Below are 115343 nucleotides of genomic sequence, written 5' to 3'. Positions count from 1 at the left end.
GGAAATTACCCCTACTGGATATATCGATGATCTCCGTTTATATCCGTTGGGGTCTCTTATGGAAAGTTATACCTATAATCAATTGGGTTCGCTGACAGCTTCCACGGACAGCCGTGGTGCCACCACATATTATGATTATGACGAGTTCAATCGGCTTCGGTTTGCAAAAGACTATGTTGGCAATGTGATACAGGCATTCGGCTACAATTATAGGAGTGGCGGAGTGGATTGTGGCGGTACCATTTTCATAAATGCTGAGCGGACCCAGGCTTTTGCTAAAAATGATTGCGTAACAGGGTACCAAGGCAGCCAGGTTGCCTATACGGTGCATGCCGGCAAATATTCGTCGACCATATCGCAAGCTGCTGCCAATCAACTGGCCCAGGACGAGATCAATTCAGCCGGACAGGCTTTTGCCAATCAGAACGGAACTTGTGTAAGCACTTCTCCACGTAGCATTTACAATTCTGAACGTCGAACTGTTGAGCCATGCGGCAGCTTTCCTGGGATATCGCTGTTGGTTTGGATTGCTGACGATAAAGTGCCGCTCTTGGCCATGAGCGGCAATCAAGGCGTCATATTATATGCGGACGTAACAGGAGATCAGCGGGTACTTCCCGGATGGTATAGTAATTTATACAGCAGTTTACAGGACGGGGGCATGCAGCGCATGTATGAAGTCGGCGCGGGAGGGGAGGTCCTTGGCTATGTGCTTTGCGCTTCGGGGTCTGGGCCATTGAGTGTACCCGATCCCGTGGAGGAAGAAATTCTAGTATTGGAAGATGATCCAAGTGGACATTTGATGGTTGCTTCATGGAAAAGCAGTCATTTCGAATACGACGGTTTCGGACGATTCAAGACTGCCAAGAACCTGAACGGCCATATAGTGGAAGAATATAAGTACAATTACCGTCCATAGAAACCGACAGCCATGAATATTCAAGATATGAAAACTATGAGATACCCGATAATCGCACTGCTTTTTGTATGCCTTTCAATAACGGCCAGCGGGCAGCTGGTGCTGAATAAACCCGGCGCCACGGGTCAGTACTCGGCGCCTACGACGGTGACACTCAGTCCGGGCTTTACGAGCACGGGCAATTTCCACGCCTTTATCGCCCCGGCAGCTACGGGACTGGGCAATGCGGCCAGCAACAACCAGAACTACATCCAGAAGACGGTCTATCTGCGCGGCTTCGGGGATACGCCGCCGTCCACGCTCACGGTGGCCGATGCGATGCGTGACATCACGTACTACGATGGCCTCGGCCGGGAGATGCAGGAAGTAGGGGTGAAGGCGTCCGGCGGCACGGGCTACCGCGATGTGGTCGCCCCGATAGCCTATGACGCCTTCGGCCGCCGGGACAAGGACTACCTCCCCTATGGCACGGGCACGGGTGCGGGAGGTGCATTCAAGGCCGGGGCTGTGACGCAGCAGGCCACCTACTACAATGGTCCACCTACGGGGGTGGTTAAAATCGACCCGATATCAGGGACAACCCTCACCCCCTCGTTTGCCCCGCGCAAATACGAACCGTCCCCACTGGACCGCGTGCAGGAGCAGGGTTTCCCGGGCGATGCCTGGCAACTGGGTGCCCGTACATCCACGGGTGGCCGCACAGTGATGGTGGAATACGGCACCAATGACGCGGGCAGCTTCGGCATTTCCGGCAGGCGCGTGGCACTTTACGGGGTCAGCCTCAGCGCACAGGGCACGCCCACGCTGGCACTCGCGTCCAATGCCATCTACAGCGCCGGGGAACTCTACGTGACCATCACCAGGGATGAGAATTGGCTGATCGGTGACGGCCGTAACGGCACGGTGGAGGAGTACATCGATAAGCAGGGAAGGGTGGTATTGAAACGGACCTATGATGCAGGCGCCGTACTGAGCACCTACTATGTCTACGACGACTTCGGCCGCCTGGCGTTCGTGCTCACGCCCGGTGCGGCACCCGACCGGGGTACCCTGCCCGCTGTAGGAACAACCCGCAATACGTGGCTGGCCAACCATGTATACCACTACAGGTACGACGGGCGCGGCCGTCCGGTGGAGAAGCGGGTTCCCGGCAAGGGCAGGGAGTTTTTTGTTTACAACAAGCTGGACCAAATAGTTGCCACGCAGGATAGCGCGCAGCGGATGAAATCACCCCAGCAGTGGGTGGTGACCAAGTATGACGCCCATGGACGGGTGGTACGTACTGGATTTTGGAACCACGGCGCCACTGCGGGCCAGGATTACCGAGGTACGGTACAGACCCAGGTGGATGCGCAGACGGGTAGCAATGCGTGGGAGGAGCGGCCAGGAAATACCTACACGGATCGGTCGTGGCCCACCGGTGGAGTCACGGTACTGACCGAACAGTTCTTCGATGATTATGACGTGGCAGGGCTGCCCGGGAGCTACGATAAGTCCGGGGAATACAGCAAACTGACAAAAGGCCTTCCCACGGTCTCCCGGGTGAACGTGTTGGGCACCGGCCAATACCTTTGGACCGCGGTGTACTACGATGATCGCGGAAACATGGTACGGGAGATCGGCCAGCACTACAAAGGCGGGAGCTCCGGTTACACTGCCAATAACTATGATGACCTTGCCACGGAGTACAGCTTCACAGGGCAGGTATTGACCAGTACGCGGCGGCACTACGCTTCCGGCAGCCTATCGGCTACGGTAAGAACGGAACACACCCATGACCACCGGGGCCGTCCGCTGGATACATGGAAGACTCTGAACACGGGTACGCGCACGCTCATCGCCCGCAACGGTTACAATGACATCGGGCAGCTGCGCACGAAAAGCCTGCACAGTACGGACGGGACATCGTTCGGCGAAACGGTGACCTATGCCTACAATCCCCGGGGTTGGCTCAGCGAAAGTGTTTCCACGAAGTTCAGGCAATACCTGAAGTACAATGAAAGCATCACCGGCGTGGTGCGGCAGTTCAACGGCAACATCAGCCGGCAGGAGTGGCAGCATCTCGGACAGGGTACACAGTACTATAACTACACCTATGATAAGCTGAACCGCCTGGCGACAGGTTCCGGCAGCGGCAGCCGGAGTGAAAATCCGGAATACGATCCAATGGGTAACATCCAGCGGCTCACCCGGGATGGCTCGGCCATGGATTACGAGTACCTTCCGTTGGGCAGCAGCCGCCTGAACCGGATCACAGGAGTGGGTACGGCGTACACGTATGACGGCAACGGCAACATGACACGGGATGGACGGTTGAACCGCACGATTGCCTACAATGAGCTGAACCTGCCGAAAACGGTCAGCGGTACGAATCCTGCCACCTATACGTACGATGCCACGGGCAGGAAACTGCGTTCGGTGACCGGGAGCATCACCACGGACTATATCAATGGGGTCGAGTGGGAGGGCACCACGCTGAGCCTTATCCACACGGAGGAAGGACGGATCCTCCCGACCGGTAAATACGATTACGTGCTGAAGGACCATCTTGGCAACGCGCGGAGCGGTTTTGCTTCCGATGCGCTTACCACGGTCAACCTGCGTACGGACTATTACCCGTTCGGCTTGCAGCATCCCACGGGCAATGTTGTCCCCGCGACAAAAAACCGTTACCTTTACAATGGCAAGGAACAGCAGGACGTAACGGGTTATTACGACTACGGCGCGAGGCTGTATGACCCGGTGATCGGACGGTGGGGAGTGGTGGATCCGCTGGCGGAGGACTTCGACGATGTGTCTCCTTACAATTATGCACTGAATAATCCATTACGGTATATAGACCCGGATGGAATGTCGGCAAGTGACACGACTTTTCACTTGCCCCCGGGTGACGAAATACCGGCTGGTGCAAAACCGGGCGATATTATCGTAATGGAAGGAGAGGGCGGCACCAATACTTCTACTTCGTTATTGCCAACGGCATCTGTGACGGGAAGACAAACCGTTTCCATGAGTTTGGCGGGATCAAACATTTCGCCATATTCGGGACCCTTGGGTTTGGTAAGATATATTCTGACTGGGGGTGAGGAAGGTGGTTACCGATATGATATCAATGGAAGGAACCTTGGCCCGCTTCCTACGATGGGATATCCCATGGATATTGGCAGGGGAAATCCTGCGTCAATTGGTAAGGTTATCAAAGCCGCTAAGGGGAGTAAGTGGACATATGGTAGCTTTAAATCATCTACGAAATGGGCTAATCAACTTACTAAAAGAGGATGGACAGAAAAACAAATAGGTGAGGCGATTTCTAAAGGAAAACAGTTCAAAGCAATGAATAATGTAAATAAAGCAAATGGGGCAACTCGTTATGTTCATCCTAAAACAGGTCAATCAGTAGTAACGGATAATGTTACGAATGAACTTCTACACGTAGGAGGTCCGGGGTTCAAGTATTAAATAATGAAAAAAACAATATACATACAGCTTTTAGGAGAAGGAACGATTGTTTATCGACCTGTTCCAGCTATCGAAATAGGTGAAAATATCTTTCAACTTAAGGGAGAAGAAATTTATGATCCTGATGATGAAGAATGGGAGTTTCTTCCAGGTACTAAAGTCAGAGTAGAGCAGAAAGAACTGGAAGGAGAAAATGTTTTAGTAGCTATTGGCAAAAAAGATAATGAGTGAAGTTCTAAAATATAGGATGCCTTGGTTGATAAAAATACTTCTCAGCCTAATCTCCATTTTCATTTTCCAATTTACTATCGTAGTTGCTTTTGCAAACTTTACAAATTCAGGGCTTGATCCTCATAGTCCTACTTCTTATTCTTATACCTATGATGAAATCGAAAGTTCGGTTTGGGCAGAAGCTGGTTTTACTGGTGGGTTAGGTCGAATACTTTCAAAAGACAAGACCGGGTCAGAGTGTGAAGTTTTAGCAGATGTTGTAAGTGTTGCCGCTAAGGGGGCAGGTCAGTTATCAACACGCTTTGTTTCAACCTCTAAAGGGTTAACAGATTTACAACCAACATTAAATAGAATTGCATCAGGAGGCAAGTTCCCGCACCGCAATGATGGCTCCATTTTCAAAAATTTAGAAGGACTACTACCGAAACAGAACTCAGGATTTTATCGAGAATTTGTTCACCCTACTCCTGGAGTTACGGGACCGGGACCAATGAGAATTGTAACAGGTCAAAATGGGCAGATGTGGTTTACTCCAGACCATTACAAAACATTTATTCCAATCAGATAAAATCATTTCAATTATGGTACACTTCAAATTCATAGAAGATATAAATTCTTATCAGCCAATCCAATCATTCATAGCGGAGGTAGATTCCAATGTAAGGACTAAGGGGGAGTTGTTAAATGAACTATATAATAAACTGCAACTACCAGATTACTTTAGCTTTAATTGGGATGCTTTATCTGACTGTTTAAGGGATTTTCATTGGATGCAGAACAAGGGAATTGTTTTGATACATACTGTAATACCTCATATTGAAGAAAATGACTTGAAAATTTATTTGGAAATACTAAATGATGCTGTCCAAGATTGGCAAACAGATGAGAACCATTATTTAGAAGTCATATTTCCAAAATCTTCAGAGGATGCTTTAAAAGCATTAGTAAGTATATGAAAGAATTATTTAATATAGAAAAGTTGATAGCGAGAATACTGTGTATTCTTATTACCTTATTGCTTTCTGTATTATTTGTAACTCCTATTTCAGCAAATCCAATCGACTGCGAACAGACGTGTCGTAGCTATTCTTTCATTAACACGAAAACTGCAAAGAAAACAAGCTTTGAGGTTACTGAAAATGGTCTAGCAAATTGTTGTCAAAATAAGCAGGATTTAGTAGATTATAGAAACTGGGGTGTAGGTATTGAAGCGGGTGCCGCTAAGGCGGGTAAAAAGTTTAGATGCTACAAGAAAAGTCCATGGTACATTACCTAAAATAAAAGATTTAGGTAGGTATTCTAAAGAGGAATTGCAAATTCTCCATCAGGAACTTAAACAAAGTGTTCAACAAAGGATAAAGGTTACTTCTCGAATGGGACGAGATAGAGCTCATGGGCAAAGACAAGGGGCAGAACAAGATTTGATAAAGGCAATCGAAAAACACCTTCAAAACAGATAAATGAAATCGGTAGAGGAAATACAGATAATGTTAGTTAACGAGCTTTGGAGTTGCTTGGATAAGATTAAATCCATGAAATCGGGAGTAGACCATTATAATGAGATACTTGGTGACACATCATTTCTCTTGGCAGGTTTATTAGGTGCTCTTCTGAAGTTAAGAGATGATTGGGACTCAAAGAAATGGCTTGATGATAGTTTATTAACAGTTGTTGAGTTGGATAAAAATAAGTTGTCAATATGGGGTGTAATAATTTGGGGAATAGAGAATACCACGGAACAATGGACTGACCCGTTTTATTTTGTAATTGAGTTGGGTAATAGCGAATCAGACTTCAATGAATATACCTTTTTATTGGGTGATTTAAACAAAACCGAAATATCATATGAGGAATTTAGAATGAATCGCAATTATTGGAAACAAACTGAAAGAGATTGGAAATATATTATTAATCAGAAAAGTCAAATGATGTAAGAAAAGCCGCTAGGGGGGTAGCGAAGTTTTTAAAAGCACCTCCGGGAAACTTAACGAAGTTAAAAGGTGGGCAAGGTTGGAGAGATAAACAAGGAAATATTTGGAAGAAGGATATGAAACACAAAGATCATTGGGATGTTACTGACCCGAAAACAGGGAAAAAAGTTAAAGAAGTAGATTTCGACGGCAATCAAATTTGGCCAGATGGGCCCAAAAATAAAAACAAGTGATGAAAAAAATAGAACATCCATACAAAGAATATGAACAAACCCAACTTTGGGAGTTAATTGATAAGGCTATAGATGATTTGATACAAAACCAAGATATAGAATTAACTACCAGAAAAGAATATGTAGTTGGGTATTTATGTAAAAACATTAAAATTGGAGTCGAAAGAGGGGGAAAGCCGCTGAGAGGGTAAGTCAACGGAAAACATGCAGAAGTTAGGTTTGCCTTTCAGAATGGTTCAAGTGTTCTTTACAATCCATCAGATGCAGGACAATATGTATGGGGCGCTTGGATGAGAGCAAATGGTTTTACGTTGCCCCAAGTAATAATAGGGTCTAATTTAAATGAATGGAAAACAGGAGGTGATTCTAAGGGGGATCAGAAAGCCATTAAAGCTGGTTATCGAAATATGGATAAATGGATGAGGTTCTAATGTTATGAAAAAAATAGCTCCACCAACAATTGGAAGCGTTTTGATATTGGTAATGTATGTATTGCATCAAAGATTCTATTTTGACGCCCATTCGTTATCTGTAGAATGTTTTAGAAAAGCAAACGGGATGTATAACAACGGATTAGGTATGCCAGTTTTCGTTGTTCTCGTATTTGCGGCCATTTTTACCGCCTATACTTACCGTAAAGAAATAAGGAGGAGAATTATTGACTATCTTTTGATCGCCCCCATCACTTTCCATTTTTTATATTTTATTTTCGGTTTGATAAGAAATATTTTGATATAATCATATAGTTACGACTACGGGGCGAGGTTCTATGATCCGGTTATTGGACGTTTCGGTAGTGTGGATCCGCTGGCGAATACCTATTATTCTTATTCTCCATATAATTATGCAGCGAATAACCCTATTCGTTTTATCGATCCTGATGGGAGGTATTTCAAAGAGTATGATGATGATGAAGCTTATTATGCGGAAAATCCAAATGGAAAGCTGGATGGTAGCGACGGACATTGGCTGACATCAGATAGGGAGAATAATACATCGGTTTGGGGTAAGGCTGATGAAACCAATATTCAAAGGGGTGACGGTTTTAAGGAGTACGAGAATCTAGATCAAAGAGCAGATTTCTACAGATGATTTCAGGATGGAACTTCTAGTAGAGGATTTGAAACTCAATGGTCAGGTGCAGCGGCCGCTACTGTTGATAAGCTAGAGATGTTATTGTGGGGAGTTACTGGGTTTTTTGATTATTCAAATTCTGAAATAAGGGGCTTCGTGAATTCAGGAAACAAATTGATCATGGATGATGTTTGGAGTGGCCTGCAGTCATTGTATAATGGGCCTGCTTTAAAAGGGAATGCTGCAAAGTCTTGGGATAGTAATCAGCTTTATAATGAACAGATTGTAATAAATGATCTTTATTAGGGGTTGAGTAATAAATCTCTTAGTATACTCGAAGACTCAATAAAGAAGAAATGGAATGCACCAGCCTCTAAAATAAGCACTGATCCTACGTTTAAGGGATCACTTCTTAATACTAATGACCGATATAAATATGGGATGAAACTAATGGGCTACTAATATGGTGTTATATAAGGTGAATTTTGTCTTTGCTATCGTTTTATTCATATTGACCGTGACATATAGGAATGAAGCAGTTTATGCCATTGTAAGCAATATCCAACATGCGAAATTGTTCCTGACTATTTGGAACTGGATAATGTTGGTCAGTTTGCTTTTTTCTTCGATTCAAAGCTTGTTTTTTGTATCGAGATATGGAGGGGTATACTATCTTTTAAGTGTGTTGGCAATAGTTCTTTTGTTGTTTACCGCCTTTGGAATGTTTATAATGCCAAGAGGAACTATATAGGGTTAAAATTATAAAGAGATAGAGGTTGATCCCGTTAATGAGTTCAAATTATGGGAGGAATATCTAATGGAATTGCCACTGGGGGCTTCTTTAAAGAATGGCACTTTAGAGTTTGAAATAATAAAGGTGGTGGGTGACTCTTTATTAACGGCAGATAATGAATGGCTTAGATGGAGAGATGACGAGCAATTATTGATAGATTTTTATTTTATCATGTAGGAATCAAAAGAAAGCTCTACGACTATAACGGGAAGTCTGGAGCCTGTCCAGAGCGCAGTCTCTAGAACCCAGTGATTGGAGATGGGGCCCATTGGCGGAGAAATATTCATTGTTGTACGCGGATTCCTATAAAGAATGAAGGAGAATTCCTAAGCATAGCGTGTTGTTAGAATAATTAATTGAGGTCAAGAGGAAACTGAACTTATAACTGATGGCCCAGCAGACAATCTGCAATTCACTTGTAAAAATAGTTTTTTCCCCATAACTTTACGCTATCATTTATTATACATGAACTTAAACACGATGAAAGGACCGCTTACCAAAAGCCTGCAACGTAAACTCAAAGCATTTTCCCTGACTGAAGTACTTGTCGTGCTGGTGATTATCGGCATTATCATCCTGCTGGCGTTGCCCAACTTGATGCCATTGATCACCAAAGCCAAGAGCACAGAAGCCAAAGGCCAGTTGCAACATGTGTACACCCTGCAGAAAAACCAGTTTTATGAACGTTCCACCTATAGCACTGACTTGGCTGATATCGGTTTTGAACAGGAAAAACTGGTGAGCGATGGTGGACAGGCTAATTACCGCATCGAAATGGTGCATGCTGGTACCAACGATTTTGTTGCGCGTGCTACGGCAGTAGTGGATTTCAACGGAAACGGAGCTTACAACGTGTGGGAAATCGACCAGGATAAAAACCTCCGAGAGGTGACCAAAGACTGACAATCATGCTGCTGTGGGTGATGGTTTTGGGTGTACTCGCCGTAGTGGTATGGCAGGATTTCCGGCAACGGACGGTATATGCGTTGGCTTTTCCGCTGTTGGCTGTGTTGGTGATCATTCACGCCATGTGGCTCGGTGTATTTTCGTTTACCACAGTCGCCATTAACTTGGCGATTATTGCCCTGCAACTGGGTCTGCTTAACCTGATCATGTATTGGCGTAGGAAAAAGTGGCTGATGCAGGGGGAACAATTGATGGGCTGGGGTGATATCGCCTTTTTTATCGTGCTGGCCTTATGTTTTTCGACAGTGAATTTTATACTGTTTTATGTAATCAGCCTGCTTATCGTATTGTTGGGTGCGCTATTCGCCAAGGCGATAGGGCACCAAGTGAAATATATTCCCTTGGCAGGGGGGCAAGCAGCCTTGTTGGCCATGGTGCTACTGGCTGACTACACGCAATGGGGTAGGCAATTATTTGTGGATATGGAAATCATGTGGTTAATTTACGGATAGTCAAAAATGGTCTTATAGATGGAAGAGCTACAATTAGACCTCGCTGATTTGAAGCTGGTGAACGCCCAGCAGGCTTGGCATTACCGCATCATACCTCAACGCTTGAATGGTCATGTGCTGTGCTATACCGACCGTGAGACTGGTCAGCAGCAGGTAGTAGAGGAATTGGAAATGCTCATCGGGACGGAAGTAGCCATGGAAACGCTCCCCCAGGCCATCATTACCAAATACCTAAACAAGCACTACCTGCGGGAAGATGTGGACCGGCCAACGACAGCCGGACAATATTTGGGTGGATCAGCCGATTTCTTGTCGGATCTCATCGGCGAGGCAAGACGGCTCAAGAGCAGTGATATCCACCTCGAAGTGTATGAAGATCGCTGCCGCGTGCGTATCCGTATAGATGGCCAGATGATTGAGCGGTATAAGCTGGAAAAAATGGAATATCCGGCGGTCATCAATAAGATCAAGATCTTGTCGGGCTTAGACATTGCCGAGAAGCGGCTGCCTCAGGATGGGCGCATCAATTTTGAAAGCGATCAGCACAAGTTTGATATCCGGGTATCCATCCTCCCCACATTACATGGTGAAAAGGTGGTGCTCCGCCTGCTGAATAACGATGCCACCAATATCTCGTTGGATACGCTTGGTTTCTCGCCATCCGACCTGCAGCATTACCTCGACGGGGTGAAGCGCCCTAACGGCATCGTGCTGATCAGCGGTCCTACGGGATCGGGCAAAACGACCACGCTTTATGCCACGCTAAAGCTGCTGAACAAGGAGACGCGCAATATCCTAACCATCGAAGACCCTATTGAATACACCTTGGAGGGCATCAACCAGGTACAGCTCAAGGAAAGCATTGGCCTCACATTTGCCTCGGCGCTACGTACATTCCTGCGCCAGGATCCGGACATCATTATGGTGGGTGAAATACGGGATGTGGATACGGCGGCCATGGCCATCCGGGCGGCTCTTACCGGTCACCTGGTACTTTCTACCATCCACACCAACTCGGCCTGGGGTACGGTATCGCGGCTCATCGATATGGGCATCCCCCCATTCCTGCTGGCCAATACGCTCAATACCACCATCGCGCAACGGTTGGTGAGGCTACTTTGCCCGGAATGCAAAGAGGAAGCCACCTTCAGCAGTACGCTGTATCCCCGTAATTTTGTGCCTTATAGGCCTATTGATAGCCATTACGTGGCAAAGGGATGCGACAAATGCCACCATACGGGATATCGTGGTCGGGCGGCGGTATATGAAATCATCTCCATAGACCAATTCCTGGCGGATAAAATTAAGCAGAACGAACATGATGTGCAGTTGTATCTACGGGAGCAGGGCATCAAAAGTCTAGCGGAAAATGCGTTTTCGTTATTTGCTGATGGGCGGACCTCCATCGAGGAAATTTATCCGCTGCTGTTTAGTTTTTGATGCACCCCCCTTAATCCCCCCTCGCTAGCCCACAGGCCTATGCACAGGGGGATAGTGTTCGCGGATACAATGTGGAATACGGAACTTCCCCCTTAATCCCCACTCACCAACTCACTGCCCGATGCGCAGGGGGGACAGTGAAAAAAGTCTTTGAAAATCCAAAAGGTATTCCTATAATTACAGTGGATTAAGATATCAGCCTAAACTGTGTGTAAGATTCCTAAAGTAAGGTTTATTCATGGCTGGTTTATTATCCAAGGCCTTATGAGCGCTCCGCCAGTTGTGTCGGATCGATTCATTGGCTGCGTGTGTTGGGAGAAAGTATGGATGTCCATATCAAGTGGGATTTCTGTATCCGTTCCTATGGGATGAAACAATAGTAAGTTAACAAAAAACCAAAATTATATGAACAGCATGATGACCAAAACAAGGGCAGCAGCCATAACGCTGCTCTCCCTGACCCTTACCACGATATGTGTGGCACAAGGTAACTTATTTCCAACTACGGGTAATGCAGGGGTGGGCACCACAAGTCCCGAAACAAAATTGGATGTGCGGGGTGGGCTTTCGGTAGCGGGAGCGAATCCGATCAATGGGCTTAATAATTTTCGCAATTCCATACAGATAAAGTCCCCCAGCCACGGTGCAATTGTTTATAACCCCAACGAAGAAACAGAGTTGATGTTTGGCTTCCATTCCAATGGTAATTTTTATTGGGCCACAGGCAGTGCATACGTGATGCAATTAAGCAAAACGGGCGATGCCAAGATAACTAATTCCCTTGCTGTGGGTGGGACATTGAAACCGGGTGCTATGTTATCCGTCAAAGGAAAGATTGCTGCTCAGGAAGTGGAGGTCACGACAAGTAACTGGCCGGATTATGTATTCGATGAAAACTACGTAGTGCAACCGCTCTCGGAAATTGAAGCGTTCATTCAAAAAAACAAACACTTACCAGGGATTCCAAGTAAGCAAGAAGTAGAAGAAAATGGACTGAATTTGGGTGAAATGAACAGGCTGCTACTGGAAAAGGTGGAGATACTGACCTTGCATTTGATAAAACATGGAAAGGAAAAGGCAGACCTCCAACAGCAATTGGATGCATTGAAAACCGAAATTTCAGACCTGAAACTTTTAATTAATAAATAGTATAAACATGAAACCTACTATCCTTTTATTGGCATTCGTTGCCATTATGACTGCAACCCAAGCACAAACTACCATCCATGGGGCTTATAAAGCGGTGACCATTACCATCGACCAGAATGTACCTTATTCCAAAACCTTGATTTTGCTCCATGAGATATACAACGGGACCAATCTTCTGGCAAACAACTATGCCGTGGGCACCATCATGGCCCAGCGGGGTGCTAGCGGCGCCTACCTGAGGTTAAACGTGGCTCAGATCCATTCTGGGTCGGCCTATAATGCGTTTCGGGCTTCGTTAAGTTCCCACAACACGGACCCCATGACCGCCGCTTGGAAGCTGAAGACCTGTCTATACAATGGAAAGAAGTACATGGCCGTAGATATACCGTATTTAGCCGGACAACATGCCCAAGGTTACCATTTCGTGGGGTGGACGAGCTCCAGCGGGGAGAACCTAAAAACAGTGACCTATGAAGTGAATGGGGTGCCACAGAATCAAGCCCTGCTGAGTGATGTACAGGATTACAATTCCTCCATGATAGCCCAGTATGAGGTAGACCGATTTATCGTGAATGGAAACGTAGGCATCGGTACCAACAATCCCCAAGCCAAGCTGGCTGTCAATGGCAACATCCTGGCCACGGAGGTGAAGGTGAAGACAGATATCTCGGTGCCGGACTATGTGTTCGAACCGGACTACGAGCTAACCCCGCTGTCCGAAGTAGAGGCCTACGTGAAGGAACATAAGCACCTACCGGAAATCCCTTCCGCAGCAGATATCCAACGAGATGGTCTCGATCTCGCAGAGATGAACCTGCTGCTCTTGAAAAAAGTGGAAGAACTAACATTGATTGTGATCGAACAAAATAAAAGATTGAAGGTATTGGAGGGTAATAGGGATGGAAGTATGATTCCTGAACGAAATTAATGGCCAATGACGAAATTCATATCCCCCCTGAGCGGTGACCTGTGTGTCGGCGAGGGGGGTAGGTTCATTGACCAATAATTTTTTTTCGACCTGAATTTCTAAAAAAATGTTTATGTTAGCTACATAATCTCCATAAACAAATTATTGACCATAAACGTAACACCATAGACATTGAGAAAATATTTACTCGTATCGCTAATTTTCATTTCGATAACCTGTATGCTAGCGATATGCCCCGGACGGGGAATCGCCCAGCAGATCGACCGCATTGCCCAGCTTGAACAGCGCCTGAAGGATCTTTCCGTGCAATTGCCCGGCATCAACCAGCAGGTCACATTGTCGGTTTCGGGGGCCTCTGCACAGGAATTTCTAAGGGCACTCGCGGAGGCGGCAGACCTCAACATCAATGTGGATCCCGCCATCGAAACCCGTATCTACAACAATTTTCAGGGGGAGACGGCATTGAATATCTTGTTATTCGTTGCCCAGGAATATGGCCTTGACTTGAGTTTCGTGGGAACCATCATATCCGTTCGCCAACTCAATCCGAATGCATACCGTGTGCCCAAGATCATATCAGCCGATTACGACGCAAACCTCCAACAGCTTACACTGGGCTTGGAAAACGACAGCCTTATAAATGTGGCGCGCGTCATCACGCAGAAAAGTGGCGTCAATGTTATCGTGACCAATGAACTGGCCACCAAGACGGTGACCTTGTATGTGCAAAACATGGAGCTTCCGGCGGCCCTTCGGCAACTAGCCTTCAACAACCAGCTGAAGCTGGCGGAAACGGCGGACGGGGCGTTTGTATTCATGCCCTTGGGTCAGCGGGAGGAAAATTTCATCAACAACGATGCCCAATTGGCCACCCGCAGGGTGCCCATTACCGCATCGATGGATGACGGCATGGGAGGAGGACAAGCTGGAAGCCTGTACATCGATGCCCAACGCACGGAAGAACAGGACATCATGCCGCTGCTCCAAGTGGAGGCTAACAATACCCCCATTGAAGAAGTGATTAAATATGCGGCCGATCAGGTAAACGCCAATTATTTTCTCTTCAGCAGCATACAGGGCGTGGCCACCGCACGCTTGAAGCAAGTGAGTTTCGATGACCTGCTAACGGCTTTATTACGGGGCACAACTTATTCGCATAAAAAGGAAAATGGCATCTACCTGATCGGTGAACGCCGTCTGGAAGGGCTGAGGGAAGTGCGGGTGGTACAGTTGCAGAATAGAGCCATCGATACCATACAGGCCATGATCCCAGCAGAATGGCGTCAAGGTGTGGAAATAAAGGAATTCCGCGAACAGAATACGCTGCTTATTGCTGGCCCATCACCTCAAGTAAATGACATCGCATCCATCATACGCCAATTGGATGTCCGAGTACCGATGGTGCTCATTGAAGTGACCATGCTTGATATCCGTAAAGGCTATAACGTCAAAACGGGTATTTCGGCAGGGGTGTCTGATAGCATACGGACAGGGGGGACGATTTTGCCCGGGATCGACTATACTTTTGGCGCGGCGTCTATCAATGATTTCCTTTCCCGCATCGGTTCGGGATCTTTCAACCTAGGACGGGTAACACCCAATTTCTATGTATCATTGAGCGCACTGGAAGATAATAACAATGTAGAGCTGCGCTCCGTACCCAAATTGGCTACACTCAATGGGCATACCGCCTCCATGAGCATTGGTAGCAAGCGATACTACCGCCTCTCTACGCAGAACGTGATGGGATCGCTTAGCCCACAGACGGTAGTAACCGAACAATATAACGACGTGACTGCCGACATGACCATCGATATCCGACCCGTGGTATCAGGCGATGAGCAAGTGACGCTCAACATCAAGATCGATATTTCCGACTTTACACAGGATACTCCTATTGACGAGCCTCCGCCCACTACCACCAGTAAATTTGAATCCATCATTCGCGTGGGCAATGAAGAAACCGTGGTGCTCGGAGGTATCGAGCGGTTTGAAACGGTCAACAACTCCTCCGGGGTACCAGTACTATCACGCATACCGGGGTTGAAATGGCTATTCAGTAGCCGCAATAAGGGACGGAGCAAAGTGGTGTCCGTGGTATTCATCAAACCGACCATCATTTATCAGTGACCCGATATGTTTGCAGCGATGGCATCATACCTTAAGCATATCCCGCAAGTAGCGGGTGTGGAGCTGTCGCTTGCCGGCGAGCATACGCTGACGGCCAACCTGGTCGTGGTGAAGCGGGTGCGTGCAAAAGTGCATTTCGTAAATGGGGAATATGGACTGACGGATTTCAACGCGATAAAGGGCCATGTGCCTAATGGGGTGCCTGTAGCATTGACCATCAGCGGCAAGGGCATCATTCACCGGACTACGACTAATGGACCATCATCGGATAACGATGCGGACCTCCTGCGGCACGTATTGCCCAATGCCAAGCCCGATGATTTTTACCTCCAGCAAACACCGTTGGAAGGGGGAAAGATGCTATCGGTGGCGCGAAGGAAATTGGTGGATGACATCCTTGCTCAAATCGATACCCAAGGCCTTGTGCTGCTCAGTGTTGGTCTAGGTCCATTTGCCGTGGATTTATTCAAGGATTACCTCTGTAACGCGGATATGGAGTCGCTCACCTTGGGGCGTCACCGGTTTGCCCTTCAGCAAGGGGTCTTCACTGGATATGATTTCCTTCCCCAAGAAGCTACGCCTTGGGCCAAAAGGGTGGATATCGCCAATGAACAGCTGAATGAGCGGCTTGTACCCGCATTTGCGACGGCTTTCCAAACAATAAGCGACCTCTCTTTTGCGCAACTGCCCATTGCCCGTACACTTGCCAAATCTGTGGATTACCGGCAACAGCTGGCGTTCAAGCGTTCGGGCATCGCATTGATGGCGCTGTTTCTCCTGCTTTTGCTGGGCAATGCGCTAAGCTTTATGCATTACACGGAAAAAGTGGCGGACTTTGCGGGAAGTGATGCCTTGACCATCCAACGGGAAATCGATGCTTTGCGGCAGCAAACGGCAGCCCGCGAAGAACTGCTGGGCGGGCTATGGCATGCCGAAACCCCTCGATGGGGCATGGCGTATATGGCCGACCGTATCGCAGATAGCTTGCCCGAGGGCATTATGCTGGATGAACTGGCTGTATATCCGAGGGATGAGGCCATGAGCCGAAGGCAAAGGCGACCGGTACATACACCTTCGGCGATGCGCATCAAAGGCACATGCAAGGATATGCCGCTGTTGAACGGCTGGATCAAGCAGGTGCGGATGCTGGCTTTTTGCCAAGCGGTGGAAATCGAAGAATATGGGTTTGATGGTCGGGGCGGAGTAGGAGCATTTACGTTATATTTGACATTGGAACCATGATGCAACGTTTTGACCGATACGATTGGCGTACCAAAAACCGACTGCTCTGGGGGGTTGCCTTGCTGTTTCTATTGGCTTGCTATCAACTGGCTATCAAGCCAACCCTGCGCTTGCGGGAGGAATACAAAGCGCTAGAAGCCGGTGAGGCCGCGCGGCAAGCCAATTTGCAGGTGTTGGAACAATTGCGGACAAAGGCCAGGCAGGTGGGTGATCGGTTGGTAATAGATGCAACGGATGCCGGTAGGGATACCACCACCTCCGAGCCAGAGCGGATAGCCCTAATGGCACAGTACCATGGAGTGAATGTTCGAAACTTGCCTTCACCCGAAAGGCTAGGAGCGGAGACCCTCCGTATACATTATACGGAATACCAGCTGGAAGGTGCATTCACGGGCTTACTGCAAGTATTGCACGATGTAGAACGGCAACAAAACATCAACTTGTTGAGCGCTTCTTTTGTTAAACAGCCAAACCCGACAAGCCGTGCGCCTGAACTGCTGTTGCAGTTGCGTACAGTGAGGTTGGATAAAAATTGACGAATATGAACACAATACCCGAAAACTACCACATAAACACCAAAGGAATGAGACACGCGATGTTAGTCGCCGGGCTATGTGCTATGTTTTGCCTGGCTGCCTGTTCGGATTTTTTTGAGGAGTCCATTACGGACAGTACACCGGTGCTGCTATCGCCCGGCGAAAATGCGCAAACCAATGTTTACCTGATTCATTTCATGTGGGAACCTTTGGACCATGCTTTGCGATATCGGCTGCAACTGGCTTCGCCTTCGTTTGATTCGGTTAAACTTTTCCATGCGGATAGCACCATGGAAAAGACGGTATTTAGTATCAGTTTGCAACCCGGCGAATACCAGTGGCGGGTGAAGGCCCTTAATGGGAGTAGCGAGACCTCTTATACCACGAGGTCTTTTACCATACACGAAGCCTCATTAAGCACGCAAATGGTATTGCAGACGGCACCAGCCGACAATTTTATCACGAATCAAAACAGCGTGGATATCGGCTGGCAGGGCATCTTCAGTGCGACCAGCTACCGCTTGCAGATCGATACCAACAGCTTTGTAAACGAAGAGGAGTTGGTACTGGAACGGGTGTTGGATGGCGAAACATTTGCCTTTGGCTTGGCGGATGAGGCCCGCTATCAATGGCGGGTACGGGCCGAGAATGACACGGCCCAATCGAGGTGGTCTACCGTGCGGAATTTCACATACGACCGCACACCTCCTCCGGCACCCACATTGAGTGCTCCCGGCAATGACACCCAGGTAAATCGTCCGGTGACCCTGCAATGGGGAAGTAGTGGGGATGCCGTTTCCTATCGGCTTTATGTGTATAAAACTGATTCTACGCTGTACAATGCGCAGTTCCCGCTACGGCTGGAAGCCACATCGCATGTTTTTGATGCCGGAGCAAGGAACGAGCGCATCCTATGGCGAGTGCGGGCATCGGACCGGGCCGGAAATGAAAGTGGCTTTAGCGCATGGCGAAGCTTCATCATCAGGAACTGATAGGGGGTAATGAAGAAAAAATTGACATATCCCTTGCTTGCCGTGGTGCTGGTGCTATGGGGTCTGATTTTTTACCGAATCTTTTCGGGATTATCGGGTAGCGAACCCGTTGATCCGGTGAGCAAGGTGGCGCCCCCAACTGAACCGCAGCGGGAAAAGGTAGAGGACGATAGCTTGCTGCTGAACTATCGCGATCCTTTTTTGGGCAATATGATGGAGGATGCGATTGACTCAGCCGATGAAGAGCTGTATGCCGATGAGTATGTGGAACCTGAACCCTATATCGATTGGTCGATGGTGCAATATTACGGTTCGGTAAACAATACCAAAGATGGAAAGACCGTCGCGCTGGTCAGCATCAATGGGCGTGAGTACATGCTCAAACCGGGGGAAACCGTCGATGGGTATACCCTGTTGAGCAAGACTGGTAATTCCATCATGGTGAGCCACCAAGGACAGGTGGGCACCATCGCGATGCAAGGCCAATAATTAGTGTCTGTCTATAATGTCCGTCAACTGCGTTACGCTTGCTCGAAAAATGCTCATTTACCATTAGTAAACTGCGCTTTTTCTCACTACACAGGCCTTGTTGACGAACATACTAGCCTAGACACTGACTTTGTGGACAGAATCTAATTATACAACGAAGATGAGATGAAAAGACGATATACATTATCATTATTCCAGCATGTTGGACTATTTATATTGCTGATAGCCTGTTCTTCTGCCTGTCAGCAGGCCTATGGACAACGGTACCTGGAAGAAGCGATTCCCTTCCGAAATGAGGCGTTGCTGCAAACCGCCGATGGTTTCATTGACGTTACGTTTACCCATAAGGAATATAGGGGTACGGCAGACCCACAGACGACCTACCATTCTTATTACCGCGATAGCATCTACCATACGCAGGGCGGATATCATGGGCATCCATTGCATGGCGCCTATGTGGAGCGGTACCCCGATAAAAGCCTCAAGGTGCTAGGTGCTTATGCCTATGGCCTCAGGACGGGGAAATGGCAATATTGGGATAATAACGGTGTGCTCCGCAAGGTATCGCGATGGCGGGATGGAAAGGAGAGCGGAAAATTTGCGCTATACAATGAGGCTGGGCAATTGCAGCAGCGTGGGCGCTTGCGTGACGGGAATTTTGACGGGATTATAAAGACGGTGTACCAAGGGGATAGCAGTAAGGTTCAAAGCGACAAACGGCGCTTCCATAAGGGTAAGGAAATGGCTATGGATGAAGGGGGGTGGCTTGGCCGAATGTATGACCGGGTGAGGGCGTTGTTTTAGTGAATAGCCCGCTGTTTCCGTTCGGCGAAATAACTTGCTATTTCCGCAGCGGAACGCGTATTCAGGCAGTCTTTGGCTGTTATACCACCTTTGCGGGCCACATATATGCCATATTGCATATCGTGAAAGCCGCTATTGCGATGCGCATCGGGATTGATGGATAGCAGCGCTCCCTTTTCTATCGCATACTGGTGCCACCGCCAATCCATGTCGAGCCGTAGCGGGTTGGCGTTTATTTCGATGACCACACCATGTACGGCACAGGCATCGATAATACGCTGGTGGTCGATGGGGTAGCCCGCCCGACTAAGCAACAAGCGACCCGTGGCGTGACCCAGGATAGTTGTATATGGATTTTCAATGGCCTTAAGGAGTCTGTTGGTGGCTTTTTCGACGTCCATCTTTAGGTTGGAATGCACCGATGCCACCACGAAATCAAAACCCGCAAGCACTTCATCCGGGTAATCCAATGACCCGTCGCTTAAGATATCGGATTCAATACCCTTGAATATGCGGAATGGTGTGAGTATTGCATTCAATGCATCGATTTCGGCCCACTGCGCCTGCACACGTTCGATGGTCAGCCCATTGGCATAAACCGCTGTTTTGGAGTGGTCGCATATCCCGAGGTATTCCAATCGCAAGTCGTCACGGCAATACCTTGCCATCTCTTCGAGTGTATTCACCCCGTCACTATATGTGCTGTGGTTGTGTAATGTGCCTTTCAGGTCGTTATACGTAATTAGAGTGGGTAAAGCATTGGTCTTGGCAAGGGCGATTTCATTGCCTCCTTCGCGCAGCTCGGGTTCGATAAATGTCATCCCTAAGGATCGGTATATTGCTTCTTCTGAATCGAGGCTTGGAAGCCCCTCATTGGCCAGGGCTTCCAATCGATCGACATGTTGCTTAGCGCCAGTGGTGATGAGTAGCTGTTGGGAAAACGGTAGCAGGTCTGTTGAAATGAACCGGAAGGTAATTCCATTTTCATCTTTGGCATTCACGATGTTATCCATTTCCTCGTTTTCAATAATGAGGTTATAGATTTGGGTAATCGCTTGCTTCAATTCCGCTATGGAAGATTCAATGATGATGTCTACCGATTGAAGCACCTCACATTTGCGTCGGAAATCGCCGGTATAAGCCAGTCGCCTTTCCACGGGGAACAAAAGTTGTAATTGTTCCATCATATGGGCTGCAATTTTCTCGACATTGGCATATAGAAACCAGCCCTTATTGGCGATGGAAAACTCAATGGCCTTTTTGATTTCTTCTTGCGTTTTCAGCCCAAAGCCTTTGGCTTCAACCAACCGGTTTTCATTGCACGCATAATACAGTTCACCGGTGGATTCAATACCCAATGTTTGCCAGATGATTTGGATTTTCTTTGGACCTAGCCCTTTGATGGTCAGCATCTCGAGGATGCCCTCCGGTGTAGCTTCCAATAACTTGTCCAATTCTGGGAACGAACTTGTTGCTAGCAACGATTCAATTTTCTGAGCCGTGCTCTTGCCAATGCCGGGTACCTCGCTGAGCGCTTCAATGGATTGGGAGGCTATGGCAAATGGTAGTTTATCCAGTTTATATGCTGTGGATGCGATGGCTTTGGTACGGAAAGGGTTTTCTCCGTGTAATTCCATCAATTGCGCATACAGCTTAATGGTCTTTACGATCGTCTTGTTATCCATTGGGGAAAGTTAACTATTTCACGCGAAGGTCGCAAAGTTTTTTGCACCCCACAACCCCGCACTCCTTGCCGCGTCGGGATAGTTTTCACGCAAAGGATACAAAGTGCTATTAACCACAGGGCCGGTCTTTCCGACTTCCCAACTACTTTACCTCATCCATCTCTTCCACCGGTTTGGGACGTTGATATTTGTGGATGATAAGCCTTATGCCCGCATTATAGGTGATGTAGTTGATCAACCAATTGATAAACGTGACTATGCGGTTTCGGAAACCGACGAGCGACATGAGATGCACAAACATCCATACCCACCAAGCGAAGAAACCTTGGAATCGGATTTTTCCGATGTCTACCACGGCTTTGTTGCGCCCGATGGTGGCCATTGACCCTTTATCGAAGTATTTAAATTGCTCTGTTGGCTGGTTGCTGAGCATGCGCATGATGTTTTTAGCCAGCAACCGACCTTGTTGCTGGGCCACAGGAGCCACTCCGGGATGTCCACGGGGGGTGTCTTCCGTGATCATGGCGGCCACATCACCGATGGCAAAAACGTCTTCCATGCCGATAACACGACATTCTTCATCGGTACGGACACGGTTGCCCCTTACAATGGACCCACGGTCGATGCCTGAAGGAAATTGGCCCATTACACCGGCCGACCATAGAACGGTCTTGGTTTTGATGCTGTGGCCATCCGCAAAGGTAATCTCCTCACCATCGTACCCGGTAACCTGTGCATTCAGCAGGACATTTACCCCCAGTTCCTTCAGGTATAATTCGGCCTTTTCGGAGGCTTGGGGAGAAAGTGTGGCGAGCACCTTGGATTGCCCTTCGATGAGGTAGACGGTCATGTCTTCCTTTTTCAGCTCGGGGTAATCTTTGGAAAGGATGAGTTTACGGATTTCCGCAATTGCACCGGAAAGTTCCACACCCGTAGGGCCACCGCCAACCACCACAAAATTGAGGTACGCGTTTCGCTCCTCCACGGTTTCCTGTAACAACGACTCCTCGATATTTTGGAGTAGGAAACTGCGGATGTTCACAGCGTCGCGCACGTTTTTCATCGGCATGGAATTATATTCGATATCCCTGTTGCCGAAGAAATTGGTGGTTGCCCCGGTGGCAATGACTAGGTAGTCGTAGGAAATGGCACCGATATCGGTTTGGAGCTGCTTGTTAGCCGCATCGATTTCGGTTATTTCAGCCATGCGGAAATTAAAATTTTTCTGTCTCCTGAACATTTTACGGAGCGGGAAGGCGATGGACGGCGCATCCAGTGTACCGGTGGCTACTTGGTAGAGTAGGGGCTGGAACGTGTGGTGATTGTTCCGGTCCAACAACAACACCTCTACTTCCTTGTCTTTAAGGCCCCTAGCCACTTCAATTCCACCGAATCCTCCACCTATGATGACTACTTTTGGGAATTTTTTATCAATGTTTTGTGCTTCCATGATGTGATGTATGATGACGAAGGTAATCAATGCGGATATAACATCCACAAATAATCGCGCTAGTTGTTTCCAGATACCCTGATTTTTAATCCATCCAACGCGGGACTCAACCTGATTTGGCAAGAAAGTCGGCTACTGTCATCTGCATCGGGGAGGGTATCAAGCATATCCAGCTCAGCATCCGTATGGGGGTCAAGGCCTTCCATGCCTTCGAGCACTTGTATATGGCAGGTGGCACATAATGCCATCCCGCCACAGGTAGCGAGGATATCGTATTCAGAAGCCTTGAGGACCTCCATCAAACTGAGATTGATGCCATCCGGAATCTCCAATTGACGGATTTCGCCATGACGGTCTTCAATTGCGATATGAATCGTTTGTGACATATCTGTGTGGATTAAAAGGCGTTTACACCATTAACCGTGGTGTATTTGAAACTTAATTTTTCTGCTGGATATACGTATTTGAAGGCACTTTGGACCATCAGCGCTGCCTCGTGAAAACCACAAAGGATCAGCTTTAGTTTGCCTGGATAGGTGTTGATATCGCCGATGGCATATATCCGTTCGATACTGGTGGAATAATCGACCGTATTCACAGAAATGGCTGATTTATCGATGGTTAATCCCCAATCGGCGATCGGCCCCAGTTTGGGGCTAAGGCCGAATAACGGGATTAGCGCATCTGTTTCCAATAGGGTTTCTTCTTTGGCCTTATCCATGATACCTACATGGCTTAGCGTTCCGTTACCATGTACACTGCTGAGGTTGCTATGCAGCAGTAGGCGTACCTTTCCTTTTTCGGCCAACCCGAATACCTTTTCGGCGGAATCGGGCGCACCCCGGAAACTGTCGCTGCGGTGTACTAAGGTGACTTCAGCAGCGATATTACTTAAGAACACCGTCCAGTCCAAGGCGGAGTCGCCCCCTCCGGCAATCACCACGCGTTTATCGCGGTAATGCTCTGGATTTTTCACCATGTAGTTTACCCCTTTGCCTTCAAAATCAATCAGGCGGGGGATTTCGGGTTTACGGGGCTCGAACGAACCCAATCCGCCGGCAATAACCACCACTGCGGCATGGATGACCGTGTTTTCGTTGCTGATGACGTGGTAAGATCCATCGGCTTGCTCTTCCAGTCCCTCTACCCGTTCACCCAACGTAAATGTTGGCGCGAATGGTTCAATCTGCTCCATGAGTTTATCAACCAAGTCTTGGGCATCGATAGACGGATAGCCCGGAATGTCATAAATCGGCTTGCGAGGGTAAATTTCCGACAATTGCCCGCCAATTTGCGGTAATGCATCGATGAGGTGACACCGCATTTTTAGTAAGCCGGCTTCAAAAACTGAAAATAATCCTACGGGCCCAGCCCCAATGATGCAAATATCTGTTGTTATTTTTTTTGTGTCCATTTTTTTCCGTCAATAATGATGAGTCTTACTTCGCGTATCACTCCTTATCCTATATTCAAATTTGTATATATCGTATCCAATATCCTTTTCAAATGCTCGAAATCGTCTTCATTGAGTTTCTTCCAAGCTTCCATACGTATCTTATTAATGCTATCTGATAATGCATCGATTTTCTGCTCGCCTGCTGGCGTGAGGTGAACGACGAAGCTCCGCCTATCAGTTGGATTGGCCTGACGTTCTACCAATTTCTTGCTAACCAACAAATCCACAATTCGGGTTAGGGTGGGTTGGTCCTTACCACAGTATTCCGCCAACTCCTTTTGCGAGAGATCAGCGTATTGTTTGAGGCCCTTCAATATCGCCCATTGATCTACCGTGATGCCGAATTGCTGGCAGTTAAATTGGTATTGGGCATATTGTTTTACCCGGCGTGCCGTTCGGTCCAGCAGGAAAGAGTAATCGTTATATCGTTCCATTAGCACAATAATAATTAGTGTGACAAATATACGAATAGCTTATGGAATAACCTGAACATACAGGCATTGGGGGCACATTAATATTTGCCACAATCTTGTTGTTTTTGATAATCGGTTTAAAAATCTTCGAAATTGCCTATGATAACAAGTCAAAACCATTACTTTTGGGACGTCACTTAACCTGTTTGAGGAGCATCGGTTGACCTTGTTGGCCGTAATCTTCGTAAAAAGTAGACTTGATATCAAGAAAAAGTACGTCGTCGTTAACTAATTATTTTTCGAATAACATATTATGAGAAGACTTGCCTTGCATTGGAAAATTTTGATTGGAATGGTTCTGGGGATTTTTTTTGGTTACGTAATGCGGGAATTGGCGTGGCAAAGTGTGGTGGTTGACTGGATAAAGCCATTTGGTACCATCTTCATCAATATGCTCAAGATGATTGCTGTTCCTTTGGTAGCAGTATCGCTTATTGTGGGATTGGCTGACCTGAAGGACATTGCGAAGTTGTCCAAATTAGGAGGGCGTACCATTTTGCTTTACTTATTTACTACTGCCTGTGCGGTAAGCCTTGGGCTTTTACTCGCCAACATCATCAAACCGGGCCTTTTCATCAATGAGGCATCACGACAGCGTCTCCTGGAAGGTTTTGCGGGAGAAGCTTCCGAAAAAATTAAATTGGCGGAGGCTACCAAAGAACAAGGGCCCCTGCAACCCTTAATGGATCTTGTGCCGGATAATTTCTTTGCGGCAATGACGAACAATGGTAGTTTGTTACAGGTCATTTTCTTCGTTATTTTACTTGGAATCGGATTGATCTTGGTGGATGAAAGCAAATCCAAACCTGTAGTGAATTTTTTCAAAGGACTCAACGCGGTTATCCTGAAAGTCATTGATATTATCATGGTGTTTTCGCCTTTCGGTGTATTTGCCCTGATGGCGGCACTGATTGTGGAGATTCCCGATTTCTCCACGTTAGCGGCATTGGGGGTTTATGGAACCTCCGTGTTGTTTGGCTTGGCGCTGTTGGTCTTTCTTTTTTACCCTACATTGCTGTTTCTCTTTGCCAGGATAAAGCCGGCGAGATTCTTCCGAGCGATATCCCCGGCACAGTTATTAGCCTTTTCAACCAGTTCGAGCGCGGCTACATTGCCCGTGACGATGGAGCGGGTGACGGAGCATTTGGGGGTGGATGATGAGGTGTCGAGTTTTGTGCTGCCTCTGGGAGCGACCATTAACATGGATGGTACAGCGCTCTACCAAGCCATCGCTGCATTATTCATCGCCCAGGCCATGTTGCCTGAAGCGTTGGGTCTCGAGACCCAGCTGATGATTATCCTGACGACGGTACTGGCTTCCATAGGTACGGCAGCAGTGCCCAGTGCAGGTATCGTGATGCTGGTGATTGTATTGGGTCAGGCAGGTATCCCGGAAGCGGGTCTGGCGCTGATCTTTGCCATCGACAGACCATTGGACATGTGTAGAACGGTGGTCAATGTGACAAGCGATGCTACCGTGTCTGCAATTGTTGCTAAATCGGTGGGCTTACTCCATGAACCTGAAAATAAGGACGTGGATTTGATGTAAACAAAAAAATGGTGCCAAAGGGAATTTGGCACCATCAATATAGGAGTTTGATAAACTTCCTTTGCGTTTCTACATATTGTTTTAAGCTTTTGCCGGCTTAAGTGGTTGATTATTGCCAACGTCTTTACCACTTCCTGCAGGTTCTTTTTCGTCTTCTGCAAGGTTCTTTCCAAAGTCTACAACCAACGGAGCTGCGAGGAAAATGGAGGAATAAGTAGCCACGATAATCCCGACCAAGATGGCGAAAGAAAATCCTCGGATGACTTCGCCACCGAAAACAAAGAGTACAGCCAATACGAAGACAAGCGTTAGCGACGTAATAATCGTCCTGCTCAACGTGCGGTTTATCGCAAGATTAACGGTTTCACCCATATCTTGGTTCTTATATTTAGACAGCCCTAAGTATTCACGCAGTCTGTCAAAAACCACCACTGTATCATTCACGGAATAGGCTACCACGGTAAGCAATGCTGCGACAAAATGTTGGTCGATATCCAGCGCAAACGGCACAACTCCATCCAGTATGGAGAATAGGCCTAGGATGATCAATGCATCGTGTAGGGTGGAAATAGCTGCTCCCATACTGTACTGCCATTTCCGGAAACGAAACAGTATATAAAGTGCGATAACGATAATGGAGAATATGGCTGCATATATAGCCCTGGTCTTCATGTCGCTGGCGATGGAGGGGCTTACCTTGTATGAACTCAGTATCTCACTCTTGTTGTCGGCGACTTTTGAAAGTCCCTCATTAAGCTTAGCCAGCACTTCTTGGTTGGCTTCATCGCTGGTTTCATCCACTTGGTATGCAGTGGTCACCCGCACTTGGTTTTGCGAGCCAAAGATTTTCACTTCCGTATTCAACTGGAATGCGTCATTGAGGTTTTTCCGCACCTCTTCCAAATCGATTGGTTTTTCGAAACGGACGGTGTAGGCGCGTCCTCCTTGGAAATCAACCCCCCAGCTAAAGCCTTTGGTGAAAATAAAACCAAGGCCAATCACAATAAACACGAGGGAGGCCAAGTAGAATTTTTTGCGGTTTTGCACAAATCCAAAATTCGCATTCTTCAATGTATTGGCACTCCATGGGAAGGATACGGAAATTTTCCAGTCTCTGGCGAGCATCCACTCAAAAATGACGCGCGAGATAAAGATGGAGGTAAACAACGACGTGATGATACCGACCATCAGTGTGGTGGCAAATCCAAGGATGGGGCCACTACCAAAGAAGAAGAGGATAGCCCCTACAAGGAACGTGGTAATCTGCGAGTCGAGTATGGAAGACATCGCGTGTTTATACCCATCGGCAATGGCCTGTCTGATGGACTTGCCCAAGGTCATTTCTTCCCGTATGCGCTCATATATCAAGACGTTGGCATCAACAGCAGTACCCATGGTCAGTACGATACCGGCAATGCCCGGTAAGGTAAGTACCGCATTAAGCGAAGCCAATACCCCCAAAATAAAGAACACGTTGAAAAGCACTGCGATGTTGGCTACCCAACCGGCCCTGTTATAATATAAAATCATGAAAATCAAGACGATGACCAAACCGATAACGGCTGAATTGGTGCCGGCATCGATAGCAGCCTGTCCCAAGGTAGGTCCAACTACTGCATCCTCCACAATTCTTGCCGTGGTGGGTAGACGGCCTGCCTTCAATACATTGGCTAAGTCTTTCGTGTCTTCAATCTTGAAATTACCGGTGATTTGCGAAATCCCATTGGGGATTTCACCTTGTACGGTAGGAGCGGAGTATACCACACCATCCAGCACGATGGCGATGGCTTGTTTGTTGTTTTGATCTGCAGAAGCCGCGGCCGTTATTCTTCGCCATTCCCGAGCACCCTCGCTGTTCATGTACATGGTTACCATCGGGTTGTTATTCTGCTGATCAAAATCATCCTTGGCATCCGTAATTACATTGCCGCCCAATATTGGGCCGGCATCTACACCACTTGGTTTTACGGCATAAAGTTCTAATTGCTCAGGATTACGTGCGCTAGGCTTCACCCCCCACAACAACTTCACATTGCCGGGAATGATCTGCTTGACCACCGGGTTTTCGAAGTGCCGATTCACTTTGGCGGTATCCCTTAAACTGGCATATCCTACGATGGGTCCGGGTGCCAACGTGATCTGATTGTTGGCTGCCATGACCGTGGACGGCCGTAATACATTGAATAGCGGGTTTTCCTGAGCTAATTGATTATTATCAAAGGAATCGGTATCCAAGGAATCCTTACCGGCCCCCAAGGAGGCCAATAGCCCCCCATCACTCGTGTCAGCTTCGGTGGTATCTCCTGTACGCTGTGCTACCTCGGTGGTGTCTTTCAACGCATTGGCCAAAGCATTGTTTACGTTATCCAACATGGGATAAATCTCCATGTTGTCATAAGTTTCCCAGAATTCCAATTTCGCTGAACCCTGCAGAAGCTTACGTACGCGATCTTCGTCGGTTACACCCGGCAGTTCGATAAGGATGCGGTTGGTGCCTTGCTGCAACTGGATATTAGGGGAGGTAACACCGAACTTATCAATACGGGTACGTAATACTTTAAAGGAATTATCTATGGCATTAGTTGCTTCCTGTTGCAGGAAGTCATGTACTTGTGCATCCGTGCTATTGGGCTTTACATAGGCTGAATTGTCTTTTGTAGCGAAGAAACTAGCCAAGGATGTACCTAGGCTAAGGTTTTTGAATTCGTCAACAAAAAGATCTACATATCCACTTTGACTGGTTTTACTCCGTACTGCGGCATTTTGTAAAGCCTTGTTGAAATTTTCGTCTTTAGGGTTATTGGCTAGATTACGAACCAATTCCTGTAACGATACTTCCATGGTCACATTCATGCCACCTTTCAAATCGAGGCCCAGCGCAATTTCGTTTCCCTTGGCTTCCCGGTAAGTGTATTGGGCAATTCCCAAATTGTACACGACCTCGCCGGCCATGGAATCTAAATATGCTTTCTCCTTCGCGATATCGCCTTGGGCATAAGCCTCAGCATCGCGTTCCACCTTACGGGTTACGAATGTGAATGATAGGGAATAGAGGCACGCTATGGTGACCATTATTACCAAAAAATTAATCAGCCCTTTACCTTGCATTTTCTTTCGTTAGCTTGTATTTGTTCGTTATAATTTGTATATGGTTTCATTAAGAACGGCAAAGGTATAAAATTTTTGCATAATGAAAGGGGTATTTTTATAGTTTATTCGTTCTGGGTTTAAGACCATTAACTTGTTGTGTGCTTGATTTTTGTAGTCAAAACAATGATAAGGATGCCCATGGATGCAATGACGGCGTAGGCCGCGCGGAGCCCGGTGAATTCGGCGATGAAACCAATGAGCGGTGGACCCACCAAAAAGCCACAAAAACCAATGGTGGTGACCGCGGCCAAGGCGGCTCCCGGCGATAACTTGCTGGACCGTCCGGCAAGACTGTAAACCAACGGGATGATTGCTGAAGAACCAATGCCGACAACCAGAAAAGCAACGATGACAACCCCGAAATGGGGATAAACCACGGACATGATTAATCCAGCCGAACTTAATGCCCCGCTCGTTACCAAGGTGGTTTTAGGTCCAAGGCGCCTTACTGTCCAATCCGAAAGAAAGCGACCGGCGGCCATGCTAAAGAGGAAAGCGCTCAACCCATAGCCTATGAGGCTTTTTTCCACGTTTACCACTTCCTCCATATAGATGCCACACCAGTCGTATAGCGCTCCTTCACCAATCATGGCACAAAAGGCAATGGCACCCAACACGGCTAAGGGTTTATCCGGAATGGAAAATAACGGCTCTTTCTTCTGCTGTTGCGGTTGGTCATCGGCAATAAGATAGGCAGCAAGACACACGATGCTCAATATCGCGGCCGAGGATATGGCCATGAAATGGCGGAGTGGTATGACATGATGGTTGATCATCAAGGCACCAATGCCCGCCCCTACGAACCCGGCGATGCTCCACATCCCATGGAACGCCCCCATAATCGGCTTCTCATAATGCTTGCCCAAGGCCACGGCTTGTGTGTTTACTGATATATTGAGCAGGTTGCCCGCCATGCCAAAAAACACTAGGTTGGCCATCAAGCTATACATATGCTCCCAATAACCGATACCGATCAAAAGCAGGGCATATAAAACCGCTGCAACCAGCACAATACGCTTGCTTCCTAACTTGCCGATGACCCAACCCGATACAGGCAGCGAGATAAGGGTGCCTATGGGTAAGGCGAATAATACAATGCCGAGTTGACCTTCTGATAAACCCAACATGTTCTTGATGTCGGGAATCCGGGAAGCCCAGGAAGCAAAGCAAAGTCCATAGCTGAAAAAGGCAATCCCAATTGCTAGGCGATGGATATGTGTGCGGTGGCTTAGCGTTGGGCGATTATTCATGTCGTATGTCTTCAAAACCTGCGCAAAGGTACAATAAAAAAACCCCGCATATCACATCGATGAATAGACCTGCTCCGGTACGGTAAGATTGTGCGTTAACTTCCTGCTGGAGGGTAAATAAAAGTAATCCGCAACATAACGCAGTGAGAATAGCTTTTTCATCATACTTGTTTTTTAAAATGTAAACAATATATTTGTTAACTGGCAGACAATGGCGAATGGATTGCCATCGTATGATGCCACAAAAAAAACACCAAAAAACCCTATCAACGATGAAGAAAAAAACACTCGTTTTAGCGATCGTCTTATTTACGGCCGTGCAATTGCATGCGCAACGTAAGGTTTCACCGGGCATAAGAGCAGGTGTAAATGTGGCTACGCTTAGCAATATCAATGCCGACTTCAAAACTGATTTTTATGTGGGAGGTATCCTGAGCCTTAATTTGGCCCAGAAATATACCCTGCAGCCTGAACTGATCTATACCCGACAGGGGGCCAACAACGTACGGTTTGAAGATGAAAATGGCGCAGGCAGGGATGAAAATGTAACCATCCAGTACCTTTCTTTGGGGGTGATTAACAAATTCTATTTTATTGACGGATTTCATGCGTTGGCCGGACCGTCGATTGATATGAAGATCGGTAAGAATTTTCCCCGCATTGATTTTGATGACGACGATTATGGCGGGGTCGATTTAGGCATTTCGCTCGGTCTTGGCTACACCTTGCCCATTGGACTAACTTTTGAGGGCCGATTTAAAACGGGGATGCTCGATGCATTCAACAACGATTATTTTTTGGGTATTTTTGATGATCCAGACCGTATTTCGTTGAATCGGGTATTCCAGATCGGGTTAAGTTATTCATTTTGACATAAAAACCCCATAGGTAGGAGTGCTGTTAAGCGTAGAAAACCTATGGGGTTCTGAATCTTCATTAGATGTAGGGGCATTTGCGTCGGATAAATGTCAGGTTAATGACATTAAACATTAAGCAAACCCCTATTAAGGCTTTTTGTTTGTTAAAGACACAAAAAAATAGTAATTTCGCCCGGCAAATAGTAATCCCAACACATATTTGCCATGCATTTAGACCCTGAAAAATTCGTAGTTGAAGGCCTCACCTACGATGATGTACTTTTAATTCCTGCTTACTCCGAAGTGTTGCCGCGCGACGTGGATACCACGACTTTTTTGACCAAAAATCTCAAACTAAACATCCCGTTGGTATCAGCAGCTATGGATACCGTGACCGGTTCCGACTTGGCCATTGCCGTTGCGCAAGCCGGAGGATTAGGCATGCTGCATAAAAACATGAGCATAGCCGACCAAGCCGCGGAAGTGCGCAAGGTTAAACGGTCGGAAAGTGGCATGATACAGGATCCCGTCACGTTGAATGAAAACACCACTGTTGGGGATGCATTTCAAATTATGAAGGATCATAAAATCGGCGGCATACCCATCATAGACCAAGGAAACAGATTAGTAGGCATCGTGACTAATCGCGACCTCCGTTTCCAAAAGGACATGAAACGTCCCATCAGTGAATTGATGACAAAGGATAGTTTGGTGGTGGCACCTGTAGGTACCGATTTAGTTAAGGCGGAAGCTATCCTGCAAAACTATAAAATAGAGAAACTGCCCGTGGTTGATGACAACCATGTTCTCGTTGGCCTGATAACATTCAAAGACATACAGAAATACAAACATTTCCCCAATGCGGCCAAAGACAGCCATGGTAGATTACTTGTGGGGGCGGCTGTGGGTGTGACGACGGATACCATGGACCGTGTAGAAGCACTGGTCAAAGCCGGGGTTGACGTCATTACGATCGATACAGCACATGGGCACTCCAAAGGAGTTATTCATAAGCTTAAGGAAGTGAAAACCGCGTTTCCGGGCCTACAGGTGATTGTGGGCAACATCGCCACCGCTGATGCCGCCGTGGCGTTGGCAGATGCAGGTGCTGATGCGGTGAAGGTAGGAATCGGTCCCGGATCCATCTGTACCACGCGCATCATCGCGGGCGTAGGGGTACCACAGCTGTATGCCGTCTACGAGGTCGCTAAAGCCCTTCGCGGTCGAGGTGTGCCGGTTATTGCGGATGGGGGAATCAAGCAGACTGGCGATATCGCCAAAGCCATTGCTGCAGGAGCAGATACGGTTATGGCAGGATCGTTGTTTGCCGGTGTAGAGGAAGCACCGGGTGAAACCATCATTTATGAAGGACGTAAGTTCAAATCATACCGGGGTATGGGTTCCGTTGAAGCCATGGAACAGGGATCGAAAGATCGCTATTTCCAGGATGTGGAAGATGATATCAAAAAACTGGTACCCGAAGGTATTGTAGGGCGTGTGGCCTACAAAGGCACATTGGCCGAAGTGGTCTACCAGTATGTAGGCGGTTTGCGGGCGAGCATGGGGTACTGCGGCGCTGCAACCATCAAAGCCCTGCAGGCGGCACGGTTTGTGAAAATAACGGGAGCCGGATTCCGTGAAAGCCATCCCCATAATATCACCATTACAAAGGAGGCGCCTAATTATCACAGTAGACCTTAGTACCTTAAACGGTATCAGCTATCGGCCATTACTTGCTGGATGATTGCCATGCCGTTATCAATATCTCCCGGTTGAACAATCAATGCTGGTCTAAACCGGATGGTGCGTTCGCCACAGCCAAGAAACAGTGCGCCATATTCCATGCCTTTTTTGAGAAACGTATCGCGTAACGGTTTGTTTGGGAAGTCAAAGGCACAAAACAAGCCCATGCCACGCACATTGGAAAGGATGGGATACTGGCGGACAAGGGCATGCAGCTGTTGTTGGAGATACGCTCCGGTCTTTTCCGCATGCTGCAAGAGGTGATCCTCCTCGATGATTTCAAGGATCTTGGTTGAACGTACCATATCTGTCAAACTACCTCCCCATGTGGAATTGATACGGGAAGGTACGTGGAAGACATTGGTTTCTATTTCGTCCACGCGGGTACCCGCAAGGATGCCGCAAACCTGCATTTTCTTACCAAAGGCAATGATATCAGGCCTGGCCAGCTCCCCAAAATGCTCATGGCACCAAAATTTACCGGTCAATCCCACACCGGTCTGTATTTCGTCATAGATTAATAGGGCCTCGTTTTCATCGGCGAGTATGCGCAGCTGTTCCATGAATTCACGACGGAAATGGTTGTCGCCCCCCTCGGCTTGAATGGGCTCGATGATGATGGCACAGATGTCATCCTTGTTATCGTTAAACGCCTGTTTAATCTGGCTGATGGTATGTTGTTCACGTTGTTGAGCGTCCTCTAAATTTTCCTTTGTCAATGGGAAGGTCAATTTGGGACTACTTACCCGCGGCCAATCAAATTTGGCAAACCATTTGGTCTTATCGGGCTGCGTATTGGTAAGGCTCATGGTATAGCCCGACCTGCCGTGAAATGCTTGTTCAAAGTGGAGTACCTGGGTGCCTTTTTCATGGCGATATCCCTTTTGGAAATTTTTCTGTACTTTCCAGTCCATGGCCACTTTCAACGCATTTTCTACCGCCAATGCGCCACCTGAAACGAAGAAAGCATGGGGAAGATAGGAGGGGATGGCCACTCGTTCGAAGGTTGCTACAAATTGCGCGTATTCCACGGTATAGATGTCCGAATTGGATGGGTTGATCAGTGCGGCATGCAGCAGACTATCGGTGAAGCCTGCATCACCCGTCATTTTGGGGTGGTTATATCCTAATGGAACCGAGGCAAAGCAGGTAAAAAAATCAAGTAGCTTACGACGATGCTTCGAATCGTAGATGGTAACGCCATGGCTATTGCCCATATCAAAGGTAATGTCATATCCATCGGCAAGGATATGTTTGGCCAAGGTCTTATGCACCGCATCTGGTGTTATGGCTATTTTATACATGTTTTAATACGGATTGGTTATGTCCAAATATATGTTTTTGGCAGGTGTTGAACAAACTTTTTTGCGGGTAAATGCACGTTTTTGCGGCTTTTCAAGGTTTAAACCGTTTAAACCTATTTTTTGTTTTCAAACTGCGCATGCATACCCAATATTCCAGTAAGGCCGCCCGTATGGATGATGAGGATGTTCTCGCCACGTTGAAAGTAATCCTTGGATGTCAAATCAAAAACACCGTAAAAGAGTTTTCCGGTATATACCGGCTCAATCAATATGCCGGTTTTTGCACAGAACCCGTTGATGAAGTCAGTCAATTCAGGCGTAGTCTTGGCATATCCACCAAAATGATAATCGGTATGCAATATGATGTCATGTGATGCGGCTTCAGGGTATAATTCAGTAACAGCCTGTTGGATAAAATCACCGCCGGCCAATACCGGTATACCATGCAATAAGGTATTCAGTCCCTTCCGTGTCTTGCCCATGTGTAACCCAGCCAGCGTAGTACCGGTGCCACAAGCACAGAAAACATGGTCATATACCTGCTCCAATTCGTCGAAGATTTCCCCACAGCCACGGGCCCCGTCCACACCATGTCCACCTTCATCGATAAAGTAAGCTTGCGTGTCCTGTTCAAAATACCGATTATATAAAGCGAGCTTATCCTTGTAGGTGGTACGATCTGTAAAGATCAATTCCATGCCAAACACCTTGGATAATGATAGATTGGCATTCGATACGGTTTCCCCACGTACAAATGCCGTGGTCTTAAAGCCGAATTTGGCGCCTGCGCATGCAGTGGCCAATAGGTGGTTTGACCATGCGCCGCCAAAGGTGATCAAGTGGTTCTTGTTGCCGTCGCGTGCCGCCTGTAGCACATATTTCAATTTACGCCATTTATTGCCCGAAATAAAGGGATGAATCATATCATCACGTTTTACATGGACAGTGAGGCCCTTCTGCTGAAATAGGGGAAAATCCAAGTTTTCAACCGGGCTATAAAAATTAGAAGGAAACATGCTGTTTTTGCAAATATAGTAGAATTTCGATGGTTTTACGCTACTTTTGCGCCATGGCAGATGATTTGGAATTGCAGGAACCGGACGAGCAGGATCTATTTGAACACTTACGTATCGTAGTGGACAACGGGCAGGCCTTGTTGCGTATCGATAAGTTCCTGATGAATAGGATAGAAAATGCCTCCCGCAACCGCATCCAGCATGCCATAACTGCGGGGACAGTATTAGTCAATGGGCAACAAATAAAAGCCAGCTACAAGGTCAAACCATCCGATGTTATTTCAGTGGTATTGCCCCATCCACCGCGTGACACAGAAATTTACCCTGAAGATATCCCGTTGGACATCCCCTATGAAGATGATGATTTGTTGATTGTAAACAAATCAGCAGGCATGGTGGTGCACCCGGGATACAACAACTATACGGGTACCTTGGTAAACGCGCTCGCGCATCACTTCTCCAGCTTTCCCCAGTTGCCAGGCAACGACGGTCGGCCTGGATTGGTCCATCGGATTGATAAGGATACCAGTGGCCTATTGGTCATTGGCAAGAATGAGTGGGCGCTTACCTATTTAGCCAAGCAGTTTTTTGACCATAGCATTTCCCGCAAGTATATTGCGCTCGTGTGGGGAGACGTCTTACAAGATGGAAGCATCACAGGTTATATCGGCCGTAGTGCCAAAGACCGGAAGGTCATGGCTGTGTACGATGATCCTGATAAGGGGAAATGGTCCGTGACGCATTATCACGTATTGGAACGGTTTGGCTATGTGACATTGATCGAATGCCAATTGGAAACGGGCCGTACCCATCAAATCCGTGCCCACCTGCAATCCATCAGCCATCCCTTGTTTAATGATGCCGTATATGGGGGCAACCGTATTCTGAAGGGCACCGTGTTTAGTAAATATAGACAGTTTGTGGATAATTGCTTCGCATTGCTGCCGCGTCAGGCCCTCCATGCCCAAAGCCTCGGTTTCATACACCCTACGTCGAAGAAAAAAATGGAATTCAGTACACCATTGCCCGATGATTTTCGTTTATGTTTAGAAAAATGGCGAGCATATACTTCGTGGAAAGAGTTAGAATAAAAGAGCATCTTAGGACGTTATCAATAATTTTCAAATAAAAATAATCAATGCCTGTACATTACATCGATTTCAATAATAAACTCGTACCTGAGAAAGAAACTATTTTGACTGCCGATAACCGAGCATTCAGGTATGGGGATGGTCTATTTGAGACTATGCGATGGATGGATGGGGATATCCGGTTTTTGCAGCATCACTTGGCAAGGCTGCATGAGGGGATGCATTTGCTGCAATTGGAACATCCTGCTTCTTTTGATGAACAATTCATCCGTTCCCGAACAGCGGCACTTATCAATAAAAATAACTTGGAAGGCCAGCATGTCCGTGTACGGCTCCAGGTTTTTCGAGATGGAGGAGGTTTGTATAGTCCACAACAGAACACCGCTGCCTATGTACTGAGCGTTTCCAGGCTCGATTCCGATGACGTGAATCACCGGAAGATCGGCTTAATTGTGGATGTTTATACCGAATTCCGTAAACCTACCAGCGAGCTATCAAAATTGAAATCGGCAAACGCCCTGGTATTTGTCATGGCAGGGTTGTATCGCAAAAAGAAGGGACTGGATGATGTGCTGTTGTTGAACCAGGAAGGATTCTTATGCGAATCACTCAGTTCTAATGTGTTTATATGGTACGATAAGAAGCTTTATACCCCAGCGCTTAGCGAAGGATGCATTGACGGTGTGATGCGTAAAGTGGTTATCGAAATCGCGTTAGACAGCGGGTTGGATGTGATAGAGGCCCAAATCAGTCCAGATATTATGAACGAGGCCGATGAAATATTCCATACCAACGCCATCCACGGTGTGCAATGGGTAATGGGCTACAAGCAGAAACGTTATTTCAACCGCATATCAAGGATGTTGCAAGAAAAGCTGCAACAGTGGCCGATGGATTCAATCGCCAAGGCGGAAAGCTGATAGCCACCTACCGATTTTCCGTATCGATTTCCGCGTATCCCACCAATTCATCCCATGTGGTGCCTTGGCGACGGTTATATACCAATATTTGATAGGTATTGTTCGTTTCAAAATGGTTCCCACTGGAGAAGGTGGGGTTCGATCCGCCTGAGGGGCTTACATAAACGTATTCATAGTCATAGAGCCCCTGCTTCAGTAAGATGGTAGCTTGCCACTTTCCTTGATTAGCATCGTATACCATCTTGTTGCTTTCATCACAATGATAATTGTTGAATCCACCGACCACATGTACTGATCCCCCTGTCATGGTATCATCTTCAAGCGTGAATGTGACCCAAACGTAGTCGGATTCTGTGGTGGCATCGGCTTTATCTTGGTTGCGAATAAAAAATAGGCCATTTTCATCAAATACCGAAGCATAGGACGCTCCGCTATAGTTTTTGTCGGGAACGAGGTCCACCCTAACCGAGCTGTCCACCGCGATGTTCGCCACGTGTTCGGAAGCCAAACGCAGGCTACGTAAGTCCATATACCGGAACTCATTGCCCCCACCAAAATCCAAGGTTTTGTTGTCATTGTAGGTCAATTCCTGATTGTTTACAAATAGGGGAGTGGTGAGCCATTGTTGTATGTCGGGCCGCTGGTTTTGCATGACCAAGATTTTAACGTCCTCATAGGGATTATTCACGGTAAGCCCGCCGGTATTGACTTTGAGATTTAGCTTTTGGTTTTTGTTTCGTTTGGAAACGTCGAAAGAAGGGATTAACTGTGGGGATACCGACATCAGGGGAGCCAATACATAGAAACGCCTACTGATAATCAGTCGGCTTTTGTCTGCGTCTTCGTAGACTTTCAGTAAATAATTACCTGCCAATTTAGGGCCTACATTTGCGGTTGGGAAATTCACGCGATAATGGGTGTAGGGCTGCAAGGTATTGACAGACGTTTTATACGTCGTGATACGGTCTTCGTTGAAACCAATGGCAAATTCTAATGGCGAAAGCCTACTCGGTTTCCAATTGGGATCATAGTGTTCGATACTGAAATAATAATTGCGTACATCACCCCGCAAATCGTCGAATTCCAATGTAAGCTGCCCATCGCCGTGCAATTCAATGATGGGCAATGTGTTTTCATGGGCTGCAGGATGAAGTTGGACGGTTTTAATAGCGGGGAGGTAGTTGATATTGTCATATACCAATTCCTGTTGTGGGCTACGTTCGCGGGCTACGCGTTTTTTTTTCTGTTTCTGCGCCATCAATCCCAAACAGATCGAAGATAGTAAGCACAGGATAAGAATTTTCTTCATGGCAAATTTAATATTTCACTTGATCTTCTGGACTTCCCAACTCCTTTCACGCAAAGTTCGCTAAGACGCCTACGCTCCCGCCAAGTACGCGAAGGCTCTTCTTTCTGACTTAACCATCCAATTCCATAATTTCCTCCGCCAGTTTTTCCCACTGGTTTTGCAGGGTTTGTAACGTGCTTTTCAGGTCATCGTATTGACGGGATGCTTCGGCTGGCTTTACATTATCCGCATAGAAGTTTTCATCGGCCATCAATAATTCGGCTTCCTTGATAGCCTTTTCCTTTTCAGTGATGCGGTGTTCGATATCCTCCAATTCCTTATGCAGTTTTTTGGTCTGCCATTCCCTGTCGTCTGTTCTTGGGACTTTGGGTTGCTTTGTTTCGGGTTTGGAGGACTTCTTCTGGGATTTCTCTGCAATTGCCTTTGGTGTCCGTTTGGACTGCCATTCCTCGTATTCTCGATAAGTGCCTGGGTATTCCTTAATTTTCCGGTCTTCGATATACCAGATTTTATTGGCCACATGGTCCAGTAAATACCTGTCATGCGATACGAGAATGAACGTGCCTTCAAACTGCGTGAGGGCCTGTATGAGGATGTTCACGGATTGGATATCCAAGTGGTTTGTGGGTTCGTCCAATACGAGGAAATTGGCATCTGCGGTGAGTGCCTTTGCCAAGGCTACCCGAGATTTTTCACCACCGGAGAGCACGCGTATTTTTTTGAATGCATCGTCACCGGTAAAGAGGAAACAGCCGAGGATGGAACGCAATTCAGTTTCCGAATGCTTCGGTGCAAAGATCTGCAGTTCCCGAATGATTTCATTATCGAGATGTAGGGCTTCCAGCTGGTGTTGTGCGAAGAATGTCTGCGTCACGTTGTGTCCGGTTTCACATTTTCCCTCAAAATCTTTGTCGGCATTAGCCACAAGGCGCAACAGGGTAGATTTACCCTTGCCATTGGCACCTATGAGGGCAATCTTGTCGCCTTTTTCGATGACGGCATCCGTTTGTTCGAGGATGGGAACACCGGGATATGATTTGCTGATGTTTTCCAACATGACTACGTGCCTACCGGATTGCTTGCTGAACTTGAAACGGAAATTGACACTTGGGTTATAGTCATCCACATCTTCCACTTTTTCCATGCGCTCCAAAGCTTTGATACGCGATTGCACCATCTTAGCTTTGCTGGCTTTGGCACGAAACCGCTCAATGAGCCGTTCTTCCTGCTTGATCTTGGCCTGCTGGTTTTTGAATTGGTTGCCTTGTATCTCTTCACGCAATGTCTTTTCTTCCAGATAGAAGCTATAATTACCTGCATAGACATCCAGCTTGCCGCGACGAGATTCGACCGTGATGTTGACCACGCGATCGAGGAAATAGCGGTCGTGAGACACGATGACAATGGCTCCCTCAAATGCCTGCAAATAGCCTTCGAGCCACTTGATTGATGGGAGATCAAGGTGATTCGTCGGTTCGTCGAGCAGGAGGATATCAGGAGCTTGAAGCAGTATACGCGCTAGCATCACGCGCATTCGCCAACCTCCGGAAAATTCGGACAGTCGCCGCTTCCGGTCGCTGTCGCTGAAACCCAAGCCTGCAAGTATTTCGTGTGAGCGGTATTCAATGTTATATCCATCCAACGCCTCAAATTCAATTTGCCTGTCGCTTAACTTTTGGATCAAATCGTCTGAGTAGTCGGTTTCCAGCTTTTCCAGCAATCGTTCTATTTCCGTGTGCAATTGGTTTTGGCGCTCAAACGCTTCCATAGCTACATGGAGGATGCTTTTTTCCGATTGGTAGGATAGCAAATCTTGGTTGAGGTAACCGATTTTGATATCCTTAGCCATCGATATGGAGCCCGAAGTAGGTGAATATTCCCCAACAATCAGTTTCAATAGCGTAGTTTTGCCTGTTCCATTGGCTCCTATGAGTCCAGTTTTGTCGCCTGGCTTAATATGCCAGTTGGCCTCGTCATACAGGGCACGGGCGCCGATTTCAAATGTAAGATTATTAATTGCAATCATTTCAGGTGCAAAGGTAGTAAAAAGCTGTCGGCTGTAAGCAATTGGCTATCGTTATCCTAGGGTAGTTTTGTTTGGGGGATTATTGTTGATATAAAAGGAAGGATTAAATTAGGCATTTTGCGCTCTTAGCCCGCAGTGCTTTCCGTGCCCTTTGCGGCGAATGAGCAAAAAACTTCCCGGCGAGGGAAAAAATGGCCCGCGCGGCCAAAGAGCGCAATGATAATCTAAAATCTAAAATCAATCCCTACCTTTGCCCCCATGTATAAACTGGTGAAACCGCTGCTTTTTTCGCTCGACCCGGAGTCCGCTCACTATACCGTTGCCGGGGGACTGAGATCGTTCTGCAAACTGTGGGGAAGTAAGCGATTGCTGAAATCTATCTACGGTTTTGACGACCCAAAACTGGAACGTGAAGTATTTGGCTTGAAATTTAAAAACCCCATCGGATTGGCTGCTGGCTTTGACAAGAATGCTGAGTATGTGGGAGAAATGGCTGCCTTGGGATTCGGGTTCATCGAGATTGGCACGGTCACCCCACGCCCACAGCCGGGCAATGACAAACCCCGTCTATTCCGATTGAGGGCAGATGAAGCATTGATTAACCGGATGGGTTTTAATAACCAAGGGGTAGATGTGGCGGCTAGCCGGCTAAGCAGGCTGAAAGACCGCCAAGGTCTAATCATTGGAGGCAATATTGGAAAAAACAAAGCTACACCCAATGCGGATGCAGTGGACGATTACGTCACCTGTTTCGATGCCTTATTTGACGTAGTGGATTATTTCGTGGTCAATGTAAGTTCACCCAACACGCCTGGGCTACGTGATCTACAGGAAAAGGAACCTTTGAAGCATATCCTGAACACCTTGCAACTGCGTAATGACAAACAGGGTGTTTCTAGGCCCATCTTACTTAAAATAGCACCTGACCTTACGAACAGCCAATTGGACGATATTGTTGAAATCGTGCAGGAAACGGGTATTGCTGGTGTCATCGCTACCAATACGACCATTTCACGTGAAGGGTTGAAGGATAGTAGACACTTGATATCACAAACGGGTGGGTTAAGTGGTGCACCGCTAACCAAACGAGCCACCGAGGTGATTCGGTACCTAGCGACAAAATCAGATCACGGGTTTCCCATTATCGGCGTGGGGGGCATCCATAGTGCGGAAGACGCCCTTGCGAAGCTCGAAGCCGGAGCGGCCTTGGTACAACTCTATACCGGATTTATTTATGAAGGACCAGGGTTGGTGAGGCGGATTGGTAGAAAAATAGCACATGGGTGAATAGCTTAAGCCCTCATAGGTTTTGAAAACCTATGAGGGCTTACACTTATATTATTGCAATAGACTATTGCAGCGCATCTATCCGAGCCTGCAATTCATCGATTTTGACTTTGTCTTCCTTAATTTCATAATATTTTCTAAGGTTAGTCAACGCCAAAAATGATTTGCCATCAAGTTCTACTGCTTTTTCCAAGTAAGGGAACGCAGAATCAAAAATATCGTAAGCCTTTTTAACCTCTACATCATATTCCGCTTGAGGAAGGCTCGCATTGTTTGTTTTATTGAAAAGATCAATCCCTTTATTCAGGATTAACCCGCCAAGGTTGATGTTGGCATCCAAGTAATTGGCATCAATTGCCAATGCTTTCTTATAGGAGGCCTCGGCGTTTTCCATATCGTTGGTGGAGCTGTATGCGATTCCTAGGTAGTAGTGCAGGTTTTTGTTATCGGGATCCTTGGAAACCTGTTCGTTTATGGTACCGATGACTTTCTCCTCATTACCAGCCATGAGGTTCAATTCGATGTTTTGTGTAGCTATTTCCCCGTCTTGAGGGTATTTGCTTGCCCCCAATTCTGCATATTTAATCGCATTGGTGGTGTCGCCCTGCATAAGGTACAGTCGCGAAACATCCAAAATGATTTGTTTGTTGTTTGAGAAGCTATCCACGGGCACAAGCTCTACATATTTGGCCAATGCATTCTCATAATTTTGGGTGTTTACTGCTGCCAAACCTGAATAATACAGTAACGTGGTGTCACCCGGAAGGTATTTCAACCCATTGTTAAACGCATTATATGCAGCTTCAAAATTTTGGCCATCCCATGCAGCCACACCTTTGTTGAGTTCATACTGGGCCAAGATGGAATTAAGGATGCTGAGGTTTTGCTCATTTTCCTTTTCGGTATCGAGGCTTACGGCCTTGTCACGGGCTTCGACGGCTTTCTTAGCATAGCCATCCGAAGCATCGGTGGAGTCTAATAAAGCTAGGTCGGCATTTACCAAGGCATAGTATGTCCATGTCTCCGCCAATTCGCTAGTCTTTTCATGTTCAATAGCTTTTTCCAAGGCTTCCTTAGCCGTGTTCAAATCACTGACACCCAACACGGCATTGCCAATGGATTTTACTTCATTAAATTTATCATAGCTGGTTTTAGCTTTCCGCAAGTTGCTTGTTTGTGCGAAAGCTATTGATGTGGTAAATACCAGCGCACCTAATAAAATGGATTTCACTTTCATGATCTTAGTTTATTGTGAGTTGATTTAATATATTATTTACTCGTTCTAGTTGAATGATATCCCCGGATTGGTCGTACAATACAGCAAGGGATTTCAATGCTTTTACCTCGGAGGGTTTGATTTGATTTGCTAGTAACAAATACTCGCGCGCTTTGTTTTGCTTTTCTTCATTTTCCGGATCCGCAACGTATTCCTTTAGATAAAGCAACCCCAACTCAAAATTACCTTCAAAATTATTTGCATCCAGCTTTACCACTTTCTCATAATACTTCTTGGCAACGGCACTGTTGCCCTCCATTTCATTTGCATAACCTGAAACGTAGTTAAGATGTACATTTTCAGGTTCGTGTGCAAGCGCTTCGTCCACCAACGGTACGATCGCCGAATAGGATTCATTTGCCAAGTACATGTTGATCAATTCGAACAATATATCCTTATTTTCAGGGAATTGTTCTCTGCCAGTAAGCAATGTATTAAGCATTGATCTCTTGTCGTTTTTTTTCCGGTAGAGTTCGGTGAGCTCAAGGATATAGAGCGGGGACGAAGTTTCCCGTTGGCTCATGAAAGATTGGTAACGTTTTATCGCGTTGTCTATCCCTCCGGTCTTTGTGCTCAACACAGCGAGGTTGTGTTTTACATCAATGGTGGAGCTACTTATGGAGTCCACTTTGTGATATTGATGAAGCGCCTCCTCATAATTGGCCTTTGCTATTGCGCGATTGGCCTTGATGAGATACGCATTTGCCAAGGATCGTCTGATATACCTGATCTCGGGTTCATGTTCGTAGCTCAGCTGTTTGTTGTCCAATCGGGCCAGGGCGGCCAGTGCGATTTCTGTTGGATCGGCATTGTACTTCTGTGTCCGGTTTGAGTCTACCACCGCCAATGTGCTGTAGACTAAGCCCCGCAGCAAATTATTTCTAAAATTAGCCGAATCACGCCTTGTTTTATAAGCCTCATCGGCAAATTTGCGCGCAGCTTCCAATTGTTTGAAATCCTTTGATTTGGTATACAGTGCAAAATTGTTGTTGCCCTCCTTCAAGTTGGATTGGGCAACAACGTGCAATGCGCCGATGGTTAATAAGAAAGAAATAAAAACTGTTAGTTTCATCTGTATATAATTTTAATCTTCGACGGCCAGATGGAGCCTTTGATAATTAAAACAATCATTACCCTGTGTGTTTAACGATTATTTTAATCATGTCGGGTTCATTATTTATTCCTCCGTTTGGGGTGTGGTGTCATCGGTATCGTTTACATCGGTATCGCCATCATTTTCCGAAGTTTCCCCTCCGACGATCTCTTCGCCTTCGACGATCTCGCCCTCAATGATTATTGCTTCTTCATGTTCCACTTTGGTGACCGATGCAATCTCATCTTTACCTTTTAGGTTAATGAGGCGTACACCCTGTGTTGCTCTGCCCATCACCCTCAACTCGCTAACGGCAATTCGGATGACGATGCCCGACTTGTTGATAATCATCAAGTCATCGTTATCAGTCACATTCTTTATGGATACTAATCTACCGGTTTTTTCGGTAACATTGAGCGTTTTTACACCCTTGCCTCCCCGGTTGGTTACCCGGTAATCCTCAATATCCGTACGTTTGCCATATCCTTTTTCTGATACAACCAACACCGTTATTTCAGGATTATTAACACTAATCATGCCAACTACTTCGTCATCTGGGCCTGCTAATGTGACACCGCGGACACCGGTAGCGGTGCGTCCCATGGGGCGTACGGTGGATTCATTGAAACGGATGGCTCTTCCTGAACGTAAGGCCATTACAATTTCACTGTTGCCATCAGTAAGGGATGCTTCCAACAGTTGGTCGCCCTCGTTGATGTTGATGGCGTTGATGCCATTAGCGCGGGGGCGGGAGTAAGCTTCGAGGGACGTTTTCTTGATTGTGCCCCTTTTTGTACACATGATGATGAAATTGTTCTCAAGGTATTCCTTGTCCTTGAGGTTTTTCACTTTGATATAGGCCTTAATCTTTTCTTCCTTGGGAATATTGATGATGTTTTGGATAGCACGGCCCCGTGATGTACGGCTACCTTCGGGGATTTCAAACGCCCGTAGCCAGAAACAACGACCAGTCTCGGTAAAAAACAGCATGTAGTTGTGTGCCGAGGCTATGATGATGTGTTCGGTGAAGTCTTCTTCACGCGTATTGGTCCCCAAGGAACCCTTGCCGCCCCGGCTTTGCCTGCGGTACTCGGTCAGCGGTGTGCGCTTCACATAGCTTTCATGCGATATGGTGATGACGATTTCCTCGTCATCGATGAAGTCTTCCATGCGCATATCTTCTGCTGAATGCACAATGATGGAGCGGCGTTCATCCCCATATTTTTCCTTTACTTCTTGAAGCTCATCCTTGATGATTTTCATCCGGAGGCCTTCATCATCAAGAATGGATTTCAAATAATCGATGGTTTTCATCAGTTCGGCATACTCATCCTTGATTTTGTCGCGTTCCAGTCCGGTAAGACGGCGCAGTGTCATATCCAAGATAGCCCTGGCTTGTATATCGGAAAGGCCGAATTTTTCCATTAAGCCAGTCCGTGCTTCCTCCGGGGTCTCCGATGCACGGATAAGCTTGATGACTTCATCGAGATGGTCAAGGGCAATGAGTAAACCTTGCAGTATATGTGCCCTTTTCTCGGCTTCTGCCAGTTCAAACCGTGTCCGGCGTACGACTACTTCATGGCGATGTTCCACAAAATGGTGGATCATATCCTTGAGGTTGAGGAGTATCGGGCGGCCATGCACGAGCGCTATGTTATTTACACTGAATGAGGTCTGTAAAGCCGTATGCTTATAGAGATTGTTTAATACAATGGAAGCATTGGATTCGCGTTTGATTTCATACACGATGCGCATACCGTGCCTGTCTGACTCGTCGCGAATGGTGGAGATGCCCTCCATCTTTTTCTCGTTGACCAGATCTGCCGTCCGCTCGATCATGTTAGCCTTGTTTACCTGGTAAGGTATCTCGGTCACGATGATTTGTTCCCGCCCACTTTTCAACGTCTCAATCTCCGCTTTTGCCCGCATGACGACACGTCCTCTGCCTGTGAGAAATGCTTCTTGCACCCCTGCATAACCGTAGATAATCCCTCCGGTGGGGAAGTCGGGCGCTTTGATATGTTGCATCAATTCGGCGATTTCAATGTCCCGGTTATCGATATAGGCAATGATGCCATCCACCACCTCTGTCAGGTTGTGAGGGGGCATATTGGTGGCCATACCCACAGCAATACCCGAAGCACCATTAACCAGTAGATTGGGTATACGCGTTGGGAGCACGGTCGGCTCTTCGAGTGAATCGTCAAAATTGAGCTGGTAGTCGATGGTATCCTTGTTGATGTCAGAAAGTAGTTCTTCGGCAATCTTCTTCAACCTTGCTTCTGTATAACGCATGGCCGCAGGAGGGTCACCGTCAACAGAACCGTAGTTTCCTTGCCCATCTACCAATGGGTAACGCAAACTCCATTCTTGAGCCATTCGCACCATGGTGTCATATACAGACGAGTCGCCATGGGGATGGTATTTACCCAATACATCACCCACAATACGCGCTGATTTTTTATAGGATTTATTACTAGTTACTCCTAAATCAAGCATCCCATACAATACACGACGATGTACAGGTTTTAATCCGTCCCTGACATCTGGTAATGCGCGGGATACAATAACAGACATCGAGTAATCAATGTATGCGGATCTCATTTGGTCTTCGATATTGATGGGGATAATCCGGTCATTAGCCGGAACGAGGTTGTCGTCGTTTTCTGTTTCTTCTGCCATATTTAGTTCAGTTCATCAATAAAACTACGCGCAACATACTTTTAGCATATTGCGCATGCGAAATTAAGAATTTTTTGGGTGATAAAAGAATGTTTTTTGGGTATAATATCGCTGTTTTTGCCTGTATTTCATTCGTATAGTTTATTCGCTTGTGTTCGTTTTTTTCACATGCAATCATATTTCAAAGGCGTTCAAGCTGCCTTCGGCGGTTAGCGGTACTTCATTACAGCATGCTGCATATAGCAGGTTTCCCTCATCGTATCATTTTTGATGTGACTAATAATTTTCATTATCCATGCGCAATGCATATTTTTGTGCCATAATATTCTTCGCTATTTCTTAAAAACCCAATTTTTTTCGGCTAAGGTGTACAGTGATTATGGAATTACGTTTTGATACTACTACAAACTTTATTTATGAATGGACTTATCGTAAACTGATTGGGTGGGGAATACCTGAAGTGCAGGCAAATATACTCAACCTCTTTATCTTGTTGGCCATGTTGTTGTTATTGCTGGCTGTTATTGATTTCATTACCCGAAAGGTATTGGTCAAAATCCTAACGTCTGCGGCCGGTAAATCCACCACTAGGTTTGATGATTACCTAGTGAATAACAAGACGCTTGTCTATTTTGCGAGGCTCATCCCGATCATCGTTTCCATCCATTTCATCCCGGTGGTTTTCTCGGGTTTTCCAACGTGGATTTCCCCTGTTCAAAAGTTTGTAGATATCCTTTTGGTATTTGGATGGGTTATGCTATTACGGGCATTTTTTAGGTCGGTGCGCGACCACCTCCGTACCAAGAAAGGTTTCCTTGACAAACCATTGGAAAGCTACCTTCAGGTAATCAATATTTTCATGTTTTTCGTTGCGGGGATCATCGTGTTTTCCATGGTTACGGAGGAATCACCATGGGCCTTTTTGGGGGCGCTAGGGGCAGGATCCGCTATCCTCATGTTGGTATTCAAAGACACCATTCTTGGTTTTGTAGCCAGCATACAGGTATCCTCCAATGACATGGTGCGTGTGGGCGATTGGATTGAGATGCCCAAATATGGTGCCGATGGTGATGTCGTTGAAATCAACCTTAATACTGTGAAGGTGCAGAACTGGGACAAGACCATCACGACCATCCCTACCTATTACCTCATTGCGGATTCATTCAAAAACTGGCGGGGCATGCAAAACGCCGGGGGCCGCCGCATCAAACGGGCAATCAACATCAAAATCTCATCCATCCGGTACCTTACGAAAGATGAAATCGAGCGTTTGGAGAAAATACAATTGCTAACTGCTTATATAGGGGAAAGGCAAGCTGAAATCGACCGATACAATACGGAGACCCAAGCGGATCGGTCTATGCCCGTGAATGGTCGAAACATGACGAATGTGGGACTATTCCGCCAGTATATCAACCGTTATGCGCAAGCCCACCCGCAGATTCGCCAAGATATGACCATGCTTGTACGGCAACTTTCGCCCAGTGAGCATGGCTTGCCGATTGAGCTTTACATGTTTACATCGGACACCCGTTGGGCGGTGTACGAAGATATCATGTCGGATATTTTCGACCATTTGCTCTCGGCCATCAAGTATTTTGGATTAGAAGTGTTCGAGGCCCCGGCATCGGATGATATCCGGTATTTACGGGCAGGGAAGGGGGTGGATCATTGACGGTCGTGTGCATCACTGATTACCCGCATGACTTCATCGATTACTGACTTGGCCGCGTCGCGCATTTTTGAGTTGCCATTGAAGTCTGCATCAAGCGTAATTTCTTTGCTTTTCTCTTTGTAGTTATACTGGAGGTAAAACCGGGCTACCGGTTGACCCCCTGACGTGTCATCAGCGGCTGGGCTCGTGGTCATGTCGTCCGGAAGGTTCCAAAAACCCAATTGCGTCGCTTTGCCATGTAGGTATTGCATGTCGTCCTTCCGGAGTTTTATGGTATCTGTCATCAATGAGTCCCGCACATTGAGGTACTGATAGCGCCCGGTTTCAGAGTCAAACTGGTTTACCAGTTCATTACCCTCGCCGTATTTAAACACAATGGATTCAAAATCGGTAAATCGGTAAGGTGCATTTTTGAACATTTGGCTGTAATAGTAAAAACAATACAGCAGAAACGGTACAATGATACAAATGGCAAGGAAAATTCTCTTGGTGCGGTCGCTCATGTTTAATGATAAAATATCGGCAAAAGTAAGGAAATTTATGTGGAAAGGAGTATTGCTATGTCTTTCGGGTGCAGCTAACAGGTTTCACGCAAAGTGCGCCAAGAAATTACGTTGCGGTTCTTTGCACCACATTTTCCACTAGGTTGTCAAACCAGCCCGCTTGAGTAGCGCATCGGCTTCGGGCTTGCGACCCCTGAACTGGATGTAAAGCTCCATGGGATCTACGGTGCCTCCGCTGCTCAGCAGTTTCTTGAATCTGGCCGCTGTATCCGGGTTGAAAATACTGGTTTCCTTGAAATAGGCAAATGCATCGGCATCCAGTACTTCGGCCCATTTGTAAGAATAATAACCGGCGGAATAGCCTCCTGCAAAGATGTGCGAAAACGACGGGCTTTGTGCCGTACCCTTCACATTGGGGTAGAGTTGGGTTTCGCGGATGGTGTCCTTTTCGAAATGTTCAATTGGGGTGTCATCGGCAAGTTTCCCCGTATGGTAGGCCATATCCAATAGGCCGAAACCCAGTTGGCGCATGGTTTGGTACCCTTCCATGAAATTGGCCGCAGCCACGATTTTATCAATTTCTTCATTTGGCAAGGCCTCACCCGTCTGATAATGCCGGGCAAAAGAGCGGAGGAATTCCTGCTCATAGCAATAGTTTTCCATGAATTGCGAGGGCAATTCCACAAAGTCCCAATAGACATTGGTGCCTGACAGGCTTTCATAGACCGTATCGGCCATCATGCCATGCAGGGCGTGTCCAAACTCATGGAAAAGTGTGGTCACTTCGTTAAACGTGAGCAGGGAAGGGGTGTCGCCGGTTGGTCGTGCAAAATTGCATACGATGGAAATGTGCGGCCGGACCTGCATGCCGTTTTCGATGCGCTGACCACGGTAGGCGGTCATCCAGGCCCCTGCCCGTTTACCTTCCCTGGGATGCCAATCGGTATAAAGCAGCGCTTTATGTTCACCATTTTCCAATACTTCATATACGGTTACTTCAGGGTGGTATTTGGGGATGTCGGTACGCAGCTCAAAGACAAGTCCATAGAGCCGACTTGCAGCATCGAATGCAGCCTCCAGCACTTGCGGCAAAGGAAAGTAGGGCTTCAACGTTTCTTCCGACAAGTTGAATGTGGCCTCCTTTAGCTTTTCGGCATAATAAGCGTGGTCATACGGCATGATCGGGGATATGCCATCGGCCTCAGCCAAGGCTTGTAGCTTGGCCACTTCCTCCGCGGCATGAGGCTTGGCCTTCTGCAACAGGTCATGCAAGAAATCAAAGACAAGGAGAGGGGAGGAGGCCATCCGTTCCTGCAAGACAAAATCGGCATGGGTGCCAAATCCCAACAAGTTGGCCCGGCGGGCGCGCAAATCAACGATATCGCGCACAATGCCTTCGTTGTTGTATTCGTTTGACTTCAGCGCCCGAGTGGCCGAAGCGAGGTATAGCTCCTTACGCATTTCACGGTTGGCGGCATATTTCATGAAAGGAACGAAACTGGGAAAATGGAGGGTGAATACCCATCCTTCAAGGCTGCGTTTCTCGGCTTCGTCCTTGGCGGCAGCTAAAATGGAATCCGGTAGGCCCGCCAGCTGTTCCTTGTCTTGGACGTGTAATTGGTAAGCATTGGTCTCCTGCAGTACATTTTGCGAGAATTTCATCGTAAGTGTGGCCAATCGCTTGTCGATATCGCGCAGTTCTGTTTTCGCTTCAGGAGATAACAACGCTCCATTGCGGACAAATCCCTTATAGGTCTTGTCCAATAGTCGGTTCTCTTCATCGGTCAGCGTGGTTTTGTCCATTTGGTCGTGGACCTGTTTTACCTGCTGGAAGAGTCCTTCATTGAGCATGATGTCGTTACTATATGCCGCTAAAATGGGTGAGAGCTCCTGGGCAAGTTGCTGGATATAGTCGTTTGTCTCCGCAGCATCGAGGTTAAAGAAGGTGGCGGAAGCGATGTTGAGTCGAGCACCCGTACGTTCCAGCGCTGCGATGGTATTGGCAAAATCAGGGGTATCCGGATTGGCCACAATCGAATCGATTTCCTGTTTGGCCTCATCGATTAACTGAAGGATGGCGGGTTTGTAGTGTTCTTCCTTGATGGTACTGAATGGTACGCTTTCGAATGGAGTATTGAATGGCTTTAACAACGGATTTTCCATGTAACGACTAGTTTGGCCACAAAAATAGAAAAATTCCCGTACTTCATTTTTGGGGTGTTTACCGTGTTTTTGTTTTTACGTATAAAACTTTTATCTTTGTCGTATTAAATGCGCGAATGACATGGATGCTAAAATAACCCTTTCCTTTGATAAAGAAATTGTCGAGCGGGCGAAGTCTTTTGCCGATGAACATCACATCAGCCTTTCCCGCCTTACTGAGTTTATCTACCGGCAGCTTACAACCAAATCATACGGCAGCCTGGAAGAGTTACCCATTTCCGATTGGGTGAACATGCTCGCCGAGGGACAGGTCGAGTACCAGCGTCAGCCCCGCAGTCGAAAGTCCCTGAAAAACGAATATCTCAGTACCCGTAAATGAAGGTGTTTCTGGATGCTAATGTGCTTATTGCCGTGTTGAATAAGGAGTACCCATTGTTCAGCACTGCTGCGAGGGTGTTAAGTTTGCAGGATGACAAACGGTTTATGCTAGTGACTTCGCCGCTATGCTTGGCCATTGCGTTTTATTTTGCCGAGAAAAAGTCGGGCACCAATCTTGCCCGGACGAAAATCGCACTGCTAGTCTCACGTTTGCAGATAGCGGCATCCGATGCCGAGACCGTCAGGCAAGCGGTGGCCGATAAACGCATCCATGATTTCGAGGATGGATTGGAATATTACGCTGCCGTGCAATCAGCCTGCGAGATCATCATCACCGAAGATAAGGGCGACTTCTATTTTTCCGACCTACCCGTGTACAGCTGCGCGGATTTCCTAACGGGTTACGTCTTTGGTAATTGATACGCATATAGCGGTCGATGTCGGTGGTGATGTTTGCATAAACCAGCCCTCGGTTCCCCAGCGCAGCCGAGCCCAGAGTAGTGCATCGGCCAGCTCGGGCACAGCATTGGCCCAGGAGGAACCATCGCCTATATGACCGGTGGTGGTTTGGTCTACGGTTTTGTTGACGTACACCAAGTTGCCAGCGCTAGGGGTGATGTTGGTCAAAGAAGTGGGACATTTTTCCCGAACCGGTAACTGATGCCAATTTCATGGGTACTGTTATTAATCCTCCTTTTGAGCGGTTCGTTCCGGGGGTTGAACTGGTAGGCATACCCCAGTCCGAATCCGGCGAAGTTGAATTGCGCCATCGCTGCAAGTTCGCCATAGCTCCTTACGTTGAACCCGATGCCGAAGACGCGTTTGATGAAGAACAGGGCGGAGGCCTCGGCCTGCGGACGGAGGCTTTCGGAATAGGTTACCAGCAGGGATGGCCGGACGTGGAAGTCGGTGCCGAGCGGGAACAGGGCTCCCGCCGAAAGGTGATAGACATTCCGGAAATTGTAGCGGGAATCGCCGGTCACGCCAAGGTTCCCCAGCATGAGCCTTGGCAGGGAGAGGCCCACGTAATATTTTTCGGGCCGGTAAAGCATGATCCCGAACCCGACGAGTGCGTCGGTCTCCCGGATGTCGTCGCGGACGGTGGGATCGATGGGGTCGAGCCCCGAATAGTTTCCCTCCATGTAGCTGACCCCGGCGTTGAGTGCCAGGGCGAGGTATTCGCTTTCGGAGATCCGTACGCCCTTGGCGAAGAAGGCGGAGGCCTCGGTGAGTTTTTCCACGGCCAGGCTTTCGTGGCGGATGTTGAGGCCCACGGTGGCGTTGATGGATTGCAGACCGATGTGGCCACTTCCCCAGAACACTGTCGGTGCGCCATCGATGCCGACCCACTGCCGCCGGCCGATAACGGATAAAGAACCCTGCTCCTGCAGGAGTGAGGCGGCGGGATTGATGGCCGTCCGGATCTGCCCATGTTGGGTGTGGGTCAGGGGTTGCTGGGCCGTTGCCGTGATCGCCGCTGCAAGCAGAGTGGCTGTGGATATGATAATTCGTTTCATATTTTTTATCTTTATGGAACGCGGATTACACCGATTGGACGGATTTTCGCTGGTTGGCCATTGAAAATAATCCGTATGGATCCGCGTCATCCGTGTTCAATCATTCGTTAAACCTAGTACCTCAATACAAACCATCCCTTTTCGTATTTCCATGTTCCGTTGACCTTGATTTCCGCTACGTAGAAATAGGTTCCTGCGGGCAGGGGCAGCTGGCCGGTGCTGATGCCCCTGAACGCGATGCTGCCGTTGTTGTATCCCTTGGCCTCATAGAGGATGGTGCCGTTCCGGTTGAATACCGTCACCTTGTTTTCGGGATGGTCCTTGATCCCCTCGATGAGAAGGAATTCATTGATGCCATCGCTGTTGGGTGATACGACTTTGCTGACGCGCATCGGCAGTTCGGCCGTTGGATCAACGACACGGATAGTCACGGTCACCGGCTCGGCCGCTTCGTGGTTGGCGTCCCCTTCCTGTATGGCGGTAATGCGCACCGTGCCTAGCCGGTGGATACGAAGGGTAGTGCCATTCAGTGTGGCCACCTCGGGGTCATCCACTTCAAGCGTTACCGGTAGGCCACTGCCCGCCGATACGTCCAGCGTGATGCTGCCCGCATCGCGGTCGACGGTCGCCGGGGCATCGAAGTCGATGGACTGGGAAGCTTTGCGTACCACCAGGGTTTGGGTTGCCGACGGCCGGGATGCGTAATTAGCATTCTCCGGCACGGTGGCCGTGATGTTGGCTGTTCCCGCGCCAACGATATGGATGCGGCCATCCACGATGGTGGCTACTGTAGGATCGCTACTCATATAGCCCACTTCCTCACCGCTGCTGGCTGTAGCCTCAGCGTCGAAGTCCCCATCGCCGAAGGTTTTCTCCGGTAGGGATGGGAAGCTGATGGTACGTATGCCAGGCTTCACGGTCACCTTGGTGGATATGACCACGTCCTGGTAGTTGTCCTGTTTCACCGTTACCCTCACCGTATATTCCCCTGCTTCGGTCACGGTGTTGCCGGGTTTGGTATTGCCATCGGCATCCGTCACGGTGTATTCCACGGTGGCATCGGGCGGTAGGTTTATGGCCGTCACCGGATGAGGCTTGCCGTCGTAAGTGAATTCGAGCTTTTGCGGCAACGTGATGGCGGGGCCATTCCAAACCGCCCGCTCGATGACGAGGGTCACGGTACTGGCTTCCGCACTGAGGTAATTGGCGGTTTCCTTGGCCGTTACTGTGATGAGGTAACTGCCCGCCTCGGTGTATCCCTGTTGTGGGTTGTATTCCAGCGTGGTTTCACCATGGTTCAGGCTAGCCGCTACGTTTTTGACCGTCCCGCTATAGGTGTGGGTCTGCAACGCATCGGCGGTGATGGTGGCTTGGGCTTTGGTGATGGTCACCGGCGTACTTACCGTGATGTCCTCATAGTTGTCCTGACGGATAACGACAATCACTGTATAATCCCCTGCGTCGGTAATGGTGTTTCCGGGGATCTCGTTGCCATCGCCATCGATGATGGTATAGATCACTTCACTGCCTGGGGGCACATCATCCACGGTTATTCCGTGTTCTTCACCATCATAAACGATGGGATCGATGTCGGGGAAGGTCACCGGTGTACCCGTCCAGTCCGCCTTGGTGATCTTGAGGGTCACCTCCCTACTGGCGGCCTGATAGTTAGCCGTTTCAGCGGCGGTAATGGTGGTGGGGTAGGTGCCCGCATCGGTGTACCCCCGCTGCGGGTTGTAGCCTAGCGTGGTTTCACTATGGTTTAGGTTGACCACTATATTTTTGACCGCTCCGTCGTAGGTGTGGGTCTGCAACGCATCGGCAGTGATAACAGCCTTGGCTTTGGTGATGGTCAGTGTACCCGCTTCGAACGTGACCGTGTAGTTATCTCCGGCGGTCAGCATACCCTGCGTAATCGCGTAGGTGCCCACATCCTCGCCGGACTCGCGGGCCAGTTCACCCGTGAAGACGTCGTTATCGATCAATGTCGGTGCTGCCGTGTAGGTCAGCGCCGGATCGTTCGTTCCGAACACTTTGGATTTATCATCCGCCGTCACCGTAATGACCAGTGGTGTTACGGTCAGTTCGGCCTTCAATTCCATATCCCCGTGGTTGTCACCCGTGATGGTGGCGGTCACCTCCTGCGTACCTGCATCTATGCGTCCGTTGTTTTGGTAAGTCACCGACGCACCTTCCGGCAGTTCGCCCATGATGGCCAGCGTGTGTTCCATGCCATCGTAGGTGAAGGTACCGTCGTTGAACGTGATGCCTTCATAACCTGCTGGCGTGATGGTCAACGTACCCCCTTCGAACGTCATCGCGTAGTTATCTCCGGCGGTCAGCATACCCTGGGTAATCGCGTAGGTGCCGACATCCTCGCCGGACTCGCGGGCCAGTTCACCCGTGAAGACATCGTCACCGATCAACGTTGGTGCCGTTGTATAGGTCAGCGCCGGATCGTCCGTACAATAGATCTTGGATTTATCGTCCGCTGTTACGGTAATCACATACGGTGCAATTACAAAAGCGTTATTATCTTCCTCGAACGTAATGTCATAATTATTAGCGCGTTCACCTTCAACCGTTAATATGATGTCGTATTCACCCACATTTTCGCCGGCTTCGCGCGAAGTTCCGGAAATGATATCCGTCAGGGCATCCCCATGCACTAATTCACTGTCCTCGGCCAAGGCATGGCCGTAATCCGCAGGGTCAGCTGCACCATATATCTTCTCTTGGCCGGCCGCGGGCATGATGGTGATGGCTTTCGGTGCCACCGTGACCATAAAACTCAACGAAGCCGCTTCAAAGTTGTCCGTTTCTCCCTGTTGTACGGTCAATGTGGCTGTGCCAGCCAGTTGTGCGACTACCGCATTCAAATCGTTCAGATTCAGTACAAGTGCGTCGCCTTCCTCAAACGCATGGGAGATTTCCGCATTGGGATCGGTGCTGCCGAATGTAAGTACTCCACTATCGCCATAGGTCAGTGAAAGCCCTTCCCCAACATGGATGCCCGTATCATTCCATGAAGCGGTAAATTGTGGTGCGCCTTTCGCGACCGTTACGGTTATCCGGACTTGCAAGTCTTCAGGGTTAGTAAAGAAGGGCTCGTCGCCCGGATCCGGCAATACCAGCGGTACCGCGAACACATATGTGCCCGCTGTTTCGCCGTTGTACGCATCACCTTCAGGTTCTAACAGCATCCAGTTGTCGGTATTTCCGTCTAGTGCCACGGTCACTTCTGTTTCATCACTCAAGGTGCCCGTTATTTCCGTGGGAAGATTGTCAATGGTGTTTAGGGCCGTGCCATGGTCTACCTGCACGACTTCCGGTGTCGAAAGGCTAACGATTGCAGGTACCTGACTACCCTGATACTCATAAGCGCCCATATCGATAGTGCCGTCGGGGTAGTTATACACCCGCGGTTCGCCACCCAAGTCGAGGTCGCTGGCGATATCCGTGCCATTCACGGCCTTATACGCTTCGTTGCTACCCACATTAATGACCGGGCTATTGGGTTGCAGGCGATAGTCGCCGCCTATTGACAGGCCAGGCGCCACTGTGGATACAAATATGGCATCAGGGGTTAGCTCGGAGTCGGTGCCATCTAACACGCCGGTTGCCTCATTAGCGTCCATTCCCTGCACCAAGCTGTAAGTGATGGTGGAAGCCCCCGTATTGTCCTCCATTCCGCTGCTATTGCCATAAACAATGCTGTTGTGCAGTGTGGTGGAGGATACGTTATCGTATATCCCGCCGCCTTCGCCGCTAGCAGAATTCCCAGCAAACGTAGCGTTGGTGATGATCGGGGAGGAGGAGGAATTATACATCCCGCCGCCGTAGATTGCTGTATTTCCGGAAAACGTGGAGTTGGTGATGGCCGGAGAAGATTCTTCGTTAAACATCCCTCCGCCGAGTGCGTCTGCAGCATTGCGGAAAAATGCGACGTTGGTTAGTGCAGGGGACGAGCTATAATTATACATTGCGCCGCCCCGAGTTGCCGCATTACCAAAAAATGCGACGTTGGTGACGGCTGGGGACGACGTTAAGTTAAACATCCCGCCGCCAAAATCTCTATTAACAGGGGTTCCATTGACGCTGATGGTAGTGAGCCCTGTATTGGCATTGCTTCCCGTGATGGTAAAACCGTCTAAGCGGGCCGTGCCCACTTCGTTAACGGAGATTACTACGTGATAGGCATCGCCGTTAGAAAGGCTTTCGCTATTGTCCAGGTCGCCGGAGAGGATGGTGCCCCCCTCGACTTCGCTCGGGGTGACACCCGGCAGGATACGGGTATCATCGCGTGTTTCGATACCATTGTCGGGATCGAACCCTCCGTATAGTTGCACATCAGGCACCAGCACAAAAGCTCGGTCTCGGTTGGTGGTTTCGTTGCCCCGATTATCTGTTTCTGCCGCACGGTACAGCGGCAGGTACGTACCGTTGGCCACCCAGATCTGCAAGGGGATAGTGCTATCCCAAAGTTCGTCTTCTTTATGATCACCGGCCCATTTCAGGGCATCGGCCAGTTCGGGCAGCGCGTTTGCCCAAGAGTCGCCTGTGGGGATATGCCCCTCCACATCCTTTTTAGCAATGTCCACGTAGAGGATGTTGCCTGCGTCTGGAGTGATGGTTGGTTCCGGTTCACGTTGGAACTCATAGGCGCCCATATCGATGGTGCTGCCATTCAGCCGAGGGTTACCGCCTAAGTCGGAGTCGTTATCCAACACTCCTGAATAGGCGCTGTTGCTGCCTTTGTCGATGGCCGGGCTGCCCGCTTGCAGGCGGTAATCGCCATTCCTGAACGGGGCCCCTTCATAACTTGGAGGGTTGACAAATAAGGGGTCTATTTCCAGGTTTCCCTCGCCGGCATATCCGTCCTGTATAATGCTGTGGGTAATATTTAATTCACCTTCCGAATGAAGTATCCCGCTGCTATTTCCCCAAATGATACTATTGCGGATGTTGGTGGAGATGTCCGTAAGGCCAAGACCCGCAATCGCCCCGCCATTAAGCGCTGTATTCCCACTGATGGTCACATTGGTCAGCGTGGGGGACGATTCGTCGTTATACATTGCCCCGCCGCGAGCAGTAGCGGTGTTTCCGCTGATGATTACGTTGGTCAGCACGGGCGAAGACATCGAGCCGTACATCCCGCCACCGTCTTGAGCCATATTCCCGCTGATAATCACGTTAGTCAGGATCGGGGAAGGGCCTTCGTCGGCCATCAGGTTGACCCGATTTGCCTTGGTAGCTTCGGTGGTCACATTGGCCAGTATAATAGGATTTGCATCAACTATTGAGTTGATCAACATTGGGTTTATCCCAAGCTTATTCAACCAACCAGCGCTGTTTCCTGTACGATTTATGCCAGCCCTGCTTTTACTGATCAGCGCCTGGTCGATTATCGGACTTCCAATGATGTTGAACCATCCACCACCATTCCGTTGAGAAACGGTTTGCCCATTCACCTCAACCGTGCCATCGGAATCGGCATACCCTCCTGTAATCGTAAAACCGTCCATCAGAAAGCTTTCATCCGTTGTGGTGCCGGCGGCGATGACCACATGGTAGGTGTTGTCCGTATTGCTGTTCACATCGCCGATATTGCCGGAGAGGGTACTTCCGCCAGTGAGGGATTCTTCGCCAACGCTCGGAACGATCCGTTGGTGAGTAAGCTCCGTGATGCCGTTTGCGGGATCGAAACCGCCATAGAGCAGCGTATTGGGTACCATCACGAAAGCGTTGCCCCTGCCGTCGCCTTCAAACACATAACGATAGTCTTCCGCATCGTAGCGGGGCAAGTAGGTGCCTTTGGCCACATAGATTTTCAGCGGGTCACCAGTTACCGGCTCGGGAATCAAAGTTTCCAATTCCCGTTTCGCACGAGCCCACAGCAGTGCATCGGCCAGTTCAGGTACCGCATTGGACCAGCTGCTGCCGTCAGTAGCGTATTCAGCGGTGGTTTGATCTACGGTTTTATTGACATAAATGATGTTGTTTGCGTCTGGCGCCAGCGCTTTTTTGAATGGGGTTTCGATGGCACCCATATCGATAATATCTTGCTGCAGCCTGGGAAAACCAAAAAAACTTAACTGATCATCAAACGGTCCGACGAGATCGATGTACGCCTGGTTGCTGCCGGTGTTGATGGTTGGACTGGTCGGGAACATCATGGCCTCAAGTGCTGCATATTCGAAGAGCGGGAAGCCTACATCGGCGACATTGCCGTTGTCGGTAGCCATCCTTCCCTGCACCAGGCTGTATTGGACATCGGTGGCATCCGTTATACCGAACACCGCATTGCCATACAAAATAGCATTGCGGATGATCGGATTGCCGGCTTCCAAGTAAAATGCCTGTCCCTCAGCTGCTAAATTACCCAGAATCGTGACATTGACCAGTACGGGAGCACTGCTTGCAGATGCGTTATAAAAGCCTGCACCTTTAGGCGCGGTATTTCCTACAATCAGTGTATTATAAAATAGTGCTGACCCGGTATTATAAATACCACCCCCAGCTGTTTCAGCGGTGTTATTCAAGATGTAAAGGTTGGCAAAAGTAGCATCCCCGCTGTTATATATGCCTGCGCCTTCGGGGGCTTCTTCCATTTCGAAGAAACCGAAATCGCCGATGACAAAGCCATCAAGTACCGCGTGGCGGGAGAGTGTGAGCCCCTCCGGGTTACGGACAATGGAATTTCCATTACCATACAAGACGGTAGTGCTTCCTGAGAGATCACGCGCTGCCAGGGTGGTTTCCGTACCCTCAAATCCACCATAGATTTTCACGTGGTCTACCATTTCAAAAGATTGGCCACGGGCGGGCTGGTATTCCCCTTCGGACACCCAGATTTGGAGGGGATCAGTTTCCGACCAGTTACCGGCATTTTTCCTAGCCCAGATCAGCGCACTCCAAAGGTCGGGCACGGCATTGACCCAAGAGGAACCATCGCCTGTGTAATCGACTGCTTGTTGATCGACCTCCTGATTAACGTATAGGATATTGCCAGTTTCTGCGGGTACCAATATCCGTTTGCCGGGGCCTTCCAAGGCACCCATATCGATGGTGCCCTGTTGTACCCTAGCTGCGCCGATCAGGTCAAGCTGGTCAGCTAAGGCTCCTATGTAATTGACATACGCCTCATTACTCCCCGCATTGATGGCCGCACTTGCCGGACTTAGCGAGAAATCACCAGTTGTGGCATCGGTAAAGAGCGGGTTGGTCATGCCTGGTACATTCCCATCGCTATTGACGGTCAGACTCTGCACGAGGCTGTTTTTGATGTCGTGCTCGCTGTTCACACCGTCGGTTCCATTTCCGTAAAAAATAGAATTCCGGATGATCGGTTTACCCGCTTCCAGGTGTAACTCCTGTCCGCTATCGCCTTCGTTGCCGCTGCTGGTCACATTGAGGAGTATAGGTTGGCTGGGTTGGCCACCAGCGACTTCCGTATTGAAGAACCCCGCACCAAGGGGAGAACGGTTTTTGGTGAAGAGAATATTATAAAGCAACGGTGAGGCGAAATTCCGCATGCCCCCGCCGGAACCGGTAGCCGTGTTGCCGGTAATGATGAGGTTGGCAAAGGTAGCATCACCTCTATTATAGATTCCGCCACCTTGGGTGTTATTACCCCCGGTTATGGTAAAGCCGTCCAAAACAGCAATGCGGGAAAGCGTGAGCCCTTCCGGATTGTGGACAACGGAAGAACCGTTGCCTAGGAGGGTGGTGTTATGTAGATTCCAATCACGCAGGTCCAGTTCGTTTTCTTCACCGGCAAAGCCACCATAGATTTTTACATGATCTACCATTTCAAAGGATTGGCCGGCCGTGGGTTGGTATTCCCCTGCAGCTACCCAGATTTGAAGCGGGGCGGTTTCCGTCCAATTGCCGGCGTTATCCTTTGCCCAAGCGAGTGCCGTGGCCAGTTCGGGAATAGCGTTGGCCCAGCTATCGCCAGAGCCGTTGCCACCCGTTACGTTTTGGTTGACATATAACATGTTGCCGTGGCCAGACCGAAGTTCATACGCACCCATATCTACGGCGGTCCCCTGGATACGGGCAGCGCCATCCAGATCCGTATCGATGGCAGAAAGATCCGGTGTTTGACCGGCATCGTACACAGTATTGTCCCCCGCGTCTATCGCTGAACTGCCCACTTGCAGGCGGTAGTCGCCGCCTGTAAACGGGGCGCCGGTATGGTCTGGAGCGTTGACAAACAAGGGGTCTTCATCGAGGTTTCCCTCGCCGGCATATCCACCCTGTACAATGCTGTGGTTGATAGTGACTGTGCTTGAAAAATTATATATCCCACTGCTGTTTCCCCAAATGATGCTGTTACGGATGTTGATGGGGCTTGATGCACTGATGTTAAACATCCCACCGCCCTGGCTGGCCGTATTACCGCTGATGGTGATGTTAGTCAGGATGGGGGAACCTGCGTTAAACATCCCGCCGCCCCTGCTGGCCGTGTTTCCACTGATGATTACGTTGGTCAGCTCGGGATTGGAAACATTATTAGCTATTCCACCACCATCACCTGATGGCGCATGATTTCCGCTGATCGTCGAATTGGTTAATATGGGGTTTCCGCCATTGTTAAACCAACCAGCTCCTAACGGTAATAATCTACTCTCGCGTATGGTATTCCCATTAATCAAGAGGTGGTTAGCCGTCGGGCTTCCACCCGCATTCATCCACCCACCGCCATCTAGTTGAAACACCTGCTGCCCATTCACGGTAATCGTGGCATCGAGATCCCCATACCCACCGGTAATGGTAAAACCGTCCATCAGGAAGTGTTCATCCAGTGCGGCACCGGCGGTGATCACCACGTGGTATGCATTATCGGTTTGGTCGCCGGGCTCGCCGATGTTGCCGGAGAGGATGCTTCCGCCGGTGAAAGATTCTTCTCCCAGGTTCGGAACGATACGTTGGTGGGTTAAATCGGTGATGCCGCTCGTGGGGTCGAACCCGCCATAGAGCTTCGTATTGGGCACCATCACGAAGGCGTTGTCCCGGTCGCCGTCTGCAATATATGACCCGTCTGCTGCATGGTACAGCGGCAGGTAGGTGCCTTTGGCCACGTAGATTTTCAGCGGTTGCCCTGCGTTCCAACCTGCATCGGTTCCATCTTCACCCCAATGTAATCTGGCCCACAGCAGTGCATCGGCCAGTTCGGGCAGGGCATTAGCCCAGGAATCGCCTATAGGGGTGTGCCCCTCTACATCCTTTTTAGCGATATCCACGTAGAAGATGTTGTCGGGATTGGGGGTGATATCGGCATCGCATTGTTCGATATCCCCTATGATCGTCCAGTTATATCCGTCAGTTAATTGCCGCCGGGCATCCGCACCCTGGCAATATGTTAATCCATTGGCGCCCATGGTTACTCCGGTTTTCAAATTGCCGTGTTCGGCCCAACCGATCAGCGTGGCGTCGTAGTTTTCAAGGGAAAGCCCGGAGTTGTAGAGCATTCCATTCATACTTGTCACGTTGGAAACATCCCAACCGCCTAAATTCCGGTCAAAGTTTGTTGCACCAAAGAGCATTCCATTCATATCAGTCACACTGGAGACTATCCAATTGCCGATGTTTCCATTGAAGCTGACCGCGTCATAAAACATAGCTGTCATATCGGTCACCTTGGAGACATTCCACATGTTCAGGGTCTGGTTAAAAGCCGACGCGCCATTGAACATGCCGGCCATATTGGTCACATTGGAAACAGCCCAGTTGTTCAGGGCCTGGTTAAAAGCCGATGCGCCATTGAACATGCCGGAGATATCGGTCACATTGGATACATTCCATTCGTTTAGATCCTGGTTAAAAGCCGATGCGCCGTTGAACATTCCGGCCATATCGGTCACCTTGGAGACCTTCTCCTTCCAATTCCCGATATTTCCATTGAAGCTGGTCGCCTGGGTGAACATCCGGTTCATGGTTATCACATTGGAAACGACCCAACTGCTCAAATCCTGGTTAAAGGCCGATGCGCCGTTGAACATATCGGACATATCAGTCACACTGGAGACCGTCCAATTGTTGAGGTTTCTATTGAAACTGGTCGCGCCTCGGAACATTAAGGCCATATTGGTCACCTTGGAAACATTCCACGTGTTCAAGGCTTGGTTAAAAACCGATGCGCCATTGAACATTGCGGACATATCGGTTACATTGGGGGTCTGCCAGCCGCTGATGTTTCCGTTGAAGCTGGTTGCGTCTTGGAACATCTGGGACATATTGGTCACCTTGGAAACCGTCCAATTGTTCAGGCGCCGGTTAAAAGCCAATGCGCCGCTAAACATCCCGGACATATCCGTCACATTGGTGACGTCCCAATGCCCGATGGGGCTGTTCATGGACGAAGCCCCTCGAAACATGTTTGTCAGAGAAGTGACTCCGCCGAGATCAGGGGCGTCTGTGGCATTGATGACTAGGTTTTCAGCACCCCAGAAAGCATTTTCCATGCTTGTCCATTGGATATTGCCCCATTGCTCTATAGCATGTATTTTTAACCTGTCGCCTTCGTTATTGAAGAAAATCCGCGGGAAATCACCGGTGATTTCCACCCGGTAGGTACCCGGTGAAGGAAATTCAATGGTGAGATTGCCTGTGACATTGCTGATCGTTCCGTTTTTCGAGTCATCGTTTATATCTTCCCAATATACGTCATAGTTATAACCGCCTCCTTGCGCAGGGATGATGATCTGCTGTTCATTTGAGATGCCGTCGTTGTTGGTCTTCCAGGTAGTGATGAAATTGCCCGGATCGCCCGGGGTAATGGCCGGGATGCCCTGAGATTCATACGCACCCATGTTTACGATGCCGCCGTGGATACGTGCAGCGCCGTCCAGATCGGTGGTTATGGCGGATAAATCCGGTGTTTGACCGATGTCATACACAATATTATCCCCCGCACCAATAGCCGGACTGGCCGCTTGCAGGCGGTAGTTACCGTGGGTAAAAGGAGCGCCGGTGTAATCCGGTGCGTTAACAAACAACGGGTCTGCATCCAGATTGGTCAGGCCATCAACCCCGCCTTGTACAATGCTGTGATTTACAGAGATAGGAAGTGATAAAGAAATATAAAAAGCGCTACTGTTCCCCCAGATGATTGCGTTCCGCATCTGTAGGATTTCATCACCAACAAAGGGCCTATGAGCTACCGCGCCGCCTTGGGGCGCCATATTGCCGCTGATGGTCACGTTGGTCAATGTGGTCGAGCCTGTGTTAGATATCCCACCGCCCCAGTTGGTAGCGGTATTCCCACTGATGAGCACGTTGGTCAGCGTGGGGGAACCTATCGTCGTATACATACCACCACCCTCCCTCGCCGCCGTATTCCCGGCGATCGTTACATTGGTCAGCGAAGGGGAAGAGACGTTGCTGATCCCACCGCCTATGTTAGCTGTGTTTCCGCTAATGGTTACATTGGTCAGCATCGAGTTGGAGCCGTTCCCAAAATAAATTCCGCCGCCCCGTCCATTTTCCGCATGGTTGTTGCTGATTGTGGAATGGGATACGACTGCCTGACCGCCCATATCATTAGACCATCCCCCTCCCGATCCGCTGTTGGTTACTGTATTCCCAGTGATCAAGAGATGACTGGCTGTTGGGCTTCCGCCCACATTCATCCAACCGCCACCAGTTCGCTGCTCAATGTTCTGCCCATTCACGGTAATCGTGGCCACTAAATTTCCATACCCTTCCGTAATCGTAAAGCCGTCCATGAGGAAGTCGGTCGTTACCGAAGCCCCGGCGGTAATCACCACGTGGTACGCATTATCGGTTTGGTCACCGGAGTCGCCGATGTTGCCGCTGAGTACACTGGGATGCGCCTGCCAATCACGGTCGGCCATACCGGGGTTGCCAGTGGCGGGGAAGCCCCCGTAAATTTTGACGTTTTTGACGAATGTAAATGCATTGTCGCGGTTTACAGGGTTTATTACCTCAAGGTTATTTGCTGGTCGTGTAGGCAGATATGTGCCCGCGGCCACCCAAATCTGGTTGCCTACGGCAGACGCATTGATCATCGCCTGCAGGTCGCCGGCGGCGTTGGCCCAGGAGGAGCCATTACCCGTGCCCCCTTCTTTTACATAGCGGATGGTTTGTGCTTGAACCATGTCGGCCATGCCTAACAAACAGAGGGTAAGCAACAGCGACATCAGCCGCCCGGGGCTATTCGTGGTAAATACGGTCATTGGTAATAACGGATAAATGTTTTCTGTGGCGAATATAGGCCGCTACTTAGCCAAAGCCATGAAATGGGCATGGACAAAAACGTGGACAAATGGGATAAAGCGGGCTTAGGCGGCCTTGGGGTCTATTTTTTTGCGGAGCCGATACCGGGCTTTCCGGACAGACTCCGGTGATATGCCCAGCATCCAGGCCATTTGACTGGTGGACACATTCATTTTCTCCAGTGCGTAGATGCGCTCTTCGGCGCTGGTCAGGTCGCGATATTTCATTTTGAGCTGGTCCAACTCGCCACCGAAAGCCCGGTTGAAACGCCGCCTGAAATCGTTCCAGTCGTCCGTCGTAAGCAGCTTCGTCTCCGCCAATCGGTTCGTCAGCTCGTCCAGTTGTGGTGCCTGTTGCGCTGAGTGGGTGCGTAGCTGGTCGATCTGCATCTGGAATGCTTTCACCAGCCTGTTCTTTTCTTGCAGTCGCTGCATATATTCCTGCAGTTCAAGCGTTGCTTTAGCCAACTGTGCTTCCACTTTTTCCTGTGTCGCCTGTTGGACAATTTTTTCCTTTTCGGCCTGTAGCCGGTCTTTAGCGTGCCGGAGCCGCAGCAGATAATAGAGCAGGGCCAGGATGACGGCCAGCGATCCGACGATACCGATGACCAGTTGCAACCGTGCGCTGATTCTTTTTTTCTCGGCTTGTTGAACAGCGATGTCAGCAAGATGTTGTTGTATTTTGAGTCGGTCTTCGGCTACCCGGGCGGTCATTTTATTGTAACGCAGGTTGGTTTCATTGGTCAGGTGGGTCAGGCTATCCAAGTAACGATAGGCCATTGTCGTGTTTCCTTGGGCTTTAAAATGATCATGCAAAACCTCGTAGTAGCTGATGTAAAATTGTTCATCCCGCTGCTGCTTCCACATCAGCTCCCCTTTCCTAACTACCGCATTCAGCCGTTCGCTTTCCCGTAAATAGTGGGAAACGCTATCCTGTTGGTGGAGCTTCTGCCAAGTGGCCGCGATATCTACCGCCGCATTGCGGGCCAGCACCGGATGGCGGTCCCGGTGTTGGTTGTATTGGTAATCTTGCACCAGGAAGGGTAATGCTTCCCCGTACCGGCCTTGTTTGATATACACGCTCCCAAGATTGCCGGCTGCGAGGTGTATCCAGGTGGTATCGCGCCATGAACTGGCGACCTCCTGCGTCCGCTTGAAATAGAACGCTGCGCTATCCAGTTGATTAAGCTGTTTATAGGCCATCCCTAAGGTATTATAACGCTGGATGTCCAGGTTATCGCTAAAAGGCGGCAGGGTAATGGATGCACGCATTAACTGTATCACCCGCTCATAATCACGGAAATAATAGTGGTTAAGTGCCATGACATGCAGGTATTTCCCGATGTCGATAATGTTCGCTATGCCAACCTCATTAAACAATTCTTGCGCCTTTGCGTGATGGTAGAACGCCTCGCCGTACTGTTGCCGTTCATAGTGATGCTGGCCGATGAAGTAGTGGCACACACCGGTGTAGCGCAAGTCACCCTTTTTTTCGAAATGGTACAGTGTCGAATCAAAAACGGTGAGGATCTCGTTATTCGGTATGGGCAGAAACCCCCTTTTCATTTTATCATAAAAATGAAGGTAACCTGCCAGTTCGCCATCTTGCCATCTATGAGCCAGTTTTTGTATGCTATCAATGCGTTGGCTTACTTGTTGCAATGGAATGCCAACTACTATCAATGTGTCCAAGTGTTTGGATGCCCTGATGATACGGTTTTTTGGGGTGAGGTCTGCCAATTCTTCAACCAGCACATTCAACTTTACGGGCTGTTGCGTTTGGGCAGCTAAAGACAGGCATAAAAAACAGATAACAATGTAAATTTGCTTCATTAATTGGTAGATGTCAGTATATCGATTGGGCTAAATATAGGGGTTTTTATCGGTTTCTCCTGGATGCACCCCGTTCAGCTTGTGCATTTAACGGGTCGTCGGGCCAGGCATGCTTGGGATAGCGCCTTTTGAGTTCCTTCCGCACTTCAAAATACGTCGTTTGCCAGAAGCTGCGCAAATCGGAAGTTACTTGTACCGGCTTGAATCCAGGCGAAAGAAGGTGCAGCACGATGGACGTTCGGCCGTCGTTGATACGTGGTGTATCCATAAGACCGAATACTTCCTGCAACCGTACTGCTAAAATCGGAGCTTCGCCCGAGGTTGAATAGCGTAACTTAATGGCGGATCCACTCGGCACTTGCAGGGAAGTAGGAGCGAGGCGATCTAGGGCCTGTTGCATTTCGAAATCGAGACTATGCCGGAGTACATCAAGGAGATCAATCCGTTTCAAATCCTCGGTTTTTTTGATACCGCTTAGATACGGCATAAGCCATTTCTCCGGATGTTGAAGTAGGGTGCTGGTCGATACATCAGGCCAGCCTTCCTCTGGCCTCCAAGCCCGTAAGCTCAGCGCGCGGTTCTGCCATTGCTCCACGGCATCCGTGAAAGAGAGCAATTGTGCACCTTCCGACCGTATTGCGTCACAAATCGCTTGGATTACCGCGTTTTCATCCGGTGTGTGGAGTGGAGACGATTCCAATACGATGTTTCCAATGCGTAAGTCTTTGGTCGCGATGATCCCGCCTTTTTGGGTGTCCCAACTGATACGGGCCGTTTCTTCAGCAAAGGCTGATAGGTGTTCCGGGTTTACTGGTGAAGCCAGAAACACTTTACCCAAGCCACTGCGGGCATCGAGTTGAGCGATGGCTAGCCAAGGCTCATGGGCAAGATCATCAACGGCGGGCAGGCTGGCTCTTTTACCGTTGGCCAATTGAAAAATGCCGTTACCTTCAGCCCGTGCCTTGGCAATACGCTCTGGATAGGCATGTGCAAGCAATAGGCCGGTATGATATGGCGATACGATACCGTTGTGTGCTTTTGCATCGAGCAACTTACGGTATGAACGCGCTATTTTCTCGATATTGTCAAAACGTTTGCCCGACTTGCCATGCGCCCTGTGTCTTCTCAATGCTTCGATACGCAGGTTGATATCTGCGCCGGCTTCCCTGCCCAATGGATCACGCTCTTCCATTAGGGCTGCGATATCGGTTGCAAGAGGCAGCATGTCCTCGTCTTTACCTATAAGCAGCATGTGGGCAATCCGCGGATGGCATGGCAGCGCATGGATTTGCTTGCCATGTGTGGTGATTTTACCCTTATCCAATGCGTTTAGTTCATGAAGCGTGTCACTGGCTTGAGCCATTGTGGAAGCGGGAGGCCGGGTTATCCAGTCCAATTGATGGATGTCGGGCACACCCCATCGGGCCAAATCGAGCAGCATTGGGGTAAGGTCGGCTTCCAGTATTTCGGGCGTGCGATATGGAGCCATCCGTTGTTGGGTAGCTGTAGACCACATTCGGTAGCAGGTGCCCGGTCCGAGCCTGCCTGCACGTCCGGCACGTTGGTCGGCCGCATCGAGGGAAATACGCACGGTTTTCAAACGTGACAAGCCTGATGGTGGATCAAACACCATGGTTCGCGTAAAGCCACAGTCTACCACAATGGAAACGCCTTCGATGGTAAGGCTGGTTTCCGCTATGGCTGTAGCGAGCACGATTTTTCTTGGTCCGTTGTTATTGGGCCGGATGGCCGCGTGTTGTTCGGCAAGCGATAGCTGCCCGTAGAGCGGACGGATGGCAGCTCCTGTGATATTGGCGGTAAGGAGCTCCTCACAACTCCTGATTTCAGCTTCGCCGGGCAGGAAGGCTAGGATATCGCCCTCCCGTTCCTTCAGCGCATAATGAATGGTCCGAGCACATTCTTGGGGTAATTGTAAGGGATCCACATCCGCTGTGTGGATGGTTTCAACCGGATACATCCGCCCTTGGCTTGCCACTATAGGGGCGTCTAGCAACGTTGATAGTTGACCTGTATCAAGGGTGGCCGACATGATCAGTAAGCGCAGATCGGGCCGCAAGACCTGCTGACTTTCGCGGCATAGCACCATGGATAGGTCGGTATGCAACCGTCGTTCATGGAATTCGTCGAAGATGACGATACCCACATCTTCCAAGGCGTTGTCCTGGTGGAGCATGCGGGTGAGGATGCCTTCGGTGACAACTTCGATGCGGGTGCGTGAGGATGTCTGGTTTTCGAACCGGACGCGGTATCCGACGGTTTCACCGGCTTTTTCGCCCAATAAGGAGGCCATGCGGTGGGCAATGCTGCTGGCGGCCAACCGCCGCGGTTCAAGCATGATGATCTTTTTGCTTTGCAACCAAGGCTCGTCCAACAAGGCCAAGGGAATGATGGTGCTTTTACCGGCACTGGGTGGCGTACTGAGGATGAGGGTATGATGAGCCGTAAGGTATTGCCTTACCTGAGGTATGACATCCTTGATGGGAAGGTCGATATTTATCGGGTCGAAACGTGTCGGCATATGCGGTCAAAGATATGAAACGGTTCAGAAATGACATCGCACACGTTTAACAAAGGGTGCATTCCAAGTTGTCGCTCCTCGTCTTTGCGTACGGTCTATATGTTCTTTGAATGCCAATTAGGAGGAAGATCGGAAGGCAAATCCCATGGGTCGAATTGACCGCTTAATTTTAAAGAGCTTAACGAGTATCCGTAGAACGGATGCCGATAGACAACCGCCTAATTAAAATTAAGACGGCCTAACTACGGCTGTTTTTTCCAGCCGTTGCCCTCGGAAAATCAATAGGAAGAGCACTGCCAAGACCAAGGCATAACCGGCAAATGTAAACCAGATATTGGGCCAATCCCTTATGCCATCGGCATCGGTGAAATGGTCAACTACCCAACCGCTGCCATAGCCGCCAATAATGGCGCCAAAGCCGTTGGTCATGATCATGAACAATCCTTGGGCACTGGAACGGATTTTCGGGTCGGCCACTTTCTCCACATACAGTGAGCCGGAGATGTTGAAAAAATCGAATGCCATTCCATAAATAATCATGGATAATACCAACAGGTATAGCTTGTCATCGGGGTTGCCTAGTCCGAAAAAGCCAAACCGCAATACCCATGCTATGATACTGAAGAAAATGACGTTTCGGATACCGAAACGGGTAAGGAAAAACGGAATCAACAGGATGAAAAACGTTTCGGAAATTTGGGAGATGGAAAGCAGTAGGTTGGGGTGCTGTACACCGAAGGAATTCGGATACATCGTTTTGAAGTCGTCCAAAAAAGGCCCGCCAAACGCATTGGTAATCTGCAAGGCAGCACCGAGCAGCAGCGAAAAGACAAAAAACAACGCGGTATTCTTTTTCTTTAATAGGACAAACGCATCCAAGCCAAGCGATGATACGAGTGCTTTTTTACGGGTTTCATCCAAATAAGGGGGCGATGCTGGCACGGTAAACGCATAGCATCCGAGGAACAGTCCGGCACCTGCGGCCACGTAAAGTTGGTTGGCGCTCTTGGTCCATTCGAATAAATCTACCGTCCACATGGCTACGATAAATCCAATAGTCCCCCAAACACGGATAGGAGGGAAGGCTTTCACCACGTCAAATTGTTTTCGTGACAATACATTGTAACAAACTGAATTGGACAAGGCCAGTGTAGGCATGTAGAAGAGGGAATTGAGCAGCATCAAGCTGTAAAACGTTTGGAAGTCGGTCACCCTGGTGGCCGCAATCAGGGCGGCTGCCGCGACGAAGTGTGCTACGGCAAACACCCGTTCGGCATTAACCCACCGGTCTGCTACGATACCCAGTAAGCCAGGCATGAATATTGAAGCTATACCCATGGTGGAGTAAACAGAGCCAATTTGTAAGCCTGAAAACCCCAGTTGGTTTCCCATGTATCCACCAAGAGAAATCAGCCATGAACCCCAAATAAAGAATTGAAGGAAATTCATCACCGTAAGTCTTATTTTTATCGGCATGCTTATTTATGTTGCTCAGGATGTGGGGTACAGGGCAGTGTCAAGGGCCCAAGGTTAAAGGTTAACTTGATACTGAACATTGTTGCGCTTTTATTTATGAAGACTTCCTTCGGGTGATTTCATCCCTTATGCGGGCAGCTTTCTCATATTGCTCGTCGGACAATGCCTTGGACAATGTTTCCTGCAATTGGTCATCGGTCATGGATGAGTATGAGGAGGTGTCGGTAGAAGCCATCGTCTCTGGATCGTTGGCGCCAGCCGATTCAATGTTTTCGAGGAAAACGAAATCGTTGCCTTCGATAACAATACCGGCAGAGGCTAGTATGAACTCATATGTATACACGGAAGCCTTGAAACGTACCGCTAACGCAATGGCATCTGATGTACGGGCATCAATTTCGGTATGCTTATGACCATCGTTGAAGATGATTTTTGCATAGAAAATCCCATCCACGAGGTTATATATGATTACCTCTTCGATCTTGATGCGGTAAGTTTCGGCAAAGGTTTTGAATAAATCATGGGTCAACGGCCGACTGGGGGTCATTTTTTCGATTTCTATGGCAATGGCCTGCGCTTCAAACCCACCGATGATGATGGGCAGGCGCCGACGTCCCGAAACCTCTCCCAAGACCAGTGCATAGGCCCCAGATTGTGTCTGGCTATAGGATAAGCCAACGATATCTAACTTAATTTTCTTCATGCCCCATTCAATGCAAGAATTGCAAAGATGCGAATTGTTATTGGGAAATGCTGCCACCTTTATTGTTTTTGTACCATAAAGATAGCAGCTTTTCCGTAAAAAATCAAACGATTAGTTGCCTTTATAGGCTTTGATGGCCGCTGTAAGTTTGGGTACCACTTCGAAAGCATCACCCACAATGCCGTAATCAGCCACTTTGAAGAATGGTGCTTCGGGATCCTTATTGATGACCACAATGGTTTTTGAAGAGCTTACCCCAGCTAAGTGCTGAATGGCGCCGGAAATACCGATGGCGATATACAGATTGGGGCTTACGGCAATGCCTGTTTGGCCCACGTGTTCTGAATGTGGCCGCCACCCGGCGTCAGACACTGGCTTGGAGCAAGCCATGGCCGCCCCCAAAACTTCAGCAAGCTCTTCTACAATATGCCAGTTTTCGGGACCTTTAAGCCCACGGCCCGCGGAAACCACGATTTCTGCATCGGGCAACGTCACTTTGTCCGTGGCACGGACGATATCTTGGATGACCGTGGCGAGGTCGTTGCCGCTGATTTCCGGATTGAAAGCTTCCACTTGGGCGCTTCCCCCGGTTTCGCGCACTTCAAATGCGTTTGGATTGAGCGCAATGACTTTTTTGGCCGAAGAGAGCTCGACGATGGCAAATGCTTTACCCGAAAAGGCTGTTTTTTTGACGGTAAGCTTATCGCCATCAACATTGGGCAATTCCACGGCACCTGCTGCCAGTCCGGCTTCAAGTTTGGCCGCAATACGTGGGGCCAGTCCCTTTCCACTGAATGAATTGGAGATCACCACGAGGCTGGCATCGAGTTCATTCGCGGCAGCCGCAATCACGGATGCATACGCCTGGTTGATGAATTTTTTAAGTTGTTCCGAAGAGACATCTAATACCTTGGAAGCGCCATAGTTGCCCAACGTATTCAGCTCATCGGAGGCTACGTCCCCAATGGATATAGCGGTTAAGGAGGTATTCAAGTCGTCGGCGACGGCCTTGGCATAGGAAATCACTTCATGGACGGATTTCTTGAATTTGCCATCGGTATTTTCGGCATATACTAAAACTGACATATTTTTTTCTTTTTGCTTATTCGTTGATTCACTCTTCCCAAACTAAATCACCCTCGCCTTATTATGCAATAAGTCTACAAGTTTTTCTACTTCGCTGGCTTCTACTAACGTAACAGCACCTCTTGGTTCAGGGATTTCGTATTTAACCACGTTAGCTAATACGGGCACATCTATGGCATCGATTACAGCCAGTGGCTTGGTACGAGCGGTCATGATACCGCGCATGTTGGGGATGCGTGGTTCGGCTACACCTTCGGCGGTGCCTGCAATGAGCGGGAGTGGGATGGAAAGCACTTCCTTGCCTCCTTCGATCTCGCGTTCCACCGTGGCGGTATGATTAGCGATGTCTATTTTCTTGGCGGTGGCAACCGAAGGGATGCCGAGCAATTCGCCCACGAAGGCCGCTACTTGGGAACCGTTGTAGTCGATGGACTCGCGTCCGGTAAGGATGAGGTCGAAATTTTTATCCTTGGCATAAGCCGCAATCTGATGGGCTACAAACCACGCATCACGTGGTGCTGCATTTATCCGAACGGCTTCATCGGCACCTGTGGCCAGCGCCTTGCGGATGGTAGGCTCGGTACTGGATTCGCCCACATTGATAACCGTTACGGTACCTTGCCCGCCCTCGGCTAGGCCAATTGCTTTTGAGAGGGCTATCTCATCGTAAGGATTGACAATGTATTGGATTCCAGTGGTATTGAATGTCGTTTTGTCATTGGTGAAGGATATCTTTGATGTCGTGTCAGGTACATTACTAATGCATACTAAAATATTCATAACAATTGGTTTTTCACAAATGTAGGATAAAATTATTGCAAAATTAAATCCATGTATTGGAAGGATGTAGCGTTGATGGGTAAATCATTTTTAATGCTATTTTTGCCGAAGAAAATTATCATTGACCGGAAACATATTCTGTTTTCAATTGTAATAGCTAATAACCAAGCCGCATTCTGAGGTGTATACATAGCATATGGAAGTCCTGATAACTGGCCTTAATAATTATTTAGCGAGAAATATAGCAATATTTCTTGCTGAAGAAGATTATAAAGTAACCTGCTTGGTACGGAATAGGAATCTCTTTTATAAGCACGTACCTGATAATTATGGTATAACCGTCACGGAGGGCGATATGTTTAGGGGTGCTCTCCATCCGGAAATAAGTAGGGATACCCGAGTTGCCTTTTATTTCAACCAATCTCCGGCCAATGAGCTTGATATCCGACTGGAAATGGAACGGATTGCCTTACAGCGATATATCAATTCCTTGCAGGACATCGCTTGCCAACACTTAATTTATGTGACTAAATTGGTCGATGATAGCGTGGATCTTATTGATTCTTATCTACATGGTAGCGGGCTGCATTATACCATAATTAGGGTAAGTAATATTATAGGCAATGGGTCTATATTGATGAATATTCTGTCAAAATTAGCGAAGAAAAATATCATAATGGTTCCCAAGGAGTTTGCAGAAAATCGCTGCCAGCCTGTACATTTATTGGATGTATGTGCGTATCTGAACCATATCATGCTTGACCCAAGAACTTATGGTGAATCCTATGATATTGGCGGGCCGGAGATCATGACATACCGGGAGGTTTTTGAACGGTATTTACAGCTCGCCAAGCTACGGAAAAAAATCGTGCCCTTGCCAGCATTGGGACTGTCATTGGCTACGTTGGTATCACGCTATCTTTATAAATTTGAACAAGATGTGTCCTCGGCATTCATCGCGAATATGCGTAGCGACCTATTGTGTAAAAAAAATGGGTTGGATGTGCTATTTCCCGTCGAATTGACCCCATTCGACGATGCAATAAATCGGGCGTTGGGGGCTTTGGAAAGTGGACATCCGATGGGTAAATGATGAAGTTATGCAAAAAAGTGTTTTGGTAACTGGGGCAAGCGGTTTGATAGGCCAAGAACTGGTCACCGCATTAGTAAACCGCAATTATTCGGTCAAGGTATTAAGTAGGCATAAACAGCAAGCCGAATCGCCGTCCGTTCAGTTTTATGAATGGGATGTTTCAAAAGGGGAGGTAGACATGGCTTGCGTCGATGGGGTTGAGGCCGTCATACATCTTGCCGGAGAAAACATAGGCGCTCTGCCTTGGAGTAACAGCCGCAAACGTACCATCCTTGAAAGCCGAACAAAATCCATCGCATTGATTTATGATTTGTTGAAAAAGAATCCTAACCATAACGTCAAAACAGTGGTGTCTGCCTCGGCTTCCGGATATTATAATGATAGGGGCGATGAATTGATGACCGAAGATAAGGCTCCCAAAAACGATTTCCTTGGGCAAACTTGTTTAAAATGGGAGCAAGCGGTGAGTCAGGGCAAGGATTTAAGGCTGCGGACGGTCTCATTGAGGAGTGGAATGGTATTGTCAGCTAATGGCGGGGTCTATCGCAAACTGGCCAACATGGTGAGGAAGGGATTGGGTGCTGTGCCTGGAACGGGTAAGCAATGGATGCCATGGATACATATCGATGATACCGTAGCCATGTATATCTTTGCTTTGGAACATAACGGGATAGCTGGGGCTTATAACATGGCCGCTCCCGAGCAAATTACTTTTTCGACCTTTGTTGGCACCATGGCCAAGCATTTGGGCAAGCCCATTTGGCTACCGCATATTCCAAAATTTTTACTAAAAACCGTTATGGGGCAAATGAGTGAAATGCTCCTCAGCAGCACCCGTGTATCGTCCGAAAAAATCCGCAACGCAGGGTTCCAATTCCGATACCCTACTATTGCAGAAGCCTTGGAAGCAGTTATCTTGCCTTGACGGTACTTTTCCCATCCTTACCGGGTGAACCCGAATACACAGTCCCTTGGCTTAAGTTGCCCAATGGCCGGCCTGCGGATCGCGTGTTGATTAAACTATAGATGTTATTGAGGTCGCTTTGTGGATTTACCCGGTATCCACCGGCTCGGGTGTCGATTTGGAGGTAATTCGGTGATTTCCTATCCTCGGTCTGCGGCATGATACCATCACTGGCATAAGTGAAATTCACATTTCCTCCATCTCCATTGGGATGTGTGCGCGATCCGTTATTACTTGCATCATGGCCACCAGCCAACACATACAATGCTCCAAGTTTGTCAAACCGAATATCGATATCAAAATCAGACCCGTTGTTTTTGCCATCTGTGCCAAAGATATAGGCACGTTTGTCGATTTCAGCGTGCTTTACGGTGAGTTTGACATCCTTTTTGGCGAAAAAAATCAATTGCGCCCTGTCTTTCATGATCAAGGTATCAATATGTAACACCAAGGAGGAATCCCGTCCCCCAAAAACTTCCTTATCTTTGCGTCCTATTTCCAGTTTTGAAATATGCTTGATGCTCTCTTCTTGTGCAAGCGCAACGCTTGAGCTAATGATTAGGGTGAATGCGATGATCGTTTTCATGGTATAAGTCCTTTTATCTGTTCTATTTAACTGTGTTCTATTTATAGTTAGACTCCGGCAAGCCATTAAAGTTTAAATGATGTTACAAATGCGATTTGGTGCGATAAGCTAGGTGTATATTGTTTATTTTCGTCACGGATATTTTTTTGTTTCCATGTTACCCGCAATTTATAATAATTATGACAAGGTTAGTTAGCGTCATTATGTTCCTATCAGTTCTTCCGGTATTCCTTTCCATTGCGCAGCAATCCCCCCAAGATACTACCCATCAAGATATCACCCATTTGGAAGAAGTGATGGTAAGGGCCTATTTCGCCGAACAACCCTTGTTACGCCTTACCGCTTCGGCGGGTATAATTAGCAATACCACATTGCATCATCAAAGCGGAACGACCTTGTTGCCCGCTATCAATACCATCCCCGGAGTACGGATGGAAGAACGTTCTCCGGGAAGTTACCGATTGTCACTTAGGGGCAGCTTGTTACGCTCACCTTTTGGTGTACGGAATGTAAAGGTATATTTGGATGAGATTCCGCTAACCGATGCCGGAGGAAATACTTACCTCAACATACTTGATGCTGGTAGCGTAGGTGATATTGAGGTGCTGAAGGGGCCAGATGGCAGCATTTTTGGCGCCAATTCCGGTGGGGTGGTTCTGATTCGGCCAGCAGGCCTATCAGGGAAGTCCAATACGGGGTCTTTGCGCTTCAGCGGAGGATCCTATGGGTTATTCCACCAACAGCTAGCGGTGGAGATGCATCCGTCATCCAACTATCGATTCAGTGTCAACCAAGCCTATCAGCGTGCCGATGGATACCGGCAAAATTCGGCGATGAAACGGGCTGCTTTCCAAACCGCGCAACGTTGGAAATACAATCAAACTAACGAGTTTCGTCTACTGGCCCTGTATTCCGATTTACGTTATCAAACATCGGGCGGACTCACGGAGGCACAATATGCCGAGGATCCGAAACTGGCGCGGCCAGCTACGGCTACCATACCCGGCGCCGCGGAACAACAAGCCGGTATCATCAATAAGACTTTGATAGGTGGCATTGTGCACGATGCCCAACTTACTGGAAACCTAAGGCATGTTGTCAGTGTTTTTGGCTCGCATACCGATTTCAGCAACCCCTTTATCACCAATTATGAGATACGGGATGAGTACAACGTTGGCTTCCGTTCTTATTTCGACTACGCCAATAGCAATTCCGATGTTTTTTCTTGGCGTGCCAACGCAGGGGTAGAATGGCAGTATGGACGGGCAGATATTTATAATTATGACAATAATGGCGGCTCACTAGGTAATGAGCAAGCTGCTGACGCGTTGAAAAACAACCAACATTTTTATTTTGCGCGTTTCAGCGCGGATATGCGTAACCGGCTTTTCCTGGAAGGCTCCTTGAGTCTCAATTATTATGGATATGGATTTAGATCCATTTTCCCAATGCATGAATCCATGTTTACGGACAAGCGTTTTGATGCCGAATGGATGCCGAGGATTGCGTTGTCCTACCTGCTTAATCGGCATCTTGCATGGCGGGCATCCGTATCAAGAGGGTATTCACCACCTACCATTGCTGAGGTACGCCCATCTGATAACGTCATCAATACCTTGCTGGAAGCAGAAACGGGTTGGAATTATGAAACCGGATTCCGGTGGCAGACCGACAATCGCCGCATATTCATTGATGGTTCCGTGTTTTATTACCGCATGGAAGATGCCATTATCCGCCAAGTACGTGAGACGGGAGCCGAATTTTTCGGCAATGCCGGAGGGGTAGATCAACGGGGGATTGAATTTTCCGCGTCCACATGGGCAGTCGAACCCCGCCAAGCAGGTTGGTTGCGTGGTCTGGAGATCGGCGCAAATCTAACCATCAGCAGGTTCCGATTTGGTGATTATCGCATAGGGGAGGAGTTTGATTTCACGGGCAATAAGCTCACAGGTGTGCCATCGGAAACCCTAGTTAGCAGCCTATTAGTGCAATTTCCGTTGAATATTGAGGCTTATTTGATGCATAATTACACATCAAGCATCCCGCTAAATGATGCCAATACCGTACATGCTGATGCCTACCAGCTGCTACAGGCAAAAGTGAGTTGGTGGCGATCGTTGGGACACCAACTGAAATTGCAATTTTTCGTTGGCGCGGATAATATCCTCAACCAAGGGTATAGCCTTGGCAATGATATCAATGCTTTTGGTGGCCGCTTCTTCAATGCAGCCGCTCGAAGAAATTTTTATGGAGGAGTAATGGTGAGGTATTAATCCACGTTTCATTCACTCATTTTAAAAAATTATCCCTACTTTCGAAGCCGTTAATCAACGCAAAAAAGAAAGAATATCATGAGTTTGAAAGATTTCAAAGGAGTCGTTACGGGAGATGCCGTTCAGGAATTGTTTAGCGTGGCCAAGGCCAACAAATTTGCTTTACCTGCCGTCAACGTCATCGGTACCAACTCCATCAATGCAGTGATGGAAACTGCGAAAGCGGTCAATTCACCGGTGATCATCCAATTGTCCAATGGCGGAGCACAGTTCTATGCCGGTAAGTCGCTCAACAATGACGGCTTGCAGGCTTGCATCCTTGGCGGTGTTTCCGCTGCGCAGCATATACACCTGTTGGCCGAATATTATGGCATTGCCGTAGTCTTGCATACCGATCATGCTGCCAAGAAATTGCTGCCCTGGATTGATGGATTGCTTGATTATGGCGAGCGCTTTTTCAAACAGCACGGGAAACCGTTATTTTCCTCTCATATGCTCGATCTTTCTGAAGAACCCATTGAGGAAAATATTGAAATTTCATCCAAATATTTAGCACGGATGAAACCACTTGGCATGACGATTGAAATCGAACTGGGAGTCACTGGAGGAGAAGAGGACGGTGTAGATAATACCGATGTGGATAGCTCTAAATTGTATACCCAACCTTCGGAAGTGGGTTATGCTTATGAGGAACTGAATAAGGTGAGTGACAAATTTACCGTGGCCGCCGCCTTTGGCAATGTGCATGGCGTATACAAACCCGGTAATGTGAAGCTACAACCCGTGATCCTGAAAAATTCACAGGATTATATCCGGGAGCGGTTTAGATTATCGGCCGAGAAACCTGTCGACTTCGTATTTCACGGTGGGTCAGGTTCGGCTCCTGAAGAAATTGCGGAAGCCATCTCATACGGTGCCGTCAAAATGAACATCGATACCGATATCCAATGGGCATTTTGGGACGGAGTGCGCGGACACTATCAATCCAAAGAAGGCTATCTGCAAAGCCAAATCGGCAACCCTGAAGGCGCCGATTCACCCAATAAGAAATACTATGACCCACGGGTGTGGTTGCGCAAAGCAGAGGAAAGCCTTGTGAAAAGGCTTACTCAAGCTTTCGAGGAATTGAATGCAGTGGATGCGAACAGCAAGTTATAGTCGAACTTCTGTCAATATCTGTAATACAACTTATTATAAGGAACCCTTGCAATGCTCAATAGTGTTGCAAGGGTTTTTTTATTGTTTAGCTTGACGCTATATGTTTGGTTATATGGAATTTTAGTGAACAGGCTGGTGAAATATATGTTTTTTGGTGTTTTTATTCGTCAAATGTATAGAATATGTTTAATTTGCGGCCCTTTGGAGCAATACTAACCCTTAAAAACACGATTTGCGGCTGCATGTTGAGCCGAAAGCCCTTATGGAACAATTGATTAATACCGTAAATAACATTGTGTGGAGCAATGCGCTTATCGTTTTGTGTCTCGGAGCAGGAATTTATTTTTCATTTGCAACCCGATTTTTGCAGGTGAGGTATTTCAGGGAGATGATCCGCCTGTTGTTCAAAGGAAATGCCTCCAAAAAGGGCATTTCGTCTTTTCAGGCATTTGCGCTGGCCATATCCGGCCGCGTAGGAACGGGTAATATCGCCGGGGTGGCTACAGCAATTGCCATGGGTGGTCCCGGCGCGGTGTTCTGGATGTGGACCATCGCTTTCTTGGGGAGTGCCTCCGCATTCATTGAGGCCACTCTGGGCCAACTTTATAAGGAAGTGAAAGACGGGCAATATCGGGGCGGCCCTGCTTTTTATATTGAAAAAGGGCTTGGCGTAAAGTGGTATGCTGTGCTGTTTGCGATAGTAACGGTATTCAGCACGGCACTTTTCCTGCCTGGTGTGCAGAGCAATAGCATTGCAAAGGGCATGAGCACTGCCTTTGATATACCGATGATCTATACGGGTATTGCACTGACGTTATTGCTTGGTTTGGTTATTTTCGGTGGAGTAAAACGAATCAGTAAGGTTGCGGAAGTGGTGGTGCCGTTTATGGCCGCTGCATATATCCTCATGGCTATTGTCATCATCGCGTTGAACATCGCAGAGGTACCTGCGATGTTTGCATTAATCTTTAAATCGGCTTTTAACCTGGAGCCGGCTTTTGGTGGTATTATCGGTATGGCTATTGCCTGGGGTGTGAAAAGGGGGATTTATTCCAATGAAGCGGGGCAGGGGACCGCGCCACATGCGGCTGCGGCTGCCGAGGTAAGCCATCCGGTGAAACAGGGGTTGGTCCAGTCCTTTTCAGTTTATGTAGACACCTTGTTTATCTGCACGGCAACGGCCTTGATGATTCTCTTTACCGGACAGTATAATGTAAAGAACCCATCGGGAGGCTTTATCGTTGAAAATCTGCCCGAGATAAAGGATGGTCCGGAGTACACGCAATACGCCATTGCACACCATTTTCCTTATTTAGGTGCAGGGTTTGTGGCACTGGCCTTGCTTTTCTTTGCCTTTACTACCATTATGGCCTATTATTATATGGCGGAGACGAATTTAAGTTACCTTGACAAACAAGGTCGCCATAAATGGGCAATATGGGGACTGAGGTTCCTCATACTTGGAGCTACATTCTATGGCACGATCAAAACGGCCGAAGCGGCTTGGACGTTGGGCGATATCGGGGTAGGGCTCATGGCCTGGCTCAATCTTATTGCCATATTACTGCTGCATAAACCAGCCTTACGCGCGCTTAAGGATTACCGCACGCAACGAAAAGCTGGAAAAGACCCTGTTTTCAATGCGGACGAGGTGGGTATCAAAAACACGGACATGTGGAAAAATTGATGATCAGCTCCACCCTCAACAAGTCGACATCTTGTTGTGAGCAAACAGGGGTCTTGTGCACATAGATTGCTGTTTCCATAGTTCCTTGATCATTGTTTATCGATTCGGCCATCAGCCAAGTGGATGATATGGTCTGATTTTTCGGCAAATTCGTCATCGTGCGTCACCATGAGCATGGTTTGTCCCCGTTCTGCTGCTAATTGACTGAACAGATCAAATACAATGGCCGAGTTACGGCTATCGAGGTTGCCCGTGGGCTCATCGCCCATCACAATCAGGGGGTCGTTGATGAGTGCCCGGGCAATGGCCACCCGTTGCTGCTGGCCACCCGATAGCAAAACGGCCCTTTTTTTCGCCTGATCCTCCACATCCAGCAGCTTGAGCAATTCATAGGCTTTGTGTTCCACTTCATCGGGTGGTTGTTGTGCCCGTTTGAGGCCCGGTAGCATCACATTGCGCAAAGCGGAGAATTCGGGGAGCAGAAAATGGAACTGGAAGACAAAGCCAATGTGGTGATTGCGGAAATCAGCGAGCCAGCGGTTGCTTTTTCCCCTCATTTCCTCCCCATTGATTTTGATGCTTCCTTCAAAATCGGTATCCATCGTAGACAATAAGTATAGCAATGTAGATTTCCCACTGCCGGATTTACCGGTGATGGAAATGAACTTGCCTTTCTCGATGTGGAAAGTAAGCCCCTTCAATACATGGAACTCCGTGGGTTCCCTGAAATATTTATGGATATCCTTTGCTTCTAGTATATTCATGATAATTATCCTCTTAAGATGGTGATCGGGTCGACCTTGGCGGCGTGGCGTGAAGGCATATAGCCGGCCAATATAGTGGTGAGGATGCCAAAAGTGAATCCGGATATGTAATAAATGGGCTTGAAGCTTACGGGTAGGTGGTCCATCGTAATCATCACATCACTTTCGAAGGGCATCCTCGATGTTGCGTAAGCGAGTAGAAAGCCGAAAATCAGTCCCATCACCGCCCCAATGAATCCGATGACGATTGCTTGGATAAGAAATACCCACCGGACGTCTGTATCTGAGAAGCCCGTGGCTTTCAGAATGGCAATATCCTTCATTTTTTCATAAATCATCATGGTTAGGATGTTGAAGATGCCGAAACCGGCAACGAGTAGAATGGTAGAGGCTACTCCGTATGTGATCATGTTGCGTAGCACGTTTCCTTCCAACAAGGCTGAATTGTCCTTTTTCCAGTCAGACCCGCTATATTGGTAGCGGTTTTCCAGTTCTTCAACAATTTCGGGAGCCAATTCCTTATCATGGAGCTTTACCTTGATGTCTGTGATATAGCTTGCCGGCACCCCAAGGAACCGCTGCACGGTCTTCAGGCTGGCATAACTTTGTTGGTTGTCAATATCGGTCAATCCGGTCTTGAACAGCCCAATGATGGTAACTTGAAAATTATCGCCTTTCTCCGTGGTCACGGATAACTTGTCTCCCGTCGCCACATTGAGTTTCCTGGCAAGACCCACGCCCATGAGTAAGCTATTGGGTTGGGTAGCCAGCTTCTCATGGCCACCTTCCACAATTTTGCTACCTAGGGCAAATAAAGCATCTTCATTCTCGAAATTGATGCCGAGAACCCGGCCATTTACGGAAGCTGACCCTAATCGGTAAAACAATTGGGTGCTCACGGATGCAGAGATGGCCAGCACCCGGTGATCCTTTCCGAGTTCTTCCACAGCCCTGATGCCGTCTTTCAGGTTGGGAAGGATGTCCTTGGGTTTTTGGTGGTGTACCACATTCCATGCGCTGGGTGCGGCCCTGTCCAATATGGAATGCTCCGCAAGCGCTATTTCGTTATATAGTCTGAGATGTGGCGATTGCTCAAACACGACGTCCTCCGTGAATTCATTGGTGCCTTCCATGACGCTGACCATAAAGATGAATACCGTGATGCCAAAGGCAACCCCGACGGTGGCAATGATGGTCTGCTTCAGTTTTGCGCGCATGTGGGTGAAAGCGATGGAAGCAGCCAGTTTGAAATCTTTGGCTATCTTCATGGTGTTTTATTTTTGATGACGACATCCCCCTTTTGCAATCCGCCATTCACCTCTAGCAGTTCGCCATCCCGGATACCCGTTTGTACGGCGATTTTTTGTTCACTGCCATCACGGCTTATCTGCACACTGTCTCCCGGCAATAAATAATCTACGGGAATCGCCAATACCTGACTACTATCACGGATCACAATGTTGGCCTCTACGGACGCCTGTGGATAAAAATCGCTGTCATCGAGTACCAGCGCTTCAATTTCGAAGCTCCTGTTTTCTTTTTGTAGCACGGGCATAATTTTGTTCACTTGTGCCTTGAACTGTTTTCCGGCATAAGCATCGGTTTCGAAAAGGACTTGTTGACCCAGTTTGATTTTGGAGACGTCGCGTTCATCCACCAGAAGTTCCAACTGGTATTTCCCAGGGGAGCCTACCATGAGGATGGGCTCTTGAGGGTTGACGGTTTCACCCACTTCCTTATGGATGCTGAAAACTTTTCCCTCAATTCGGCTAATCAGTACGCGGCTTTCCCTTCCTTGCCGGAATTGCGCTAGTTGCTGTTCTGCAGCCAATACCTTGTTTTGCAGGTCATTGTATTGCGACTGCAACTGCAGCCGGAGATTGTTGTATTGGGTAAGGCTGGAAGCTGCTTGCACCGCCATTTCCTCAGCTTGTTTGCGCGAAACCGCTTGGGTGATGGCCAATTCGGTGTAACGCTGTGCGTTTATTGAATCTTGTTCATATTGTTTTTTGGCAAGGGCCATGCGTTCTTGCAACTCGGCCCGGACGGCCGAACCCGCCGCGGCGTTTTGACGGGCTATCGCCAGTTGTCCAGAAAGGATGCCTAGCTGTTCGTTTTCACTGGGGGAGCCCAAAATCACAAGGGGTTGCCCAGCCTTTACCGTATCACCTTCACGGACCAGAATTTGATGGATACGTTCAGGCGTAGTGGCCATGAGGTGTTCGTATTCAAGCGGGAAGATTTCACCCGAAGCGTACACGGCCTCATGTAAGGACACCTCTTCCACGGTATGGCGTTCGGTACGATCCCCACAGGATTGTATACTGGATAGGAGCAGAAGCACCGCGAATGAAACCATCCACCTGCCAGTTAATGGCTTAATCAATGTATTTACTGATGTGAGTCTATTCATGGTTATTGTTGATTTTGCAAATATTGAATGGTTACTTGATGGCGGAAATATTCCAGTTTTGCCTGATTGAGCTGCGTATGTACTTGGTCAAGTTCTTGCTGCACGTCCTTGAGTTCCAGCATATCGATGATGCCTTTTTCGAGTTTCTGTGCTGCTAACACCTCATTTTCCTGAGCCAGTGCCATACGCTCCTCCTGTATGCGTACACGGGTTAGGCTCTTGTTCAGTTGTAGGCGTTCCTCCATGTACCTTTTTTGTTCGGATTGTTGATACTGCTCAAATTCAATCGCTGCAGTTTCGGCACGCAAGCGTTGTTCTTTGGGATTATGGGCCATTTTGGCCATTGAGAATAGGGGTACGCGCAATTGTAGTCCCACATATCCCGAGGCAAACCAGGTTGACTCACCGATGAAATCGAGCGACGAACCGAATCCCATTTTACTGTATCCCGCTGTGAGGGCCAGCGTGGGCAGTAAGGCCTTTTTGGTGTTTTTCCACTGCTGTGTGGCCAGGTCTGCTTGCAAGCGGCGGTTACCATATTCAGGCAATAGCGATGGATCAAAGGCATCAGACATGGCGGAATATGTTCCCAGCGTGCCAGGATTAATCGTAAGCACGCTGTCCAGTGGATACCCCATCCAAAATTTGAGATCCAAAAGGGCGGCATCACTGTCGGATTTAGCAGCTAACGCTGCTTCTTCGCGGTCTTTCAAGAGGGTGAGTGATTGGTTGAACGCAATTTTATCCGTCAGCCCACTTTTAAACAACCGGCTGATGAGCCCATGCATTTCACTGACCCGCTCTAGCCGGCTTTCGGTAAGTTGGATGGTTTCCATCCCAAGACTGGTATGGTAAAATGCCATACGGATATTACGGACGAGTGTCTTGTCTAGATTTTGTTGCCTCTCTTGTGCGGCTTGCTGTTTCAATGCGGCCATTTTGATTTCTCCCCATGCCTGTGCATCCACGATGGGCAATCTGCCTTCAGCCCCGAAGGTGCCCGTCCAAGGCGTACCCAATCTTACCGGCACAAAAGTCCCTTCGGGTTGACCGAGCAGCTCTCCCGGGAATACCTGCACCGGTATTTTCCAGTAATGGTCCAAACCGGCGGTACCATCCACTTCGGGAAGAAGCGCGGATATGGCTTTGCGTTGGCCCACCTCGGCGACTTCGCTCTCCTTTTCAGCGACAAGCAGTTCACGGCTGTGCTGCAAACCGTATTGGAGGCAGCTTTCAAGTGTCCATTCCTGGGCACTGGCGATCCCCGGTATGCCCAACATCGCGGAAAAAAACGGAAGATATAAACAGCGTGCTTTCATTTAAGTTCTTTTAGTTCTTAAAGTAAAGAACAAGTTGGTAAAAAAAATTAATCTTTATTTGCCCGCATAGCCACTGTGCGCCGCCAGCGCTCTATCATGATGGGATACTCCACCAATAGCATGCTATAAAGGAGTGCCACATTTTCCAGTTCTTGGGCAAAGCCGTCATCCTTAGCCCGATCTGCACGGATGTCTTCCAACATCTTGGAAAAACTTTTGATACGTGTCTCCATATATCGTTCATTAAACATATTCTGGAAATTGATATAAAAAAAACGTTTCCGTTTCCCACCCATCGTGCGAGAATCCACCATTTCGACAGCTTTGAGCATCTTCAGTGCGTTTGAAACAGCGCTTTTGCTCACACTGAAATAGGCTACCATATCTTCAAAGGTTGCGCCGGTTTCATCGCAATACAATAAGTAAACATACACCCTTGCGGCTACTGGCCCTAAGCCCATGCGCTCCATTGTACTGCCATGCAGTTCGATTTTATCTCTGAATTTTTCCAAATCAATCTTTTACAGTACAAAGGTATGAGAAAAATTTGGTTCTCCAAGCAGAGAACAAAAATATTTTCACGGGGGAGCGGTATGCGGCTAAGTGAACAGGGGTAATGGTTTATCCAAAAGGCATGTTCGCTCATTCCAGCAGTAACGCCACAGCAGTATGGCTATATTTATCAATGAATAAACCATTGACAAAACTAATGGAGGGAAACATGAAAATTGTACTAATAGGCTTAGGTGCATTGTTATGGGTAGGTGCCCCGGGGACAGCAGAGGCCCAACTGATGAAGAAGTTGGCTAAAAAGGCCGGGAAAGCAGCGGAACGCACCATTGAACGTCGGATAGAGAAAGAGACATCTGAAAATACGGACAAAGCATTAGACAAAGTGTTTGAGGGCGATAAATCCAAAAAGTCTGACAAGGAAGACGCAGCATCCGGCACTACCCAAGGTGGGCGTCAGGGTGAGATGGGGTCGGCCAATACAACAACCTTTGCTTCGTACGGTAAGTTTGATTTTGTGCCGGGAGAAAAAGTCATCGTGATGGAAGATTTTTCCCAAGATGCCGTGGGGGATTTCCCTGCAAAGTGGAATACGAATGCCAGCGGAGAAATCAAGACCATCGCGGGTGCCGAAGGCAAATGGTTGGCATTGACCACTAAAGGTACTGTTACGCCGGATTTCATTACCAACCTACCTGAAAATTTCACTTTGGAGTTTGATTTGGCCGTCACACCGGATTATAGTTTTTATGATTCCCCCTTGATGATCTCCATGGCTAGTCTCTCCGGAGCCAACAACTTTACCGGATGGAGCCGTTTTGGGCAAGGCAGAAATACTGGCGTGACCGTAACCCTACATCCTCAAGACGCTGGTAGTGCTCCGAAAGGAAAAAGTGGCTATGAACTATGGGAAAACAAGAAGAAAAGCATGGAGAATATGATGTCAGGATTGGAGGCCTTCAACAATAAAGATCGCAACATCGTAAAGATATCGATATGGCGACAAAATCAGCGGCTCCGTTTCTATGTGGATGAAAACAAAGTTTGGGATCTTCCTCGAGCTTTTGCAACAGGTGTAAGCTATAATGGATTGGTATTCAGTAGAGATGGCGCCAAGAATGGCAACCAATACTTGATTAGCAACCTCCGGCTGGCAGTCGGCACACCGGATACCCGCAGCAAGTTGATCACAGAAGGTAGGTTTTCTACGACCGGCATCTATTTCAATACGGGGTCAGCAGTTATCAAACCAGCATCCTACGGGGTGTTGAAAGAAATCGCGACGGTGCTCAAAGAAAACCCAGATGTGAACGTTTCCATCATCGGCTATACGGATAGCGATGGTAGTGACGATGTGAACCTTAAATTATCCAAGGATCGCGCAGCATCGGTGAAGAAAGCGTTGAGCGGCGAATTTGGGATTGATGGAAACCGGATGGAAACTGATGGTAAAGGTGAAGGTGAGCCAGTAGGGGATAACAATACGACTGAAGGTAAGGCCCAAAACCGGAGGGTAGCATTTGTGAAAAGGTAAGGAATAGGAAGTTCGGAGATCTCACATCTCATATCTCACATCTCGAATCAAATCCGTACCTTTGGCCCATGCCAGAAAAAATCATTATTGTTGATTTCGGCTCCCAATACACCCAATTGATTGCACGTCGTGTACGAGAGCTGAATGTATATTGTGAAATACACCCATATAACCATCTTCCTGAATTTAACGGTACGGTAAAAGGGATTATCCTTTCAGGCAGCCCATACTCTGTGCGCCAAGAAAACCCACCCCATATTGATTTCCATGACCTGCAAGACCAATTTCCCTTGCTAGGCGTGTGTTATGGGGCGCAATATATTGCCCAGCATTCGGGTGGTCAAGTTGTCGCTTCGACTATCCGTGAATACGGTAGGGCCAATCTCCACTTTATAGATAACGCCAATCCACTGTTGGCTGATATTCCTGTTGAATCTCAAGTATGGATGTCGCATGGGGATACCATTTCGGTGATTCCCGATCATTTTGAAATCATTGCAAGTACCGATAAAGTAAAGGTGGCGGCCTACCATGTCAAAGGTACCCGTACCTATGGTATACAATTCCACCCCGAGGTGACGCATAGTACGGATGGTACTACATTACTCAAAAATTTTGTGCTGGACATTTGCGGATGTACCCCATCCTGGACGGCTGATGCCTTTGTCGAAACCACCGTGGCCGCTTTAAGGGAAAGACTGGGCAATGACCACGTGATCATGGCCCTTTCCGGTGGGGTGGACTCGACGGTGGCAGCGGTATTGTTGCACCAAGCGATTGGCAAAAACCTGCACTGCATCTTCGTAGACCATGGTCTTTTGCGGAAGGATGAGTTTGAACAGGTGCTTGATTCATACCAGCACATGGGGCTCAATATCAAGGGGGTAAATGCCAAAGATCGGTTTTATCGGCAGCTGGCTGGTGTGAGTGAACCGGAGCAGAAACGTAAAATCATCGGCGGGGCTTTTATCGAGGAATTTGACGATGCTGCCCACGCGGTGCAGGCCGAATTGCCCGAAGGGGTAGCGGTGAAATGGCTTGGCCAAGGCACCATTTACCCCGATGTCATTGAATCTGTATCGGTCAACGGTCCATCGGCTACCATCAAATCACACCACAACGTGGGTGGGCTACCCGATTTAATGAAGCTCAAGGTAGTGGAACCGCTGAACACGCTGTTCAAAGATGAAGTGCGTAGGGTTGGGAAAGCTTTAGGAATAGCCCCTAATATCCTTGGACGACATCCTTTTCCTGGACCCGGACTAGCCATACGGATTTTAGGTGATATCACACCGGAAAAGGTACGGATTTTGCAGGAAGCTGATGACATCTATATCCGCAACCTGCGTGAATCGGGTTGGTATGACCAAGTATGGCAGGCAGGCACCATATTCCTCCCCGTGCAGTCGGTAGGCGTAATGGGCGATGAACGTACTTATGAACATGTGGTATGCCTACGTGCCGTTGGGTCCTTGGACGGAATGACTGCAGATTGGATACATCTGCCATATGAGTTATTGGCAAAAATATCAAATGAAATAATCAATCACGTAAAAGGGATAAATAGGGTTGTATATGATATCAGTTCGAAACCACCGGCTACCATTGAATGGGAGTAAACTTATAATACTGGTCGCATCATTGATGCTGCTTATCGCTGGATGTAAACCCAAAGTGCGGGTACTCCGCCCTATGGGTAGCAAAGATGAACCGAAGAAGGAAACTCCAGCGGAAAAGAAAGACAAGGAAGAGACGGACGCAGACATAATAGATGTGAAGAGCATCGCATTGCTGTTGCCTTTCCAGCTGAACAAGGCCAACCAACATGCGCCTAGCACCATCGACATCCGTAGATCAGCGCTGGCGTTGGACTTTTACCAAGGGTTCAAATTAGGGCTCGATGCACTGGCTGCAGCTGGCACCAATTTCAAGGTGAATGTGCTGGATACCCGGGATGATGTGGCGGAAAATACACGCATTGCCAAGCTAGATGAAGTACGGAACGCCGCTTTGGTGGTGGGGCCGGTATACCCCAAGGAAATCCAGACCTTTGGATTTAATGCTTCGCTTGACCAAGCGCTACAGATTTCGCCGCTGGCGGCCAGCATGCCTTCCGAGTTTAACCTTCCCAATTTGGTCACCATTACTTCGCCCATCTCGGCACATATCAAGACTTTGGCAACCCATATCGCGAAGCAATATAGCACCGGTGATGTGGTATTGCTATACAAGACGCAAGATGCGGCAAGCCAGCAATTCCTCGCACCCCTAAAAACAGAAATCCAACAGCTGAACAAAAATATTAGCATCGTTGAGGTACAGGACGAAGAAAGCCTGGAAAGTAGGGTGCGTCTTTCGGGCAAAAACTTGGTTGTATTAGGTACGACCAATAAATATCAAATATCACCCGTTTTAGCCCATTTACTGACATTGAAGGATGAACTATCGTACCAAATCCAACTATTTGGTCACCCCAATTGGGCGAAAATGGATTTTGATGAAAGCGAGGGCTTAGGTGCATTCCAGACACGGATCACGTCTTCTTATTATATCGATAAAAGTGCTTCCAATGTACGCAAGTTTGACCAGCAGTACCAGCAAGAGTTTGGTGTGGTACCTACGGAATTTGCCTACAAAGGGTATGATGCTGCTTATTATTTCGGAAGCTTATTGGCAGAGTATGGCGAAGGGTATAAGGACCACATTACTAATGTAGAATACGACGGGCTGCACAATACCTTTAAATTTGAGTATAATCCCTCTTGGGGATATGTGAATAACGCTATTTCCTTTATGCAATATAAAGGTGAAAGCTTTAAGCCGCTTAAATAATCGCTAGTGCAGCGCGACCCGTTATCTGCCTCATGATGACGCAACATAATATCTGACGGATTCCATGGAAAAACGCATACAGCAACAAATCCGTACGGTTGAACGCCTTTTGCAGGAATATTCGGGCGATGAACCATTGGCCCGTTTCCTTTCGGGGTTTTACAAGCGGAATCGCCAGATGGGATCTGCTGATAGGCGCATAGCATCGCGTCTAGCTTATAATTATTTCCGGATTGGACTTGCAGCCGCAAAAAGTCCGTTGCCGGATCGATTGGCCTTGGCTGAGTTCTTGTGTAGCAAAGATAGCGCCGTAGCCCAGTTGTTGCTACCGGAGCTTTATTCTCATATCTCCGATGAGCTATCCCAAAAAATTGCGTTATTGGAAGACTATACCGCATTCCGGTTGGCCGATGTATTCCCTTATACATCGCATTTATCAGCTGGTGTAGACCAACTTGGGTTTACATATAGCCTGTTCACACAGCCTGATTTGTTTATCCGCTTACGTCATGCTCACGAAACTGAGGTGCTTAGTATATTGGAAAAAGAAAATATCCCTTACCAGAAGCTAAGCGATTTTACTATCGCCCTGCCCAACGGTACGGCCTTGGACCGTATCCCTGGTCTAGCCGGGAAATATGAAGTGCAGGATAAATCTTCACAGCAAACGGCCGCATATTTTGAAGCGTCCGCAGGTGAACACTGGTGGGACGCCTGTGCGGGCTCGGGCGGAAAATCACTTTTATTGCTCGATAGCAATCCCAGTGTGAACCTATTGGTGTCGGATACACGAAACAGCATCCTGCGCAACCTGGATGAACGGTTTGAAGCAGCGGGAATCAAATCCTATAGGCGTAAAATCATCGATCTTTCCAAAGATGCCGATACTATACTTGGAGATGAGCAGTTTGATGGCATGATCTTAGATGCACCCTGCACGGGTTCCGGTACATGGGGCCGCACACCGGAGCAGATATCCGCATTTGACGAACAGTCGATTGGCCGCTTTGCCACACTGCAGAAACAGCTTGCCGGCAATATGGTGAAACACCTGAAGCCCGGAAAGCCACTTATTTACATCACATGCTCCGTATTTTCAGCGGAGAATGAACACGTAATAGAACACTTGCAAGCGCACCATAGCCTCAGGCTTGAACGGATGGATATGCTGTGTGGATACCTGCATAAGGCAGACAGCATGTTTGTGGCGAGGCTGGTGAAATAACAGCTATATGTTATAAAAAGTTGTCACGTTTCCCTCGTGAAACTTGTCTTCTATAAAAATATCAAAACAACACATTATGGAATCAGCAGAGAATGAAATCTTAAGCGTAGTAACTGACTTTGTAAAGGGAGGGGACGAGCAAGATATCCAAAAACTGGATGCCGTACTGCATGCTAATTATAGAAACTTGCAAAGTGGCTTCTTTGAACAAAAAGGCGTATTCAACATCGATAAGGAAGCTTATCTTTCGCTTATTGAGCAAAAGGTATTTGGGGGCACACCTAGGGAAATACACGTAGAGTCCGTGGATCGGGCGGGAGCACTTGCCATGGTAAAGGTCCATTTATATCGACCGACATTCAAGTTTATTTCGTTTATTGCACTTATAGCAGACGAAAACGGCCAATGGAAAGTGGTTGGCAACTACCCACATACTGAACCGATAGTCTCATAGGTTTGTATCCTATATCCCTTATCTTTGGCATTTGATGCCCTAGCCATTTATATGAAGTTAGAAAAATGAGTACCGATTACCAACACCTATTATTTCCATACGCTTATAATATCTTGGGATCCACAGATGATGCGAGGGATGCCATACAGGATGTGTTATTAAAGTTTATCACACTGCCAAAAGATGGAATTGCCGATGAACGCAACTACCTGATCAGAAGTGTGATCAATAGGGCTATCAATATCAAGAACCGAAATAAACGGATCACCCATAATGATGTGTGGTTACCCGAACCTGTTGCCACCGAAGATGCCGACAGGGATGTGCACCTCAAGGATATCCTTTCTTATTCGTTACTGGTACTGCTGGAAAGGCTGAATGCCCAGGAGCGTGCGGTATTTATCCTAAGGGAAAGTTTTGACTATGCTCACCAAGAGATTGCCGATACATTGGACATCACGGAGGAAAATTCGCGTAAATTGCTAAGTAGGGCAAAAGACAAGCTGTTCAAAACTGGAAAAGTGTCACCAAAAGCGATTCATACAAAAATGGAAACCAAAGCCATGCTGGATAAGTATATAGAAGCAATCCGAAGCAAGGATATGACCCATATAGAGGAATTGCTTGCCGAAGACATCGTATTTTATGCGGATGGTGGCGCTAAACTCCAGGTGGTTAAGAAACTTTGCATCGGATCGCAGGACGTGGCCGATCTGTTATTATTTGTCTATCATCAGTATCAATCGAGCTATCAAATCGTAATGGGAGAGGTAAACCACCAGCCGGCCTTATTGTATTACCATGACGGTGAGCTTAAGGTTTGCCAAGTATTTGAAATGTCGCCGGAGGAAGGGAAAATCACCCAGATTAATTCGATTGTCGATCCAGAGAAGATAAGACATATCCAGGTTCACTGAGCATGGTGTACGGGACTACAGCTCAAACATTTTGACAATTTTGTCACGTTTCGGTATACTGTTTTGTCTTTACCACAAAACGGGAATCATGACAAAACAAATCATTATTATCATTGTATTAAGCATGGATATATTAACAGGAAAAGCACAAACACCAAGGGTGGAAGGTGCAGGAAATAAATCGGGTGTACAGGATTATTTGGCAGACAAACTGGTCAATGCTCCGGTAGTTATGGCTGCTGATGCAGGTGAATCCCTTGAAATGCTGGGTTCTAAACTCACGTTCAAACTCACCACCGAGTCCACCAATAACCAAATGGGTTTATATGAGGTGAAACTAGCTCCACAAGTGTCTGGTGCCAAACTACATTACCACCGGTTTATGGATGAAACCTTTGTGGTCACCAAAGGCACGTTGACCGTCCAATTGATCGACCGTGAAGTGGAGATCGGGGAGGGGGGTGTCATCCATATCCCACGGTTCACACCCCATGGTTTCTACAACGGTACGGATGAGGAAGTCATGGCACTGATGCTTTTCAACCCCCCTCAGCACCGTGAAGATTTTTTCAGGGGTATGAAGGAGGTGCTTTCCGAAGAACCCATGGATGCCTCTAAATTCCTTCAGTTATACCACAAGTATGATAGCCACCCTATTGATGAATCGGAGGCTGCCGACGTGTTGCGTAGCCTGCAATGAATTGCATTTCAACAACCCGTACTGCTGGAAAATGGCTCCATTGTCAATTGGATGATGATCTTCCCAAGCCAATTACCGTTACTGCTTGCGCTGTTTTATTGGTTGTTGTCATACGAACTTAATCCTGGTTTTTTATGAATTCTTTTTAATAGCCTCAAATAGACTAGGCCAGCCGTCTTTTCCATGGCCTGTCGCAATTGTACGGTCATAAAGCGCCTTCACGGCTTCCGGTAGGCGGGAGTTGATTCCAACAGCACGGCTAGCTCCAACAATGTGATCCGCGGTGGCACCCATCATAATGACGTTGGCCATCTCACCGGGGTATTTGCCCGCATCGATATGATCAGCGGCTTCTGCCAACCCACCGATAACCGACAGGGAATCAAACGTTTCAATCGCATAGGGGAGGAATGTCTTTGCGGAAACCCCTGCTGAACCGACCAGTGCGGTGGCATGCAAGTATGCGGCTAACGATGTAAGGAAGATATCGAGCTGAGCTTGGTAGTAGAGTTGCGCGAGCCCGGGATCCTCGCCAACGTAGTCAGGTTTGCCTATTAGCCGCAATGTCGCTTCATGCGTCTCGAAAACCGTCTTCTGTCCACTGTAAAATACGTATGCCCCTTCTTTCCCCACAAGTTCGGCGGGAACCATGACACCACCCACGAGGAGTTCGGCTCCGTGGCTTTTCAGCCATGCGGCTGCTTCTCTGGTCTTGTCGGGCGTGTCTGAACTCAGGTTGACGATGAGTCGGTTTGCTAATGCGTCTTCGGATCCTGCAAAGATAGGATACATCGCCTCGTAATCGGTCAAACTCAAGATAACCAATTCGCTGGCCCGTAGGGCATCAGCAACTGTACTTGCCTTTACGGCTCCTTTTTCAACGAGGCCGTCGGCCCTACTGGCGGTGCGATTCCACACGGTTACACGGTAACCTTTGTTTAGGTATACCGTTGCCATGGCCTGTCCCATCGGACCTAGACCAATAATCGTTACAGCATTTTCTTTGTTTGTTGAAGGATTCATATGATGTTCGTTTATTTTGTTGGTACTGATCTCCTTGAAATGATGGATGTTCGCCATGGCCAGTCGTTATGCGACAAAAGTAGCAATAAATATGGTTTGCGATGAAAAGGATGTGTTTGAATAACGTAAAAAAGCACCCCTAAAGGTGCTTTTTCAATGGTGCCCGGAGAGAGACTCGAACTCTCAAGGGACTGCTCCCAACGGCTTCTGAGACCGCAACGTTTACCAATTTCGCCATCCGGGCAAAGCGTCCCAAATCCATTATCGATTTGGGACTGCAAATATATACTTTTCGTGGATAATTACAATCAGCCACCAACAATTAACCATTAATCCTCCTCTTCATCGTCATCCGTATGCAAGATGTCGGTGTGTTCTTCGGGTTTATAAGACCGCTTGAGCTCGGCAAGTTTCTTCTTGCCATAAGCCATCTTGGTGATCAATACGAACAGCACGGGTACCACAAAGATACCGATGAATGTAGCGATCAGCATCCCACCAAATACCGCCCAGCCAATAGTCTGCCGGGAAATGGCACCCGCTCCAGCGGAAAACATCAGTGGCACGATGCCGAGGATGAAAGCCATGGAAGTCATGATGATGGGCCTGAGGCGTAGTTTTACGGCCTCCATGGTGGCTTTGAGTAAGCCCATCCCGATGTCTAGCCGTTCTTTGGCAAACTCCACAATTAAGATGGCGTTTTTGGCCGCGAGCCCGATAATGGCAATCAAACCGATTTGTGCATAGATATTATTATCGAGTCGAGGCAGGAAAGTAAGGATAAGAATAGCCCCAAAGACGCCCAATGGTACCGAGAGCAATATTGAAAAGGGGACCGACCAACTCTCATACAGTGCCGCAAGCAGTAAGAATACAAAAATGATACATAATGCAAATATCTGTATCGTTGTATTGCCCGCCTGTCGCTCTTGCAAGCTCAGCCCTGAAAACTCATAGGTATAACCCGCCCCAAGTGTCTGCGCCGCAGTCTCCTCCAAGGCAGCCAATGCATCGCCACTACTGTATCCCGGTGCGGCACTGCCACCCACTTCAATGGAACGGAAGATGTTGAAGTGATTGATAATGGAAGGATTTTCGACGATATGGTAATCGACCAAAGCGCTAAGCGGTACGGAAGTGCCCTGCTGATTGCTGACATATAGTTTCTTGATGTCATCGATTTCCATACGGAAGGTGGTATCGGCTTGGGTGACCACCCGGTAATTCCGGCCATATTTAGTAAAATCATTGACATAGCTACTACCCAGGTAGGAGGAAATGGTGCTATAGATGCTGCCGATGGAAACACCCATCCGTTTAGCCTGCTCACGATCAATCCGGACTTGGTAATTGGGGGTTTTTGAATTAAATAGGGTATATGCCGCGCCTATTTCCGGTCGCTGGTTTGCAGCCATCAAGAACTTGCCCACAGTAGCTTCAAAATCCTTGATGTCGCCCCCTTGTTGGTCAAGGACCTGCATCGTGAACCCGCCGCTCACGCCGAGGCCGGGTATGGCAGGTGGCGAAACCGGTAGCAAGGTAGCCTTGGTGTATCCATTATACATCCCCCGAATTTGTCCAAGGATCTCCTGCACCGTCCTGTCTCGTTGTTCCCAGGGTTTCAGTTGCACGAAAAACGTGCCGGCACTGGGTTTAAACGAACGGTTCAGCAGGTTAATCCCAGATACAAGGGTAATGTTATTGATTTCAGGAACGCTCTTCCTTAGCGTATCAGATATTTCATCCATCACCACGTTGGTACGGGTTGCCGAAGCACCTTCAGGTAGGGAAATCCCCACGAAGAATACACCAGCATCCTCATTCGGAATGAATCCAGTAGGTTTAGCACTGAACAGGCCATACGTGCCCACGTAGATACAAACCAATACGATAATGACCAAAGGTGCGCGTTTTATGGATCGACGTACGCCATTGGAATAGCGTTTGGTGGCCCGCTCAAACCAGGTGTTGAACCGGTAAAATAGCCTATTGATACCGCGGGACTTTTCGTTAAACTGCATGGGTTTGAGCAGTAGCGAGCATAAGGCGGGTGTAAGGGTAAGTGCAATGAATGCTGACAATAATACGGATACTGCAATGGTGATGGCAAATTGCTGGTATAGCTGACCCACCATGCCGGGGATGAAGCCTACCGGTACGAACACGGCAGCCAGTATGAGGCCGATGGCAATAACAGGTGCTGTGATTTCTTTCATGGCACGCCGGGTGGCCTCGGGAGCCGAAAGCTTGTCATGATCGATATAATGTTGCACGGCTTCCACCACCACAATGGCGTCGTCCACCACAATACCGATGGCCAATACGAAGGCCAGCATGGTCAGGTTGTTGATGGAAAAACCAAAGAGGTTGAAAAAAATAAACGTACCCACGATGGAAACCGGGATGGCTAGGATGGGGATAAGTGTAGCCCGCCAACTTTGCAGGAACAGGAACACCACCAATGTGACCAAGATAAGGGCCTCAATAAGCGTATGCAGCACAGCCTCAATGGAAGCTTCTACGACTGAGACGGTTTCATAACCCACTACATAATCTACATCGGAAGGGAAAGCGGCTTTCAGTTCCTCCAAGGCTTTGTAAATGCCCTCTGCCGTTTCCACGGCATTTCCTCCCGGCATCTGGCTGATCATCATGCCTGACGAAAGCTCGCCATTGACCTTGGTAGAGATGGAATAAGCAAATTCACCGAGTTCCACACGAGCCACATCCTTGAGGTAAACGATGGAACCATCGGCATTGGTTTTTACCACAATTTCTTCAAATTGCTCTTCGGTATTGAGGTCGCCGTCTAGAATAATCGGAAACTCAAAGACCTGTGTAGATTGTTGTGGACTTCCGCCTACGCTCCCGCCCGGCACACGAACATTCTGTTCTTGTATGGCCGCGTTGACTTGCGCTGGCGTGATGCCTAGGTTGGAAAGCTTGGTAGCATCCAACCACACGCGCATACTGAACGGTTGGCCAAAGGCTGTCACGTCACCTACACCTTTTACCCGCATGATAGCATCGCGCACGTACAGATTCACATAGTTGGCCAGAAACTTCCGGTCCCGAGTACCATTTGGAGATACCAGCGCCACCATCATCAGCACATCGGTATTGGCTTTACGGGTGGTTACCCCCAGTCGCCTTACCGCTTCAGGCAGGGCCGGCTCGGCGATACCCACGCGGTTTTGCACATCCAGCGTAGCGATATCAATATCCGTACCTACATCAAAGGTTACGGTGATGGCCGACTGGCCGTTGGCGGTGCTGTTTGACGACATATAGGTCATGCCCGGCGTACCGTTGATTTGGCTTTCGATTAGGGTGGTCACCGTTTGCTCCACGGTTTGGGCATCAGCTCCGGTATAGGTGGCGCTTACGGTGACCGTGGGTGGGGCTATATCAGGGTACTGGCTAATGGGCAGGGTGGTGATGGAGATGACCCCGATCAGCGTAATCAGGATGGATATGACAATGGCTGTAACGGGCCTTCTTATAAATACTTCTGATATCATGTTTACTCTTGTGCTATACGGGGTGAATGTTTATCTTCATCGCTTAGGCCTATTTTTGACCAGGTCGTTGAACGGTTACTTTGGTGCCCTCTCTGAGGTTAATGATGCCCTCAGTAACAATTGTATCGCCAAGGGAAAGGCCCTCAGACACGACCACCTTGTCGGCTGCTTTCGTCCCCAGGACGACCTTGCGCTGTGCTACGGTACTGCTGTCGGTGACGACAAATACGGATGATTGGCCTAGCTGCTCCGTGACCGCCTGATAAGGAATGACCAGCTGTTTGGATTCGGATTGGCTGCGCACCAGCACATTGGTATTCATCCCCGCCCGCAAGATACCATCCGGATTGGGGAAGCTCGCACGGATGGTGATGGTGCCAGTGGCCCGGTCTACTGCCCGGTCTATGGTGATGATTTTGCCCGGATGCGCATACGTGGCACCAGCGGATAGGTCAAGCATGATGGTGGAATCCTTTTCGCTGGAAGCATCCCGCTGCAATGTGGTAAATCGCTGGATATTGCGTTCGTTTACCGGAAAATCGACGGCAATGGGTGTCGTAGATGATATCGTGTTGATTAATGTACTGCCGGCACTGACCAATGCGCCCATGCGTACTTGAGAAATGCCGATGGTGCCACTGAATGGGGCCGTGATAACGGAGCGATTGAGATCGGTATTGGCGGTCGTGAACGCTGCTCGTGCCGACTCCACCTGTGCCTCAGCATTGTTGACATCCGTTTCGGCATAGTCCAAGGTTTGCTTCGCAATGGCGTCTTGCTCTGCCAGCTTACGGTATCGTTCCACATCGCGTTTCACCCGCGCGAGGTTAGCTTCGGCAATCGCCAGGTTTGCCTTTGCTTGCTCCACCGCTGCTGCATAGCGGGTGCGGTCTATCTCATAGAGCTTTTGCCCTTTGCTTACTGAAGCACCGTCCGCAGCGGAAATGCCCGTGATATACCCACTTACCTCTGCCCGCAGCTCCGTTTCCTTGAGGGGCACCACGCTGCCTGGAAAATTGTCCGTGCCGATTACGATTTCTTCCGTCACGGCTTGCGTAGCTACGGGAATGGCTTGTTGACCAGGGGCTGGTTGCTGTTGCTGACCATTGCCTCCGCATGATGCGGTTATGCTTGCCCCAATAACAAATAGGGCTGCGATACGATTACTGTTCATAGTTATTGATTTCGACGGTGTTGTTCGTTTCATGCTACGGGATTAATTGGTTTCAGTACTGCCCAGAGCCTGGTGCACGTCAAGTTTCCCTGACAAGACAGCATACAAGGCATTGAGGTAATTAATTTGCGAAGTGCGAAGGTCCGTTTCAGCAGTCATCAAATCTAAATAGGTCTTGATGCCTTCATCATATTGCAATTTGATGGTGTTATACACCTCTTCAGACAACGTTACATTGTGCTTAGCTACCTGCCAATCATTCAAGTTAGCCTTATAGGTAGCCATTGCCATTTCATATTGAGTGTTAATCTGGTTCTTGAGATCGATAATATCCCAATCCAGCCGTTCCTCCTGCAACCTCGACTTCCGGATTTCTTGGATGCGTTTGGTGCCTTGGAAGATGGGGATATTGAGTGTCAGTCCGAATACTGAGCGCGGATAGTCCTGATCGAATAATGCTGAAAACCGATTTTCCCGATAATCCCACGCATAATTATAAAAGGCGGATAGGTTGGGTAGAAACGTCCATTTGTTGTATTGTGTATTGATGCTTTGGAGTTGCCTTTGGGTTTGTAATTGTTGGTACTCTATCCGTTTGTTATAGTCGACCACCAGCGTGGTGTCCAACAGCATCTCATTTTCCATGGACGCATTGTCAAAAGACAGGGTGAGTGTTTCATCCGCTGTCAGTCCAATGAGTTCCTTGAGGTAGGCATATTTGTACTTCAATACCTCGGTCACCCGCTTTTGTTCGGCCTTCGAATTGCTCAACGAGATTTCCGCCCGTTTGTAGTCGGTCTTGTCGACAATCCCGGTTTCATACCGGGCCTTGGCATCCCTCAGTTGCTTTTCCAGGCGTATAATGTTCTCTTTGATGATGTTCACCTGTTCCTCACTGGTGAGAATGTCGTAATAGCCTTTGCTGACCTCCACAACGGTGGTTATCCTGCTGTTTTCCGTATTCTGGTCATTTTGTTGCCGAATATATTTTGCAGCCTTTGAAGCTTGCAGCAGCCCCGGATTGAGCAGTTGCTGATCGGCCTGTAGCACCAAAGCCCCCACATGGTTTTGCCCCGCCTGTATTACTTGGTCGCCTATCACGAGGGTAGGAATGATGATGTTGCGATTGTAGGTAGCGTTAGCACTGATTTGGGGAAACCATCCGGAAAGGGCGGAGGCAATATCTCGCTCGCCGATCTCTTCATCCAAAAGGGCCTGCTGTACAGCCGCTCGATTGCCAAGGGCAAAATCAATGATGTCTTGCAATCGCGCATTTTGGGGAAGGGATTCAGCGGATTCCTGCGCCAACAACGCCGATGAATAGCTAGTCAATGATAATAGTAGAATACCGTAAATCAGTCTCTTGATATGCATGTTGCTGTACTAGTATGTTGTTAATTAATTCTTGATGCCGTCCCAGATGATACCCACCATCTTTTTCATGTCTTCTTCTTCAAAGATAAAATAACCGTTGATATGTCTTTTTGCCGTAGCGGCCACTGTTCCAATAAATGCCGCATTTATAATATTGACGTCCAGTGCTTTGATGTGTCCTTTTTCAATGCCTTGTTTTAAGAACTTTGTAAGTTCATCCTGAAAGCAGATATTGTCCTTGTTGTATATTGCTTTGACGTATGGAGAGGAATAAAATTGTTCCAAGAAGCTCAATATTTCCGGATATTGGATATAATAGTTCACGAAGTTGGTCCATATCGAAATAAATCGGTCGGGGTAAGCAAGTCCTTCTTCGTTTTCCTTAAATATTGCGTTTCGTACTTTTTTTCTGTTATACAGGAAGAGCTCAATGATCAATTCTTCCTTCGATGCAAAATAATGGTAGATGGTTCCAGTGGCTACTCCCGCCTTTTTTGCAATCATGCTCATGGGAGTGCCATGGAAGCCAAACTCCTTGATGAGTCGCAGTGTGCTTTCATAGATGGCCTGTTTCTTCTCTGCCGTGGTATTTAATTGAACGTTCATTCGGTCGTCAAAGGAAGACATTATTTTGAGATAAATCAGTATCAATAATGATTAATAACGAAATTTTGACAATTCGGGTTAAAAGGTCAGTTGAGCCTAATCATACATAACTGCGTAAGTTTTACGGAATCGCGAAAAGAATTGTGTATTTTTGTAATTTCACAGTAAAAATTAATTACAATACTTTGACATTTAGCGATTTTAATTTCGACGGGAATCTTTTTGAAGGCCTGAATAGCATGGGCTTCAAGACACCTACACCGATACAGGCCGAAACCATTCCAATTATCCAAAAGCGGCGTGACCTGATTGCTTGCGCACAAACCGGTACAGGGAAGACAGCATCTTACTTATTGCCGGTAATGGATGCCATATGCCGCATGGAGCACCGGCCGACCATCAGTGCATTGATATTGGCGCCCACGCGTGAGTTGGCTATGCAGATTGATCAGCAGGTAGAAGGGTTGGCTTATTTCACGGGCATCACCTCCATCGCCATCTATGGCGGCGGCGATGGCATTGGCTATGAGCAGCAACGCCGGGCATTGCGTGATGGTGTGGATATCGTAATCGCTACCCCTGGGCGGCTTATCGCGCACATCAGTTCGGGTATCGTGCGTTTAAACGAAATCAAATTTCTGGTGCTCGATGAGGCCGACCGCATGTTGGACATGGGTTTCAAAGATGACATTAATCGTATTGTTGGCCAAGTATCTGTTGAAAGGCAAACGATGCTTTTTTCGGCCACCATGCCGCCTAAAATAAGGGTTTTTGCCAAAACATTGTTAAAGCACCCGGAGCAGGTAAACATTGCCATATCAAAACCCGCGGCAGGCATTGTGCAGCAACAATACCGGATAGGCGACGAACAGAAAACACCTTTACTGAAGCAATTGCTGCAAAGTGGCGATTTCCGCAGTGTTATTGTGTTTTCGTCAACCAAAGACAAGGTCAAGGCGTTGGGCCGTGAGCTGCAGAACCTGGGATTGGCGGTACAACCTTTTCATTCCGATCTGGATCAAGGGGAACGCGAAGAGATCCTGCTACGCTTTAAGAACAAGCAATTACCGATATTGATTGGCACGGACGTGCTTTCTAGGGGAATTGACGTAGTGGGAATCGATCTGATCGTCAATTATGACGTACCCCCAGATCCCGAAGATTACATCCACCGGATCGGGCGGACGGCTAGGGCTGAAAAAACCGGGACCGCCATCACTTTTGTGAATTATCGGGACAACCGGCGTTTTGAAGCCATCGAGAAATTAATGGAAAAAGGGGTGGAGGTTATACCTTTACCTGAGGGGCTGGGTAGCGGGTTTGTACCCCAGTCAGAAAGCGGAGTAAAGCGGAAAAAGCCAAACAAGAAGCGAAATTTTAGGCATAAAGGCAACCCTCAACAGCGTAATGAAGGTAATTTTAATGCCAATAACCGAGCCTCTTAACGGTCTAAATACTTCTTATTGATTCAATAGTCGCGTTTTTATCTTTTTTAAAAAATATTTTGTGTAGTGTATTAAAAACACTATCTTTGCGGCATCATAATTTAGGTTTATAATTGGTTAGTAAAGGTTTCCATTCTCCCCGTTTGGAAACCTTTCATTTTTTATGGCCACTATGCCGCTATAGTACCAATATGATTTAATGTGACCATTGAAATATCCATACACTTCTTGAGCAATTTGAGGCTAGGTATCCGTATCTGAAGCAGCATCTGATTCGGTATCCGGTTGTACTTCCCTTTCTACGGTGATTGAACATTCGCCAATTAACGCCGCCAATGCCCCTACAGCCGCTAAGACGGGTACCAATAACGCACCGACCACACCAATGGTGAGTGGGAAACTCATGATTTCCTTCCCTTCTTTGTCTGAAATGCTGATTTTGCGGATATTTCCCTCGGCAATCAATTCTTTGACCTTTTTAAGTAGGTTTTCACCCTTTATAAAAAATGATTCTTTGCTTGTCATAGCCTATATTACATCAATTCTGGTGCCAAGGGTTGTCGGTAAAATTTTGTCGGGCAAGAGGTTGTCCTAACGGGTTGATTTGGACATTTACGCTTTCATGCTAAAGTTGTTTTAAAAAGCTAACCTTAACGATAGTGTTTTGCTCATTAGTGCGCTCCAACAAGCCGTATTCTCGACTATTAAAAACCAAATACACAAAGGATAAGGGTTTGTATTCCCAAGAAAGCCTGGCATTGTAAAGGTTACTTTTGTCCAACGTGTTCCGTTGGTAAAGGAATGTAAACTGAAGTCGAGGATTAACGGCAAACCGACTGTCAAACGAAAATAGATTGACCGATTTGTCTTCTTCCATAATGCCAACCTTTTCGAAATCATTTGCTCCAATGCTTGCACCTAATGAAATATATGGCTTTGGGGAATACGCGAGAGAAACATCCAATGTATGGAGTTTGCCGTTGAAATACCCTCCGGTTTGATAGGAGATGTCATAGGAGATTTTCCGTGAACCATCGCTCGAATAGTATATCTCATAGTTGTTGTAAGTATACGTTCCCATTCCTATGGCCAGCCCGACAGGGCTAAAATCTTCGGCGATGCGTTGATAATTGTAGGAGTACGAAACCCCCATTTTGCCCCCTTTTATAAAATTAAAGGATAAGGGAGATATGGCTATCTTTTGCTCTAAAATATTCCCTGTGGACGCTTCGTGGTAGATTTCTGCAAATATACCTGGTTCATAGTCGCGAACCACTCGTTTAAAAGGTAGCCATTTTTCCCTTAAACTGAGCTCAACTCCGGGCATGGTCGCTATGATATTCCTTCTTGAGATAAACCCACTTTTGGGGTCAAATTTATCTGAAATCCATGTGGAAGCCAGCCAAGCATTGATTCTGTCCGATTTATATTCATATTGAACATACCCCGCCCAGCCCATATTATTCCCCGCTTTATCTCCTGTAAGGCTAATCATGGCATTAATTGAATGCTGTGGATTCAACCGAAAGAAACCATCAATGGCAGTTGTATAATCGAATCGGGAATTAAGTGCCGTTGTGGCGTCGGTTGCTTTGCCGGTTACACCGGTTACAATAGCACCGATTCTATTGTTTTTCCCGATATTTTCCGAATACCTGCCCACAAAGTACTTTTGGTTCGCACCATTGCTGGATCCCTTTTGCTGAAGGAACATGGCTCCAAAATTCCGCTTATTGGAACGATGTACCGCCCGGCCCCCATAGGCTATGGGAATAGGTCTACTATTGGCATCCAAACCTATCCGCCTACTAAAGAAAGGGATTAGGGCAACATTTCCGCTTATACCGCCATCTCCAGAAATCCCTACCCCAAACAAAGAAGAGTTTTCCAAAAAGAACTGTCTCTTTTCAGGAAACAAAACCGAAAATCGAGTCGTGTTATTCACAAGCTGGTCGACATCTGCCTGCGCAAAATCTGTATTGACAGTAGCGTCCAGAACAAGGTTCGGAGTTATGACCCATTTGACTTCTCCTCCTGCCTTGAATTCGGTGGCACCATCAGGATTATCTGAAAACAAGGTATAGGGATTTACTTGTATATTGGTCATCGGCTCTGGAGGTATAAAGCCCGACATTTTTCCGGCATGCTCCATGCGGTTAAAACCTACTGAGCGAGGATAAAACGACCAAGCGGAACGTTCATTACTGGTTCGTTGTACCCGTTGAAAATTGATGCCAAAAACTGGTGTTTGACTATCCGATAGTTTATACCGTAGGGTTTTCCAAGGAATTTCAAATTCCGCAACCCAATAATCATCTGTTCGGGTTGTCCTTACTTTCCACAATCCGTTCCAATCAACATCAAAATATGTATCATCAAAAGAAAGGTAATCGCGCTGTGCTCCATATGGATTGGCAAAAACGGTAATACCATTACGTTCATCGTTAAAGCCATCGATTGTAATTCCTACCAAATCATGGTTTTGAAAGTTAAAATCCCTTTTGAGGTCGGGAGCTTTAACGTTATTTCTTCCTATGGTATCATAGCAGACTATTCCAAAATACAGCGAGCTTGCCGTATATAAACTTTTTACTTCCGTAATGAAATAAGCCTTGTTGCCAGTTTGAGGCTGTATCTGTGTGAAATTGCTCGCCACCTCAGTTTTTCCCCAATCAGATTCATCCAAAAAACCATCCACAATTATTTTATTCGTAGTAAAAGTTGTCCTAAAGCTCTTTTTTTCATTGCTTATCACATCCTTATTTTGTCCATAACAAATGAACTGAAGTAAAATCAACATTAAAGAGTACAGCTTCGCTTTCATTAATAGTCTTTATGAAAACAAAGTAAAAGCTACATATTGATAAAGAAAAATACTTAATTTTGATTAACCGATCAATAATTTTAATCGATAAATATGACCATTGCCCAACTCGAAAATTTTTTGATATTGACCGAGACCCTAAATTTTAGAAAAGCTTCGGAACAAATTTATATTGCCCAACCCGCATTGAGCAGGCAGATACAGCAACTTGAAGAAGAGGTTGGTGCGGAATTATTTGATCGGACTAAAAAGCAGATTAAGCTTACACCTGCTGGAGTTTACTTTAAAAATGAGGTTTTTAAACTAATCCATCAACTCAAACAAACGATCAGAATAACGGCTCAGGTACACACCGGAAAAGCTGGTGAAATACGTATCGGCCATGCCAGCTCTGCTATGCACTCCGTTTTACCGGCATTGTTACGCTATATGGAAAAGGAGGTGCCTAATTTAAAGGCCAGTTTAGTGGAGGGAACCAATGAACTCATTTTTAATAAGTTGACGGACAACGAGGTAGATTTTGGTTTCGTTCCTAATGCATTTGTTCCTGAAGGGCTGTCCAGTAGTATAGTCTATAAAGAAAATTACCTGCTGATTCTCCCCAAAGACCATCTTATAGATCAATCTAATTTCAAGGATTTGAAAGATTGCACAAAAGAAAAATGGATATTACATCCACAGGCCGAGGGTTTTGGATATATGGAGGAAATTCTCAAAATAATCAACAGTTACGGTTATGCTCCCAATATTGCCCATCGTTCACCTAATACATCTTCCGTACTTCGTATGGTAGAAGCAGGATTGGGTATAACCATGATGGGGAAATCTACCATCAAAGGTTTTAACTTGAATATTAAAGCGATTGAACTTAAAAATGTGCCGAATCAACTGGATATGAAACTCGTCTGGAAGACGGAACGAGAAAGCGGCTTAAGCCCACTATTGGATATGTTAAAACAGTATTTTGGAATTGAATAATCTAACAATTAACCGGTACGCCTATGAGCACATTGCTACCAAACCTGCTTCACCGTGTCCTTATTTTTATAAAGAAAGCAAAAAAATGTATTTTTGAATATGTATTTTTGTATTATGAAGCAGTTGCGCTACTCCATACGCTTGCTGTCCTGCATCGTCTTGTCGATCGCTTGTAGTAGTGGCGGGGACACCTCAGGACCACAGCGTCATCAGCTGTCCGGTAAGCTACTTTACGATTTCGGAGAGCATATTTATCAGGTTGATTTAGCGACGAACAGCAAAACCATCTATTTCGATCATAATAACTATTCGCTTAATGGTTGGGATGTGAGTCAGGATGGAAAGATCAGACTGGAAACCGAGCAGATTGCGGGGGCTACCGACAAGGTGAAATTCAGGCTGATCAATACAAACGACAATAGTTTGATAAAAGAATTCGAGTATAAGCTGGTCAACGGAGAAGATCGAAACATTGCCGGTTTGTTGTCCCCGGATCGATCGCGTATCCTGATTCAGCCCGATTTTGATCACGGTATTGTGATTATTGATACAGATGGTAATGTCATGCATCATTTGCCCCGCGTGAATGATGAAGAGCTAACTTTGGGCGACAAGGTACGCTGGCTGCCTGGCAATGGCATACTATTTACGTTCCAGGATAAATATGTTCTCAGGAGCGACCCGCCTTATACATCCATCACGCCCGTTAAGGAAATGGCTTACAACGAATGGGGAGGTTTGAATGTCAGTCGCGATGGATCAAAAATCTCGTTAAGAATAGACAAACATATATACCTCATGAATAGCGATGGCAGCGACTTGGTGCAAGTAACGGAAAGCGATCGAGCCGAGCGCGAAGCGGTCTTTTCTCCAGATGGTAAAAACTTACTGGTGGCAGCGGATTACTATCCCGCTACGTTTGATGAAGGCAAATGGATTTTAAATGTCATTCCTGCTAACGGCCAAACGTACAAGGTCGGCAACGATCCTTCGCAAGATGTCATTCCTATCATTGCCGAAGGACAAAACAACGCTGAACCTGCAAGTGGTACCATGTTGTGGAGATAATGACTATAGCACTTCGGGCATATTCGCTTCCTTTATTCCGGCACCTGAGCCTGCGCATAAAGCAGCCCTTCGGTTTTCAGTTCTTTCCAGAAGGCAAGGGGTACCTCGGTTTGCAGTGCCCGGACATTCGATTCGATTTGCTCCGGGCTACTTGCTCCGGGTATGATTGACACGAATTCATCCGCCGCAAGAACAAAATGGAGGGCTGCCGCTATGATATCAATACCATGTTTCCGGGCGATGACATCGATATGATTTCTCCTCTCCTCAAATCCCTTGGGTATGACATCCTTGTAGTTATAGCGGTTACGCCCGGCGATGAAGCCCGAATTGTATCCAGCGCCAGATACCAGTTGCACCCCAGCTTTCCTGACCGCAGGCAATAACCGGTCCACGGCATCCTCGTGATCGATAATGGAATACTGTGTCGCCGAAAGGCAGATGTCCGGATCAGCCGTTTGCAAGCAATCCAGGATGGACTCAATCGTATTGACTCCCATCCCCCAGGCCTTGATGATGCCTTGGCGGCGGTAATCACTCAATACTTTGAATGCACCCGCTGTAGCCTGCTTGAGAAAGTGCGGATAGCGGTCACCGACCTGTTCTTCAGAAAGATCGTGCACATATACGATATCGATATGCGCTAATCCGGTGCGTTCAAGACTGTCTTCAATGGATTTTTTGACGGCGTCGCCTGTATAATCATGGCGGAAGTCATAAGGGAGCGGGTCCAGCCACATGGTTTCCGGCACTTCATCGTCGGGCACCTCGTGGAATAGCCTGCCCACTTTCGTCGAAAACACGAATTCATCACGGGGCTTATCTTTTAGGTATTCTCCAAAAATACGCTCACTTTTAGTTAGTCCGTACCAAGGTGAGGTATCGTAGTATCGGATGCCCGAATCCCATGCTTTCTCTAAGATTTCCAGGGCGTTGTCCTTCGTTATTTTCTCGAATGCGGTGCCTATCGGCCCGCCGCCTAATCCCAGCTTTTCGTTTAGATGGAACGCGCCGTCTTTTATCCATGTTGCCATAATGCTTATATGTTGATTCCTTGCCAATCCCAACAAGTTACCTGCCGGTATTGTTTGGTGGCGTCGTTCAGCAGCTCCCCAAACGTTACGTTCTATTTTCCCCGAGGTTAGTGCCGCGTAAGCTTGTTTTCGCATCTATCTAATATACCAAAAACACCTTTTTTTACATCGCTAGACCTGCCAGAATGTCGTTTACTTGGTCGGCTGTCGGATCCACGGCCAGTACGTTGCCATAGCCGTCTATCAGCACCATCATACCAGCGCGCGTATTGATCGTATATTTTTCCCATATCGAATATTTGCCGTTCAGATCCACAAGGTTCGTCTTCCATAAATGATTCTCCCTTTCCAGTAGGTTCTTTAGCGCATCGGTATTGTCAAATTCCCTTGCCACGTTGATGATGTCAAATCCCTTATTTTTAAATTTTTCATAAATAGGGAGCATCGTCCGTGTTTTGATAATACAGGGCCCGCACCACGATGCCCAAAAATTGATCAAGGTAGCTTTGGGCGCCAAAAGACTCTGCAAATCCACTGCATTTCCTTCAAGATCTTCCGCTTCAAAGTCAATGAAGCGTCTTTCATCTTCGAGGGAGGTTTTACCTTTCACGATGAATCCAATCAAGGAAGTATAGGGATGGTTCGGAAAAGCAGACACAAAAGCCGGATACAGTTCCTTAACCCGCGAAAAAATGTGTTTTTCATCCGCATTAAGCATCGCATAGTTTTTCAGGATGTAGTACGAAACCAACGTGCGGTTGTTCGATACATACTGAAATTCCCAATCCAATGTCTCACTCCTCAATACGGAATCCAAGGCCAATGCTTCATCCTTTTTCAGGCTATCCGCTTCTACAGCCTCCCAAAGTCGAACTGTCGTTGCCCACTTTTCCCTAAATGTTTGGCGCAAGCTTGCTTGGTATCGCTGATATTCTTGATTCAGCGAACCGCCATTGACCCGGTTCTCTTCATACCGCGATACCGGATGAAGTTTTAACGTTACGGTACCTTCGGTGAAGATGATCATTGGCCTCATCGGCCCTTCCAAAAAGTCGTCTTCAGGTACCACCATATAAGCCTCGGGGTGGCTGCTTTCCATTTTGTAGCGAAATGCATTCCCGATCACCGGTATGGTTATCCGATGAACCAATGGACTTTCACTCGCTTTGAAGAGGATGACATTCTTTCTTTTTGCACCGATCAGTTCACCCACAATAAGGCAACTGTCTGGCGAAACAGCGTGGGCTTTATTGGTGCTTCCTGCCGAGGAGATGATGGCGATACAAATTATCCCGAGGGTTGGCCAGTTTGTCATAGCGTCGATAGTTAAGTTTACTTATGGCAAATCTATCACGCCAACGGTCATACTGATAGCCTTTTAACATTTTTAACAACTCAATAGTGTTTTGGCTAATGATGTTATGATGACAGCTGTTGCCAATATCAATAAATCAAAGAACCGACCATAGGGAGCTCACGAATGCCGTTGAAAAATAAACACGCCATGAGTAATAAAGCAAATCACAACACCGTGCTCAATTTCGAATATTTTTAAATGTTGTGCCTAATATCTAGCTAGCTTGCCAAGTTCCCGTATATCCAGTTCTTCCTTTAGCACTATGGCCTTCGCGATGGGCTCCACGACCAATGAACCTATTCAATTCTCTGGCTCCTGCATCTCCTTCAATAATGTCCTTGCATCAAATACAGGGACATAGTACTTATTAATGAATGAACCGGCTGTTTTGACAATGATAATACCACGTGCGGTGGAGATGGAAATGTTGAAGGTCGTCTTTTGAATAATTTGGCAAGTAAATACCGTACAGCCAAAGAATATAACCACGCTATTGATGTATTAAAATTAATGGTGGTCAATAATCCAGAATCATGGCATACCTTAGGTACTCTTGCTGATGTCTATCTCAGTGTAGGACTTAAAAGCGAAGCAATCAAAAAATTTAATGAGATTTTAGAATTAAATCCTGAAAATGATTGGGCTAAAGAAAGACTTGCGGAAATAATTGAAAACTAGCATGAGCATGGTTTAATTGCTGCAACTTTAAAACAGCAAAAATCCTCACATCACAAGTCATGTGGGTTTACCACTTTCAACCCTTTTATATGATGGAAGTCTGACACGTTTCTGGTCAATAACTGTAGCTTAAATACAGAAGCTGTAGCAGCAATGATGGCATCAGGTAGTTTAATGCGATGGGTCTTACAGATTGTAATGGTTTCATCAACGACTTGGTTGTCCAAATCAAGCACGGTACTATCTGCCATAAAATCAGTTAAGACCTTGTAGGCGTTTTCAGGTGCATTATATCGCAAAACTTCGATCTTAGTAATGACAGGTGCCAGGGGTACGTTGTCGATCACTTTATGCATAAACTGCATGCCTTTTTGCGGCAGCTTATCATCCAGGTAATCAATGGCCGTATTGGTATCAATCAAATATCCCTTTCCCACTCTTTGCGTCCTTCCGTTTCTTGGTTTTGAAAATCAGCATATTGATCACCGGTTAGGTTTAACGAACCAGCGTACTTCTGAGAAAGCCTTTGGGTTTTAACCGGTTTTTTCGCTTTTTTTAGAACGACCTCCACCTGGGCAAGAACGGTATCGCTCTTTACTTTTAACAACTCTTCAATTAAATGTAATTTCCGTGCTTCTGAATACATATATGCCTCCTTTCCGCTGTGAAATACAAAAATACGAAAACTATTGGATATAATAGGTCAACTGGTTAGCTACCACTTATCCTTGAGGAGATTTGAGGATTCCGGCCTTACCCCATACGTTTCCATGGCGCTTTCAATCTGTTTGCTTTCCGTGGTATCGGGGAAGAACAAGTAGCTCGGTGCGAGGATAGGGGTTGTTTTAACAACCGTTATCTCGATGACTTCATTGATGGGGAACGCATCAGTAAAGCGCTCGGTTAGGAATTTCACCTTAGCCGAAACATCGGTATCTATATAATTCATATCAGATATTCCCAGGATTAGCTTCGCTGAGCCCTTCGGGGTTATGGGCATCATCAATCATTCCTCGTATGTCTATATCCTGGGGCACTACCGGTGCTTTTTGGCGATTATCTTTTACCATCTGCAATAATCCGTTGTAAGCATCGGCTGTCAAATTTCCTTTTTTTTGCTCAACAGATTTGACTATAATCTCCACTTCCTGTCCTTCGAATAAGGTTTTCAAGGATTTGAGGAGTGACATGCTGATGTCTTTTGCCTTTAAACGATATGTTGTTTGCATATGAAATCCTTTTATCTTCAAAAATACAAAATAATATGCAAAGATGTGCAAAACGTAAATAGGCAAATTACACGGGAAGCTGGAATATATTTATCAGCCCTGTGCTGACAACCTTTCTAAAGTGTATCAATTGATACAGATCCAGTGGCGCAATGAGAGCCTCAACAGCTGTATTGTTTCCGCCGAAATTTCTCGGTTGTATACAAAAAAATCAATCCATTTCTTCACAATATCTTCTTTACCTCTACCAACCGTTGAAACCTCTTCATTGTTCTACTGTCAAGTGGGGCTTTGCCCCGTACTTCTTTGATGGCTATCGCAACAATTACACCGTTCTCTATGATTATCTCCGCTTTGCTCTCCCTACCATTGTATTTTCCATGTACATGGATAGGTTCGTGCTCATTTGAATAAAATAGAACAATCAAACAAAATATTCATAGAACTTTGGCATCTTAAAACTTCAATCTGTTTACCCGTAATCTTCCTTACATTTCCATCCGCTGCCTCGGCTTCGGATAAAAGAAAACCCAAGCTATTCCGGCTTTGACTCGGCATCGTTGCGTTAGGATTTATCTTCCTGCTTAAGCTTATTCTCGATGTGCTTTTTGGACACCTCAATAGCTTGGTGTAATTTTTCCTTTAGCAGTTTTTTACTCGGTAGTTGGGTAAGATATTCGGAAACCTTGATGCCGACTCTATCGAGTTGAAGGAGTTCCACTTGTTCGTGGTTGCCTTCGGCACAAAGAATCAGTCCTAATGGTGTGTTTTCACCCTCTTCCATTTCGTATCGTTCCAACCATCTTAAATAAAGTTCCATCTGGCCTTTATAGGCGGCTTTGAAGCGACCTAATTTCAACTCGACCGCAATAAGCCTCTTGAGTTTCCGGTGGTAAAACAGCAAATCCAATTTGAAATCTTCTCCATCGATAATCATGCGCTTTTGGCGTTCCACGAAGCTGAACCCTTGTCCCAATTCGAGGATAAACCGCTCCAGTTCCCTCAAGATCGCATCCTCTAGATGCCTTTCACTATATGTGTCTTTTAGATTTAGGAAATCCAATGGATAAGGATCTCGAAAGATGAGATCAGGGCTCATTTTGTTTTCTTCACGAAGTGCTTGCAGTTCCTGCTTGATTAATTCATCGGGTTGTTTGCTAATGGCGGTTCGTTCATAGAGCATGCTATTTATTTTATCTCGGAGCGTCTTTACGTTCCACGCTTCCGCTTTGCATAGTTCCAAATAGAATTCCCGTTGAAGTTCACTTTTCAATGGAATCAACGCAATGAAATGCGTCCAACTCAATTGTCGTATCGCCGATACGACAATTTGTTCGTCCGAAAAAACCGAGGCAAACTGCATCATTCGTCTAAGGTTCTTCTCCGAAAAGTTATTGCCGTATCGCTGTACTAGGCCATCTGACAATGTTGCAATGATTCGTTGTCCATAAGCTGCTCTTTTTTCGGCAAGGAAATCTTCGTTTACACGTTTGCCGACTCTCCAATAAAGATAAGTTAGTGTGCTATTTGCGGTTTGGGCAAGCTGTTGCTTGCTTTCTTCAATCAACTTAACGATATCGGCAAAAAGTTGCTTTTCAAATTTAGTAGGTTGGTTCATTATATTTTTCAGTGACTATTTGCTAACAAACATAGTAAATTGTATTTGAATATGAAAGAATTAGAATACAAGTTTTTGATTGCGATTTATTACGGAAATCGTAAACAAAAGCTAAAGGTTAATTGTCGGCACGCTGCCAATCAAACCATCACCTCAACTTTCGGTTGCATATCAATTGCCCCAGTGCTGCTTAAAGAACCGGTAGCCGGCAACTGTCTTCTCCATGAGGTTGTTAGCTTTATGGCTATATTGTTTGCTAACGAATGTCGTAAATGTAAATTTATCAAACAACCCTTTTATCCAAATCCACTACCTTCCGCCTTCCTGTAATGCCTTACATTTCCAGCAGCTACCTTTGGATGGCAATAGGGGGAAGCAACGAGGCCCCTGCTGCCTGCGGCTTCGGATGTTCAGGATTTCACATACATTTGTATGTTCTAACTAAATGTCGTATTTTTGTAATTGAAAGTGACTGTAATACAATGGAAAATAAGCGTTCAATAGTTAATCGGATTTTTGCTAGGATTACCCGCAAAAAGTCCAGTGTCCTGCTTCGGGAAGACTTCGTGGATTTGGGAGGTTATGACCAAGTGGGCAGGGCGCTTAGGCAATTGGTAGCACAGGGAAAAATCGTGAAGATCGGTTATGGACTCTACGCGAAAGCGCGGGTGTCGGCATTGACAGGTGATGTCCTACCCATCAGCC

Annotated in this window: 93 protein-coding genes, 1 tRNA gene and 1 pseudogene (2 of these 95 only partly in view); 48 read left to right on the top strand and 47 right to left on the bottom strand. The window is 47.6% G+C overall.

All coding sequences use genetic code 11. From position 1 onward, the window contains the following. The 21 genes and pseudogenes from NF543_RS05690 to NF543_RS05590 form a co-directional block, all read left to right on the top strand. Positions 1–919, top strand: partial view of a DUF5977 domain-containing protein gene (locus NF543_RS05690; RefSeq protein WP_257667146.1) — the final stretch only. Its footprint begins 3197 nt before the window's first position; the window shows 919 of its 4116 coding nt (coding positions 3198–4116); the start codon falls outside the window, past its left edge; its stop codon occupies positions 917–919. A 36-nt stretch (positions 920–955) separates the two neighbouring features. Continuing rightward, the gene (locus NF543_RS05685; RefSeq protein WP_257667145.1) at positions 956–4378 is read left to right on the top strand and encodes a DUF6443 domain-containing protein; all 3423 of its coding nucleotides are present in this window, start codon (positions 956–958) and stop codon (positions 4376–4378) included. A gap of 3 nt (positions 4379–4381) precedes the next feature. Beyond that, a complete protein-coding gene (locus NF543_RS05680) occupies positions 4382–4609 on the top strand; it encodes a hypothetical protein (protein WP_257667144.1) in 228 nt (75 codons plus the stop codon). After that, complete coding sequence (locus tag NF543_RS05675; RefSeq protein WP_257667143.1) at positions 4602–5177, top strand: guanyl-specific ribonuclease; 576 nt, start codon at positions 4602–4604, stop codon at positions 5175–5177. The genes NF543_RS05680 and NF543_RS05675 overlap by 8 nt, the downstream gene beginning before the upstream one ends. Positions 5178–5190: 13 nt before the next feature. After that, positions 5191–5565, top strand: coding sequence for a barstar family protein (locus NF543_RS05670; RefSeq protein WP_257667142.1), 375 nt, complete (start codon positions 5191–5193; stop codon positions 5563–5565). Then, complete coding sequence (locus NF543_RS05665; RefSeq protein WP_257667141.1) at positions 5562–5885, top strand: hypothetical protein; 324 nt, start codon at positions 5562–5564, stop codon at positions 5883–5885. The genes NF543_RS05670 and NF543_RS05665 overlap by 4 nt, the downstream gene beginning before the upstream one ends. A gap of 184 nt (positions 5886–6069) precedes the next feature. Further along, positions 6070–6543 (top strand): hypothetical protein, encoded by a 474-nt coding sequence (locus tag NF543_RS05660; RefSeq protein WP_257667140.1) that lies wholly within the window; start codon positions 6070–6072, stop codon positions 6541–6543. A 229-nt stretch (positions 6544–6772) separates the two neighbouring features. Then, positions 6773–6964, top strand: a complete 192-nt coding sequence (locus tag NF543_RS05655) for a hypothetical protein (RefSeq protein ID WP_257667139.1) — start codon at positions 6773–6775, stop codon at positions 6962–6964. 568 nt (positions 6965–7532) lie between these two features. Further along, positions 7533–7865 (top strand): annotated as a pseudogene (locus NF543_RS05650) (RHS repeat-associated core domain-containing protein); the annotation flags it as partial. 799 nt (positions 7866–8664) lie between these two features. After that, a complete protein-coding gene (locus NF543_RS05645; RefSeq protein ID WP_257667138.1) occupies positions 8665–8817 on the top strand; it encodes a hypothetical protein in 153 nt (50 codons plus the stop codon). 288 nt (positions 8818–9105) lie between these two features. Continuing rightward, a complete protein-coding gene (locus NF543_RS05640; RefSeq protein WP_257667137.1) occupies positions 9106–9543 on the top strand; it encodes a prepilin-type N-terminal cleavage/methylation domain-containing protein in 438 nt (145 codons plus the stop codon). 5 nt (positions 9544–9548) lie between these two features. Next, positions 9549–10058, top strand: a complete 510-nt coding sequence (locus NF543_RS05635) for a hypothetical protein (RefSeq protein ID WP_257667136.1) — start codon at positions 9549–9551, stop codon at positions 10056–10058. Positions 10059–10076: 18 nt separating this feature from the next. Further along, on the top strand, positions 10077–11498 hold the full coding sequence (locus NF543_RS05630) for a GspE/PulE family protein (RefSeq protein WP_257667135.1): 1422 nt from the start codon (positions 10077–10079) through the stop codon (positions 11496–11498). Between the two features lie 414 nt (positions 11499–11912). Continuing rightward, positions 11913–12647: a hypothetical protein gene (locus NF543_RS05625; protein WP_257667134.1), complete on the top strand. Its 735-nt coding sequence runs from the start codon at positions 11913–11915 to the stop codon at positions 12645–12647. Positions 12648–12654: 7 nt separating this feature from the next. Next, the gene (locus tag NF543_RS05620; RefSeq protein ID WP_257667133.1) at positions 12655–13575 is read left to right on the top strand and encodes a hypothetical protein; all 921 of its coding nucleotides are present in this window, start codon (positions 12655–12657) and stop codon (positions 13573–13575) included. A 171-nt stretch (positions 13576–13746) separates the two neighbouring features. Further along, entirely contained in the window at positions 13747–15705 is a 1959-nt protein-coding gene (locus tag NF543_RS05615) for a type II secretion system protein GspD (protein WP_257667132.1), read from the top strand. An 18-nt stretch (positions 15706–15723) separates the two neighbouring features. Beyond that, positions 15724–16947 (top strand): hypothetical protein, encoded by a 1224-nt coding sequence (locus NF543_RS05610; RefSeq protein ID WP_257667131.1) that lies wholly within the window; start codon positions 15724–15726, stop codon positions 16945–16947. Then, on the top strand, positions 16944–17483 hold the full coding sequence (locus NF543_RS05605) for a hypothetical protein (protein WP_257667130.1): 540 nt from the start codon (positions 16944–16946) through the stop codon (positions 17481–17483). Before NF543_RS05610 ends, NF543_RS05605 begins: the two co-directional genes overlap by 4 nt. A gap of 5 nt (positions 17484–17488) precedes the next feature. Further along, a complete protein-coding gene (locus tag NF543_RS05600) occupies positions 17489–18475 on the top strand; it encodes a fibronectin type III domain-containing protein (protein WP_257667129.1) in 987 nt (328 codons plus the stop codon). 9 nt (positions 18476–18484) lie between these two features. Then, positions 18485–18964: a hypothetical protein gene (locus tag NF543_RS05595; protein WP_257667128.1), complete on the top strand. Its 480-nt coding sequence runs from the start codon at positions 18485–18487 to the stop codon at positions 18962–18964. A 165-nt stretch (positions 18965–19129) separates the two neighbouring features. Further along, positions 19130–19768: a toxin-antitoxin system YwqK family antitoxin gene (locus tag NF543_RS05590; protein WP_257667127.1), complete on the top strand. Its 639-nt coding sequence runs from the start codon at positions 19130–19132 to the stop codon at positions 19766–19768. On the opposite strand, the gene NF543_RS05585 is transcribed toward NF543_RS05590, so the two are convergent. The 5 genes from NF543_RS05585 to NF543_RS05565 form a co-directional block, all read right to left on the bottom strand. Next, positions 19765–21453, bottom strand: a complete 1689-nt coding sequence (locus NF543_RS05585; RefSeq protein ID WP_257667126.1) for a DNA polymerase/3'-5' exonuclease PolX — start codon at positions 21451–21453, stop codon at positions 19765–19767. The two genes, NF543_RS05590 and NF543_RS05585, sit on opposite strands and share 4 nt — an antisense overlap. Positions 21454–21595: 142 nt before the next feature. Further along, complete coding sequence (locus NF543_RS05580) at positions 21596–22903, bottom strand: NAD(P)/FAD-dependent oxidoreductase (protein ID WP_257667458.1); 1308 nt, start codon at positions 22901–22903, stop codon at positions 21596–21598. A 59-nt stretch (positions 22904–22962) separates the two neighbouring features. After that, the gene (locus NF543_RS05575) at positions 22963–23289 is read right to left on the bottom strand and encodes a 2Fe-2S iron-sulfur cluster-binding protein (protein WP_257667125.1); all 327 of its coding nucleotides are present in this window, start codon (positions 23287–23289) and stop codon (positions 22963–22965) included. Positions 23290–23300: 11 nt separating this feature from the next. Next, the gene (locus NF543_RS05570) at positions 23301–24317 is read right to left on the bottom strand and encodes an NAD(P)/FAD-dependent oxidoreductase (RefSeq protein ID WP_257667124.1); all 1017 of its coding nucleotides are present in this window, start codon (positions 24315–24317) and stop codon (positions 23301–23303) included. Between the two features lie 44 nt (positions 24318–24361). Then, positions 24362–24793: a MarR family winged helix-turn-helix transcriptional regulator gene (locus NF543_RS05565; protein ID WP_257667123.1), complete on the bottom strand. Its 432-nt coding sequence runs from the start codon at positions 24791–24793 to the stop codon at positions 24362–24364. A gap of 292 nt (positions 24794–25085) precedes the next feature. Between NF543_RS05565 and NF543_RS05560 the strand changes: the two genes are divergently transcribed. After that, positions 25086–26381, top strand: a complete 1296-nt coding sequence (locus tag NF543_RS05560) for a dicarboxylate/amino acid:cation symporter (RefSeq protein ID WP_257667122.1) — start codon at positions 25086–25088, stop codon at positions 26379–26381. An 81-nt stretch (positions 26382–26462) separates the two neighbouring features. Here the strand turns inward: NF543_RS05560 and secDF are convergent, their stop codons facing one another. After that, positions 26463–29489 carry a protein translocase subunit SecDF gene (gene secDF, locus NF543_RS05555; RefSeq protein WP_257667121.1) on the bottom strand — a complete coding sequence of 1009 codons (3027 nt, stop codon included), beginning with the start codon at positions 29487–29489 and terminating at the stop codon, positions 26463–26465. A gap of 128 nt (positions 29490–29617) precedes the next feature. Beyond that, positions 29618–30781: an MFS transporter gene (locus NF543_RS05550; RefSeq protein WP_257667120.1), complete on the bottom strand. Its 1164-nt coding sequence runs from the start codon at positions 30779–30781 to the stop codon at positions 29618–29620. 272 nt (positions 30782–31053) lie between these two features. On the opposite strand from NF543_RS05550, the gene NF543_RS05545 reads away from it, so the two are divergent. Continuing rightward, positions 31054–31653: a porin family protein gene (locus NF543_RS05545; protein WP_257667119.1), complete on the top strand. Its 600-nt coding sequence runs from the start codon at positions 31054–31056 to the stop codon at positions 31651–31653. A gap of 210 nt (positions 31654–31863) precedes the next feature. After that, the gene (guaB, locus tag NF543_RS05540; protein WP_257667118.1) at positions 31864–33339 is read left to right on the top strand and encodes an IMP dehydrogenase; all 1476 of its coding nucleotides are present in this window, start codon (positions 31864–31866) and stop codon (positions 33337–33339) included. Between the two features lie 14 nt (positions 33340–33353). Here guaB and lat read toward each other — a convergent pair whose 3' ends face one another. Together lat and NF543_RS05530 are read right to left on the bottom strand one after the other, a co-directional pair. Beyond that, positions 33354–34685, bottom strand: coding sequence for an L-lysine 6-transaminase (gene lat / locus NF543_RS05535; RefSeq protein ID WP_257667117.1), 1332 nt, complete (start codon positions 34683–34685; stop codon positions 33354–33356). 113 nt (positions 34686–34798) lie between these two features. Further along, a complete protein-coding gene (locus tag NF543_RS05530; RefSeq protein ID WP_257667116.1) occupies positions 34799–35701 on the bottom strand; it encodes a 1-aminocyclopropane-1-carboxylate deaminase/D-cysteine desulfhydrase in 903 nt (300 codons plus the stop codon). Between the two features lie 53 nt (positions 35702–35754). Between NF543_RS05530 and NF543_RS05525 the strand changes: the two genes are divergently transcribed. Together NF543_RS05525 and NF543_RS05520 are read left to right on the top strand one after the other, a co-directional pair. Then, positions 35755–36792, top strand: a complete 1038-nt coding sequence (locus NF543_RS05525; RefSeq protein ID WP_257667115.1) for an RluA family pseudouridine synthase — start codon at positions 35755–35757, stop codon at positions 36790–36792. 47 nt (positions 36793–36839) lie between these two features. Then, complete coding sequence (locus tag NF543_RS05520; protein ID WP_257667114.1) at positions 36840–37712, top strand: aminotransferase class IV; 873 nt, start codon at positions 36840–36842, stop codon at positions 37710–37712. 7 nt (positions 37713–37719) lie between these two features. Here NF543_RS05520 and NF543_RS05515 read toward each other — a convergent pair whose 3' ends face one another. Continuing rightward, positions 37720–39021: a type IX secretion system plug protein gene (locus tag NF543_RS05515; RefSeq protein ID WP_257667113.1), complete on the bottom strand. Its 1302-nt coding sequence runs from the start codon at positions 39019–39021 to the stop codon at positions 37720–37722. Between the two features lie 109 nt (positions 39022–39130). After that, positions 39131–41047, bottom strand: coding sequence for an ABC-F family ATP-binding cassette domain-containing protein (locus NF543_RS05510; RefSeq protein ID WP_257667112.1), 1917 nt, complete (start codon positions 41045–41047; stop codon positions 39131–39133). A gap of 258 nt (positions 41048–41305) precedes the next feature. Here NF543_RS05510 and NF543_RS05505 point away from each other — a divergent pair, with 258 nt between their 5' ends. After that, a complete protein-coding gene (locus tag NF543_RS05505; protein WP_257667111.1) occupies positions 41306–42334 on the top strand; it encodes a quinone-dependent dihydroorotate dehydrogenase in 1029 nt (342 codons plus the stop codon). Positions 42335–42398: 64 nt separating this feature from the next. Here the strand turns inward: NF543_RS05505 and NF543_RS05500 are convergent, their stop codons facing one another. The 3 genes from NF543_RS05500 to gyrA form a co-directional block, all read right to left on the bottom strand. After that, positions 42399–43571, bottom strand: coding sequence for a tetratricopeptide repeat protein (locus tag NF543_RS05500; RefSeq protein ID WP_257667110.1), 1173 nt, complete (start codon positions 43569–43571; stop codon positions 42399–42401). A 4-nt stretch (positions 43572–43575) separates the two neighbouring features. After that, positions 43576–44682, bottom strand: a complete 1107-nt coding sequence (locus NF543_RS05495) for a tetratricopeptide repeat protein (protein WP_257667109.1) — start codon at positions 44680–44682, stop codon at positions 43576–43578. Between the two features lie 105 nt (positions 44683–44787). Further along, positions 44788–47385 (bottom strand): DNA gyrase subunit A, encoded by a 2598-nt coding sequence (gene gyrA, locus NF543_RS05490; RefSeq protein ID WP_257667108.1) that lies wholly within the window; start codon positions 47383–47385, stop codon positions 44788–44790. A gap of 379 nt (positions 47386–47764) precedes the next feature. Between gyrA and NF543_RS05485 the strand changes: the two genes are divergently transcribed. Next, positions 47765–49060 carry a mechanosensitive ion channel family protein gene (locus NF543_RS05485; protein ID WP_257667107.1) on the top strand — a complete coding sequence of 432 codons (1296 nt, stop codon included), beginning with the start codon at positions 47765–47767 and terminating at the stop codon, positions 49058–49060. Here the strand turns inward: NF543_RS05485 and NF543_RS05480 are convergent. Beyond that, positions 49054–49479, bottom strand: a complete 426-nt coding sequence (locus NF543_RS05480; RefSeq protein WP_257667106.1) for a hypothetical protein — start codon at positions 49477–49479, stop codon at positions 49054–49056. The genes NF543_RS05485 and NF543_RS05480 overlap by 7 nt on opposite strands. Positions 49480–49701: 222 nt before the next feature. Further along, entirely contained in the window at positions 49702–51726 is a 2025-nt protein-coding gene (locus tag NF543_RS05475; RefSeq protein WP_257667105.1) for a M3 family metallopeptidase, read from the bottom strand. A gap of 121 nt (positions 51727–51847) precedes the next feature. Here NF543_RS05475 and NF543_RS05470 point away from each other — a divergent pair, with 121 nt between their 5' ends. After that, positions 51848–52105 carry a DUF6364 family protein gene (locus NF543_RS05470; RefSeq protein WP_257667104.1) on the top strand — a complete coding sequence of 86 codons (258 nt, stop codon included), beginning with the start codon at positions 51848–51850 and terminating at the stop codon, positions 52103–52105. Then, positions 52102–52524, top strand: coding sequence for a PIN domain-containing protein (locus NF543_RS05465; RefSeq protein WP_257667103.1), 423 nt, complete (start codon positions 52102–52104; stop codon positions 52522–52524). Before NF543_RS05470 ends, NF543_RS05465 begins: the two co-directional genes overlap by 4 nt. Here the strand turns inward: NF543_RS05465 and NF543_RS05460 are convergent. From NF543_RS05460 to NF543_RS05420, 9 genes are all read right to left on the bottom strand, one after another. Next, positions 52498–52731, bottom strand: a complete 234-nt coding sequence (locus tag NF543_RS05460) for a hypothetical protein (protein WP_257667102.1) — start codon at positions 52729–52731, stop codon at positions 52498–52500. The genes NF543_RS05465 and NF543_RS05460 overlap by 27 nt on opposite strands. Further along, the gene (locus NF543_RS05455) at positions 52728–53621 is read right to left on the bottom strand and encodes a PorP/SprF family type IX secretion system membrane protein (RefSeq protein ID WP_257667101.1); all 894 of its coding nucleotides are present in this window, start codon (positions 53619–53621) and stop codon (positions 52728–52730) included. The genes NF543_RS05460 and NF543_RS05455 overlap by 4 nt, the downstream gene beginning before the upstream one ends. Positions 53622–53734: 113 nt before the next feature. Continuing rightward, positions 53735–65824: a BspA family leucine-rich repeat surface protein gene (locus NF543_RS05450; protein WP_257667100.1), complete on the bottom strand. Its 12090-nt coding sequence runs from the start codon at positions 65822–65824 to the stop codon at positions 53735–53737. 105 nt (positions 65825–65929) lie between these two features. Continuing rightward, positions 65930–67696 (bottom strand): SusR-related protein, encoded by a 1767-nt coding sequence (locus NF543_RS05445; protein ID WP_257667099.1) that lies wholly within the window; start codon positions 67694–67696, stop codon positions 65930–65932. Between the two features lie 46 nt (positions 67697–67742). Next, positions 67743–70235: an ATP-dependent helicase HrpB gene (gene hrpB / locus NF543_RS05440; RefSeq protein WP_257667098.1), complete on the bottom strand. Its 2493-nt coding sequence runs from the start codon at positions 70233–70235 to the stop codon at positions 67743–67745. 228 nt (positions 70236–70463) lie between these two features. Then, the gene (locus tag NF543_RS05435; RefSeq protein ID WP_257667097.1) at positions 70464–71711 is read right to left on the bottom strand and encodes a nucleoside permease; all 1248 of its coding nucleotides are present in this window, start codon (positions 71709–71711) and stop codon (positions 70464–70466) included. Between the two features lie 94 nt (positions 71712–71805). After that, entirely contained in the window at positions 71806–72414 is a 609-nt protein-coding gene (locus NF543_RS05430; RefSeq protein WP_257667096.1) for a bifunctional nuclease family protein, read from the bottom strand. 111 nt (positions 72415–72525) lie between these two features. Beyond that, complete coding sequence (locus tag NF543_RS05425; RefSeq protein WP_257667095.1) at positions 72526–73500, bottom strand: electron transfer flavoprotein subunit alpha/FixB family protein; 975 nt, start codon at positions 73498–73500, stop codon at positions 72526–72528. 42 nt (positions 73501–73542) lie between these two features. Next, positions 73543–74280 carry an electron transfer flavoprotein subunit beta/FixA family protein gene (locus tag NF543_RS05420; RefSeq protein WP_257667094.1) on the bottom strand — a complete coding sequence of 246 codons (738 nt, stop codon included), beginning with the start codon at positions 74278–74280 and terminating at the stop codon, positions 73543–73545. 196 nt (positions 74281–74476) lie between these two features. Between NF543_RS05420 and NF543_RS05415 the strand changes: the two genes are divergently transcribed. Next, the gene (locus tag NF543_RS05415) at positions 74477–75373 is read left to right on the top strand and encodes a Rossmann-fold NAD(P)-binding domain-containing protein (protein WP_257667093.1); all 897 of its coding nucleotides are present in this window, start codon (positions 74477–74479) and stop codon (positions 75371–75373) included. Between the two features lie 7 nt (positions 75374–75380). Then, entirely contained in the window at positions 75381–76298 is a 918-nt protein-coding gene (locus tag NF543_RS05410) for a TIGR01777 family oxidoreductase (RefSeq protein WP_257667092.1), read from the top strand. Here NF543_RS05410 and NF543_RS05405 read toward each other — a convergent pair. Next, the gene (locus tag NF543_RS05405) at positions 76285–76923 is read right to left on the bottom strand and encodes a hypothetical protein (RefSeq protein WP_257667091.1); all 639 of its coding nucleotides are present in this window, start codon (positions 76921–76923) and stop codon (positions 76285–76287) included. The two genes, NF543_RS05410 and NF543_RS05405, sit on opposite strands and share 14 nt — an antisense overlap. A gap of 179 nt (positions 76924–77102) precedes the next feature. Here NF543_RS05405 and NF543_RS05400 point away from each other — a divergent pair, with 179 nt between their 5' ends. The 3 genes from NF543_RS05400 (at position 77103) to NF543_RS05390 (ending at position 82041) form a co-directional block, all read left to right on the top strand. Beyond that, positions 77103–79196 carry a TonB-dependent receptor gene (locus tag NF543_RS05400; RefSeq protein WP_257667090.1) on the top strand — a complete coding sequence of 698 codons (2094 nt, stop codon included), beginning with the start codon at positions 77103–77105 and terminating at the stop codon, positions 79194–79196. Between the two features lie 78 nt (positions 79197–79274). After that, positions 79275–80354, top strand: coding sequence for a class II fructose-bisphosphate aldolase (fbaA, locus tag NF543_RS05395; RefSeq protein WP_257667089.1), 1080 nt, complete (start codon positions 79275–79277; stop codon positions 80352–80354). 262 nt (positions 80355–80616) lie between these two features. Continuing rightward, entirely contained in the window at positions 80617–82041 is a 1425-nt protein-coding gene (locus NF543_RS05390) for an alanine/glycine:cation symporter family protein (protein WP_257667088.1), read from the top strand. Between the two features lie 89 nt (positions 82042–82130). Here NF543_RS05390 and NF543_RS05385 read toward each other — a convergent pair whose 3' ends face one another. The 5 genes from NF543_RS05385 to NF543_RS05365 are packed head-to-tail and all read right to left on the bottom strand — an operon-like array spanning position 82131 to position 87049. Continuing rightward, positions 82131–82805 carry an ABC transporter ATP-binding protein gene (locus NF543_RS05385; RefSeq protein ID WP_257667087.1) on the bottom strand — a complete coding sequence of 225 codons (675 nt, stop codon included), beginning with the start codon at positions 82803–82805 and terminating at the stop codon, positions 82131–82133. A 5-nt stretch (positions 82806–82810) separates the two neighbouring features. Continuing rightward, a complete protein-coding gene (locus NF543_RS05380) occupies positions 82811–84073 on the bottom strand; it encodes an ABC transporter permease (protein WP_257667086.1) in 1263 nt (420 codons plus the stop codon). Further along, positions 84070–85218 carry an efflux RND transporter periplasmic adaptor subunit gene (locus NF543_RS05375; protein ID WP_257667085.1) on the bottom strand — a complete coding sequence of 383 codons (1149 nt, stop codon included), beginning with the start codon at positions 85216–85218 and terminating at the stop codon, positions 84070–84072. The genes NF543_RS05380 and NF543_RS05375 overlap by 4 nt, the downstream gene beginning before the upstream one ends. A gap of 2 nt (positions 85219–85220) precedes the next feature. Then, entirely contained in the window at positions 85221–86537 is a 1317-nt protein-coding gene (locus tag NF543_RS05370; protein ID WP_257667084.1) for a TolC family protein, read from the bottom strand. A 47-nt stretch (positions 86538–86584) separates the two neighbouring features. After that, complete coding sequence (locus tag NF543_RS05365) at positions 86585–87049, bottom strand: GbsR/MarR family transcriptional regulator (RefSeq protein ID WP_257667083.1); 465 nt, start codon at positions 87047–87049, stop codon at positions 86585–86587. A gap of 209 nt (positions 87050–87258) precedes the next feature. Here NF543_RS05365 and NF543_RS05360 point away from each other — a divergent pair, with 209 nt between their 5' ends. The 7 genes from NF543_RS05360 to NF543_RS05330 all read left to right on the top strand — a co-directional run bounded on the left by NF543_RS05360 (position 87259) and on the right by NF543_RS05330 (position 94709). After that, positions 87259–88581 (top strand): OmpA family protein, encoded by a 1323-nt coding sequence (locus NF543_RS05360; RefSeq protein WP_257667082.1) that lies wholly within the window; start codon positions 87259–87261, stop codon positions 88579–88581. 68 nt (positions 88582–88649) lie between these two features. Further along, the gene (gene guaA / locus NF543_RS05355) at positions 88650–90200 is read left to right on the top strand and encodes a glutamine-hydrolyzing GMP synthase (RefSeq protein WP_257667081.1); all 1551 of its coding nucleotides are present in this window, start codon (positions 88650–88652) and stop codon (positions 90198–90200) included. Continuing rightward, on the top strand, positions 90157–91413 hold the full coding sequence (locus NF543_RS05350) for an ABC transporter substrate-binding protein (RefSeq protein WP_257667080.1): 1257 nt from the start codon (positions 90157–90159) through the stop codon (positions 91411–91413). Before guaA ends, NF543_RS05350 begins: the two co-directional genes overlap by 44 nt. 64 nt (positions 91414–91477) lie before the next feature. Continuing rightward, positions 91478–92638: an RsmB/NOP family class I SAM-dependent RNA methyltransferase gene (locus tag NF543_RS05345; protein ID WP_257667079.1), complete on the top strand. Its 1161-nt coding sequence runs from the start codon at positions 91478–91480 to the stop codon at positions 92636–92638. Between the two features lie 76 nt (positions 92639–92714). After that, positions 92715–93092 (top strand): nuclear transport factor 2 family protein, encoded by a 378-nt coding sequence (locus NF543_RS05340; protein ID WP_257667078.1) that lies wholly within the window; start codon positions 92715–92717, stop codon positions 93090–93092. 65 nt (positions 93093–93157) lie between these two features. After that, positions 93158–94009 carry a sigma-70 family RNA polymerase sigma factor gene (locus NF543_RS05335; RefSeq protein WP_257667077.1) on the top strand — a complete coding sequence of 284 codons (852 nt, stop codon included), beginning with the start codon at positions 93158–93160 and terminating at the stop codon, positions 94007–94009. A gap of 88 nt (positions 94010–94097) precedes the next feature. Next, positions 94098–94709 (top strand): cupin domain-containing protein, encoded by a 612-nt coding sequence (locus tag NF543_RS05330; protein WP_257667076.1) that lies wholly within the window; start codon positions 94098–94100, stop codon positions 94707–94709. A gap of 132 nt (positions 94710–94841) precedes the next feature. On the opposite strand, the gene NF543_RS05325 is transcribed toward NF543_RS05330, so the two are convergent. The 6 genes from NF543_RS05325 to NF543_RS05300 all read right to left on the bottom strand — a co-directional run bounded on the left by NF543_RS05325 (position 94842) and on the right by NF543_RS05300 (position 102407). Further along, entirely contained in the window at positions 94842–95789 is a 948-nt protein-coding gene (locus NF543_RS05325) for an NAD(P)-dependent oxidoreductase (RefSeq protein WP_257667075.1), read from the bottom strand. 100 nt (positions 95790–95889) lie between these two features. Beyond that, positions 95890–95976, bottom strand: a tRNA-Leu gene (locus NF543_RS05320). Between the two features lie 85 nt (positions 95977–96061). After that, complete coding sequence (locus tag NF543_RS05315) at positions 96062–99253, bottom strand: efflux RND transporter permease subunit (protein WP_257667074.1); 3192 nt, start codon at positions 99251–99253, stop codon at positions 96062–96064. A gap of 49 nt (positions 99254–99302) precedes the next feature. Next, positions 99303–100427, bottom strand: coding sequence for an efflux RND transporter periplasmic adaptor subunit (locus tag NF543_RS05310; RefSeq protein ID WP_257667073.1), 1125 nt, complete (start codon positions 100425–100427; stop codon positions 99303–99305). 42 nt (positions 100428–100469) lie between these two features. After that, positions 100470–101801 carry a TolC family protein gene (locus NF543_RS05305; RefSeq protein ID WP_257667072.1) on the bottom strand — a complete coding sequence of 444 codons (1332 nt, stop codon included), beginning with the start codon at positions 101799–101801 and terminating at the stop codon, positions 100470–100472. A gap of 24 nt (positions 101802–101825) precedes the next feature. Next, entirely contained in the window at positions 101826–102407 is a 582-nt protein-coding gene (locus NF543_RS05300) for a TetR/AcrR family transcriptional regulator (RefSeq protein WP_257667071.1), read from the bottom strand. Positions 102408–102592: 185 nt separating this feature from the next. Here NF543_RS05300 and NF543_RS05295 point away from each other — a divergent pair, with 185 nt between their 5' ends. Then, positions 102593–103852 (top strand): DEAD/DEAH box helicase, encoded by a 1260-nt coding sequence (locus tag NF543_RS05295; protein ID WP_257667070.1) that lies wholly within the window; start codon positions 102593–102595, stop codon positions 103850–103852. A 243-nt stretch (positions 103853–104095) separates the two neighbouring features. Here NF543_RS05295 and NF543_RS05290 read toward each other — a convergent pair whose 3' ends face one another. Together NF543_RS05290 and NF543_RS05285 are read right to left on the bottom strand one after the other, a co-directional pair. Further along, on the bottom strand, positions 104096–104377 hold the full coding sequence (locus tag NF543_RS05290; RefSeq protein ID WP_257667069.1) for a DUF4342 domain-containing protein: 282 nt from the start codon (positions 104375–104377) through the stop codon (positions 104096–104098). 100 nt (positions 104378–104477) lie between these two features. After that, positions 104478–106550 carry a carbohydrate binding family 9 domain-containing protein gene (locus NF543_RS05285; RefSeq protein WP_257667068.1) on the bottom strand — a complete coding sequence of 691 codons (2073 nt, stop codon included), beginning with the start codon at positions 106548–106550 and terminating at the stop codon, positions 104478–104480. A gap of 219 nt (positions 106551–106769) precedes the next feature. Here NF543_RS05285 and NF543_RS05280 point away from each other — a divergent pair, with 219 nt between their 5' ends. Next, positions 106770–107654, top strand: a complete 885-nt coding sequence (locus NF543_RS05280) for a LysR family transcriptional regulator (protein WP_257667067.1) — start codon at positions 106770–106772, stop codon at positions 107652–107654. Between the two features lie 114 nt (positions 107655–107768). Beyond that, positions 107769–108722: a TolB family protein gene (locus tag NF543_RS05275; protein WP_257667066.1), complete on the top strand. Its 954-nt coding sequence runs from the start codon at positions 107769–107771 to the stop codon at positions 108720–108722. Positions 108723–108754: 32 nt separating this feature from the next. Here NF543_RS05275 and NF543_RS05270 read toward each other — a convergent pair whose 3' ends face one another. Then, positions 108755–109756, bottom strand: coding sequence for an aldo/keto reductase (locus tag NF543_RS05270; RefSeq protein ID WP_257667065.1), 1002 nt, complete (start codon positions 109754–109756; stop codon positions 108755–108757). Positions 109757–109919: 163 nt separating this feature from the next. Then, positions 109920–111071: a TlpA disulfide reductase family protein gene (locus NF543_RS05265; RefSeq protein WP_257667064.1), complete on the bottom strand. Its 1152-nt coding sequence runs from the start codon at positions 111069–111071 to the stop codon at positions 109920–109922. 492 nt (positions 111072–111563) lie between these two features. On the opposite strand from NF543_RS05265, the gene NF543_RS05260 reads away from it, so the two are divergent. Beyond that, positions 111564–111791, top strand: coding sequence for a tetratricopeptide repeat protein (locus NF543_RS05260; protein ID WP_257667063.1), 228 nt, complete (start codon positions 111564–111566; stop codon positions 111789–111791). Between the two features lie 50 nt (positions 111792–111841). Here the strand turns inward: NF543_RS05260 and NF543_RS05255 are convergent, their stop codons facing one another. From NF543_RS05255 to NF543_RS05230, 6 genes are all read right to left on the bottom strand, one after another. After that, the gene (locus tag NF543_RS05255; RefSeq protein WP_257667062.1) at positions 111842–112228 is read right to left on the bottom strand and encodes a type II toxin-antitoxin system VapC family toxin; all 387 of its coding nucleotides are present in this window, start codon (positions 112226–112228) and stop codon (positions 111842–111844) included. Next, a complete protein-coding gene (locus tag NF543_RS05250) occupies positions 112210–112437 on the bottom strand; it encodes a hypothetical protein (RefSeq protein WP_257667061.1) in 228 nt (75 codons plus the stop codon). The genes NF543_RS05255 and NF543_RS05250 overlap by 19 nt, the downstream gene beginning before the upstream one ends. A 69-nt stretch (positions 112438–112506) precedes the next feature. Next, positions 112507–112740: a hypothetical protein gene (locus NF543_RS05245; RefSeq protein ID WP_257667060.1), complete on the bottom strand. Its 234-nt coding sequence runs from the start codon at positions 112738–112740 to the stop codon at positions 112507–112509. A gap of 1 nt (position 112741) precedes the next feature. Further along, positions 112742–113020, bottom strand: coding sequence for a hypothetical protein (locus NF543_RS05240; RefSeq protein WP_257667059.1), 279 nt, complete (start codon positions 113018–113020; stop codon positions 112742–112744). Positions 113021–113244: 224 nt separating this feature from the next. Continuing rightward, on the bottom strand, positions 113245–113448 hold the full coding sequence (locus NF543_RS05235; RefSeq protein WP_257667058.1) for a DUF4160 domain-containing protein: 204 nt from the start codon (positions 113446–113448) through the stop codon (positions 113245–113247). Positions 113449–113585: 137 nt separating this feature from the next. After that, complete coding sequence (locus NF543_RS05230) at positions 113586–114638, bottom strand: PDDEXK nuclease domain-containing protein (protein WP_257667057.1); 1053 nt, start codon at positions 114636–114638, stop codon at positions 113586–113588. Positions 114639–114689: 51 nt separating this feature from the next. Here NF543_RS05230 and NF543_RS05225 point away from each other — a divergent pair, with 51 nt between their 5' ends. Further along, complete coding sequence (locus NF543_RS05225) at positions 114690–114968, top strand: hypothetical protein (RefSeq protein ID WP_257667056.1); 279 nt, start codon at positions 114690–114692, stop codon at positions 114966–114968. Positions 114969–115120: 152 nt separating this feature from the next. Further along, positions 115121–115343, top strand: the 5' portion of a protein-coding gene (locus NF543_RS05220; RefSeq protein WP_257667055.1) for a DUF6088 family protein. Its footprint extends 194 nt past the window's final position; only the first 223 of its 417 coding nucleotides appear in the window; the start codon lies at positions 115121–115123; its stop codon lies beyond the right edge, outside the window.

It is taken from the genome of Parapedobacter tibetensis, assembly GCF_024704835.1.
Classification (GTDB): domain Bacteria; phylum Bacteroidota; class Bacteroidia; order Sphingobacteriales; family Sphingobacteriaceae; genus Parapedobacter; species Parapedobacter tibetensis.
Note: the sequence above shows the minus strand (reverse complement) of the source record. Positions and strands in the feature narration are given on the sequence as shown.

Bases quoted from the DNA above. Each gene is read 5' to 3' on its own strand.
- NF543_RS05685 (WP_257667145.1), top strand. From the start codon at position 956: ATGAGATACCCGATAATCGCACTGCTTTTTGTATGCCTTTCAATAACG.
- NF543_RS05680 (WP_257667144.1), top strand. From the start codon at position 4,382: ATGAAAAAAACAATATACATACAGCTTTTAGGAGAAGGAACGATTGTT.
- NF543_RS05675 (WP_257667143.1), top strand. From the start codon at position 4,602: ATGAGTGAAGTTCTAAAATATAGGATGCCTTGGTTGATAAAAATACTT.
- NF543_RS05670 (WP_257667142.1), top strand. From the start codon at position 5,191: ATGGTACACTTCAAATTCATAGAAGATATAAATTCTTATCAGCCAATC.
- NF543_RS05665 (WP_257667141.1), top strand. From the start codon at position 5,562: ATGAAAGAATTATTTAATATAGAAAAGTTGATAGCGAGAATACTGTGT.
- NF543_RS05660 (WP_257667140.1), top strand. From the start codon at position 6,070: ATGAAATCGGTAGAGGAAATACAGATAATGTTAGTTAACGAGCTTTGG.
- NF543_RS05655 (WP_257667139.1), top strand. From the start codon at position 6,773: ATGAAAAAAATAGAACATCCATACAAAGAATATGAACAAACCCAACTT.
- NF543_RS05645 (WP_257667138.1), top strand. From the start codon at position 8,665: ATGGAATTGCCACTGGGGGCTTCTTTAAAGAATGGCACTTTAGAGTTT.
- NF543_RS05640 (WP_257667137.1), top strand. From the start codon at position 9,106: ATGAACTTAAACACGATGAAAGGACCGCTTACCAAAAGCCTGCAACGT.
- NF543_RS05635 (WP_257667136.1), top strand. From the start codon at position 9,549: ATGCTGCTGTGGGTGATGGTTTTGGGTGTACTCGCCGTAGTGGTATGG.
- NF543_RS05630 (WP_257667135.1), top strand. From the start codon at position 10,077: ATGGAAGAGCTACAATTAGACCTCGCTGATTTGAAGCTGGTGAACGCC.
- NF543_RS05625 (WP_257667134.1), top strand. From the start codon at position 11,913: ATGATGACCAAAACAAGGGCAGCAGCCATAACGCTGCTCTCCCTGACC.
- NF543_RS05620 (WP_257667133.1), top strand. From the start codon at position 12,655: ATGAAACCTACTATCCTTTTATTGGCATTCGTTGCCATTATGACTGCA.
- NF543_RS05610 (WP_257667131.1), top strand. From the start codon at position 15,724: ATGGCATCATACCTTAAGCATATCCCGCAAGTAGCGGGTGTGGAGCTG.
- NF543_RS05605 (WP_257667130.1), top strand. From the start codon at position 16,944: ATGATGCAACGTTTTGACCGATACGATTGGCGTACCAAAAACCGACTG.
- NF543_RS05600 (WP_257667129.1), top strand. From the start codon at position 17,489: ATGAACACAATACCCGAAAACTACCACATAAACACCAAAGGAATGAGA.
- NF543_RS05595 (WP_257667128.1), top strand. From the start codon at position 18,485: ATGAAGAAAAAATTGACATATCCCTTGCTTGCCGTGGTGCTGGTGCTA.
- NF543_RS05590 (WP_257667127.1), top strand. From the start codon at position 19,130: ATGAAAAGACGATATACATTATCATTATTCCAGCATGTTGGACTATTT.
- NF543_RS05585 (WP_257667126.1), bottom strand. From the start codon at position 21,453: ATGGATAACAAGACGATCGTAAAGACCATTAAGCTGTATGCGCAATTG.
- NF543_RS05580 (WP_257667458.1), bottom strand. From the start codon at position 22,903: ATGGAAGCACAAAACATTGATAAAAAATTCCCAAAAGTAGTCATCATA.
- NF543_RS05575 (WP_257667125.1), bottom strand. From the start codon at position 23,289: ATGTCACAAACGATTCATATCGCAATTGAAGACCGTCATGGCGAAATC.
- NF543_RS05570 (WP_257667124.1), bottom strand. From the start codon at position 24,317: ATGGACACAAAAAAAATAACAACAGATATTTGCATCATTGGGGCTGGG.
- NF543_RS05565 (WP_257667123.1), bottom strand. From the start codon at position 24,793: ATGGAACGATATAACGATTACTCTTTCCTGCTGGACCGAACGGCACGC.
- NF543_RS05560 (WP_257667122.1), top strand. From the start codon at position 25,086: ATGAGAAGACTTGCCTTGCATTGGAAAATTTTGATTGGAATGGTTCTG.
- secDF (WP_257667121.1), bottom strand. From the start codon at position 29,489: ATGCAAGGTAAAGGGCTGATTAATTTTTTGGTAATAATGGTCACCATA.
- NF543_RS05550 (WP_257667120.1), bottom strand. From the start codon at position 30,781: ATGAATAATCGCCCAACGCTAAGCCACCGCACACATATCCATCGCCTA.
- NF543_RS05545 (WP_257667119.1), top strand. From the start codon at position 31,054: ATGAAGAAAAAAACACTCGTTTTAGCGATCGTCTTATTTACGGCCGTG.
- guaB (WP_257667118.1), top strand. From the start codon at position 31,864: ATGCATTTAGACCCTGAAAAATTCGTAGTTGAAGGCCTCACCTACGAT.
- lat (WP_257667117.1), bottom strand. From the start codon at position 34,685: ATGTATAAAATAGCCATAACACCAGATGCGGTGCATAAGACCTTGGCC.
- NF543_RS05530 (WP_257667116.1), bottom strand. From the start codon at position 35,701: ATGTTTCCTTCTAATTTTTATAGCCCGGTTGAAAACTTGGATTTTCCC.
- NF543_RS05525 (WP_257667115.1), top strand. From the start codon at position 35,755: ATGGCAGATGATTTGGAATTGCAGGAACCGGACGAGCAGGATCTATTT.
- NF543_RS05520 (WP_257667114.1), top strand. From the start codon at position 36,840: ATGCCTGTACATTACATCGATTTCAATAATAAACTCGTACCTGAGAAA.
- NF543_RS05515 (WP_257667113.1), bottom strand. From the start codon at position 39,021: ATGAAGAAAATTCTTATCCTGTGCTTACTATCTTCGATCTGTTTGGGA.
- NF543_RS05510 (WP_257667112.1), bottom strand. From the start codon at position 41,047: ATGATTGCAATTAATAATCTTACATTTGAAATCGGCGCCCGTGCCCTG.
- NF543_RS05505 (WP_257667111.1), top strand. From the start codon at position 41,306: ATGTATAAACTGGTGAAACCGCTGCTTTTTTCGCTCGACCCGGAGTCC.
- NF543_RS05500 (WP_257667110.1), bottom strand. From the start codon at position 43,571: ATGAAAGTGAAATCCATTTTATTAGGTGCGCTGGTATTTACCACATCA.
- NF543_RS05495 (WP_257667109.1), bottom strand. From the start codon at position 44,682: ATGAAACTAACAGTTTTTATTTCTTTCTTATTAACCATCGGCGCATTG.
- gyrA (WP_257667108.1), bottom strand. From the start codon at position 47,385: ATGGCAGAAGAAACAGAAAACGACGACAACCTCGTTCCGGCTAATGAC.
- NF543_RS05485 (WP_257667107.1), top strand. From the start codon at position 47,765: ATGGAATTACGTTTTGATACTACTACAAACTTTATTTATGAATGGACT.
- NF543_RS05480 (WP_257667106.1), bottom strand. From the start codon at position 49,479: ATGTTCAAAAATGCACCTTACCGATTTACCGATTTTGAATCCATTGTG.
- NF543_RS05475 (WP_257667105.1), bottom strand. From the start codon at position 51,726: ATGGAAAATCCGTTGTTAAAGCCATTCAATACTCCATTCGAAAGCGTA.
- NF543_RS05470 (WP_257667104.1), top strand. From the start codon at position 51,848: ATGGATGCTAAAATAACCCTTTCCTTTGATAAAGAAATTGTCGAGCGG.
- NF543_RS05465 (WP_257667103.1), top strand. From the start codon at position 52,102: ATGAAGGTGTTTCTGGATGCTAATGTGCTTATTGCCGTGTTGAATAAG.
- NF543_RS05455 (WP_257667101.1), bottom strand. From the start codon at position 53,621: ATGAAACGAATTATCATATCCACAGCCACTCTGCTTGCAGCGGCGATC.
- NF543_RS05450 (WP_257667100.1), bottom strand. From the start codon at position 65,824: ATGACCGTATTTACCACGAATAGCCCCGGGCGGCTGATGTCGCTGTTG.
- NF543_RS05445 (WP_257667099.1), bottom strand. From the start codon at position 67,696: ATGAAGCAAATTTACATTGTTATCTGTTTTTTATGCCTGTCTTTAGCT.
- hrpB (WP_257667098.1), bottom strand. From the start codon at position 70,235: ATGCCGACACGTTTCGACCCGATAAATATCGACCTTCCCATCAAGGAT.
- NF543_RS05435 (WP_257667097.1), bottom strand. From the start codon at position 71,711: ATGCCGATAAAAATAAGACTTACGGTGATGAATTTCCTTCAATTCTTT.
- NF543_RS05430 (WP_257667096.1), bottom strand. From the start codon at position 72,414: ATGAAGAAAATTAAGTTAGATATCGTTGGCTTATCCTATAGCCAGACA.
- NF543_RS05425 (WP_257667095.1), bottom strand. From the start codon at position 73,500: ATGTCAGTTTTAGTATATGCCGAAAATACCGATGGCAAATTCAAGAAA.
- NF543_RS05420 (WP_257667094.1), bottom strand. From the start codon at position 74,280: ATGAATATTTTAGTATGCATTAGTAATGTACCTGACACGACATCAAAG.
- NF543_RS05415 (WP_257667093.1), top strand. From the start codon at position 74,477: ATGGAAGTCCTGATAACTGGCCTTAATAATTATTTAGCGAGAAATATA.
- NF543_RS05410 (WP_257667092.1), top strand. From the start codon at position 75,381: ATGCAAAAAAGTGTTTTGGTAACTGGGGCAAGCGGTTTGATAGGCCAA.
- NF543_RS05405 (WP_257667091.1), bottom strand. From the start codon at position 76,923: ATGAAAACGATCATCGCATTCACCCTAATCATTAGCTCAAGCGTTGCG.
- NF543_RS05400 (WP_257667090.1), top strand. From the start codon at position 77,103: ATGACAAGGTTAGTTAGCGTCATTATGTTCCTATCAGTTCTTCCGGTA.
- fbaA (WP_257667089.1), top strand. From the start codon at position 79,275: ATGAGTTTGAAAGATTTCAAAGGAGTCGTTACGGGAGATGCCGTTCAG.
- NF543_RS05390 (WP_257667088.1), top strand. From the start codon at position 80,617: ATGGAACAATTGATTAATACCGTAAATAACATTGTGTGGAGCAATGCG.
- NF543_RS05385 (WP_257667087.1), bottom strand. From the start codon at position 82,805: ATGAATATACTAGAAGCAAAGGATATCCATAAATATTTCAGGGAACCC.
- NF543_RS05380 (WP_257667086.1), bottom strand. From the start codon at position 84,073: ATGAAGATAGCCAAAGATTTCAAACTGGCTGCTTCCATCGCTTTCACC.
- NF543_RS05375 (WP_257667085.1), bottom strand. From the start codon at position 85,218: ATGAATAGACTCACATCAGTAAATACATTGATTAAGCCATTAACTGGC.
- NF543_RS05370 (WP_257667084.1), bottom strand. From the start codon at position 86,537: ATGAAAGCACGCTGTTTATATCTTCCGTTTTTTTCCGCGATGTTGGGC.
- NF543_RS05360 (WP_257667082.1), top strand. From the start codon at position 87,259: ATGAAAATTGTACTAATAGGCTTAGGTGCATTGTTATGGGTAGGTGCC.
- guaA (WP_257667081.1), top strand. From the start codon at position 88,650: ATGCCAGAAAAAATCATTATTGTTGATTTCGGCTCCCAATACACCCAA.
- NF543_RS05350 (WP_257667080.1), top strand. From the start codon at position 90,157: ATGATATCAGTTCGAAACCACCGGCTACCATTGAATGGGAGTAAACTT.
- NF543_RS05345 (WP_257667079.1), top strand. From the start codon at position 91,478: ATGGAAAAACGCATACAGCAACAAATCCGTACGGTTGAACGCCTTTTG.
- NF543_RS05340 (WP_257667078.1), top strand. From the start codon at position 92,715: ATGGAATCAGCAGAGAATGAAATCTTAAGCGTAGTAACTGACTTTGTA.
- NF543_RS05335 (WP_257667077.1), top strand. From the start codon at position 93,158: ATGAGTACCGATTACCAACACCTATTATTTCCATACGCTTATAATATC.
- NF543_RS05330 (WP_257667076.1), top strand. From the start codon at position 94,098: ATGACAAAACAAATCATTATTATCATTGTATTAAGCATGGATATATTA.
- NF543_RS05325 (WP_257667075.1), bottom strand. From the start codon at position 95,789: ATGGCGAACATCCATCATTTCAAGGAGATCAGTACCAACAAAATAAAC.
- NF543_RS05315 (WP_257667074.1), bottom strand. From the start codon at position 99,253: ATGATATCAGAAGTATTTATAAGAAGGCCCGTTACAGCCATTGTCATA.
- NF543_RS05310 (WP_257667073.1), bottom strand. From the start codon at position 100,427: ATGAACAGTAATCGTATCGCAGCCCTATTTGTTATTGGGGCAAGCATA.
- NF543_RS05305 (WP_257667072.1), bottom strand. From the start codon at position 101,801: ATGCATATCAAGAGACTGATTTACGGTATTCTACTATTATCATTGACT.
- NF543_RS05300 (WP_257667071.1), bottom strand. From the start codon at position 102,407: ATGAACGTTCAATTAAATACCACGGCAGAGAAGAAACAGGCCATCTAT.
- NF543_RS05290 (WP_257667069.1), bottom strand. From the start codon at position 104,377: ATGACAAGCAAAGAATCATTTTTTATAAAGGGTGAAAACCTACTTAAA.
- NF543_RS05280 (WP_257667067.1), top strand. From the start codon at position 106,770: ATGACCATTGCCCAACTCGAAAATTTTTTGATATTGACCGAGACCCTA.
- NF543_RS05275 (WP_257667066.1), top strand. From the start codon at position 107,769: ATGAAGCAGTTGCGCTACTCCATACGCTTGCTGTCCTGCATCGTCTTG.
- NF543_RS05270 (WP_257667065.1), bottom strand. From the start codon at position 109,756: ATGGCAACATGGATAAAAGACGGCGCGTTCCATCTAAACGAAAAGCTG.
- NF543_RS05265 (WP_257667064.1), bottom strand. From the start codon at position 111,071: ATGACAAACTGGCCAACCCTCGGGATAATTTGTATCGCCATCATCTCC.
- NF543_RS05250 (WP_257667061.1), bottom strand. From the start codon at position 112,437: ATGTATTCAGAAGCACGGAAATTACATTTAATTGAAGAGTTGTTAAAA.
- NF543_RS05245 (WP_257667060.1), bottom strand. From the start codon at position 112,740: ATGAATTATATAGATACCGATGTTTCGGCTAAGGTGAAATTCCTAACC.
- NF543_RS05240 (WP_257667059.1), bottom strand. From the start codon at position 113,020: ATGCAAACAACATATCGTTTAAAGGCAAAAGACATCAGCATGTCACTC.
- NF543_RS05230 (WP_257667057.1), bottom strand. From the start codon at position 114,638: ATGAACCAACCTACTAAATTTGAAAAGCAACTTTTTGCCGATATCGTT.
- NF543_RS05225 (WP_257667056.1), top strand. From the start codon at position 114,690: ATGAAAGAATTAGAATACAAGTTTTTGATTGCGATTTATTACGGAAAT.